Annotated in this window: 103 protein-coding genes and 1 tRNA gene (1 of these 104 only partly in view); 58 read left to right on the top strand and 46 right to left on the bottom strand. The window is 68.2% G+C overall.

All coding sequences use genetic code 11. From position 1 onward, the window contains the following. A protein-coding gene (phnY, locus tag RZE79_RS27975; RefSeq protein ID WP_319357744.1) for a phosphonoacetaldehyde dehydrogenase crosses the window boundary here: on the top strand, positions 1-1,405 show its 3' portion. Its footprint begins 53 nt before the window's first position; the window shows 1,405 of its 1,458 coding nt (coding positions 54-1,458); its start codon lies beyond the left edge, outside the window; its stop codon occupies positions 1,403-1,405. A 94-nt stretch (positions 1,406-1,499) separates the two neighbouring features. Here phnY and ispC read toward each other — a convergent pair whose 3' ends face one another. The 16 genes from ispC to RZE79_RS27895 form a co-directional block, all read right to left on the bottom strand. Continuing rightward, positions 1,500-2,747: a 1-deoxy-D-xylulose-5-phosphate reductoisomerase gene (gene ispC, locus RZE79_RS27970; protein ID WP_319357743.1), complete on the bottom strand. Its 1,248-nt coding sequence runs from the start codon at positions 2,745-2,747 to the stop codon at positions 1,500-1,502. Between the two features lie 10 nt (positions 2,748-2,757). Continuing rightward, on the bottom strand, positions 2,758-4,059 hold the full coding sequence (gene ispG / locus RZE79_RS27965; protein ID WP_319357742.1) for a flavodoxin-dependent (E)-4-hydroxy-3-methylbut-2-enyl-diphosphate synthase: 1,302 nt from the start codon (positions 4,057-4,059) through the stop codon (positions 2,758-2,760). Beyond that, on the bottom strand, positions 4,056-4,997 hold the full coding sequence (gene ispH, locus RZE79_RS27960) for a 4-hydroxy-3-methylbut-2-enyl diphosphate reductase (RefSeq protein WP_319357741.1): 942 nt from the start codon (positions 4,995-4,997) through the stop codon (positions 4,056-4,058). The genes ispG and ispH overlap by 4 nt, the downstream gene beginning before the upstream one ends. Before the next feature lie 41 nt (positions 4,998-5,038). Further along, positions 5,039-6,064: a Rieske 2Fe-2S domain-containing protein gene (locus RZE79_RS27955; RefSeq protein WP_319357740.1), complete on the bottom strand. Its 1,026-nt coding sequence runs from the start codon at positions 6,062-6,064 to the stop codon at positions 5,039-5,041. A 149-nt stretch (positions 6,065-6,213) separates the two neighbouring features. Beyond that, positions 6,214-7,335, bottom strand: coding sequence for a hypothetical protein (locus RZE79_RS27950; protein ID WP_319357739.1), 1,122 nt, complete (start codon positions 7,333-7,335; stop codon positions 6,214-6,216). Between the two features lie 36 nt (positions 7,336-7,371). Continuing rightward, positions 7,372-8,328: a farnesyl diphosphate synthase gene (locus tag RZE79_RS27945; RefSeq protein ID WP_319357738.1), complete on the bottom strand. Its 957-nt coding sequence runs from the start codon at positions 8,326-8,328 to the stop codon at positions 7,372-7,374. Positions 8,329-8,343: 15 nt separating this feature from the next. Then, positions 8,344-9,456 (bottom strand): Rieske 2Fe-2S domain-containing protein, encoded by a 1,113-nt coding sequence (locus RZE79_RS27940; protein ID WP_319357737.1) that lies wholly within the window; start codon positions 9,454-9,456, stop codon positions 8,344-8,346. Then, complete coding sequence (locus tag RZE79_RS27935; protein ID WP_319357736.1) at positions 9,453-9,767, bottom strand: hypothetical protein; 315 nt, start codon at positions 9,765-9,767, stop codon at positions 9,453-9,455. Before RZE79_RS27935 ends, RZE79_RS27940 begins: the two co-directional genes overlap by 4 nt. A gap of 8 nt (positions 9,768-9,775) precedes the next feature. Further along, complete coding sequence (locus RZE79_RS27930; protein WP_319357735.1) at positions 9,776-10,846, bottom strand: Rieske 2Fe-2S domain-containing protein; 1,071 nt, start codon at positions 10,844-10,846, stop codon at positions 9,776-9,778. After that, positions 10,843-12,036, bottom strand: coding sequence for a hypothetical protein (locus RZE79_RS27925; RefSeq protein ID WP_319357734.1), 1,194 nt, complete (start codon positions 12,034-12,036; stop codon positions 10,843-10,845). The genes RZE79_RS27930 and RZE79_RS27925 overlap by 4 nt, the downstream gene beginning before the upstream one ends. A gap of 47 nt (positions 12,037-12,083) precedes the next feature. Then, positions 12,084-13,031, bottom strand: a complete 948-nt coding sequence (locus RZE79_RS27920; RefSeq protein WP_319357733.1) for a class I SAM-dependent methyltransferase — start codon at positions 13,029-13,031, stop codon at positions 12,084-12,086. A gap of 46 nt (positions 13,032-13,077) precedes the next feature. Beyond that, positions 13,078-14,973: a 1-deoxy-D-xylulose-5-phosphate synthase gene (dxs, locus tag RZE79_RS27915; protein WP_319357732.1), complete on the bottom strand. Its 1,896-nt coding sequence runs from the start codon at positions 14,971-14,973 to the stop codon at positions 13,078-13,080. 420 nt (positions 14,974-15,393) lie between these two features. Then, entirely contained in the window at positions 15,394-16,377 is a 984-nt protein-coding gene (gene lipA, locus RZE79_RS27910) for a lipoyl synthase (protein WP_099793436.1), read from the bottom strand. 7 nt (positions 16,378-16,384) lie between these two features. Next, positions 16,385-17,002, bottom strand: a complete 618-nt coding sequence (lipB, locus tag RZE79_RS27905; RefSeq protein WP_319361315.1) for a lipoyl(octanoyl) transferase LipB — start codon at positions 17,000-17,002, stop codon at positions 16,385-16,387. A 53-nt stretch (positions 17,003-17,055) separates the two neighbouring features. Beyond that, positions 17,056-17,388, bottom strand: a complete 333-nt coding sequence (locus RZE79_RS27900; protein ID WP_319357731.1) for a DUF493 family protein — start codon at positions 17,386-17,388, stop codon at positions 17,056-17,058. Continuing rightward, on the bottom strand, positions 17,385-18,278 hold the full coding sequence (locus tag RZE79_RS27895; protein ID WP_319357730.1) for a D-amino acid aminotransferase: 894 nt from the start codon (positions 18,276-18,278) through the stop codon (positions 17,385-17,387). The genes RZE79_RS27900 and RZE79_RS27895 overlap by 4 nt, the downstream gene beginning before the upstream one ends. Positions 18,279-18,415: 137 nt before the next feature. Here RZE79_RS27895 and RZE79_RS27890 point away from each other — a divergent pair, with 137 nt between their 5' ends. The 19 genes from RZE79_RS27890 (at position 18,416) to RZE79_RS27800 (ending at position 39,150) form a co-directional block, all read left to right on the top strand. Beyond that, entirely contained in the window at positions 18,416-18,886 is a 471-nt protein-coding gene (locus tag RZE79_RS27890) for an ATP synthase subunit I (protein ID WP_056576477.1), read from the top strand. A gap of 26 nt (positions 18,887-18,912) precedes the next feature. Then, entirely contained in the window at positions 18,913-19,791 is an 879-nt protein-coding gene (atpB, locus tag RZE79_RS27885; protein WP_319357729.1) for a F0F1 ATP synthase subunit A, read from the top strand. Between the two features lie 49 nt (positions 19,792-19,840). Next, on the top strand, positions 19,841-20,110 hold the full coding sequence (gene atpE, locus RZE79_RS27880; protein WP_056576471.1) for a F0F1 ATP synthase subunit C: 270 nt from the start codon (positions 19,841-19,843) through the stop codon (positions 20,108-20,110). A gap of 33 nt (positions 20,111-20,143) precedes the next feature. Further along, positions 20,144-20,614: a F0F1 ATP synthase subunit B gene (locus RZE79_RS27875; RefSeq protein ID WP_056576467.1), complete on the top strand. Its 471-nt coding sequence runs from the start codon at positions 20,144-20,146 to the stop codon at positions 20,612-20,614. Between the two features lie 7 nt (positions 20,615-20,621). Then, positions 20,622-21,152 carry a F0F1 ATP synthase subunit delta gene (locus RZE79_RS27870; RefSeq protein WP_153281815.1) on the top strand — a complete coding sequence of 177 codons (531 nt, stop codon included), beginning with the start codon at positions 20,622-20,624 and terminating at the stop codon, positions 21,150-21,152. Positions 21,153-21,199: 47 nt separating this feature from the next. Further along, positions 21,200-22,813 (top strand): F0F1 ATP synthase subunit alpha, encoded by a 1,614-nt coding sequence (gene atpA / locus RZE79_RS27865; protein ID WP_319357728.1) that lies wholly within the window; start codon positions 21,200-21,202, stop codon positions 22,811-22,813. Between the two features lie 33 nt (positions 22,814-22,846). Next, complete coding sequence (atpG, locus tag RZE79_RS27860; protein WP_319357727.1) at positions 22,847-23,722, top strand: F0F1 ATP synthase subunit gamma; 876 nt, start codon at positions 22,847-22,849, stop codon at positions 23,720-23,722. Between the two features lie 43 nt (positions 23,723-23,765). Further along, positions 23,766-25,181, top strand: a complete 1,416-nt coding sequence (gene atpD / locus RZE79_RS27855) for a F0F1 ATP synthase subunit beta (RefSeq protein ID WP_062480184.1) — start codon at positions 23,766-23,768, stop codon at positions 25,179-25,181. A gap of 130 nt (positions 25,182-25,311) precedes the next feature. Beyond that, positions 25,312-25,731, top strand: a complete 420-nt coding sequence (locus RZE79_RS27850; protein ID WP_062480186.1) for a F0F1 ATP synthase subunit epsilon — start codon at positions 25,312-25,314, stop codon at positions 25,729-25,731. A 253-nt stretch (positions 25,732-25,984) separates the two neighbouring features. After that, positions 25,985-27,154 (top strand): ROK family protein, encoded by a 1,170-nt coding sequence (locus RZE79_RS27845; protein ID WP_319361313.1) that lies wholly within the window; start codon positions 25,985-25,987, stop codon positions 27,152-27,154. Beyond that, the gene (locus RZE79_RS27840) at positions 27,151-28,689 is read left to right on the top strand and encodes a sugar ABC transporter ATP-binding protein (protein ID WP_319357726.1); all 1,539 of its coding nucleotides are present in this window, start codon (positions 27,151-27,153) and stop codon (positions 28,687-28,689) included. Before RZE79_RS27845 ends, RZE79_RS27840 begins: the two co-directional genes overlap by 4 nt. After that, positions 28,652-29,698, top strand: a complete 1,047-nt coding sequence (locus RZE79_RS27835) for an ABC transporter permease (protein ID WP_319357725.1) — start codon at positions 28,652-28,654, stop codon at positions 29,696-29,698. Before RZE79_RS27840 ends, RZE79_RS27835 begins: the two co-directional genes overlap by 38 nt. A gap of 59 nt (positions 29,699-29,757) precedes the next feature. After that, entirely contained in the window at positions 29,758-30,723 is a 966-nt protein-coding gene (locus tag RZE79_RS27830; RefSeq protein ID WP_319357724.1) for a substrate-binding domain-containing protein, read from the top strand. A gap of 168 nt (positions 30,724-30,891) precedes the next feature. Further along, positions 30,892-32,058: a Gfo/Idh/MocA family oxidoreductase gene (locus tag RZE79_RS27825; protein WP_319357723.1), complete on the top strand. Its 1,167-nt coding sequence runs from the start codon at positions 30,892-30,894 to the stop codon at positions 32,056-32,058. 55 nt (positions 32,059-32,113) lie between these two features. Then, complete coding sequence (locus RZE79_RS27820; RefSeq protein WP_319357722.1) at positions 32,114-32,803, top strand: phosphatase PAP2 family protein; 690 nt, start codon at positions 32,114-32,116, stop codon at positions 32,801-32,803. 69 nt (positions 32,804-32,872) lie between these two features. Next, positions 32,873-33,397 (top strand): DUF3617 family protein, encoded by a 525-nt coding sequence (locus tag RZE79_RS27815; RefSeq protein WP_319357721.1) that lies wholly within the window; start codon positions 32,873-32,875, stop codon positions 33,395-33,397. 94 nt (positions 33,398-33,491) lie between these two features. Beyond that, positions 33,492-34,592 carry a ligase-associated DNA damage response exonuclease gene (locus RZE79_RS27810; protein ID WP_319357720.1) on the top strand — a complete coding sequence of 367 codons (1,101 nt, stop codon included), beginning with the start codon at positions 33,492-33,494 and terminating at the stop codon, positions 34,590-34,592. After that, complete coding sequence (locus RZE79_RS27805) at positions 34,589-36,244, top strand: ATP-dependent DNA ligase (protein ID WP_319357719.1); 1,656 nt, start codon at positions 34,589-34,591, stop codon at positions 36,242-36,244. Before RZE79_RS27810 ends, RZE79_RS27805 begins: the two co-directional genes overlap by 4 nt. 371 nt (positions 36,245-36,615) lie before the next feature. Next, on the top strand, positions 36,616-39,150 hold the full coding sequence (locus tag RZE79_RS27800) for a ligase-associated DNA damage response DEXH box helicase (protein ID WP_373696514.1): 2,535 nt from the start codon (positions 36,616-36,618) through the stop codon (positions 39,148-39,150). 5 nt (positions 39,151-39,155) lie between these two features. Here the strand turns inward: RZE79_RS27800 and trxC are convergent, their stop codons facing one another. Then, complete coding sequence (trxC, locus tag RZE79_RS27795; RefSeq protein WP_319357718.1) at positions 39,156-39,602, bottom strand: thioredoxin TrxC; 447 nt, start codon at positions 39,600-39,602, stop codon at positions 39,156-39,158. A gap of 77 nt (positions 39,603-39,679) precedes the next feature. Here trxC and pdeM point away from each other — a divergent pair, with 77 nt between their 5' ends. Next, a complete protein-coding gene (gene pdeM / locus RZE79_RS27790) occupies positions 39,680-40,357 on the top strand; it encodes a ligase-associated DNA damage response endonuclease PdeM (RefSeq protein WP_319357717.1) in 678 nt (225 codons plus the stop codon). A gap of 121 nt (positions 40,358-40,478) precedes the next feature. On the opposite strand, the gene RZE79_RS27785 is transcribed toward pdeM, so the two are convergent. From RZE79_RS27785 to RZE79_RS27775, 3 genes are read right to left on the bottom strand one after another with little or no spacing between them, the layout of a single operon-like run. Beyond that, a complete protein-coding gene (locus RZE79_RS27785; RefSeq protein ID WP_319357716.1) occupies positions 40,479-41,009 on the bottom strand; it encodes a TPM domain-containing protein in 531 nt (176 codons plus the stop codon). 5 nt (positions 41,010-41,014) lie between these two features. Further along, positions 41,015-41,962, bottom strand: coding sequence for a TPM domain-containing protein (locus RZE79_RS27780; RefSeq protein ID WP_319357715.1), 948 nt, complete (start codon positions 41,960-41,962; stop codon positions 41,015-41,017). Positions 41,963-41,974: 12 nt separating this feature from the next. Continuing rightward, positions 41,975-42,574 carry a LemA family protein gene (locus tag RZE79_RS27775; RefSeq protein ID WP_319357714.1) on the bottom strand — a complete coding sequence of 200 codons (600 nt, stop codon included), beginning with the start codon at positions 42,572-42,574 and terminating at the stop codon, positions 41,975-41,977. A 47-nt stretch (positions 42,575-42,621) separates the two neighbouring features. On the opposite strand from RZE79_RS27775, the gene RZE79_RS27770 reads away from it, so the two are divergent. The 4 genes from RZE79_RS27770 to RZE79_RS27755 all read left to right on the top strand — a co-directional run bounded on the left by RZE79_RS27770 (position 42,622) and on the right by RZE79_RS27755 (position 45,570). Beyond that, positions 42,622-43,425 (top strand): hypothetical protein, encoded by an 804-nt coding sequence (locus RZE79_RS27770; RefSeq protein ID WP_319357713.1) that lies wholly within the window; start codon positions 42,622-42,624, stop codon positions 43,423-43,425. 52 nt (positions 43,426-43,477) lie between these two features. Then, complete coding sequence (locus RZE79_RS27765) at positions 43,478-43,930, top strand: nuclear transport factor 2 family protein (protein WP_319357712.1); 453 nt, start codon at positions 43,478-43,480, stop codon at positions 43,928-43,930. An 82-nt stretch (positions 43,931-44,012) separates the two neighbouring features. Beyond that, entirely contained in the window at positions 44,013-45,029 is a 1,017-nt protein-coding gene (locus RZE79_RS27760; protein WP_319357711.1) for an alpha/beta fold hydrolase, read from the top strand. After that, entirely contained in the window at positions 45,022-45,570 is a 549-nt protein-coding gene (locus RZE79_RS27755) for a DUF2946 family protein (protein ID WP_319357710.1), read from the top strand. Before RZE79_RS27760 ends, RZE79_RS27755 begins: the two co-directional genes overlap by 8 nt. Positions 45,571-45,661: 91 nt before the next feature. Here RZE79_RS27755 and RZE79_RS27750 read toward each other — a convergent pair whose 3' ends face one another. From RZE79_RS27750 to RZE79_RS27735, 4 genes are all read right to left on the bottom strand, one after another. Continuing rightward, on the bottom strand, positions 45,662-46,267 hold the full coding sequence (locus RZE79_RS27750) for a c-type cytochrome (protein ID WP_319357709.1): 606 nt from the start codon (positions 46,265-46,267) through the stop codon (positions 45,662-45,664). Between the two features lie 115 nt (positions 46,268-46,382). Continuing rightward, positions 46,383-47,807: an efflux transporter outer membrane subunit gene (locus RZE79_RS27745; RefSeq protein ID WP_319357708.1), complete on the bottom strand. Its 1,425-nt coding sequence runs from the start codon at positions 47,805-47,807 to the stop codon at positions 46,383-46,385. Then, positions 47,800-50,964 (bottom strand): efflux RND transporter permease subunit, encoded by a 3,165-nt coding sequence (locus RZE79_RS27740; RefSeq protein WP_319357707.1) that lies wholly within the window; start codon positions 50,962-50,964, stop codon positions 47,800-47,802. The genes RZE79_RS27745 and RZE79_RS27740 overlap by 8 nt, the downstream gene beginning before the upstream one ends. A gap of 15 nt (positions 50,965-50,979) precedes the next feature. Further along, complete coding sequence (locus RZE79_RS27735) at positions 50,980-52,287, bottom strand: efflux RND transporter periplasmic adaptor subunit (protein WP_319357706.1); 1,308 nt, start codon at positions 52,285-52,287, stop codon at positions 50,980-50,982. Positions 52,288-52,466: 179 nt separating this feature from the next. On the opposite strand from RZE79_RS27735, the gene RZE79_RS27730 reads away from it, so the two are divergent. From RZE79_RS27730 to RZE79_RS27715, 4 genes are all read left to right on the top strand, one after another. After that, positions 52,467-53,141: a TetR family transcriptional regulator gene (locus tag RZE79_RS27730; protein ID WP_153281835.1), complete on the top strand. Its 675-nt coding sequence runs from the start codon at positions 52,467-52,469 to the stop codon at positions 53,139-53,141. 42 nt (positions 53,142-53,183) lie between these two features. Then, a tRNA-Arg gene (locus tag RZE79_RS27725) sits at positions 53,184-53,258 on the top strand. A 163-nt stretch (positions 53,259-53,421) separates the two neighbouring features. Beyond that, a complete protein-coding gene (locus RZE79_RS27720) occupies positions 53,422-53,646 on the top strand; it encodes a hypothetical protein (protein WP_153281836.1) in 225 nt (74 codons plus the stop codon). An 89-nt stretch (positions 53,647-53,735) separates the two neighbouring features. Beyond that, positions 53,736-54,464 carry a glutathione S-transferase gene (locus RZE79_RS27715; RefSeq protein WP_319357705.1) on the top strand — a complete coding sequence of 243 codons (729 nt, stop codon included), beginning with the start codon at positions 53,736-53,738 and terminating at the stop codon, positions 54,462-54,464. A gap of 11 nt (positions 54,465-54,475) precedes the next feature. Here the strand turns inward: RZE79_RS27715 and RZE79_RS27710 are convergent, their stop codons facing one another. Then, positions 54,476-54,973, bottom strand: a complete 498-nt coding sequence (locus tag RZE79_RS27710) for a hypothetical protein (RefSeq protein ID WP_319357704.1) — start codon at positions 54,971-54,973, stop codon at positions 54,476-54,478. Positions 54,974-55,072: 99 nt separating this feature from the next. Between RZE79_RS27710 and RZE79_RS27705 the strand changes: the two genes are divergently transcribed. Both RZE79_RS27705 and RZE79_RS27700 read left to right on the top strand, forming a co-directional pair. After that, positions 55,073-55,993: a LysR family transcriptional regulator gene (locus RZE79_RS27705; RefSeq protein WP_319357703.1), complete on the top strand. Its 921-nt coding sequence runs from the start codon at positions 55,073-55,075 to the stop codon at positions 55,991-55,993. Then, positions 55,990-56,541, top strand: a complete 552-nt coding sequence (locus RZE79_RS27700; RefSeq protein ID WP_319357702.1) for an RNA 2'-phosphotransferase — start codon at positions 55,990-55,992, stop codon at positions 56,539-56,541. Before RZE79_RS27705 ends, RZE79_RS27700 begins: the two co-directional genes overlap by 4 nt. An 11-nt stretch (positions 56,542-56,552) precedes the next feature. Here the strand turns inward: RZE79_RS27700 and rsmI are convergent, their stop codons facing one another. Continuing rightward, positions 56,553-57,506 carry a 16S rRNA (cytidine(1402)-2'-O)-methyltransferase gene (gene rsmI, locus RZE79_RS27695; RefSeq protein WP_319357701.1) on the bottom strand — a complete coding sequence of 318 codons (954 nt, stop codon included), beginning with the start codon at positions 57,504-57,506 and terminating at the stop codon, positions 56,553-56,555. A 47-nt stretch (positions 57,507-57,553) separates the two neighbouring features. On the opposite strand from rsmI, the gene RZE79_RS27690 reads away from it, so the two are divergent. The 3 genes from RZE79_RS27690 to RZE79_RS27680 all read left to right on the top strand — a co-directional run bounded on the left by RZE79_RS27690 (position 57,554) and on the right by RZE79_RS27680 (position 59,452). Beyond that, on the top strand, positions 57,554-57,925 hold the full coding sequence (locus RZE79_RS27690) for a YraN family protein (RefSeq protein ID WP_319357700.1): 372 nt from the start codon (positions 57,554-57,556) through the stop codon (positions 57,923-57,925). A gap of 85 nt (positions 57,926-58,010) precedes the next feature. Further along, complete coding sequence (locus RZE79_RS27685) at positions 58,011-58,661, top strand: SIS domain-containing protein (RefSeq protein WP_319357699.1); 651 nt, start codon at positions 58,011-58,013, stop codon at positions 58,659-58,661. Further along, positions 58,658-59,452, top strand: coding sequence for a BON domain-containing protein (locus RZE79_RS27680; RefSeq protein ID WP_319357698.1), 795 nt, complete (start codon positions 58,658-58,660; stop codon positions 59,450-59,452). The genes RZE79_RS27685 and RZE79_RS27680 overlap by 4 nt, the downstream gene beginning before the upstream one ends. 145 nt (positions 59,453-59,597) lie before the next feature. Here the strand turns inward: RZE79_RS27680 and RZE79_RS27675 are convergent, their stop codons facing one another. The 3 genes from RZE79_RS27675 to RZE79_RS27665 all read right to left on the bottom strand — a co-directional run bounded on the left by RZE79_RS27675 (position 59,598) and on the right by RZE79_RS27665 (position 62,781). After that, positions 59,598-60,506, bottom strand: coding sequence for an NAD(P)-dependent oxidoreductase (locus tag RZE79_RS27675; protein WP_319357697.1), 909 nt, complete (start codon positions 60,504-60,506; stop codon positions 59,598-59,600). 65 nt (positions 60,507-60,571) lie between these two features. Beyond that, complete coding sequence (locus RZE79_RS27670; protein WP_101493812.1) at positions 60,572-61,708, bottom strand: PilT/PilU family type 4a pilus ATPase; 1,137 nt, start codon at positions 61,706-61,708, stop codon at positions 60,572-60,574. A gap of 29 nt (positions 61,709-61,737) precedes the next feature. Next, positions 61,738-62,781, bottom strand: coding sequence for a type IV pilus twitching motility protein PilT (locus tag RZE79_RS27665; protein WP_056576373.1), 1,044 nt, complete (start codon positions 62,779-62,781; stop codon positions 61,738-61,740). 51 nt (positions 62,782-62,832) lie between these two features. Between RZE79_RS27665 and RZE79_RS27660 the strand changes: the two genes are divergently transcribed. Continuing rightward, positions 62,833-63,534, top strand: coding sequence for a YggS family pyridoxal phosphate-dependent enzyme (locus RZE79_RS27660; protein ID WP_319357696.1), 702 nt, complete (start codon positions 62,833-62,835; stop codon positions 63,532-63,534). A 16-nt stretch (positions 63,535-63,550) separates the two neighbouring features. On the opposite strand, the gene RZE79_RS27655 is transcribed toward RZE79_RS27660, so the two are convergent. Together RZE79_RS27655 and RZE79_RS27650 are read right to left on the bottom strand one after the other, a co-directional pair. Then, a complete protein-coding gene (locus RZE79_RS27655) occupies positions 63,551-64,018 on the bottom strand; it encodes an Lrp/AsnC ligand binding domain-containing protein (protein WP_062478450.1) in 468 nt (155 codons plus the stop codon). A 145-nt stretch (positions 64,019-64,163) separates the two neighbouring features. After that, a complete protein-coding gene (locus RZE79_RS27650; RefSeq protein WP_319357695.1) occupies positions 64,164-64,619 on the bottom strand; it encodes a hypothetical protein in 456 nt (151 codons plus the stop codon). A 251-nt stretch (positions 64,620-64,870) separates the two neighbouring features. Between RZE79_RS27650 and RZE79_RS27645 the strand changes: the two genes are divergently transcribed. Together RZE79_RS27645 and RZE79_RS27640 are read left to right on the top strand one after the other, a co-directional pair. Beyond that, a complete protein-coding gene (locus tag RZE79_RS27645; RefSeq protein WP_319357694.1) occupies positions 64,871-66,145 on the top strand; it encodes a Glu/Leu/Phe/Val dehydrogenase in 1,275 nt (424 codons plus the stop codon). A gap of 113 nt (positions 66,146-66,258) precedes the next feature. Beyond that, a complete protein-coding gene (locus tag RZE79_RS27640; protein WP_319357693.1) occupies positions 66,259-66,945 on the top strand; it encodes a DUF2242 domain-containing protein in 687 nt (228 codons plus the stop codon). Between the two features lie 22 nt (positions 66,946-66,967). On the opposite strand, the gene rocF is transcribed toward RZE79_RS27640, so the two are convergent. Next, entirely contained in the window at positions 66,968-67,900 is a 933-nt protein-coding gene (gene rocF / locus RZE79_RS27635; protein WP_319357692.1) for an arginase, read from the bottom strand. Further along, positions 67,897-69,948: a prolyl oligopeptidase family serine peptidase gene (locus tag RZE79_RS27630; RefSeq protein ID WP_319357691.1), complete on the bottom strand. Its 2,052-nt coding sequence runs from the start codon at positions 69,946-69,948 to the stop codon at positions 67,897-67,899. Before RZE79_RS27630 ends, rocF begins: the two co-directional genes overlap by 4 nt. A 245-nt stretch (positions 69,949-70,193) precedes the next feature. Between RZE79_RS27630 and RZE79_RS27625 the strand changes: the two genes are divergently transcribed. From RZE79_RS27625 to RZE79_RS27605, 5 genes are all read left to right on the top strand, one after another. Beyond that, positions 70,194-71,888, top strand: coding sequence for a wax ester/triacylglycerol synthase family O-acyltransferase (locus RZE79_RS27625; RefSeq protein ID WP_319357690.1), 1,695 nt, complete (start codon positions 70,194-70,196; stop codon positions 71,886-71,888). A gap of 145 nt (positions 71,889-72,033) precedes the next feature. After that, positions 72,034-72,585 (top strand): hypothetical protein, encoded by a 552-nt coding sequence (locus RZE79_RS27620; RefSeq protein ID WP_319357689.1) that lies wholly within the window; start codon positions 72,034-72,036, stop codon positions 72,583-72,585. A 56-nt stretch (positions 72,586-72,641) separates the two neighbouring features. Beyond that, positions 72,642-73,154, top strand: coding sequence for a phasin family protein (locus tag RZE79_RS27615; protein ID WP_319357688.1), 513 nt, complete (start codon positions 72,642-72,644; stop codon positions 73,152-73,154). A gap of 30 nt (positions 73,155-73,184) precedes the next feature. After that, entirely contained in the window at positions 73,185-73,820 is a 636-nt protein-coding gene (locus RZE79_RS27610) for a TetR/AcrR family transcriptional regulator (protein ID WP_101493805.1), read from the top strand. An 84-nt stretch (positions 73,821-73,904) separates the two neighbouring features. Then, on the top strand, positions 73,905-74,678 hold the full coding sequence (locus tag RZE79_RS27605; protein WP_319357687.1) for an alpha/beta hydrolase: 774 nt from the start codon (positions 73,905-73,907) through the stop codon (positions 74,676-74,678). Between the two features lie 75 nt (positions 74,679-74,753). On the opposite strand, the gene RZE79_RS27600 is transcribed toward RZE79_RS27605, so the two are convergent. The 3 genes from RZE79_RS27600 to RZE79_RS27590 form a co-directional block, all read right to left on the bottom strand. Beyond that, positions 74,754-77,972, bottom strand: a complete 3,219-nt coding sequence (locus RZE79_RS27600; RefSeq protein ID WP_319357686.1) for a cytochrome P450 — start codon at positions 77,970-77,972, stop codon at positions 74,754-74,756. A 291-nt stretch (positions 77,973-78,263) separates the two neighbouring features. Beyond that, a complete protein-coding gene (locus RZE79_RS27595) occupies positions 78,264-79,529 on the bottom strand; it encodes a branched-chain amino acid ABC transporter substrate-binding protein (RefSeq protein WP_319357685.1) in 1,266 nt (421 codons plus the stop codon). A 33-nt stretch (positions 79,530-79,562) separates the two neighbouring features. Beyond that, positions 79,563-80,243, bottom strand: a complete 681-nt coding sequence (locus RZE79_RS27590) for a TetR/AcrR family transcriptional regulator (RefSeq protein ID WP_319357684.1) — start codon at positions 80,241-80,243, stop codon at positions 79,563-79,565. 85 nt (positions 80,244-80,328) lie between these two features. On the opposite strand from RZE79_RS27590, the gene RZE79_RS27585 reads away from it, so the two are divergent. The 4 genes from RZE79_RS27585 to RZE79_RS27570 all read left to right on the top strand — a co-directional run bounded on the left by RZE79_RS27585 (position 80,329) and on the right by RZE79_RS27570 (position 87,160). Then, on the top strand, positions 80,329-81,972 hold the full coding sequence (locus tag RZE79_RS27585) for an AMP-binding protein (protein WP_319357683.1): 1,644 nt from the start codon (positions 80,329-80,331) through the stop codon (positions 81,970-81,972). A gap of 12 nt (positions 81,973-81,984) precedes the next feature. Continuing rightward, on the top strand, positions 81,985-85,281 hold the full coding sequence (locus tag RZE79_RS27580; protein WP_319357682.1) for a carboxyl transferase domain-containing protein: 3,297 nt from the start codon (positions 81,985-81,987) through the stop codon (positions 85,279-85,281). 66 nt (positions 85,282-85,347) lie between these two features. After that, positions 85,348-86,673, top strand: coding sequence for a GDSL-type esterase/lipase family protein (locus RZE79_RS27575; protein WP_319357681.1), 1,326 nt, complete (start codon positions 85,348-85,350; stop codon positions 86,671-86,673). A gap of 112 nt (positions 86,674-86,785) precedes the next feature. Continuing rightward, positions 86,786-87,160 (top strand): YXWGXW repeat-containing protein, encoded by a 375-nt coding sequence (locus RZE79_RS27570; RefSeq protein WP_319357680.1) that lies wholly within the window; start codon positions 86,786-86,788, stop codon positions 87,158-87,160. A 35-nt stretch (positions 87,161-87,195) separates the two neighbouring features. Here RZE79_RS27570 and RZE79_RS27565 read toward each other — a convergent pair whose 3' ends face one another. Further along, a complete protein-coding gene (locus RZE79_RS27565; protein WP_319357679.1) occupies positions 87,196-88,437 on the bottom strand; it encodes a serine protease in 1,242 nt (413 codons plus the stop codon). A gap of 22 nt (positions 88,438-88,459) precedes the next feature. Further along, positions 88,460-89,317, bottom strand: coding sequence for a formyltetrahydrofolate deformylase (gene purU, locus RZE79_RS27560; protein ID WP_153281859.1), 858 nt, complete (start codon positions 89,315-89,317; stop codon positions 88,460-88,462). A 70-nt stretch (positions 89,318-89,387) separates the two neighbouring features. On the opposite strand from purU, the gene RZE79_RS27555 reads away from it, so the two are divergent. Continuing rightward, a complete protein-coding gene (locus RZE79_RS27555; protein WP_319357678.1) occupies positions 89,388-90,722 on the top strand; it encodes an aminotransferase class III-fold pyridoxal phosphate-dependent enzyme in 1,335 nt (444 codons plus the stop codon). Here the strand turns inward: RZE79_RS27555 and RZE79_RS27550 are convergent. Continuing rightward, complete coding sequence (locus tag RZE79_RS27550) at positions 90,706-91,476, bottom strand: ChaN family lipoprotein (protein ID WP_228121959.1); 771 nt, start codon at positions 91,474-91,476, stop codon at positions 90,706-90,708. The two genes, RZE79_RS27555 and RZE79_RS27550, sit on opposite strands and share 17 nt — an antisense overlap. A 118-nt stretch (positions 91,477-91,594) precedes the next feature. On the opposite strand from RZE79_RS27550, the gene RZE79_RS27545 reads away from it, so the two are divergent. Beyond that, entirely contained in the window at positions 91,595-92,650 is a 1,056-nt protein-coding gene (locus RZE79_RS27545) for an AbrB family transcriptional regulator (RefSeq protein ID WP_319357677.1), read from the top strand. Between the two features lie 69 nt (positions 92,651-92,719). On the opposite strand, the gene RZE79_RS27540 is transcribed toward RZE79_RS27545, so the two are convergent. Both RZE79_RS27540 and RZE79_RS27535 read right to left on the bottom strand, forming a co-directional pair. Continuing rightward, a complete protein-coding gene (locus RZE79_RS27540) occupies positions 92,720-93,001 on the bottom strand; it encodes a DUF3567 domain-containing protein (protein WP_056577200.1) in 282 nt (93 codons plus the stop codon). 110 nt (positions 93,002-93,111) lie between these two features. After that, positions 93,112-94,284: a DUF3108 domain-containing protein gene (locus RZE79_RS27535; RefSeq protein ID WP_319357676.1), complete on the bottom strand. Its 1,173-nt coding sequence runs from the start codon at positions 94,282-94,284 to the stop codon at positions 93,112-93,114. Between the two features lie 120 nt (positions 94,285-94,404). Between RZE79_RS27535 and RZE79_RS27530 the strand changes: the two genes are divergently transcribed. The 3 genes from RZE79_RS27530 (at position 94,405) to RZE79_RS27520 (ending at position 97,310) form a co-directional block, all read left to right on the top strand. Continuing rightward, positions 94,405-95,472: a fumarylacetoacetate hydrolase family protein gene (locus RZE79_RS27530; protein WP_319357675.1), complete on the top strand. Its 1,068-nt coding sequence runs from the start codon at positions 94,405-94,407 to the stop codon at positions 95,470-95,472. 126 nt (positions 95,473-95,598) lie between these two features. Then, positions 95,599-96,252 (top strand): DUF6088 family protein, encoded by a 654-nt coding sequence (locus RZE79_RS27525; RefSeq protein WP_319357674.1) that lies wholly within the window; start codon positions 95,599-95,601, stop codon positions 96,250-96,252. After that, positions 96,249-97,310, top strand: a complete 1,062-nt coding sequence (locus tag RZE79_RS27520) for a nucleotidyl transferase AbiEii/AbiGii toxin family protein (protein WP_319357673.1) — start codon at positions 96,249-96,251, stop codon at positions 97,308-97,310. The genes RZE79_RS27525 and RZE79_RS27520 overlap by 4 nt, the downstream gene beginning before the upstream one ends. Here the strand turns inward: RZE79_RS27520 and RZE79_RS27515 are convergent. Then, entirely contained in the window at positions 97,307-98,089 is a 783-nt protein-coding gene (locus RZE79_RS27515) for a helix-turn-helix transcriptional regulator (RefSeq protein ID WP_319357672.1), read from the bottom strand. The two genes, RZE79_RS27520 and RZE79_RS27515, sit on opposite strands and share 4 nt — an antisense overlap. Positions 98,090-98,172: 83 nt before the next feature. On the opposite strand from RZE79_RS27515, the gene RZE79_RS27510 reads away from it, so the two are divergent. Genes RZE79_RS27510 through RZE79_RS27500 form a run of 3 tightly spaced genes read left to right on the top strand, consistent with a single transcriptional unit; the run spans position 98,173 to position 101,142 of the window. After that, a complete protein-coding gene (locus tag RZE79_RS27510) occupies positions 98,173-99,930 on the top strand; it encodes an FAD-dependent monooxygenase (RefSeq protein ID WP_319357671.1) in 1,758 nt (585 codons plus the stop codon). Next, the gene (locus RZE79_RS27505) at positions 99,927-100,163 is read left to right on the top strand and encodes a hypothetical protein (RefSeq protein ID WP_319357670.1); all 237 of its coding nucleotides are present in this window, start codon (positions 99,927-99,929) and stop codon (positions 100,161-100,163) included. Before RZE79_RS27510 ends, RZE79_RS27505 begins: the two co-directional genes overlap by 4 nt. A 4-nt stretch (positions 100,164-100,167) precedes the next feature. Next, the gene (locus RZE79_RS27500; RefSeq protein WP_319357669.1) at positions 100,168-101,142 is read left to right on the top strand and encodes a tripartite tricarboxylate transporter substrate binding protein; all 975 of its coding nucleotides are present in this window, start codon (positions 100,168-100,170) and stop codon (positions 101,140-101,142) included. A gap of 21 nt (positions 101,143-101,163) precedes the next feature. Here RZE79_RS27500 and RZE79_RS27495 read toward each other — a convergent pair whose 3' ends face one another. After that, complete coding sequence (locus tag RZE79_RS27495) at positions 101,164-102,300, bottom strand: hypothetical protein (RefSeq protein ID WP_319357668.1); 1,137 nt, start codon at positions 102,298-102,300, stop codon at positions 101,164-101,166. Between the two features lie 65 nt (positions 102,301-102,365). Beyond that, positions 102,366-102,779 carry a VOC family protein gene (locus tag RZE79_RS27490; protein WP_153281869.1) on the bottom strand — a complete coding sequence of 138 codons (414 nt, stop codon included), beginning with the start codon at positions 102,777-102,779 and terminating at the stop codon, positions 102,366-102,368. Between the two features lie 65 nt (positions 102,780-102,844). Between RZE79_RS27490 and RZE79_RS27485 the strand changes: the two genes are divergently transcribed. The 4 genes from RZE79_RS27485 to RZE79_RS27470 all read left to right on the top strand — a co-directional run bounded on the left by RZE79_RS27485 (position 102,845) and on the right by RZE79_RS27470 (position 107,852). Next, positions 102,845-104,095: a TraB/GumN family protein gene (locus tag RZE79_RS27485; RefSeq protein ID WP_319357667.1), complete on the top strand. Its 1,251-nt coding sequence runs from the start codon at positions 102,845-102,847 to the stop codon at positions 104,093-104,095. An 11-nt stretch (positions 104,096-104,106) separates the two neighbouring features. Next, positions 104,107-104,478, top strand: coding sequence for a DUF2946 family protein (locus RZE79_RS27480; protein ID WP_319357666.1), 372 nt, complete (start codon positions 104,107-104,109; stop codon positions 104,476-104,478). Positions 104,479-104,598: 120 nt separating this feature from the next. Beyond that, positions 104,599-106,887: a TonB-dependent receptor gene (locus RZE79_RS27475; RefSeq protein ID WP_319357665.1), complete on the top strand. Its 2,289-nt coding sequence runs from the start codon at positions 104,599-104,601 to the stop codon at positions 106,885-106,887. Between the two features lie 32 nt (positions 106,888-106,919). Then, positions 106,920-107,852, top strand: coding sequence for a copper chaperone PCu(A)C (locus RZE79_RS27470; RefSeq protein ID WP_319357664.1), 933 nt, complete (start codon positions 106,920-106,922; stop codon positions 107,850-107,852). A gap of 23 nt (positions 107,853-107,875) precedes the next feature. Here RZE79_RS27470 and RZE79_RS27465 read toward each other — a convergent pair whose 3' ends face one another. Both RZE79_RS27465 and RZE79_RS27460 read right to left on the bottom strand, forming a co-directional pair. Further along, on the bottom strand, positions 107,876-109,606 hold the full coding sequence (locus RZE79_RS27465) for a phospholipase D family protein (protein WP_319357663.1): 1,731 nt from the start codon (positions 109,604-109,606) through the stop codon (positions 107,876-107,878). A gap of 92 nt (positions 109,607-109,698) precedes the next feature. Further along, positions 109,699-111,603: an ATP-binding cassette domain-containing protein gene (locus tag RZE79_RS27460; RefSeq protein WP_153281875.1), complete on the bottom strand. Its 1,905-nt coding sequence runs from the start codon at positions 111,601-111,603 to the stop codon at positions 109,699-109,701. Between the last annotated feature and the right edge of the window lie 607 nt (positions 111,604-112,210).

Genomic DNA, 112,210 nt, shown 5'->3' with positions numbered 1-112,210 from the left:
GCTGCGCATCGCCGGCGAGAAAGTCCACCGCGACCGCACCATCGACGTCACCTACCCGTACACCGGCGAAGTGATCGCCACCGTGCCCAAGGCCACGCTGGACGACGTGCGCAACGCCCTGCGCATCGCCCGCGATTACAAGCCCACGCTCACGCGCTACGAGCGCTACAAGATCCTCATGCGCGCCGGCGAGATCATCGCCTCGCGCCTGGATGAAATGTCGCGCACCATCACGCTCGAGTCGGGCCTGTCGCGCAAGGACTCGCTGTACGAAGTGGGCCGCGCCGCCGACGTGCTGCTGTTCGCCGCCAACCAGGCGCTGGTCGACGACGGCCAGGTGTTCTCGTGCGACCTCACGCACCACGGCAAGAGCCGCAAGGTCTACACGATGCGCGAGCCGCTGTTGGGCGCCATCACCGCCATCACGCCCTTCAACCACCCGCTGAACCAGGTGATCCACAAGGTCGCGCCGGCCATTGCGACCAACAACCGGATCGTGCTGAAACCCAGCGAGAAGACGCCGCTCACGGCCTTCCTGCTGGCCGACATCCTGTACGAAGCCGGACTGCCGCCGCAGATGCTGTCGGTGCTCACCGGCGACCCCAAGGAGATCGCCGACGAGCTGCTGACCAATGCCGATGTCGACCTCGTCACCTTCACGGGCGGCGTGCCCATCGGCAAGTACATCGCGGGCAAGGCCACCTACAAGCGCCAGATCCTGGAGCTGGGCGGCAACGATCCGATCATTGTGATGGAAGACGCGGACATCGAGGAAGCGGCCACGCTCGCTGCCAATGGTTCTTACAAGAACTCGGGCCAGCGTTGCACGGCAGTCAAACGCATGCTGGTGCACGAGTCGGTGGCCGACCGCTTCGTGGAGCTGCTGGTCGAGAAGACCCGCGCGCTGAAGTACGGCGACCCGATGGACCCCGACACCGACATGGGCACCGTGATCGACGAAGCGGCGGCCAAGCAATTCGAAGCCGTGGTCAATGAAGCGATCGCAGCCGGTGCCAAGCTGCTGTACGGCAACGAACGCCGCGGCGCGCTGTACTCGCCCACCGTGCTCGACCACGTCGACCCCGAGATGACCGTCGCCAAGCAGGAGACCTTCGGCCCCGTGTCGCCGGTCATCCGCTTCAAGAACATCGACGAGGCGATCCGCATCTCGAACGGCACGGCCTATGGTCTGTCGTCGTCGATCTGCACCAACCGGTTGGACTACATCACGCGCTTCATCCGCGAGCTGAACGTGGGCAGCGTGAACGTGCGCGAGGTGCCGGGCTACCGCCTGGAGCTCACGCCCTTCGGCGGCATCAAGGACTCGGGCCTGGGCTACAAGGAAGGCGTGCTCGAGGCGATGAAGAGCTTCACCAACACCAAGACCTACTCACTGCCATGGTGACCGGCGCGGCGCACGAGGCGCATGGCGCGTCGCGCGCCGTGCGTGAGTCCCCACCGCCGATGGCGTTGGCGGTGGCGGCCAAGTGGCTGTCGCGCTACAGCCGCGCGCCGATGCCCTCGTCCAAGGTGGTCGAAAGGGAAAGCGGGACCGTGGCCGATGCAGATCGCAACGCCGCGCGCTGGATCGCCTGACCCGCGAGCACGCGCGTCTGCGTGTCGGTCGCGAGGATGTCGTCGAGGCTCTCATGCGCGGACGAGGGCGCGCGCTGCAGGCAGTCTTCCACCACATGGGCGATGTCGGTGTAGCGCAGGCGCCCGTTCAGGAACGCATCGACCGCCGCTTCGTTCGCGGCATTGAGCGTCACGCTGGCCGCACAACCCTCGCGCAGCACCTCCAGCGCCAGTCGCAGGCAGGGGAAGCGTTTCAGCTCGGGTGCTGCGAAGCTCAGGTGGGCGAGCTGCAGGAAGTCCAACGGCGCCACGCCCGAGTCGATGCGTTCAGGCCAGGCCATCGCATGCGCAATCGGCGTGCGCATGTCGGGCCGGCCCAGCTGCGCCAGCACCGACTGGTCGGCATAGGCCACCATCGAATGGATCACGCTCTGCGGGTGGATCACCACCTCGATGCGTTCGGGCGGCATCGCGAACAGCCAGCGCGCCTCGATGGTTTCGAGCCCCTTGTTCATCATCGTCGCCGAATCGACCGAGATCTTGCGGCCCATGCGCCAGGTCGGGTGGGCGCAGGCCTCGTCGGGCGTCACCCGGTCCAGCGCCTCGAGCGGCCGGTGCAGGAACGGCCCGCCGGACGCGGTGAGCACGATCCGCTCGACACCCGCACCGCCGGCCGGTGCGCCCGCCAGGCATTGAAAGATCGCGTTGTGCTCGCTGTCCAGCGGCAGGAGCGTGGCGCCGTGCGCGGCGACGGTGCGCATGAACAGCGCGCCGGACATCACGAGCGCTTCCTTGTTCGCGAGCAGGATCTTCTTGCCCGCGCGCGCCGCCGCCAGCGACGACAACAAACCCGCCGCACCGACGATGGCCGCGACCACCGTGTCGCAGCCCGCCGACTGCGCGACCTCGCACAGCGCCTGCGGTCCGTGCATGACCTCCGTGCGCACGCCGGCCACGCGCAGCCGGGCCTGCAGCTGCATGGCGTCTTGCGCCTCACCGACCACTGCGACGTCGGGGCGAAACGCGACGCAGCGCGTGAACAGCTTGTCGAGGTTGCGGTGCGCCGTCAGCGCATGCACCGTGAAGCGGTCGGGGTGGCGCGCCACGAGGTCGAGCGTGCTGTCGCCGATCGACCCGGTGGCGCCGAGCAGGGTGAGGCGTTGCGTGGGCATGGCGATGCTTTCAGACGGCCGCGATCGGCACGACGCGCTCGTGCGACGGCACCGGCTTCATCCACGCGCGCAGCCGCTGGCCCGCCTCGGCATCGGCGCCGTAGCGCGCGGCCACGTAGGTCTCGACCAGCCGCGTGAAGTCGTCGGCGATGTGCTCGCCCTTGAGCGTCAGCGCGCGTTCGCCGTCGATGTACACCGGCGCCACCGGCTGCTCGCCCGAGCCCGGCAGCGAGATGCCCAGGTGCGCGAGCCGGCTCTCGCCGGGGCCGTTGACCACGCAGCCCATCACGGCCACGTGCATGTCTTCCACGCCCGGAAAGCGCACGCGCCAGGCCGGCGCCTGCGCGTGCAGCCAGCCTTCGATCTGGCTGGCCAGCGACTGGAAGAAGGTGCTCGTGGTGCGCCCGCAGCCCGGGCAGGCCGTCACGCTCGGCGTGAAGGCACGCAGCCCCATCGACTGCAGGATCTGTTGTGCGACGAGCACCTCGCGCGTGCGGTCGCCGTTCGGCTCGGGCGTGAGCGACACGCGAATCGTGTCGCCGATGCCCTGCTGCAGCAGCACGCCCATCGCAGTGGCCGAGGCGACGATGCCCTTGGAGCCCATGCCCGCTTCGGTCAGGCCCAGGTGCAGCGGGTAGTCGCAGCGCGCGGCGAGTTCGCGGTACACGGCGATCAGGTCTTGTCCCTGGCTCACCTTGGCCGACAGCACGATGCGGTCGGGCGGCAGGCCGACGTCTTCGGCGCGCGCCGCGTTCTCCAGCGCCGAGACGATGAGCGCCTGGCGCATCACCTCGTCGGCGGGCTGCGGCTGCGCCGCCTGCGCGTTGGCATCCATCATGCGCGCCAGCAGCGCGGGGTCGAGGCTGCCCCAGTTCACGCCGATGCGCACCGGCTTGTCGTGGCGGCAGGCGATCTCGATGAGCTGGCAGAACTGTGCGTCGCGCTTGTCGCCCCGGCCGACGTTACCGGGATTGATGCGGTACTTGGCCAGGGCCTGCGCGCAGTCGGGGTACTGCGCGAGCAGGCGGTGGCCGTTGAAGTGGAAGTCGCCCACCAGCGGCACGTGCACCTGCTGGCGCGCGAGCGCATCGCGGATCGGCGCGACCTGCGCGGCGGCCTCTTCGTTGTTGACGGTGAGGCGCACCAGCTCGGCCCCTGCACGCGCGAGCGCGGCGACCTGCGCCACGGTGGCGGCCGCGTCGGCGGTGTCGGTGTTGGTCATGGCCTGCACGGCCACGGGCGCGTCGCCGCCGATGCGCACGGTGCCCACGTGCACTTGGCGCGAGAGGCGGCGTGCGATGGGTGGTTTCATGGCGTGACCGCTTCGTCAGCTGCGAGTTCGGCCGGCAGCCGGAACACCACGTGTTCCTCGCGCCCGGGCAGCGTCATCAGCTCCACATCGGCCAGGCGGCGCAGCGCGGCGACCACGTCCTGCACCATGGTCTCGGGCGCCGACGCACCGGCCGTGACGCCCACCGCGGCGGCGTCGCGCACCCAGTCGGGCTTGAGTTCGCTGCCTTGTGCGATGAGGTAGCTGCGCACGCCGGCCTGCGCCGCGATCTCGCGCAGGCGCTGCGAGTTGGAGCTGTTCTGCGCGCCGACCACCAGCACCACGTCGACCTGCTGGCTCAGCTCGCGCACAGCCGTCTGCCGGTTCTGCGTGGCGTAGCAGATGTCGCGCGTGTCGGGCCCGACGATCTGCGGAAAGCGCCGCTGCAGCGCGTCGATGATGCCGCGCGTGTCGTCCACCGACAGCGTGGTCTGCGTGATGTAGGCCAGCGGCGTGTCGGCATCGAGCGGCAGCGCCTCCACGTCGGCCTCGGTCTGCACCAGCCGGACCGGCGCCGGAATCTGCCCGAGGGTGCCCGTCACCTCGGGGTGCCCCGCGTGGCCGATGAGGATCAGCGCGTAGCCCTTGGCGGCATAGCGGCGTCCCTGCTCGTGCACCTTGGTGACGAGCGGGCAGGTGGCGTCGATCGCACGCAGGCCGCGTTCGCGTGCCTCGACCTCCACCGAGTGGCTCACGCCGTGTGCGCTGAAGATCGCGACCGCGTCGGCAGGCACTTCGGCCAGCTCTTCGACGAACACCGCGCCCTGCGCCTTCAGGTCGTCGACGACGTGTTTGTTGTGGACGATCTCGTGGCGCACGTAGACGGGCGTGCCGTGGCGCCGCAGCGCGTGCTCCACGGTGTCGATGGCCCGCACGACGCCGGCGCAGAAACCACGGGGCTGGGCAAGGATGACGCGCATGGTGGGTTCTCCTCGAGAGGGTGGAGGGGCGACGGGAGAGGTCATCGAACTTCCTCCTGCGCAGGCCGGTCCGTGGCCGACGGCTTCACGCCGGGAAAGTCGCACGAATAGAACTGCTGCACCCAGCGTTGGTACAGCGCAGCAGGCCGTTCCTCGGCCATCAGCCTGAAGCTTCCCGGATGGCCCCGGTGCTCCCAGACGCTCGTGTCCTGGGCCGCCGTGCGGTCGGCCCACACGCCCGCGACCCGTCTCATCAGCGCATAGAGCGGCGTCTGGATCGCTGCAGGCCAGCGCGCAAAGCGTTCGACTTTCATGGCCGTGACCATGCGCAGGGACCAGCGCAGGTGCGCATCGGGTGTCGCATATCCCAGCACGCAGAGCTCCAGGCCGAGCGAAGGCAGCGTGAAGTGCCCATACAGGTTGCCGGCGTCGTAGTTGGTGAGATGCAGAAAGAAGGGCCTGCCCAGCAACCTGGCGGAAAACCGGACCACCAGCAGGTTGTCGACGACGTCGGCCGACATCTGCGGTTGCCGGAAGTTGTGGATCGTGTCGAAGTGGACCAGGTCGACGCTGTTTTCTCCCGAGTTCTGGAAGTACCCGCCATGTTCCTGGTGCACCCAGGCCGGTCGGCTCCAGCCGGTCAGGTCGTGCGTCGGCGGCTCCCACGAGGGGGCGAGCCCTTCGTGATGCACCCACGTGAAGATGACGCCATTGCGCTCACGCATGTGCCGTGCGGTCAGCGCCATGCGGGGCACGGCCCCGGCGCGCCCCGTGTGCACGCAACCGCCCTCGGGACCGAACTGCATGTGATGGAAGGGGCACACCAGGTTCTCCCCCTCGACCCGACCGCCGTGTCCCAGGTGCGCACCCATGTGGGGGCAGTAGGGTTCGACCACGTGGGCGACGCCCGATTGCGTGCGGTACAGGACGATGTCGCGGTCCATCATCGGCCTGACCAGCACCGCACCGCGCTTGAGCTCGTGGCTGAAGCAGGCGGCGAACCACCCGTTCGGATAGGGCAGCACCGCACGTGCGTCGCCGGGCAGGCTCTTCATGTGCGCGGTCATCGGCGGGCGGCTGTTCAGGGCAGCGGGCGGGGACTCGTCGCCGGCAGGATGCACCCTGCGCAAGGGCGACTCCCTCATGACATGGATGGTCGATTCGGACATGGCGGCAGCTCCGGGGGCGATGACATTCGGACGGTGCACCGGCACGCTCAGGCGCCGACCGGGACCGTTTCCTGGAGGCGGTGCGCCCGGTGCCCGGCGCCGCGCCGCAAGGGGTCGTGCTCCCACCACCAGGCCAGCGCCGGCACCGGGATCGGCGTGCCGTCGTCGGGTGGCAAGGCGTTCGCCAGGTCGCCGCCTTCGTAGGCGCGTTCGCCGTCCACGCCGTTCCTGAAGCGGTAGCGGTCGTTGTTCTGGATCCAGTGGAATCCGCCGCGCACGTAGCCGTCGAGCCCGCGGATGTAGTCGCGGACGTCGGGGGCCGCGTCCGAGAGCATGTCTTCTCGCAGCCGCAGGTACAGGCTGAAGACGCTGTTGCGCAGCGCGATGGCCTCGCGGACCGTGTCTTCCTGCGCAAGGCCGCGGCGGTGATGGATCCACGCGCAGAGGCTGTGCTGGCGGCCGTCGGGTTCGCGCGCCAGCTCCTTGCCGTAGGAGTAGATGTCGCTGTCCCAGACGATGAGCATCGCCGCCATCTCCGTCATGGCCATCATGCGACGGCTCTCCATGTCCTGCTGGCGGATGGCGTTGACCGACGCGATGTGCGCCAGCGTCGGAAAGACGATGCCGCCGCCGGAGGCCAGCCGCAGCGTCGCGCAGTCGTTGAACTCGCGGGGCGCTTCGTGCGCCAGCTTGTTCATTTCCACGAAGAAATAGCCGCGCTGAACGTTGACGAACCGCGCACCGTGCAGCGGCGATGCCAGGGCGTCCATGCGCTGGCGCAGGTCGCGCAGCGCCAGGGCGAAGTTGTCGTGCGGGTCGATGGTGTATTCGGGACACTCGATGGCCCGCTGCATGCGGTGCATGGCGAGGGTGGATTCGGCGGGCCTGCGGCTCATGTCGCCTTCGTCGCAGTATTCGTCGTCGAAGGCGAAGGCCCAGATCGTGTAGTCGGCCATGACCTGCAGCAGGGCGTCGGATTTCGCCGCCGGGTACATGAGGGCGGCGAGGCGGCCGCACTCGGTGTGGGTCAGGCGCTCGCAATGCGCGTCGTCGCTGTAGAGCTTCCACTTGATCATCCATGCGGCGGTGGCGGCGTCGAACTTCGGGCTGTCGGGATAGACGGCGAAGGGGAGCGGGCACGCAATTTCTGGCAATCGGACGGGCTTCATGGCGGGTCTTTCAGGAAGTGAGGGGCGGGTGAAAGTTCAGTGCGCGCGGTGGATGACCACATCGGCCAGCTGCCCGAGGCGCCGGGCCCGCGGCCCGAACGGCGCGAGCGCGGCATGGGCGCGTTCGCGCAATTCGGCGGCCAGCGCGCGCGAGGCCTCCAGGCCGAGCATCGACACGCAAGTCGGCTTGTCGTCGTACGCGTCCTTGCCCGCGGTCTTGCCGAGCGTGGCCGTGTCGGCGATCGCATCGAGGATGTCGTCGACGACCTGGAAGGCCAAGCCGATGGCGCTGCTGTAGTCGTCGAGCGCGCGGTACACGCCGGCATTCGCCGGGGAATCGGCTGCGCCGCACAGCGCGCCCATGCGCACCGCCGCGCGGATCAGCGCACCGGTCTTCATGCGGTGCATCTGTTCGAGCGCGGGCTGGCTCAGCGAGCGGCCCGCGCTTTGCAGGTCGATGGCCTGACCGCCCACGAGTTGGCGCGAGCCGGCCGCCTCCGCCAGCTCGCGCACCAGCGCGATGCGGCGCTCGGCGGGCAGCGGCAGCTCGCTCAGCGTGAAGAAGGCCTGCGCCTGCAGTGCATCGCCCACGAGGATGGCGGTGGCCTCGTCGTAGGCCACGTGCACGGTTGGCTTGCCGCGGCGCAGGTCGTCGTCGTCCATCGCGGGCAGGTCGTCGTGCACGAGCGAGTAGGCGTGGATCATTTCGATCGCCGCGCTTGTGGCGTCGAGCGCGTCGGGCGACGCCTCTGCCAGGGCGCCCGCGGCCTGGCACAGCAGCGGGCGGATGCGCTTGCCGCCACCGAGTGCGGCATAGCGCAATGCCTCGTGCAGGCGCGCGGGCAGTGTGTCGGACGTCGGCAGCAGCGCGGCGAGCGCGTGCTCGGTGCGCCGGACGGTGTCGCGCGTCCAGGCGTCGAAGGTCTCGGCCAGTCCGTCATCCGACGCCGGGATCTCGCAGGCTTTGTCTTGCAACAGCGCTTCAGGGGTCATTGCGGCCTCCTGCATTCAGCCCGCCGAGGCGGGCGCGGAACGATCGGTGGTGTTGGGGGGCGCAAAGCGATCGGGATGCCTGCCATCCCCATGCGCTGCGACAAACCTGAGCGGCGAGACTTCATGGTCCGGGGACGCCGGCGGGTAGAACTGCGCAGCCCAGCGCCGGTGGGCCATGATGGGACCATCGCCCGGAACCAACCCCGGTTCGGGGTCGAAGCTTTTCGTGTCCCAGATGCGGCGGTCTTTCAGGTTCTCCCCATGGAACCAGTACTGAAAGACCACGCGGATCAGTCCATAGAGCGGGGCGCTCAGCAGTCTCGGCCAGCGATCCAGCCACGCCAACTGGAATACATGGCGAACCCGGAACGCCCACCTGAGGGGGGCGACGGGCGTGAACATGGCTTGCACATGGGCCCGCAATCCCAGGCTGGGAAATTGCATCATGACCGAGGTGCACCCCAGGCCCAGCCATGCGGCCTGGAAGTGGAGCGATTGATTGCCGACCTTTTGCTTGAAGTCGCATTCCATGCGTGGACCCTCCGTGCGCAGGGGGCCCTGCTCCACCTCCTGAAATCCGTGAAGCGCCCGGAAGTGCATCACATCGGCGAGGTTTTCCGCCGCATCCTGGATGTAGCCGCCCACCTCGAAACTGTCGGTGATCGGATGGGCGAAGCCGCGCAGATCGACGTCCGGAAGCCCCCAGTCGGGGGGGCGCCCCTCACTGTCGCGCCACACGAAGACCGCACCGTTCCACTCGTGCACCTGCCAGCAACTGAGCATGGGCGTACGCAGGGGCCGCTCGCCGTCGGGACGCACGCATCGGCCATCGGGCGCGTACTTCAGCCCATGAAACGGGCAGACCAGGTTCTCGTCTTCGACCTTGCCGCCTTGCCCGAGATGCGCCCCCAGGTGCGGGCAGTACGGGCTGACCACCTTCACTGTGCCGGACTGCGTCCGATAGACCACCAGTTCGCCTCCCATGAAGGAGACCGTGCGGACCGCGCCGGTCTTGACCTCGTCGCTGAAGCACAGGGCGAACCACCCGTTCGGATAGGGCAACGGGCGCCGCATTCCGACGGCTGGGCGCGGCAGGTCCGCCGACATCGCTGGATGCATCTGATTCATGGCATGTCCTTATGGGGCGCGGCGCGGCTGTGGCGAACTGATCCGAATGGAGGTCTGGTCGAAGACATACATCGGCTCAGGTCCTGCGCACAACGAAGCTGAACGGCGGGGCCTTGTCCTTGCAGTGCGTCCAAGAAGCTCATGGCGATGTCGCGCAGTTCCGTGAACGTGGCGGTCTTGCGGCTCGGGGGCAGCGCGTCCAGGTCGTCCTTGACCAGCCCTGCCAGCAGATCACCTCCGGGCTCGACGCGGCGCATGCGTGCCGACAGCGAGGCCATGGCCTGCTCCAGCACGTCGGGCGTGAAGTGCATGGCGGGTCTCATGCGCGAGGCCACGGATCGCCACCGTTTTCCTGGAGGCGGTTGTCGGAAACGGGCGCCCCTGGATAGAACTGGGCCGACCAGCGCCGGAACGCCGCCAACGCCGCGTCACCCGTCATGAGCTTCGGATGCTCGACATGGCGCCGGTTGCTCCAGATCGGGAAGTCGGCGGCGACCACATGGACGAACCATTGGTGCGCCAACTTGATGAGCAGGGCGTACAGCGGCCGGCTCAGCGCCGTCGGCAGGGCGCTCACGCGCGCCACGCGCACGGCGTCGGTCCATCGGAAGGTCCACTTCAAGGGGGCCGTGGGCGTGGGAAAGGCGCAGGTCGTGACCTTGACGCCCAGGCTGGCAACGTCGCTTTCACCCAGCACGTAGCCCAGCCCGTGAGCGATCAGCCGTATCTTGATCTCGACGCCGTGCCAGCGTCCGGTCAGGTGGCTCTCCATCCATTGGGGGCCGGTTTCGTGGTGCATCGCCACGTCGGTGAACCCGTGCAGCCAGGCGAAATGCGCGAGGTCGAAGGAGTTCTCCGCCACGTCGTGGGGATAGCCCTCGAGGTCGAAGCTGCTGCCCCTGGGCTTGGAGAATCCCTGCGTGTCGGCGTCCGGAACCTCCCACTCCGGGGCCTGTCCCGCGTGGTGATGCCAGACCACCACCATGCCGTTGCGCTCCTGCGCGAGCCGCCGTGTCAGCGTTGCGTGGGGCGGCTTCTGGCCGCCGCAGGCGCGCACGCAGGTTCCGTCGGGGGCGAACGCGAGGCCATGGAACGGGCAGACCAGTTCGTCGCCGTTGACCTTGCCGCGGTGGCCCAGGTGCGCGCCCAGGTGCGGGCAAAACGGTTCCACTGCGAAGGCTTCGCCAGCGTGGGTGCGGTAGACCACCAGTTCCTGCCCCATGAACGGGACGGTGCGCACATCGCCCCGCTTCAGTTCGTGGCCGAAGCACACGCCGAACCACCCATCCGGAAAGGGCAGCACGCGCCGGCCGCGGATGAGCGCGTCCGATGCCCTCGGACCGCTGCGCTCGGTCGGGCGCAGGTCGCGCACCACGGCGGCGTTTGTCATGCGGCCACCGCGCGCGGCTTGTGGACGTAGTTTTCCTGCGTCGCGTTGAAGAGGCGCCCGGCTTCCCGGGCCGGTTCCACCAGCTGGTTCGGGTGGAAGTCGCCGGTGGCGCTGTTGGCGCTTTGACGCGCGGGGTCGTATCGCCACCACCACTGGATCGACGCGATCGGCACCGGCTCGAAGCTCTTGTCGTGGGGCTGGTCGGCCGGCCCGCCGCCGTCGAAGCAGGGGCTCGTGTCCTCCGCGCTGAGGCAGCGGTAGCGCTCGTCGATCCGGTGCCATTCGAGGATGCCGGTCTGGTAGTGGATCAGCGCCTCGATGTAGCGCGCGATTTCCGGCGTGGCATCTTGCAGCAACTGCTCGCGCAACCGCACGAACAGGCCCATGACGCGGTCGTGCATGGCGTTGAGCCAGTTCAGTGCCTGCATGCCGTCGTACCCGAACTCGCGCCGGACGGCGTCGATCACGTTGTGGCCGCGCGTGTCCAGGCTGGCGCGCATGCTCTCCTTGGCATAGGAGAAGAACTCGTTCTCCCAGACCACGAGCGTGGCGGCCATCTCGGTCATGGCCACGATCCGGCGATCGAGGTAGGTGGCCTGGTCGATGTCGATGCCGGCCACGACGTGCCGCAGCACCGGAAAGACCATGCCGCCGCCGCCGGTGAGGCGCAGCAGGACGCATTCGCTCAGGTTGGGGAACATGCAGGCGGCCTTCACCATCTCGGCCATGAAGTACCCCTTCTGCGCCTCGACCACGCGCCCCACCTGGTCGGGCGTGGCGTGCTGTTCGAGGCGGATGCGCAGCTCCTGCATCGACAGGCTGTAGCGGTCCGTCGGGTCGACCGGATGCTCCGGGGACTCGAGCGCGCGGCTCATGCGCGCGGCGGCCATGATCATGGCTTCCGGCTTCTTCGTGACGGGCGCTTCGTCGCACCACTCATCGTCGTAGGCGAAGGCCCAGGCCATCCAGTCGGACGCGATCTGGATGAGCGCGTCGGTGCCGGTCGGATAGGCCAGCGCGGCCAGGCGGCCCCAGCCGGCGCGCACCATGCGGCGCTTCTGGGGCTCGTCCCAGTAGAGCTCCCAGTGTTCGAGCCAGTCCGCGGTGTCCTTGTCGAACTGCGTCACCTTGGGATGCATGACGTGCTGGAACGGGCAGTACATCGGGGGGAGCGTGATCAAGGTTCTCATGGGGTTCACCGGGTTCCTTCCGAAGGGACGGCGCAATGCGCACCGGTTCAGGACGCGGACCTGCGCGCAATCACGCTGTACGTCGACACCTTGTTCTTGATCAGCGCAACCGACCAGTTCTCGGCCAGCACGCGCAGCTCTTCGAGCGGCGCGGGGATGTTATTGGCGGTGAAGTGGCGCTCGATGTTGGCCTTGGAGTCCATGAGCCAGTGCGCCACGTCGATGTTGGACGGCAGCACTTGCATGTCCTGCACGGGAAAGCCGTTGTCTTCCAGCACCTGGCGGAAGTACGCGGGCGTCTTGCGGTGCTTGCAGGCCAGGCGGTCGACCTCGTCGGAGGTGTCGGACGTGTAGTTGTCTGGCGCCACGTTGTAGAGGTTGTCCGAAATGATCACCTGCCCGCCGGGGCGCACGCGCGTGGCGAGCTTCTTCATCGTGCGTTCGTACAGGTCGTCCGGAAAGTGCGAGATGACGCCGCGGATGATCACCAGGTCGAAGGGCACCTGCGGGTCGGGCAGCAGGTCGACGTCCTGCGCGTTGCACTGGTAGAGCGTGATGCGGTCGGTGAGGCCCTGCTCGGTGTGGAAGCGGGCGCAGTGCTCCAGCTGCGAGCGGCTGACGTTCACGCCCTCCAGCCGCTGGCATTCCGGGAAGCGGGTGGCCAGGTGCTTGAGGATGTAGCCCCAGCCGCAGCCGATGTCCAGGATGCGGTGGACGGGGCGGCGGTCGGGGCCGGTGAGTCCCGCCAGCTTCAGCTGCCGGTCGAAGTACTTGATGCCCGACTCGTCCAGCGAGATCGGCTGCGGCGACTCGGGGTCGTCGTACACGCCGAACTGGAACAGCAGGTAGTCGCCGATGGCCTTGCGCCAGTCTTCGGGGTTGTCCTGGTAGGTGTATTCGACCTTGGCCTGGTAGGCGCTGACCTCGCTGCCCCGGATCACGCGCAGCGAGGGCGGGGCGGGGGTATCGACGCGGCGGGCGGTGGCTGTGCTCATCGGGTTCTCCTGTGACGACTTCAAGGACGGGACGGTGGGTTTTCTTTCAGGAAACAAGGCTCATGCGAGCCGTGCGGAACGCGGGGGCGTTGGCATCGAAGAACGCCTGGATCGACTGCACCAGCCCGTCGGCATCGAGGCCGTGGGCGGTGAGCAATCGGGCGCAGTCGCCGTGCTCGACGAACTGGTCGGGCAGGCCGAGTTGCAGCGACGGAATCAGCACGCCTTGCGCGGCCAGCGATTCGAGGCAGGCGGCGCCGGCGCCGCCCATCACGCAGCCTTCTTCGACGGTGACGAGCACGTCGTGCGTCTCGGCGAGCGACAGCACCAGACCAGCATCGAGCGGCTTGATGAAGCGCATGTTGGCGACGGTGGCGTCGAGCCGTTCGGCGGCGGCCAGGCTCGGCGCGACCATGGTGCCGAAGGCGAGGATGGCGATGCGTGCGCCCATCGGCTGCGTCGATTCGCGCCGCACGTGGCCGCGGCCGATGGGCAGCGGCTGCATCTCGCGCACCGTCTGCGCACCGGGTCCGCTGCCGCGCGGGTAGCGCACGGCGGCGGGGCCGTCGTGGCGCAGCGCGGTGTGCAGCATCTGGCGGCACTCGTTCTCGTCGGACGCAGCCATCACGACGAGGTTCGGAATGCAGCGCAGGTAGGCGATGTCGAAGGCGCCCATGTGCGTCGCGCCGTCGGCACCGACGATGCCGGCGCGGTCGACCGCGAACACGACCGGCAGGTTCTGCAACGCCACGTCGTGGATCAGCTGGTCGTAGGCGCGCTGCAGGAAGGTCGAGTAGATGGCGACCACGGGTCGCATGCCTGCCGCTGCCAGCCCCGCAGCGAAGGTCACGGCGTGCTGCTCGGCGATGCCGACATCGAAATAGCGTTCGGGAAAGCGGCGCTCGAACTCCATCAGGGCCGAGCCCTCGCGCATGGCCGGCGTGATGGCGACCACGCGCGCATCGGCATTGGCCTCGTCGCAGAGCCAGTCGCTGAAGACCTGGGCGTAGGTCGGCTTCGCAGGCGTGGTGGCCGGGGCGCTCTTGATACCGGCGACGGGATCGAACTTGCCGGGGCCGTGGTACAGGACCGGGTCCTGCTCGGCCGGGCGGTAGCCGTGGCCCTTCTGCGTGACGATATGCAGCAGCTGCGGCCCGGGTTGCGCCTGCAGCCGCTGCAGCGCGGGGACGAGCGCGCCCAGGTCGTGGCCGTCGATGGGGCCGGTGTAGTGGAAGCCGAATTGCTCGAACAGGGTGGCGGGCGACAGGCCGAGGTCCGAGGGCTCGCAGGGGTCCAGCGCCGGGCGCATGGCGCGCAATCTTTGCCGGCTGGCTTCATTGGCGCAGGCGTAGGCGCGCTCTGAAATCAATCCGCCCAGATAAAGGCGCAGCATGCCGACCGGCGGTGAAATCGACATGTCGTTGTCGTTCAGGATCACCAATAAACGGCCGCAGGCCTGCGTATTGTTCATGGCCTCGAAGGCCATGCCGGCACTCAGAGCACCGTCGCCGATCACCGCAATGGCGTGGTCGGTCGAATTGGAAATTCGGGCGGCCTGTGCAAATCCCAGCGCGGCGGAAATCGAGGTGCTGGAATGCGCGGTGCCGAAATGGTCGTGCTCGGATTCGGCGCGGCGTGGAAATCCGGAAATGCCGCCGAATTGACGCAAGGTGGCCATGGCCTGGCGCCGGCCTGTCAGGATCTTGTGGGCGTAACTCTGGTGGCCGACGTCCCACACGATGCGATCGCGCGGTGTGTCGAACACGTAGTGCAGGGCAACGGTCAGCTCGACCGTGCCGAGGTTGGAGGCGAAGTGGCCGCCCGTGCGGGACACGCTGTCGACGATGAATGTCCGCAGTTCATCCGCAAGGCCCGGCAATTGCGCAATGCCGAGCTGGCGCAGCGAATGAGGCGAGTCGATGGCTTCGAGCAAGGCATGCATTCCGGTTTCTCCGTGGGGATGGAAACGCGCGGGCCGTGATGAATGAATTCTTCGTGCGATGCGGATCTGATTATTTTTGGACAAAACAATGCCTTGGAAATTGACCGTTCAATTTCCTTGTCAAAGCCTCCGTGGGAATCCGAAAAACGAGTCGACTCTGTTTTTTAATTTCGAGTCGGGCGAAATCAGGAGGTCAGCGTAGGGGATGGAATTGGCAGGCGCAAGCGAATGCCGCCGCAAATTTTTTGATACCCCGGGTTATTTCCCCCGGAGGTTCTAATCAGTTTTTTGGATGGCGCGACAGGCGCGCGCGACCGTCGCCGCGGCCGTTCGGAAACGGCGGCGGGGCGAGGTCAGGGAGTCAGGGGAGGGTGTGCGCCGACGCCCGTGCGTGGCGGTCAGTCGGGCGGGGCGTCGTCGTCAGACGCCGGCGGCGTGCGCCTGCTGGTCGGCGTGGTAGCTGGAACGAACCATCGCGCCGACAGCGGCGTGGCTGAAGCCCATCTTGTAGGCCTCTTCCTCGAACATCTTGAAGGTGTCGGGGTGCACGTAGCGGCGCACCGGCAGGTGCGAGCCCGACGGCGACAGGTACTGGCCGATGGTCAGCATGTCGATGTCGTGGGCGCGCATGTCGCGCATGACCTGCAGGATCTCTTCGTCGGTTTCGCCCAGGCCGACCATGATGCCGCTCTTGGTCGGCACCTTCGGGTGCAGCGCCTTGAACTTCTTCAGCAGGTTCAGGCTGAACTGGTAGTCGCTGCCGGGGCGCGCTTCCTTGTACAGGCGCGGCGCGGTCTCGAGGTTGTGGTTCATCACGTCCGGCGGCGCGGCCTTGAGGATCTCGAGGGCGCGGTCGTCGCGGCCGCGGAAGTCGGGCACCAGAATTTCGATCTGCGTCATCGGCGAGAGCTCGCGGATGTTCGTGATGCAGTCGACGAAGTGCTGGCTGCCGCCGTCGCGCAGGTCGTCGCGGTCGACGCTGGTGATCACCACGTACTTCAGGCGCAGCTTGGCGATGGTCTTGGCGAGGTTGAGCGGCTCGTCCTTGTCCAACGGGTCGGGGCGGCCATGGCCCACGTCGCAGAACGGGCAGCGGCGCGTGCACTTGTCGCCCATGATCATGAAGGTGGCCGTGCCGTTGCCGAAGCATTCGCCGATGTTCGGGCACGAGGCTTCTTCGCAGACCGTGTGCAGGTTGCTTTCGCGCAGGATCTGCTTGATCTCGTAGAAGCGCGTGGTGGGGCTGCCGGCCTTGACGCGGATCCACTCGGGCTTCTTGAGCACTTCGCCGGTCTGCACCACCTTGACGGGGATGCGCGACAGCTTGGCCGCGGCCTTCTGCTTGGCCAGGGGGTTGTAGTTTTCGGCGCTCTGGGCGTCGCGGACGACTTCGGTGGTGCTCATTGGATTGCTACGGTGCCAGGAAGGTGATGAGCTTCTGGCCCAGCACGCCGGCAGCTTCTTCCCATGTGGTTTGGACGCCGATTGTAGAAAGGTCGACCGTTTTCAGCCCCGCGTAGCCGCAAGGGTTGATGCGCGAGAAGGGTTCGAGGTCCATCGCGACATTGAGCGACACACCGTGGTAGGTGGCGTGGCGGCTCACCTTGATGCCCAGCGCGGCGATCTTGCCCAGGCCCCGGAACGGGTCGGCGCCGGGCATCGGGCCGGTGAGCGCGGCGTGCGAGAACGCGTCGTCCAGGCGCACGTAGATGCCCGGGGCGCCGGCCACGCGGTGGCCGGTTACGCCGAAATGGGCGAGCGTGCGCAGCACCGATTCCTCGATGCGGTACACGTATTCCTTGACGTAGTAGCCGGCGCGCCGCAGGTCGATGAGCGGGTACGCCACCACCTGGCCGGGGCCGTGGAAGGTGACCTGCCCGCCCCGGTCGGTCTGCACGACCGGGATCGGGCCGGGCGCCAGGAGGTGGTCGGTCTTGCCCGCCAGCCCCTGGGTGAACACGGGGTCGTGCTCGCAAATCCACAGCGCGTCGGGGCTCTCGGGTGTGCGCTCCTGCGTGAAGCGCTGCATCGCCGCATAGGTGGCGAGGTAGTCGGCCCGGCCGAGCGACTGCGCTTCGATGGTCAAAGAACGACCTTGACCGACGGGTGCGACGACAGCGCGCGGTACAGGTCGTCGAGCTGCTCGCGGCTGGTGGCCGTGACGGTGATGGTCACGCCCAGGTAGTTGCCGGCCTTGCTGTCGCGCAGCTCCACCGTGGTGGCGTCGAAGTTGGGGTCGAAGCGCTCGGCGATCTGCGTGATCGCGTGCACCAGGCCGTCGGTCTTGACGCCCATCACCTTGATCGGGAACTGCGAGGGGTACTCGATCAGCGATTCCTTGCGCGGATCGGGGATCGGGGCCGTGTCGTCGGCGATGTCGTTGACGTCGGTCGGGGGCGTGGTGTTGTCGGTCATGCAAGGGCTCCTGGCTTCTCAGCGTTGCGTTGCTTGGCCTGTTGGTAGGCGGCATACAAGCTCTGGTAGATGGGGCCGGGACGGCCATTGCCAATGGGGCGGCCGTCGAGCGTGGTGACCGGCAGCACCTCCTTGGTGGCGGAAGACAGCAGCAGCTCGTCGGCGCCGAACACTTCGTCACGCGACACGCGCCGCAGTGCAAAGGGAATGCCGCTGTCCTGGCACAGGCGCTCGAGCAGGCCGTAGCGGATGCCGGTCAGCACGAGGTTGTCTTTGGGCGGGCCGATGAGCGTGCCGTCCTTCACGATCCACACGTTGCTCGAAGACGCCTCGCTGAGCGAGTCGCCACGGAACATCACGGTTTCGGTCGCGCCGGCCTCGACGCTGATCTGCCGTGCGAGCACCGCGCCCAGCAGGCTGGTGCTCTTGATGTGGGCCTTTTGCCAGCTGAAGTCGTCGGCGGTGACGCAGGTCACGCCCTTGGCGCGCACCGCATCGGCCACCGGCGGCAGGGGGTTCACCATCGCGAACACCGTGGGGCGCAGGCCGCGCACCATCACGTGATCGCGTGGTGCGACGCCGCGCGAGACCTGGAAGTAGATCGCCTGCGGTGCCGTGCCCAGCGGCGCAGCGAGCTGCATCGCAATGGCGCGCCATTCGTCGCGCGAGTAGGGGTTGTTGATCTGCAACTCAGCCAGCGAACGCTCGAGGCGCGCGATGTGCTCGTCGAAGCAGAAGGGCACTCCGAAGTACACAGGGATGACTTCGTAGATGCCGTCGCCGAAGATGAAGCCGCGGTCGAGGACGCTGATCTTCGCGTCGCGCAGGGGGGTGAATTCGCCGTTGAGAAAGCACGGCGTGTCGGGCAGTGCCGAGGTGATGTCTTGCATCCGCAAATTATGGGCGGACGCCACACTCGGTGCAGAACTGTCGACGAAGTGTCACGTTATGGCGGGACCCCGCTAGGTTTTACTTATAATCAATGGCTTTGTAAAATTCTCCGGGGACAAACACGGGGTGCATTCGAATGACAACCAACGCCCCTGTCCCTGAGGTTGACGCCGAAGAATCCGATTTCAAGCCACTCACGGCCGAAGAGGCCCAGAAGTTGCGCGAGCAAAACCCCGAGCTGTCACCCTGGTGGGTGATCGCAGCCCAAGTGGCTGCAGGTGTGGTGGTGGCTTGCCTGGCGTGGATCTGGACGGCGCGATCCGAGGCTGCAATCTCGGCGTTTTACGGAGCCATGACAGTAGCGATCCCTGCGGCCTTGTTTGTCCGCGGTGTCCGGCGCAAGCCGGGCATGCCGTCGCAGGCTGTCATGTTGAGGTTTTTTGTGTGGGAGATGATCAAGATCGCGTTGACCGTAGCCTTGCTGGCCGCGGCGCCGTGGCTGATCGGGGGGCTCGTCTGGCTGGCCATGGTGGCTGGCGTGGTGGTCGCCATGAAGATGTACTGGGTGGCACTGTTGGTGCGGCCCAAATTTTTGAACCGGATTTGACTGTTTTGGAAGAGAGACGCTGAAAGATGGCCGCCGAAGGACACGCCCCGACCGCGAGTGAATACATCGTTCACCACCTCCAGCACTGGCAAGTCGACTGGAGCCTCAAGCCCGTCGTTCAATCCGCCATTGTTGACTTCAACGTCATCAACCTCGACTCGGTGCTCTATGCACTGATCATCGGCGCATTGGGCTGCTTCGTGCTGTGGCTGGCTGCCCGCAAGGCAACGCCCGGCGTGCCCGGGCGTTTCCAGGCGGCGGTCGAAATCCTGGTCGAGATGGTCGACAACCAGGCCAAGGCCAACATTCACAACGCCGCGAGCCGCAAGTTCATTGCCCCGCTGGCGCTCACCGTGTTCGTCTGGATCTTCCTGCTGAACGCGATGGACATGCTGCCGGTCGACCTGCTGCCGGCCGTCTGGACCCAGGTCTACTCGGCCATGGGCCACGATCCGCACCACGCCTACATGCGCGTCGTGCCGACCGCCGACCTCTCGACCACGCTCGGTCTTTCCACCTCCGTGCTGCTCCTGTGCCTGTTCTACAGCGTCAAGGTCAAGGGCCTGGGCGGCTGGGGCCACGAGCTGATCACCGCGCCTTTCGGTGCCCACCCGCTGTTGTGGCCCATCAACCTGCTGATGCAGGTCATCGAGTACCTGGCCAAGACGGTTTCACACGGCATGCGGTTGTTCGGCAACATGTATGCAGGCGAGCTCGTCTTCATGCTCATCGCCCTCATGGGCGGTGCCATGGCGGCCTCGTTCTCCGGTGTGATGCTGCCCATCGGGCACATCATTGCCGGCACTGTCTGGGCGATCTTCCACATCCTGGTGATCACGCTGCAGGCTTTCATCTTCATGATGCTGACCCTGATCTATCTGGGCCAGGCGCATGAGGCGCATTGAGTTTCCCTTTTTCTTTTCGTTTGCTTTAAATCTGTTCTAAGGAGTCATCATGGAAAACATTCTCGGTCTCGTCGCTCTCGCTTGTGGTCTGATCGTCGGTCTCGGCGCCATCGGTGCTTCCATCGGCATCGCGCTGATGGGTGGCAAGTTCCTGGAATCGTCGGCCCGTCAACCTGAGCTGATGAACGACCTGCAGACCAAGATGTTCATCTTGGCTGGTCTGATCGACGCGGCTTTCCTGATCGGCGTGGCCATCGCTCTGCTGTTCGCCTTCGCCAACCCGTTCGCCGCGACCCTGCTGGCCAACCTGCCCAAGTAAGCCGGTTCAACGCCACTCCAGAAAGGTGTTGCCGTGAGTATCAACGCGACCCTGTTCGTTCAGGCCATCGTCTTCTTGCTGCTGGTGCTGTTCACGATGAAATTCGTGTGGCCGCCCATCGCAAAGGCTTTGGATGAACGCGCACAAAAGATCGCTGCGGGCCTGGCGGCCGCCGAGAAGGCCAAGGCTGAACTCGCTTCCGCCAACCAGCGCGTCGAGCAGGAACTGGTTCAGTCTCGCAACGAGACCACCAGCCGCCTGGCCGATGCCGAGCGCCGCGCCCAGCAGATCATCGAAGAGGCCAAGGGCCGTGCAACGGTGGAGGCCAACAAGATCGTGGCCGACGCGCACGCCGAAGCCCAGCAGCAGTCCGTGCGTGCCCGTGAGGCCCTGCGTGAGCAGGTCGCTGCACTGGCCGTCAAGGGTGCCGAGCAGATTCTCCGCAAGGAAGTCAATGCCGGTGTCCACGCCGACCTGCTCCAGCGCCTGAAGACCGAGCTCTGAGGACGATATGGCCGAACTTGCGACCATTGCCCGCCCCTACGCGGACGCGCTCTTCGAGGCTACTTCGAGCGACCTCGAAGGCACGGCCGGCTGGATCGGCCAGCTGGCCGCCCTCGCTGCCGATCCGCAGCTCCTGCAGTTCGCTGCCGACCCGAAGGTGTCGCAGGACCAGGTCTTCGACCTGATCTCCGGCCTCCTGCCGCAAGCCTTGCCGGACGCCGGCAAGAACTTCCTGCGCACGGTGATCGACAACGGACGGCTCGCTGCATTGCCCGAAGTCGCGGCCCAGTACCGCGAGCTCAAGAACGCCAAGGGTGGCACGTCCGACGCGGTGATCTACAGCGCCTTCCCGATCGACGCGGCGAGTCTCGCCGAAGTCGGCGCAGCGCTGCAGCGCCGTTTCGGTCGTCCGCTGAACACGCGTGTGGAGTCCGATCCTTCGCTGATCGGCGGCATCCGTGTGGTGGTGGGGGACGAAGTTCTCGACACCTCCGTCAAGGCGCGTCTCGAACAAATGAAAGCAGCGCTCACCGCCTGAGGCGGCGAGCCGCGGTTGGCCCTATTTATTGAAAGAAGGAAAGAGTCATGCAACTCAATCCCGCAGAAATTTCCGAACTGATCAAGAGCCGTATCGAAGGCCTTGGCGTCAGCGCCGACATCCGCAACCAGGGCACCGTGGTCTCGGTGACCGACGGCATCGTGCGCGTGCACGGCCTGTCGGACGCGATGCAGGGCGAAATGCTCGAGTTCCCGCCCACGGCTGACGGCACACCGTCGTTCGGCCTGGCGCTGAACCTCGAGCGCGACTCGGTCGGCGCCGTGATTCTGGGCGAGTACGAGCACATCTCCGAAGGTGACACCGTGAAGTGCACGGGCCGCATCCTGGAAGTGCCCGTGGGCCCCGAGCTCATCGGCCGCGTGGTGAACGCACTGGGTCAGCCGATCGACGGCAAGGGTCCGATCAACGCCAAGATGACCGACGTGATCGAAAAGGTCGCTCCCGGCGTGATCGCACGGAAGTCCGTCGACCAGCCGATGCAGACCGGCCTGAAGTCGATCGACTCGATGGTGCCCGTCGGCCGTGGCCAGCGCGAGCTGATCATCGGCGACCGCCAGACCGGCAAGACGGCCGTGGCGATCGACGCGATCATCAACCAGAAGGGTCAGAACATGACCTGCGTCTACGTTGCGATCGGCCAGAAGGCTTCGTCGATCAAGAACGTGGTGCGCTCGCTGGAACAAGCCGGCGCGATGGACTACACCATCGTCGTGGCTGCTTCGGCCTCCGAATCGGCTGCCATGCAGTACGTGTCGGCCTACTCGGGCTGCACGATGGGCGAATACTTCCGCGACCGCGGCCAGGACGCCCTGATCGTCTATGACGACCTGTCCAAGCAAGCCGTGGCCTACCGCCAGGTGTCGCTGCTGCTGCGCCGCCCGCCAGGCCGCGAAGCCTACCCCGGCGACGTGTTCTATCTCCACAGCCGTCTGCTCGAGCGCGCAGCCCGCGTGAACGCCGACTACGTCGAAGCCTTCACCAAGGGTGAAGTCAAGGGCAAGACCGGTTCGCTGACCGCACTGCCGATCATCGAAACGCAAGCCGGCGACGTGTCCGCCTTCGTTCCGACCAACGTGATCTCGATCACCGACGGCCAGATCTTCCTGGAAACCAGCCTGTTCAACGCCGGCATCCGTCCCGCCATCAACGCCGGTATCTCGGTGTCGCGCGTGGGTTCGTCGGCGCAGACCAATCTGATCAAGAACCAGTCGGGCGGCATCCGTACCGACCTGGCCCAGTACCGTGAACTGGCCGCGTTCGCGCAGTTCGCTTCCGACCTCGACGAAGCGACCCGCAAGCAACTCGACCGCGGTGCGCGCGTGACGGAACTGCTCAAGCAGACCCAGTACAGCCCGCTGCCGATCTCGCTGATGAATGCCACGCTGTTCGCAGTGAACAAGGGCTTCATGGACGACATCGAAGTCAAGAAGGTGCTCCCGTTCGAACACGGCTTCCACCAGCTCCTGAAGACCAGCCACGCTGCGCTGCTCGAGACCATGGAAAAGCACGGTGCCAAGTGGGATGCCAAGCCCGCCAAGCCGGACGACAGCGCAGAAAAGCAGGCCTTCAAGAAGGTGTGCCAGGACGCCGAAGCCGAACTGCTGGCCGCCGCCACCTCGTTCAAGAAGTCGTTCGCCTGATCGACCCCTTGACCGACGCAAGAAGGAGTTCATATGGCAGCTGGTAAGGAAATCCGCGGCAAGATCAAATCGGTGGAAAACACCAAGAAGATCACCAAGGCCATGGAAATGGTCTCGGTTTCCAAGATGCGCAAGGCGCAAGAGCGCATGCGTGCCGCCCGCCCCTACAGCGAGAAGATCCGCAACATTGCGGCGAACCTTGGCAAGGCGAATCCCGAGTACACGCACGCCTTCATGAAGAAGAACGACGCCAAGGCGATCGGCTTCATCATCGTGACGAGCGACAAGGGCCTGTGCGGTGGCTTGAACACCAACCTGCTGCGCGCCGTGACGGGCAAGCTGCGCGAAGCGCAGGCAGCTGGCGTGGCGATCGAGTCGGTCGCCATCGGCAGCAAGGGCCTCGGCTTCCTGAACCGCATCGGCGCCCGCGTGGTCGCGCATGTCACCCACCTGGGTGACACGCCGCACCTGGACAAGCTCATCGGCCCGGTCAAGACGCTGCTCGACGCTTACGCGGAAGGCAAGCTCTCGGCCGTGTACCTGTGCTACACGAAGTTCATCAACACGATCAAGCAGGAGCCGCTCGTCGAGCAGCTGCTGCCGCTGGCCGAAGACTCGCTGAAAGTCGAGGAAGGCCAGCATTCGTGGGATTACATCTACGAGCCCGATGCGCAAAGCGTGATCGACGAGCTGCTGGTCCGCTATGTGGAGTCGCTGGTCTACCAGGCCGTGGCAGAGAACATGGCGTCCGAGCATTCGGCGCGGATGGTGGCCATGAAGGCTGCCACCGACAACGCAGGCAATGTGATCAGCGAGCTGAAGCTGGTCTACAACAAGACCCGCCAGGCCGGCATCACCAAGGAGCTCTCGGAAATCGTTTCGGGCGCTGCGGCGGCCGCCGGTGTCTGAGCCCTTCGGACCTCAACAGATTTAAATTTTTATCGGAGCAGACATGGCTCAAGCAGAAGCAGTTCAAGGCAAGATCGTTCAGTGTATTGGCGCTGTGGTCGACGTGGAATTCCCGCGCGACAAGATGCCCAAGATCTACGACGCCCTCAAGTTCGAAGGCAGCGCACTGACGCTCGAAGTCCAGCAGCAGCTCGGCGACGGCGTGGTCCGCACGATTGCGCTGGGTTCTTCCGACGGCCTGCGCCGCGGCCTGATCGTGACCAACACGCAAGCCCCCATCACCGTGCCCGTGGGCAAGGCGACGCTGGGCCGCATCATGGACGTGCTGGGCGCGCCCATCGACGAGCGTGGTCCGGTCGACCAGACGCTGACCGCCTCCATCCACCGCAAGGCTCCCGCGTACGACGAACTGTCGCCGTCGCAAGACCTGCTGGAAACCGGCATCAAGGTGATCGACCTGGTGTGCCCGTTCGCCAAGGGCGGCAAGGTGGGCCTGTTCGGTGGCGCCGGCGTGGGCAAGACCGTGAACATGATGGAACTCATCAACAACATCGCCAAGGCTCACTCGGGTCTGTCGGTGTTCGCGGGTGTGGGCGAACGTACCCGTGAAGGCAACGACTTCTATCACGAGATGGCCGACTCCGGCGTCGTGAACCTCGAGAAGCTCGAAGACTCCAAGGTCGCCATGGTCTACGGCCAGATGAACGAGCCCCCGGGCAACCGTCTGCGCGTGGCCCTGACCGGCCTGACCATCGCCGAGTCGTTCCGCGACGAAGGCCGCGACGTGCTGTTCTTCGTGGACAACATCTACCGCTACACGCTGGCCGGTACCGAAGTGTCGGCACTGCTGGGCCGCATGCCTTCCGCCGTGGGCTACCAGCCGACGCTGGCCGAAGAAATGGGCCGTCTGCAAGAGCGGATCACGTCGACCAAGGTCGGCTCGATCACCTCGATCCAGGCCGTGTACGTCCCTGCCGACGACTTGACCGACCCGTCGCCCGCCACGACCTTCGCCCACCTGGACTCGACCGTGGTGCTGTCGCGTGACATCGCTTCGCTCGGTATCTACCCCGCCGTGGACCCGCTGGACTCGACCTCGCGCCAGCTCGACCCGAACGTGGTCGGCGAAGAGCACTACAACGTGGCCCGCGCCGTGCAAGGCACGCTGCAGCGCTACAAGGAACTGCGCGACATCATCGCGATTCTGGGCATGGACGAACTGGCTCCCGACGACAAGCTCGCCGTGGCTCGCGCCCGCAAGATCCAGCGTTTCCTGTCGCAGCCGTTCCACGTGGCCGAAGTGTTCACGGGTTCGCCGGGCAAGTACGTGCCGCTGTCGGAAACCATCCGCGGCTTCAAGATGATCGTGAACGGCGAAGCCGACCACCTGCCGGAACAAGCGTTCTACATGGTCGGCACCATCGACGAAGCGTTCGAAAAGGCCAAGAAGGTCGCGTAAAGCGGCGCACTCGACCGCCTGGCTTCGTTGCCGTGCTCGCCGTACCCATGTACGGCTGTGCGCGGCGCCTCACCAGACGGCCGACTGCTTGCTTTCCGCCCCCTTCTTCAAACAGGGCAAAGGACAACAGATGGCAAACACTATTCATGTGGACGTGGTCAGCGCGGAAGAGTCGATCTTCTCGGGCGAAGCCAAGTTCGTCGCGCTGCCCGGTGAAGCCGGTGAGCTCGGCATCTATCCGCGCCACACGCCGCTGATCACGCGCATCCGTCCCGGTGCCGTGCGCATCGAGACGGCGGACGGCGGCGAAGAGTTCGTCTTCGTGGCCGGTGGCATCCTCGAAGTGCAGCCTGACGCCGTCACCGTGCTGTCCGACACTGCGATCCGCGGCAAGGACCTCGACGACGAGAAGGCCAACAAGGCCAAGGCGGCCGCCGAGGAAGCGCTGAAGAACGCGAAGAGCGACATCGACATCGCGATGGCGCAGTCGGAGCTGGCCGTGATGGCTGCGCAGATCGCTGCGCTGCGCAAGTACCGCCAAAAGAAGTAAATCAAAGCCGCTGCCTTCGGGCAGAAGCAAAGAAGGAAGCCACCCTCGGGTGGCTTTTTTTCGTCCCGCCTTTTCCGGGTTGCGCGCCTGTTTGGTTTGAAATAGGTCGAAGTTAAGCCTTGCCCGGCTGAAGATGCGCTCCTAGTATTCGCCTTCGCCCGGTGGCCGATCGCTTGATCGTTCGACCGGCGCCTTTCCAAAAAAGAGCGGAGACAAACGCGTGGCACCCTGGAGCGGCATCACGACCGACGAAATGCGGTTGCTGGAATCGACCTTCTGGTCGGCCGGCGGCTCGCGCCATGCCATGGCCGAACAGCTCGGGTTTTCCAAGAGCAAGGCCAACGGCCTGATCGCCGGCCTGGTCGACCAGGGCCTGCTCGCCGAAGCCGGCCTGCAGCGCTCCTCGGGCGGCCGCCGCGCAGAAAACCTCCAACTCAATGGCGACCTCGGTGTGCTCGTCGGCATCGACATCGGCGCCACCAGCCTCGACGTCGCGGTGCTGCGCCCCGACCTCACGGTGCTGGCCCAGCATGAAGAAGCCGCCGACGTGCGCGAAGGCCCGGCCGTGGTGCTGGCCCGTGTGCGCGTGTTGATGCGCGAGTTGCTGGCCCGCTGCGGCCAGAGCGCCAGGAACGTCATGGGCATCGGCATCGGCGTGCCCGGCCCGGTCAACTTCGAAATCGGCCAGCTCGTGAACCCGCCGCTCATGCCGGCATGGGACAGCTTCTCGATCCGCGACTACCTGCGTGAAGACTATGCCGCGCCGGTGTTCGTCGACAACGACGTCAACCTGATGGCGCTCGGAGAACTGTGGCGGCTGCGCCGCTCGCTGTCGAATTTCCTCGTCATCAAGATCGGCACCGGCATCGGCTGCGGCATCGTCTGCCACGGCGAGGTGTACCGCGGCGCGGCGGGTTCGGCCGGCGACGTGGGCCACATCTGCGTCGACCAGGAAGGTCCGCGCTGCCACTGCGGCAACCTGGGCTGCGTCGAGGCGATGGCAGCCGGCCCCGCGATCACGCGCATGGCGATGCAGGCGGCCGAAGCCGGCGAAAGTGCGACGCTGGCTGAGTGCCTGCGCACGCGCGGGCGCATCGACGCCTTCGACGTGGGCCAGGCCAGCCGCGGCGGCGACCCGGCGGCCAACGCCATCATCCAGCGCGCGGGCAGCCTCATCGGGCAGATGCTTGCGTCGGTGGTCAACTTCTTCAATCCGTCGCACGTGTTCATCGGCGGCGGCATCACGCGCATCGGGCCGCTGTTTCTCGCGGCGGTGCGCCAGAGCGTTTACCAGCGCTCGCTCGCGCTGTCGACGCGGCACCTCGAGATCCAGTACACGCCGCTGGGCACGCAGGGCGGCCTCGTCGGCGCGGGCGTGCTGGCGATGCAGGAAACACTCAAGGCCCGAGGGGTGGCGCCATGACCGCCGTGGAAACCAACAAGGGCAGCGTGGCCGTCGAGTTCGACGGCGTGATGAAGGCTTTCGGCCCGGTGCAGGTGCTGCACGGCGTGAGCTTCGCGCTCGCGCCGGCTCGCGTGTACGGCCTGCTCGGCGAGAACGGCGCGGGCAAGTCCACGCTGATGAAGATCCTGTCGGGCTACGAGTCGCTCACCGGCGGCACGTTGCGCATCAACGGGCAACCGCAGCAGTTCACGAGCTCGCGCGATGCCGAGGCGCTGGGCATCGTGCTGATCCACCAGGAGTTCAACCTCGCCGAAGACCTCAGCGTGGCGCAGAACATCTTCCTGGGCCACGAAAAGAAAAAAGGGTTCCTGCTCGACGACGCAGCGATGGAGCGCGATGCCGCCGCCGCACTCGCCGCCGTCGGCCTGGCCATCGACCCGCGCACCAAGGTGCGCCGGCTCATCGTCGCCGAGAAGCAGCTCGTCGAGATCGCGAAAGCCATCGCCCGCCGCGCGCGCCTGCTCGTCATGGACGAGCCCACCGCCACGCTCACGCCCGGCGAGACCGAGCGCCTGTTCAAGCTCATCGCGCAGCTGCGTGCCGATGGCGTGACCATCGTCTACATCTCGCACAAGCTCGACGAAGTGGAGCAGGTCACCGACGAGGTGATCGTGATGCGCGACGGCCGCTTCGTGGCGCGCGCGCCCACGCCCGAGGTCTCGCGCCAGCAGATGGCCAACCTCATGGTGGGCCGCGAACTCGCCGACCTGTACCCGCCGCGCGACCTCGTCGTGGCGGCCGACAAGCCCGCCCTGCGCGTGCGCAATTTCAGCGTGCCCGGCTGGGCGCAGGACGCGAGCTTCGAGGTGCGCCCCGGCGAGATCCTCGGCTTCGCGGGCCTCGTCGGTGCGGGCCGCACCGAGCTGTTCGAAGGCCTGCTCGGGCTGCGCCCCGCCAGCGGCACGGTCGAGATGCGCGGCGAGCCCGTGCCGCATGGCAAGGGCTGGCGCAACCCGCGCGATGCCGCGAAGCACGGCCTGACGTACCTCAGCGAAGACCGCAAGGGCAAGGGCCTGCACGTGCACTTCGGCCTGCGCCAGAACCTCACGCTGATGGCGCTGGAGCGCTATGCGCAGCCCTGGCTGAAGCCCGACGCTGAACGCATCGCGCTCGCCGAAGCGGTGAAGGACTACGGCATCCGCACCGGCTCGCTCGACGTGCGCGCCTCGTCGCTGTCGGGCGGCAACCAGCAGAAGCTCGCGCTCGCCAAGGTGCTGCAGCCGCAGCCCAAGGTGGTGGTGCTCGACGAGCCCACGCGCGGCGTCGACGTGGGCGCCAAGCGCGACATCTATTTCCTGATCCAGCGACTCGCCCGCGAAGGCCTCGCGGTGATCGTCGTCTCGTCCGAGCTGATGGAACTGATCGGCCTGTGCCACCGCGTCGCGGTGATGCGCGCGGGCCGGCTCGTTGCCACGCTGGACGCGACCCACCTGACTGAAGAGGAGCTCATCGCTCATGCCACCGGAACCGCAGACACCTCCACCGCAGCCTGAAGCAGCCGCAGCAACAGCTGCTGCTGCAGCGCATCGCAGCGAGGCCAAGCCGCGCTGGACCGAGCGCCTGCACGGCCTCGGTCCGGTCATCGGCCTCGTGCTGCTGTGCATCGCAGGCACGCTGCTCAACAGCGACTTCGCGACCGTCGACAACGCGATGAACGTGCTCACGCGCACCGCCTTCATCGGCATCATCGCGGTGGGCATGTGCTTCGTGATCATCTCGGGCGGCATCGACCTGTCGGTGGGCTCGATGGCCGCGCTCATCGCGGGCAGCGTGATCATGTTCATCAACTGGGCCGGTCCCGCGTCGGGCTCGCCGCTGATGGCGGTGATGATGGGCGCGGTGCTCGCCGTGGTGCTCGGCGCGCTGTTCGGCCTGGCACACGGCCTGCTCATCACCAAGGGGCGCATCGAGCCCTTCATCGTGACGCTGGGTACGCTAGGCATCTTCCGCGCGTACCTCACATACTTTGCCGATGGCGGCGCGCTCACGCTCGACAACGAGCTGTCCGATCTCTACGCGCCGGTGTACTACGCAAGCCTTGCGGGCATCCCGGTGCCGGTGTGGGTGTTCGTGATCGTCGCGATCATCGGCGGCGTCATCCTGAACCGCACCGCCTACGGGCGCTATGTGCAGGCCATCGGCTCCAACGAGCAGGTGGCGCGCTACGCGGCTGTCGACGTCGACCGCGTGAAGATCCTCACCTACGTGCTGCTCGGCGTGTGCGTGGGCATTGCCACGCTGCTCTACGTGCCGCGCCTGGGCTCGGCCTCGCCGACCACCGGCCTGCTGTGGGAGCTCGAAGCCATTGCCGCGGTGATCGTCGGCGGCACTGCGTTGAAGGGCGGCGCGGGCAGCATCACCGGCACGGTGGTGGGCGCGATCCTGCTCTCGGTCATCAGCAACATCCTGAACCTCACCAGCATCATCAGCGTGTACCTGAACGCGGCGGTGCAGGGCTTCGTGATCATCGTCGTCGCGTTCCTTCAACGCGGTCGGCGCTAGTTTTTCGTTTGTTCGTTCGTTCCGTTCCCGTTCCACCCACCAAAGAGGAGACATCCAGCATGACGACTTTCACCCGACGCCTCGCGCTCACGGCGGTTGCCACCGCAGCGTTCGCCGCCAGCCCGCCCGCGCTTGCCGCGGAAAAGGTCAACCTCGGCGTGTCGATTCCCGCGGCCACGCACAGCTTCATGGGCGGCATCAACTACTGGGCCAATCAGGCGAAGAAGGACCTCGAGAAGCAGCACAAGGACCTGAAGATCACGATCAAGACCGCAGCCAACGCGCCCGAGCAGGCCAACCAGCTGCAAGATTTGTCGACGGTCACCAAGATCAACGCGCTCGTCGTGTTCCCCTTTGAATCGGCGGCGCTGACCAAGCCGGTCGCGCAGGTCAAGGCCAAGGGCGCGTACGTCACCGTGGTCGACCGCGGCCTCACCGACACCAGCGCGCAGGACGCGTACGTGGCCGGCGACAACACGGCCTTCGGCAAGATTCCGGCCGAGTACATCGTCAAGCAACTCGGCGGCAAGGGCAATGTGGTCGCGCTGCGCGGCATCGCGACCACGCTCGACAACGAACGCATGGACGCCTTCAACGCGGTGCTCAAGGGCAGCCCCGACATCAAGCTGCTCGACGCCAAGTACGCCAACTGGAACCGCGACGATGCCTTCAAGGTCACGCAGGACTACCTGACGCGCTTCAAGCAGATCGACGCCATCTGGGCCGCCGACGACGACATGGCCGTGGGCGTGCTCAAGGCCATCTCGCAAGCCAAGCGCGACGACATCAAGATCGTGTTCGGCGGCGCCGGCGCCAAGGACATGGTCAAGACCATCATGGACGGCAAGGACAAGCGCATCGGCGCCGACGTGAGCTACTCGCCCAAGTTCATCTACGACGCGATCAAGCTCACGGCCGAAGCGCGCCTGAAGGGCGAGAAGCTGCCGGCGACGACGATCATTCCCTCGGTGCTGATCACCAAGGAAAACGCCAAGGACTTCTACCACCCGAACTCGCCGTTCTGATGTTCTGAAGAACAGCGGCCCTGCCTTGCTCCCTCTCCCCTCGGGGAGAGGGCGGGGGTGAGGGCAGCGGCGATGGCGAAAACGGTGCGCGTGCAAACGCCGCCACCCTCACCCTAGCCCTCTCCCCGAGGGGAGAGGGGACAGTTCCCAGGAACACCGAGACGATTGATGACCGACACCCCTCTTCGCACGCTGCGCTGCGCCATGGTCGGCGGCGGTCGCGACGCCTTCATCGGCGCCGTGCACCGCAAGGCCATGGCGCTCGACGGCCAGATCGCGCTGGTCGCCGGCGCGCTGTCGTCGAGCCCGGACAAGGCGCGCGCCTCGGGCCGCGACCTCGGCCTGGCCGACGACCGCAACCACGGCGATTGGCAGGCGCTCCTGGCCGACGAGCTCAAGCGCCCGGCCGGTGAGCGCATCGACTTCGTCTCGATCGTCACGCCCAACCACGTGCACTACCCCGTGGCGCAAGCCTTCGCGGAGGCCGGCTTTCACGTGGTGTGCGACAAGCCGCTGGTGCACACGCGCGCACAGGCCGATGCGCTGGTCGCCACCGTGGCGAAGCAAGGCACGGTGTTCGGCGTGACCTACAACTACACCGGCTACCCGATGGTGCGGCAGGCGCGCGAGATGGTGCGCTCGGGCGAGATCGGCGAGGTCCGCAAGGTCGTCGTCGAATACAACCAGGGCTGGCTCGCCAGCCACGTCGAAGCCGCGGGCGGCAACAAGCAGGCCGACTGGCGCACCGACCCCGCGCGCAGCGGCGCGGCCGGCGCCATCGGCGACATCGGCTCGCATGCCGAGAACCTCGTGGCCACCGTCACGGGCCTAGACATCGAAAGTCTCTGCGCCGACCTCGGCGCGCTGGTGCCGGGCCGCATGCTCGACGACGACGGCAGCCTGCTGCTGCGCTTCCAGGGCGGTGCGCGCGGCGTGCTGGTGGCCTCGCAGATCAACACCGGGCTGGAGAACGACCTGCGCCTGCGCGTGTCCGGCACGCTGGGCACGCTCGAATGGCGCCAGGAGCAGCCGAGCCAGCTCGTGCACCTGCCGCACGACGGGCCCCGGCGCGTGCTCACGCGCGGCGCGCCCTGGCTGTGCGAGTCGGCGCGGCGCGCGAGTCGTCTGCCGGCCGGCCATCCCGAAGGCTTCATCGAGGCGTTTGCGAATGTCTATGCGGGCGTGGCGGCGGACATCCGCGCGCGGCTCGCGGGGCAGGTGGCCGACCCGCTCGCGGCCGACTATCCGCGCGTGGAAGACGGTGCGCGCGGCGTGCGTTTCATCGAACGCACGGTGGCCTCGGCCGCCAGCGAATTAAAGTGGACGCCCTGGTAACTGCGCACAGGCCCCGTTGATCCATGCGGGGCGGGCCGTGGCACCAGAGGCCGCCATGACGCATTCCATCTCCTCCGACGCTCTTTCCCCGCAGACATGGCCGCGCGCCCTCTGGCAGCGCTGTCGCACGCTGTGGCTGCTCAAGCTGGCCGGCAACACCGTCGCCACGCTGGGCTTCTTCCCGCTGTACTTCTGGGTCATGCAGAACGCCGGACCCGCGTGGGTGCTGCCGCTCACGGCCGTCGACCGGCTGATCGCGTTTTCGCCGGCGATGCTGCCCGTGTACCTCACGCTGTGGGCCTACATCGCGCTGCCGGTGCTGCTGGCCAAGGACCGGCGCGAGCTGAACACCATCGCCATCGGTTGCGCCGTGATGACGGCGATCGCGCTGGCCGTGTTCTGGTGGATGCCCACGGCGATCCCGAACTTCGCGATCGACGCCGCGCCGGGCTCGTCGCTGCACTTCCTCAAGACCTTCGATGCGGCGGGCAATGCGTTTCCGTCGTTGCACGTGTCGTTCTCGGTGTTCGCCTGCCTCGTGCTGGCGCGGCAGCTGCGCGAAGCCGGCGCGCCCGTGTGGCTGCGGCTGCTCAATGTCGTCTGGGCGGTGGCCATCGTGTACTCGACGATGGCGGTGCGCCAGCATGTGCTGATCGATGTGCTCGGCGGCCTCGGGTTGGGCTTGGCAATGGGCTTCGCGTTGCGCGAGCGGCCATCGGCGGCCCCTGTACCGGTCGCGGTGTAGACCGATCGCGGTATTCCTCCGCGCAGGCGCCGACGGTACAAATCGGCATCGCCGTTCACCGAGCCCGCCATGACCTTTCGCCTGCTCTCTCTCGCTGCCGCCGCCTGCCTCCTGGCCGGCCCCGCGTTCGCCATCGACTACCCCGCGCGCAAGCCGGGCCTGTGGGAAATCCAGACCGGTGAGGGCGGCGCGGCCACGGCCAAGACGCCGGGCCAGACCATCCAGCAATGCATCGACGCCGCCACCGACAAGGCGATGCGCGAGATGGGCCAGGGCATGGGCAAGGACATGTGCTCCAAGCAGGACCTGCGCCTCGAAGGCGTGAAGCTCGTCATCGATTCGGTCTGCAAGATCGGCCCCACCACCGCGACCTCGCGCGCCGTGATGAGCGGCGACTTCAGCAGCGCCTACCGCATGGAAAGCAAGTCGACCTACAGCCCGCCGCTCATGGGCCGCACCGAAGGCACGAGCCTCATCGAAGCCAAGTGGGTCGGTCCCTGCAAGCCGGGCCAGAAGCCGGGCGACATGGTCATGGCCAACGGCATGAAGATGAACCTGCTCGACGCGATGGGGAAGACGCCCGCGCGCAAATGAGCCCATGAGCCCCGGCAAGTAGGCCCAGGCCCACAGCGGCTCGCGGCGAGCGGTCGGCAGCGCACCGACCCCGGCGGCCCTACGATGGCGTGCCATGCCAGACACGGTGGATCTCGTCGTCGCCCGGCCCGAGGGCCTGTACTGTCCGCCCGGCGATTTCTACATCGACCCGTGGCGGCCGGTGGCGCGCGCGGTCATCACGCACGCGCACTCCGACCACGCCCGCATCGGCCACGCGCACTACCTCGCGCACACCGACAGCGCCGGCACGCTGCGCGCGCGGCTCGGCGCCGACATCAACCTGCAGACGCTGCCTTACGGCGAAACCATCGACCACCACGGCGTGCGCCTGTCGCTGCATCCGGCCGGCCACGTGCTGGGCTCGGCGCAGGTGCGGCTCGAACACGGCGGGCGCGTGTGGGTCGCCTCGGGCGACTACAAGACCGAGGCCGACGGCACCTGCACACCCTTCGAGCCCGTGCCCTGCGACACCTTCATCACCGAGTCGACCTTCGGCCTGCCGATCTACCGCTGGCCCACGCAGGCCGTGCTGTTCGCGGAGATCGATGCGTGGTGGCGCGCCAATGCCGAAGCGGGCCGCGCGTCGGTGCTGTTCTGCTATGCCTTCGGCAAGGCACAGCGCATCCTGCATGGCGTGGACGCGTCGATCGGCCCCATCGTCGTGCATGGCGCGGTCGAGCCGCTCAACGCCGTGTACCGCGCGGCCGGCGTGGCGCTGCCGCAGACGCTGCGAGTCACCGATCCGGGCGTCGATGCGGCGCTGTTGAAGCGCGCGCTGGTGCTCGCACCGCCGTCCGCGCAGGGCACGCCGTGGATGAAGCGTTTCGGCAACTACGCCGATGCGTTCGCGAGCGGCTGGATGCAGTTGCGCGGCACGCGGCGACGGCGCGGTGTGGACCGCGGCTTCGTCATGTCGGACCACGCGGACTGGCCGGGCCTGCAGCAGGCGATTGCGGGCACGGGCGCCGAGCGCGTGTTCGTCACGCATGGCAGCGTGCAGGTGATGGTGCGCTGGCTCGGCGAGAACGGCCTCGATGCGCAGGGGTTCAAGACCGAGTACGGGGATGAGGATGACCAGGAAGCGCCCGGTGGGAGTGGGCAAGCGGCGCACGATGGGGATGCCGTCAGCCCCCATCCCGACCTTCCCCCAGAGGGGGAAGGAGCCGGCCCATGAAGGACTTCGCCGCGCTGTATCGCGAGCTCGATGCGAGCACGTCGAACCTCGCGAAGCAGGCCGCATTGCAGCGCTACCTGCGCGAGGCCAACGCGGCCGATGCCGCATGGGCCGTGTATTTCCTGGCCGGCGGCAAGCCGCGCCAGCTCGTGCCCACCAAGCTGCTGCGCCTGCTCGCGCAGGAAGCGGCGGGATTGCCCGAGTGGCTGTTCGACGAAAGCTATGACGCGGTGGGCGACCTTGCCGAGACCATCGCGCTGTTGCTGCCGCCACCGACCGAAGCACATGACCTCGGCCTCGCGGCGTGGGTCGAGCAGCACCTGCTGCCGCTGCGCGAGACCGCGAAGCGCGCGCCCGACGAACTGGCGGACCGCCTGCGTGCGCAGTGGCGGCAGCTCGCGGCGGAGGAGCGGCTGGTGTACTTCAAGCTCATCACCGGCGCGTTCCGCGTGGGCGTGTCGAAGCTGCAGGTCACGCAGGCGCTCGCTGCGGTCGGCGGCATCGATGCCAAGCGCGTCGCGCAGCGGCTCATGGGCTACACGCACCTCGGCGCACGTCCGCAGGCCGGCGACTACGCCGCGCTGATCGCGCCGGAGTCCGATGCCGAGCAGGTGCGCAAGACCAGCGGCCAGCCCTATCCCTTCTTCCTCGCGCATCCGTTCAACCTCCCGCTCGACCAGTTCGATGCGGTGCTGGGCCCGCCGGCTGACTGGCTCGTCGAATGGAAGTGGGACGGCATCCGCGCGCAGATCGTCAAACGCGCGGGCGCGGTGTGGGTGTGGTCGCGCGGCGAAGAGCTGGTGACCGATCGCTTCCCCGAACTCGCGACACTCGGCGAAGCGTTGCCGGACGGCACGGTGCTCGACGGCGAGATCGCGGTGTGGCGCGAAGACAAAGTGCAGCCTTTCGCCGAACTGCAGAAACGCCTCGGGCGCAAGACGCTCGGCGCGAAGCTGCTGCGCGACATCCCCGTGGTGCTGCTCGCCTATGACCTGCTCGAATGGGAAGGGCGCGATCTGCGCGCGCTGCCGCAGTCGCAGCGCCGCGTGCTGCTCGATGAACTGGTGATGCGCATGCAGCATCCGTCGCTGCTGCCGAGCCCGTTGCTCACGGGCACCGATTGGCCCGACCTCGCACGCCAGCGCGAAGCCGCGCGCACGCTGGGCGTCGAAGGGATGATGCTCAAGCGCCGCGACGCGCAGTACGGCGTGGGCCGCACGAAGGATGTGGGCGTTTGGTGGAAGTGGAAGATCGATCCGCTGAGCATCGACGCCGTGCTCATCTATGCGCAGCGTGGGCATGGCCGTCGCGCGAGCCTTTTCAGCGACTACACCTTCGCGGTGTGGGACGGGCCGCCCGAACAGGAAGACCGCAAGCTCGTGCCCTTCGCCAAGGCCTACTCGGGCCTCACCGATGCGGAGATGGCGCGCGTCGACGCGATCATCCGCAAGACCACGGTCGAGAGCTTCGGCCCGGTGAAGAGCGTCAAGCCCACGCTGGTGTTCGAGCTGGGCTTCGAAGGCATCGCGCGCAGCACACGGCACAAGAGCGGCATCGCGGTGCGCTTTCCGCGCATGCTGCGATGGCGCGAGGACAAGCCGGTGGCCGAAGCCGACACGCTGCAGACGCTGGCTGCGCTGCTGCCGTCATGACCGAGCCGCTGGAGCCCGCATCGCTCCCTCCCCTTTCGGGGGAGGGCAGGGGTGGGGGCCAGCGGCGCATCAAGAATCAGCTGCCTGTCGAAGGCCGCGCGCCCCCATCCCAACCTTCCCCCAGGAGGGGAAGGAGCAAGACATCGAAAACCGCTCGACTGGCCGAGCCGCCGGAGCCCGCATCGCTCCCTCCCCTTTCGGGGGAGGGCAGGGGTGGGGGCCAGCGGCGCATCAAGGATCGGCTGCCTGTCGAAGGCCGCGCGCCCCCATCCCAGCCTTCCCCCGGGAGGGGAAGGAGCAAGACGGTCAAGGCGGCGCTCGATGCGTGGTTCGTCTCGCGCGGGTGGAAGCCGTTCAATTTCCAGCGCGACGTGTGGAAGGCCATTGCCGAAGGCCAGTCCGGCCTGCTGCACGCCACCACCGGCGCGGGCAAGACCTATGCGGTGTGGCTCGGCGCGCTGCAGGTCTTCTCGCAGGCGCGCAAGGAAACCGCACGGCCCGCCGCACCGCCGCTCACGGTGCTGTGGCTCACGCCCATGCGCGCGCTCGCGGCCGACACGCTGCGCGCACTGAAGCAACCGCTCGACGCGCTCGGCGCCGAGGTGCATCCGTGGAGCGCCGGTGCGCGCAGCGGCGACACCTCCTCGGCCGAGCGCAGCGCGCAGAACACGCGCCTGCCCAGCGTGCTCGTCACCACGCCCGAAAGCCTCTCGCTGCTGCTCGCGCGCGCCGATGCCAGCGTTGTGCTGGGCCGCGTGAAGATGGTCGTGGTCGACGAGTGGCACGAGCTGCTCGGCAACAAGCGCGGCGTGCAGGTGCAGCTCGCGCTCGCGCGGCTCCGGCGCTGGAACCCGGGCCTCGCGGTCTGGGGCATGTCGGCCACGCTGGGCAATCTGCAGGAGGCGATGCGTTCGCTGCTCGGCCATGACGACGGCGTGCTCGTGCAGGGCCAGGTGCCGAAGAAGCTCGTCATCGATTCGCTCTTGCCCGGCCGCGCCGAACGCTTTCCGTGGGGCGGGCACCTGGGCCTCACGATGCTGCCGCAGGTGATCGACGAAATCGCCGCAAGCAGCACCACGCTGGTCTTCACCAACACGCGTTCGCAGTCCGAGATCTGGTACCAGGCGATGCTCGAGGCCAAGCCCGAGTGGGCCGGGCTCATCGCGCTGCACCACGGCTCGCTCGACCGCGAGGTGCGCGAGTGGGTCGAGCTGGGCCTCAAGAGCGGGCAGCTCAAGGCGGTGGTCTGCACCTCGAGCCTGGACCTGGGCGTCGACTTTCTGCCGGTCGAACGCGTGCTGCAGATCGGCTCGCCCAAGGGCGTGGCGCGGCTGCTGCAGCGCGCGGGCCGTTCGGGCCACGCGCCGGGCCGGCCATCGCGCATCACGCTCGTGCCCACGCACAGCATCGAGATGGTCGAGGGCGCGGCTGCACGCACGGCGATTGCACAAGGGCACATCGAGGCGCGTCATTCGCCCGACCAGCCGCTCGATGTGCTGGTGCAGCACCTCGTGACGGTGGCGCTCGGCGGCGGCTTCGTGCCCGACGATCTCTACGACGAGGTGCGCGCAACGGCCGCCTACGCATCGCTGTCGCGCGAGAGCTGGCAGTGGTGCCTGGATTTCGTCTCGCAGGGCGGCCCGTCGCTCGCCGTGTACCCGGACTACAAGCGCGCCGTGCCCGACGCAGAGGGTGTGTGGCGCGTGCCCGATGCGCGGCTCGCGCGGCGCCACCGCATGAACATCGGCACCATCGTGAGCGACGCGAGCATGGCGGTGCAGTACCTGGGCGGATCGAAGATCGGCAATGTCGAAGAAGGCTTCGTCGCGCGCATGAAGCCGGGCGACTGCTTCCTGTTCGGCGGCCGCCTGCTCGAACTCGTGCGCATCCACGACATGACGGCCTGGGTGCGCCGCGCGACCGGCAAGCGTGCCGCCGTGCCGCGCTGGAACGGCGGGCGCATGCCGCTGTCGAACACGCTGGCCGATGCGGTGGTGCAGCAGCTCGCGCTGGCGGGCGAGGGGAATTACAAATCACCCGAGTTGACGTGCGTGCGGCCGCTGCTCGAGATCCAGCAGCGGTGGTCCGCACTGCCGACGCCGCAGACGCTGCTCGCCGAGACGCTGACGACGCGCGAGGGCTCGCACCTCTTCCTCTATCCGTTCGCGGGCCGGCATGTGCACCTGGGGCTGGCGAGCCTGCTGGCCTGGCGCGTGGCACAGCATGCAGCGCGCACCTTCTCCATTGCGGTCAATGACTACGGATTCGAGCTCCTGAGCGCGACCGAGGTCGACTGGCCCGCGCTGCTGCCGCAGGTGCTGCGCCTGCCGGAGGGCACTGTCGACGCCGATGCGCGCACCGTGCTGCTGCACGAGGTGCTGGCCTCGCTCAATGCGGGCGAACTGGCGCAGCGGCGCTTTCGCGAGATCGCGCGCGTCTCGGGGCTGATCTTCCAGGGCTATCCGGGCGAGCGGCGCAGCAGCCGGCAGCTGCAGGCGTCGTCGTCGCTGTTCTGGGAGGTGTTCCGCAAATACGACCCGCAGAACAAGCTGCTGCAGCAGGCCGAGCAGGAACTGCTGTCGCAGGAGCTGGAGATCGGGCGCCTGCGCGCGAGCCTCGAACGCATGGCCACGCAAGAGCTCGTGCTGAAGCCGCTCGAACGGCCGACGCCGTTTTCGTTTCCGCTGATGGTCGAGCTGTTCCGCGAGAAGCTGTCGAACGAGAACGTGGCCGATCGCATCGCGCGCATGGTCGAGCAACTGGAAAAAGCCGCGGGCGGCGTGGTCACGGCCGGCGGTGTGGAGCGCGTGAAAAACACGCTGGCGTTCGGGCAGGAGGGGCCGGGCAAGCCGCCCACGCCACGGCGTGAACGCAGGCGGCCGTCAAAGCCGCTGCCGCCGCTGTGAGCGGGTCAGCCGCCGTGTGCCTTCACCCACCGCACGATGTCGGCCGCGCCCATCGCGCCGGCCTGCCGCGCCACCTCGTGCCCGCCCTTGAACAGCGCCAGCGTCGGGATGCTGCGGATGTTGAAGCGCGCGCCGAGCGCGGGCAGGGCCTCGGTGTCGACCTTGGCCAGCCGCACGTGGGGTTCGAGCTGCGTCGCGGCCTGTTCGTAGCCCGGCGCCATCTGGCGGCAGGGGCCGCACCAGGGCGCCCAGAAGTCGACCAGCACGGGGATCTCGTTGCGCGTGATGTGGCGGTCGAAGGTGGCCGCATCCGGCAGCGCCGTCGAATGGCCGGTGAACAGCGCCTGGTGGCAGCTGCCGCAGTCGGGCGCGCTGCCCAGCTGCTCCGCGCGCACGCGGTTGGTCGTGTGGCAGTGCGGACAGACGATGAGCTTTGGAGGCGATTCGGTCATGCGGAAGAACTGGGGCTGGCGCGGTTGAATTGCAAGATGGCCGCTGGGCTGCGCGTCTTTTGCGACACTCGTTGGCCGTGACTTCCCCGCACCTTACCGCGTCGGCGCTCGCTGTCCAGTGGGCCGGCGAGCTGCTGCACCTGCTGCCCGAGCGCGCGCTCTGGTGGCCCGCCGCGCGCGTGCTCCTCGTCGCCGATTTGCACCTGGGCAAGGCCGCGACCTACCGCGCGCTCGGCCAGCCCGTGCCGGGCGGCACCACGCAGCAGAACCTTGCGCGGCTCGACGCACTCATCGCTCGGCTTGCGCCGCAGCGCCTCGTGTTCCTCGGCGATTTTTTGCATGCGGCGCAGGCGCGCACGGTGCTCGCTGCCGTGAGCGACTGGCGCGCGCTGCATGCCGGCGTCGCGATGACGCTGGTGCGCGGCAACCACGACAGCCGCGCGGGCGATCCGCCCGCGGCACTCGGCATCGACGTGGTCGACGAGCCCTTCCTGCTGGGGCCGTTCGCCTGCTGCCACCATCCGCAATCGCACGCCACGCATTTCGTGCTCGCGGGGCACCTGCATCCGGTGTGCCGGCTCCACGGACCCGGGCGCGACAGCGTGCGGCTGCCGTGTTTCGTGAGCGATGCGCGCCAGGCCGTGTTGCCCGCCTTCGGCGAATTCACGGGCGGCTGGTTGATGGAGAGGGCGCCGGATCGGCGCTTCTACGCGGTGGGCGGTGAGACCGTGTGGGCACTGCCGCCATCGGACTGAAGGATCTGGCTCCTTCCCCCTCTGGGGGAAGGTTGGGATGGGGGCAGGCAGAGCGCCCAATGGACACGCCGCTTGCCCCCACCCCCACCCTCCCCCGGAAGGGGAGGGAGAAAGGCCAACGTCAGAGCACCACGGGTGCGTCGGGCAGCTCGTTGGTGTCGGGCTGGTTGTCGGCCAACGGGAAGTAGGCCATCAGCAGCGCCGACACCTCTTCCAGCGCCAGCGTGATGCCGTCCTCGAAGCGGCCTTCGCGGAAGGCCACGCCCATGCGCAGCGTCATCGCGGCCCATTCGGCGCTGCCCACGTGGGCGTCGATGCCGCGGTCGGCCACGATCTCGATGGCGTGCTCGGCCAGCAGCAGGTAGATGAGCACGCCGTTGTTGTGCGCGGTGTCCCACACGCGCAGCTTGCCGAACATCGCAACGGCGCGCTCGCGGGGCGATGCGTGGCGCCACAGGTACGACATCGGCAGGCCGGCTTCGACGCAGATGCGGACTTCGCCGCTGTGGCGCCGCTCACTCGCGGCCACGCGGCCGGCCAGGCGCTCCATTGCGTCGGCCGGCAGCACGCGGCGCACGGCGGCTTCGTCGGTCCAGAGATGCCGCCAGATGCGGCCCAGCGTCGAGAAGAACGTGGGATCTGCAGTTGCCATGTTTCTCACCAGTCTCCCGAAGCGCCGCCGCCGCCGAAATTGCCACCGCCGCCGGAGCTGAAGCCTCCGCCGCCACCTCCGCCGCCTCCGCCCCAGCCGCCACCACCACCGCCGCTGCTCCATCCGCCACCCCCGCCGCCACCTCGGCCGCCGCGGCCGGGACCGAAGCCGGCGAGGCCGGGACCGAAGCCGGCGAGGCCGGAGAACAGCGACACCATGAGCGCGAGCATCCCGGCGATCACTGCGATCACGGTGCTGGTCGTGAGGAGGAACGCGACCACGCCGATGCCGCCGCCCATGGCGACCGAGCCCATGGTCTTGCCCAGGATGGCGCGCGCGATCGGTGCGCCGACGAAGACACCGACGAACAGGAAGATCGCGAGGTTCTCCCAGTCGAAACCGTCGTTGCTGCTACTGCTGTTGTTGCTGCGCGAAGGCTCTGGCAGCGGCTCGCCGTCGACCAGACCGATGAGCCGGTCGACCGCGGCGTTGAGGCCGCCCGCGAAGTCGTTGTTGCGAAAGCGCGGCTTCATCTCCTCGTCGATGATGCGCACGGCCGCGAGGTCGGGCACCACACCTTCGAGCGTCTTGGCCGTGGCGATGCGCATCTTGCGATCGTCCTTGGCGACGATCACCAGGAGGCCGTCGCCCACGCCCTTGCGCCCGATTTTCCAGGTGTCACCCACGCGCTGCGTGTAGCTCGCGATGTCTTCAGGCGCCGTGGTCGGCACCATCAGCACCACGATCTGCGAGCCCTTGCGCTGCTCGAAGGCCGCCAGCTTGGTTTCGAGGCCCGAGCGCTGCGCGGCGTCGAGCGTGGCGGTCTGGTCGATCACGCGCGCGGTGAGCGCGGGGATCGGCAGCAGGCTTTGCGCCAGCGCGGGCAGGCCGGCCCATGCGAGGGCCGCGATGAAGATCGCAGCCAGTGCGCGGCGGATCAGGGCAGCGGCCATCGGCGCCGCTTCTTACTTCTTGGGCGTGCCGAAATCGACCGTGGGCGGCGTCGAAATCTGGGCTTCGTTCTGCACCGAGAAGTTCGCCTTGGGCTTGTAGCCGAAGACCATGGCCGTGAGGTTGGTCGGGAAGCTGCGCGAGAGCACGTTGTACTCCTGCACGCTCTCGATGTAGCGGTTGCGCGCCACGGTGATGCGGTTCTCGGTGCCCTCGAGCGTCACGCGCAGGTCGCGGAAGGCCTGGTTGGCCTTGAGCTCGGGGTAGCGCTCCGACACCACCATCAGCCGCGACAGCGCCGAGGAGAGTTCGCCCTGCGCCTGCTGGAACTTGTTGAAGGCTTCGGGGTTGTTGAGCGTCTCGGGCGTCACCTGGATCGAGGTGGCCTTGGCGCGCGCCTCGATCACCTTGGTGAGGGTGTCCTGCTCGAAGCTGGCCTCGCCCTTCACGGTGGCGACGATGTTCGGCACGAGGTCGGCACGCCGCTGGTACTGGTTGAGGACTTCGCTCCAGGCCGACTTGCTGGCCTCGTCGAGGGATTGGAAGTCGTTGTAGCCGCATCCGCTGAGGGACAGGGCGGCCGCGAGAATCAGGAACCAGCGCTTCATCATCATTTGCATTACCTCCGCAGAAGAAGGCCGAAGTTAGCATAGACGGGGTCATGGCCCTCGATCCGCTCCACGCCCTGCAAGCCGCCAACCGCGCGGTGCCCCACGCTGCCGCACCGCCCGTCGGCACGCTGCTGATTGCGGGCGCGACCGGCGCGCTCGGGCAGGAGTTGCTGCACCGGCTCGCGGGCCGCCATCGCTTCCGGCGCACGCGCGTGCTGGCGCGCGAACCGATGCACGACGGGCTGCCCGGCGTCGAGACCGTGCAGTGCCCGGCGTTGCCGATCGCACAGTGGCCGCCGGTGGCGGCCGATGTCGCGGTGGTCGCCTTCGACCCGCCGCGCCTGTACCACGGCCGCGAGCGTGCGCTCTGGCACCCCGACCCTGCTGACCTGCCCGAACTGGCGCGCTGGCTGCGCGCCAGCGGCGTGCGCACGCTGGCGATCGTGCAGCCGCACGACCGCGGCCGGCTGCCCGAGGCGCTCAAGCGCGGGCTGGCCAGCCTCGACGAGCAGGCCGTGGTCGCCTGCGGCTTCGAGCGCGTGATCCTGCTGCGCTCGGCGCGCAAGCCCGCCGCCGTGCGCCTGGCCAACATGGGCGAGCGGCTGGCGGCCTGGATGCTGTCGATCATGCGGTTCATGGTGCCGGCCAACGAGCAGCCGGTGCGCGCGTCCAAGATGGCCGAGCTGGTCGACCTCGCGCTGCGCGTGGCGCCGCCCGGTGTGCACGTGGCCGCGCCCGAGATGGTCTGGCAGGCCGCGCAGGGCGCCACCGAGGCAGCGGCGCGCGCGTGGCTCATTCCCGCGTCCGCCCCCGAGGTACCCACTGCCCCGTCACCGGCTGCCACATGGCCGTGACATGGGCAGGGCAAAATCCGGTCTACCCCCTTCGCTCTCGCCCTTCACCGCCATGCCCAAGACCCCTTTCCGCGCCGCCGCGGCCATCGGCGGCACTGCCGACGATGTCGAGACCGCTTTCTACGAAGCGCTGCAACGCGGCGATGTCGATGCGCTGATGGCCTGCTGGGCCGACGAGGACGAGGTGTTCTGCGTCCATCCGGGCGGCCCGCGGCTGGTGGGCGCGGTTGCGATCCGCGCGGCCTTCGAGCAGATGTTCGGCAATGGCGCCATCCATGCGACGCCGGCGCGCGTGCGCAAGATCGAGTCGCTGGCGAGTGCCGTGCACAACGTGCTGGAGCGCATCGAGGTGCTCACGGCCGAGGGGCCGCGCCATGCCTTCGTGCTGGCCACCAACGTGTATCACAAGACCGCGCAGGGCTGGCGCCTGGTGGCGCACCACGCGAGCCCGGGCAGCGCGCGCGAGCCGGACGACGCGAACGATCCCCCGCAGGTTCTTCACTGAGTCCTGCCCCCGAGCGATGGCCTCTCCGTTTCCTTCTTCCTCTTTCTCACCGACGTCGGCGCCGCCCGCTGCACACGACGCCATGGGCTACGTCGCGCCGCGCTGGCTGCCCGGCGGCAACCTGCAGACCATCTGGCCCGCGTTGTGGTCGCGCCGTTTCGACGGACCGGCGCCGGTCTACCGCCGTGAGCGCTGGACCGCACCGGACGGCGACTTCGTCGATGTCGACTTCGCCGATGCGCCGCAGCCCGGGCCCCGGCCGCTGCTGGTGCTGTTCCACGGGCTCGAGGGCTCGTCGCGCAGCCATTACGCCGAGGCTTTCGCGGCCTTTGCCGCGTCGCGCGGCATGGCCTTTGCGGTGCCGCACTTTCGCGGCTGCAGCGGCGAGCTGAACCTCGCGCCGCGCGCCTACCACTCGGGCGACTACGAGGAGATCGACTGGATCCTGCGGCGCATGCACGCACAGCACGTGGTGCAGGGCGGCGGCGGGCCGGTGCTGGCGGCAGGCGTTTCGCTGGGCGGCAACGCGCTGCTGCGCTGGGCCTGCGAGGCGGGCGAGACGGCGCGGGCGTCGGTCGACGCCGTGGCGTCGGTGTGCGCGCCGCTCGACCTGGCGGCGGGCGGCGAGGCGATCGGACGCGGCTTCAACCGGCTGGTCTACACGCGCATGTTCCTCGCGACCATGAAGCCCAAGGCGCTCGCCAAGCTGGCGCAGTTTCCGGGCCTGTTCGACCGCGACCGGCTGATGGCGGCGCGCGATCTCTACGACTTCGACGACGTGTTCACCGCGCCGCTGCACGGCTTTCGCGGCACCGACGACTACTGGGCGCGCGGCTCGTCCAAGCCGCTGCTGGGCGCGATCCGCGTGCCCGCGCTGGTGGTGAACGCCCGCAACGACCCCTTCATTCCGGCCCGCAGCCTGCCCGGGCCGAACGAGGTCGGGTCGCACGTCACGCTGTGGCAGCCCGCGGGCGGCGGGCATGTCGGCTTTCCGCTCGGCCTGCCGCCGGGGCATGTGGGCGGAATGCCCGAGCGCGTCGGCGGGTGGTTGGCCTACAACCTGTCGTCGGCGCGCGCGCAAAATGGCGCCCATGGATGACATCGTCAAACAAGCCTTGGCCAAATGGCCGAACGTGCCGCACTGCTACGGCTGGCTGGGCCTGGACGCGCGCGGCAACTGGTACATGCGCGACGACCGCACGCAGGCGCAGGGCCCGTTCCGCAGCGCCAAGGGTTCGATGCTGCGGCACGACAAGCTGATCGACTTCATTCACCGCAATTACGAGCACGACGCTGACGGCCAGTGGTTTTTCCAGAACGGGCCGCAGCGTGTCTACGTCGAGCTGGAGGCGGCGCCGCTGGTGTGGCGCGTGGCGCAAGAGGGCGCGAACGCGTTCACGGTCACGGCCCACACGGGCGCGCCCGCCGAGGTGACCGGTTGCCTGCTCGACGAGCACGGCCGGCTCTATCTGGTCGCGCCGGCGGGACTCGGGCTGGTGCACACGCAGGACGTAGGCATCGCAGCCGAAGCCGTCGAGCAAGGCATCTGGAGGCCGGAGCCGGTGCAGGCGGCCGACCTGCCGGGGCGCTTCGGGCATGTGCTGAGTCCGGCGGAACGCCATGACGGCGCGGCTGCGTAGCTATTGAAAAGATAGCACTCCGGATCGTCCGGGCGTAAAAAAACCGGCTTTCAGGCCGGTTTTTTCATGGGCGCAGGGCGCCGTCGATTGCTTACTTGGCAGGTGCGCTGGCCGCAGCCGAAGCACCTTCGGCCGGCGCGGCAGCCGCTGCCGGACGGTCCGGCACCGGGAACTTGGCGCCGCCGGCGTTCGCCAGGTACACCACGGCACGGCCGATTTCGATGTCTTCGAAGTCGCCGCCGCCCTGGGGGGGCATCGCGCCCTTGCCCTTGAGCGCGTGCTCGAGCAGCGTTGCGTAGCCCTGGCCGATGCGCGGGCCCCAGGCTGCGGCGTCGTTCAGGTGCGGGGCGCCGGGGATGCCGGGAGCGCCGTGGCAGGCCACGCATTGGGCCTTGAACACGGCGTCGCCAGCGGCCAGGGGCCGGTTGGCGTCACGGATCTCGATGGCGCCGACCTTCTTCAGGCGCTCGGCCACTTCCCGATCGCGCGATTCCTGGGTCACGCCGTAGAGCGCCATGTTGTCGCCCTCCGCGGTACCGGCGGGCTTGGTGCCCGAGACCACATAGGACACGAGGCCCACGATGATCAGGATCGGAATGATGAAAGAGAAAAATACCGCGAGCAGCAGTTGCTTCGGGTTCTTGATCGGGCCGGTATGGGCTTCTTCTGTGGCCTGGTAGTGCGGGTCTGCGCTCATGGCGTCCTCAATATCGGGGGGCTCGTCGGGGGCTTTTTCTAACCAACCGGCGATTATAGAGAGGCCCTTTGCCCGCGCGGGCAATTGACCTCTCCATATCGGACGCGCAGGTGTCTCAACCGTTGTTGCGTGTGGCCCAGCCGCCACCCAGCGTCTTGTACAGCGTGACCTGGTTCTGCAGCTGCAGCAGGCGCGTGGCGACGGCCGATTGCTGCGCCGTGAACAGCGAACGCTGTGCGTCGAGCAAGTCGAGCGCGCTGGCGATGCCGTTGCGATAACGCAGGTCGGAGAGCTTGTAGCGCACCGCCTCGGCGTCGGCCTGCGCGGTCTGCGCGCGTGCCTGTTCGCCCAGCGTGGCGCGGCCTGCGAGCGCGTCCGCCACTTCGCGGAAGGCGGTCTGGACCGACTTCTCGTACTGCGCCACTGCGATCTCGCGTCCGGCCTTGGCCGAGTTGAGCCCCGCGATGTTGCGGCCTGCATCGAAGATCGGCAGCGTGACCGTGGGCGCGAAGCTCCAGGCCTTGGTGCCGCGGTCGAACAGGTTCGAGAACTCGCTGCTTGCGGTGCCGATCGAGCTCGTGAGCGACACGCGCGGGAAGAAGTTCGCGCGCGCCGCGCCGATGTTGGCGTTGGCCGCAATCAGCTGCTGCTCGGCCGCGCGGATGTCGGGCCGCTCGGTCAGCAGGTCGGAGGGCAGGCCGGCTGGCACGTCGGGCATCGGGCGGATGCCCGCGAGTCCCTTGGCGCCACCGGCAGTGGCCTCGGCCGGCACCGGTGCGCCGAGCAGCAGGGCGAGTGCGTTCTCGTCCTGCATGCGGGCGCGCTGCTGCTGCGCATAGGCGGCACGCGCGGTCTCGGCCTGCGAATTCGCGGCCTGGAAGTCGATCTCGGACGACACGCCGTTGTCGAAGCGCAGCTTGGTCAGGCGCACCGACTCGTCGCGCGTGACCATGGTCTGGCGCGTGATCTCGAGCAGCTCGTCGTCGGCCAGCAGCGTGAGCCAGCCGCTGGCCACGGCCGCGATCAGGCTGATCTGCGCAGCCTTGCGCGACTCTTCGGTGGCCAGGTACTGCGACAGCGCCTGGTCCTTCAGCGCGCGGATGCGGCCGAAGAAGTCGAGCTCCCACGCAGTGAAGCCGAAGTTGACGCTGTACTGCGAGGACACGCTGCCCTGCGTCGGATCGATTGCCTGGTAGGCGTTGGGGCTCGAGCGCGAGCCCGCGCCCGTGAGGCCGAGCGCCGGGAACAGCGCCGAGCGTTCGATCTGGAACTGCGCACGCGCCTGCTCGATGTTGAGCACCGACACGCGCAGGTCGCGGTTGTTCGCCAGCGCCGTTTGAATGAGGCCCGACAGGCGCGGGTCGGTGAAGAAGTCCTGCCAGGGCAGGGCGGCCGCGGCCTGGCCGGCTGGCTGCGCCGGGTCGCCCGGGAAGGTGGTCGGCACCGGCGCCGCGGGGCGCTCGTAGGTCGGAATCAGCGAGCAGCCCGCCAGCAGCATCGCGGCCGCCAGCACGGTGGGAATCAGAGGTTTCTTAGTCATGTGTTTGGTCTCCCGTGATGCCGGCCGCGGCTGCATGCCGCTTGTCGGCTTCGCGTTGGCGCGCGCTGCCCTTGAACAGCGTGCGCACCACCACGAAGAACACCGGAACGAAGATCACGGCCAGGATCGTGCCGGTCACCATGCCGCCGAGCACGCCGGTGCCGATGGCACGCTGGCTCGCCGAGCCTGCGCCCGAAGCCAGGACCAGCGGCAGCACGCCCAGGCCGAAGGCCAGCGACGTCATGATGATGGGACGGAACCGCAGGTGCGCGGCCTCGAGCGCGGCCTCGACCACGCCGCGGCCCTGCGCCTGCAGGTCTTTCGCGAACTCGATGATCAGAATCGCGTTCTTCGCGGACAAGCCGATGATCGTGATCAGGCCCACCTGGAAGTACACGTCGTTCGAATAGGCGCGCAGCATCGTCGCCACCAGCACGCCCAGCACGCCCAGCGGCACCACCAGGATCACCGACAGCGGGATCGACCAGCTCTCGTACAGCGCGGCCAGGCAGAGGAACACCGCCAGGATCGCGAAGCCGTACAGGATCATGGCCTGCGAGCCTGCGAGCTTTTCTTCCCGCGACTGGCCGGTCCACTCGAAGCCGAAGCCTTGCGGCAGCTGGCCGGCGAGCTTTTCCATCTCGGCCATGGCGGCACCCGTGCTCTGGCCCGGCGCCGCGTCACCGCTGATGCGGATGGCGGGGTAGCCGTTGTAGCGCACGGTCTGCGTCGCACCCGAGACCCACTTGGTGGTCGCGAAAGCCGACAGCGGCACCGGTTGGCCCTTGGTGTTGACGGCGTTCAGGCGCAGCAGGTCGTCCGGCTGCATCCGTGCCGGCGCATCGGCCTGCACCACCACGCGCTGCAGGCGGCCGCGGTTCGGGAAGTCGTTGATGTAGCTCGAACCCAGCGAGGTCGACAGCGCACTGTTGATCGCATCGAAGCTCACGCCCAGGGCGTTGGCCTTGTCGCGGTCGATGTCGATCTCCAGCTGCGGCGCGTCTTCCAGGCCGTCAGGGCGCACCTGCGCGAGGATCTTGCTCTGCGAAGCCATGCCCAGCAGCTGGTTGCGCGCGTTGATCAGTGCCTCGTGGCCTGCGCCCGCACGGTCCTGCAAGCGGAAGCTGAAGCCGCTGGCGTTGCCCAGCTCGGGAATCGGCGGCGGGCTTAGCGGGTAGATGAAGGCGTCGCGGATGCCCGACAGCGCACCGAAGGCACGGCCGGCCAGCGCGCTGGCCGAGTTGGCCGGGTCCTTGCGTTCTTCCCAGTCCTTCAGCGTCACGAAGGCGAGGCCCGCGTTCTGCCCTTGGCCGGAGAAGCTGAAGCCCATCACGCTCACGATGCTCTGCACTTCAGGCTGCTTCAGGATGAAGCCTTCGACCTGCTGCATCACCGACAGCGAACGCTCTTGCGTCGCGCCCGGGGGCAGTTGCACGTTCACGATGATGTTGCCCTGGTCTTCCTCGGGCAGGAACGAGCTCGGCAGGTGCGTGTAGAAGTACGCAACGGCGCCGATGATCGCGGCGTAGATCACGAGGTAGCGGGCGGCGCGGCGCAGGATGCGCGCCACCACGCCTTCGTAGCCCTTGGCCGTGCGCGAGAAACCGCGGTTGAACCAGCCGAAGAAGCCGCGCTTCTCATGGTGGTGGCCAGCTTCCACCGGCTTGAGCAGCGTGGCGCACAGCGCCGGCGTGAGCGACAGCGCCATGAAGGCCGAGAAGCCGATCGAGGCCACCATCACCGCCGAGAACTGGCGGTAGATGTTGCCGGTCGAACCCGCGAAGAAGGCCAGCGGCACGAACACCGAGATCAGCACCACGGTCACGCCGATGATGGCGCCCGAGATCTGCTGCATGGCCTTGCGCGTGGCGTCGAGCGGCGAGAGCCCCTCTTCGCTCATGATGCGTTCGACGTTCTCCACCACCACGATGGCATCGTCCACCACGATACCGATCACCAGCACCATGCCGAACATGGTGAGCACGTTGATCGAGAAGCCCAGCGCGAGCAGCGTGGCAAAGGTGCCCAGCAGTGCAATGGGCACCACGATCGTCGGGATGATCGTGTAGCGCCAGTTCTGCAGGAACAGGAACATCACCAGGAACACCAGCGCGATGGCTTCGAACAGCGTCTTCACCACTTCGGTGATCGAGATCTGCACGAAGCGCGAGCTGTCGTACGGAATGTCCCACTTCACGCCCTTGGGGAAGTAACGCTCCAGCTCGGCCATCTTGGCGCGCACGGCCTTGGCCGACTTCAGCGCGTTGCCGGTCGGCGTGGGCTGCACGCCGATACCGACCGCCGGCACGCCGTTCAGGCGCGCCGAGGTGGCGTAGTTCTGGCCGCCGAGTTCGACGCGCGCCACGTCTTTGAGGCGCACGGTCGAGCCGTCGGTGTTGGCGCGCAGCACGATGTTCTGGAACTGCTCGACGCTGTTGAGCTGGCCGTTCACCGTCACCGTGGCGGAGATCGCCTGGCCGGGAATGTTCGGCAGGTCGCCGAGCGTGCCCGACGCCACCTGGGCGTTTTGCGCGCGGATTGCGGTGTTGACGTCGTTGGACGACAGGTTGAAGCCTTGCAGCTTCGCCGGGTCGATCCAGATGCGCATCGCGTTCTCGGAGCCGAACAGCTGGGCCTGGCCCACGCCGTCGATCCGCTGCAGTTCCGGCACGATGTTGCGCGCGGCGTAGTCACCGAGCGCCACCGGGTCGAAGTCGGGGTTGTCCGACGACAGCATCGCGAACAGCAGGAAGTTGTTGCGCGACTTGTCGACGCGCACGCCCTGCTGCGTCACGGCCGAGGGCAGCCGCGGCGTGGCGCGCGAGAGCCGGTTCTGCACGTCCACCTGCGCGAGGTCTTCGTTGGTGCCAGCCTCGAAGCTGATGGTGATGGCGCCGGTGCCGTCGGCCTGGGCCACCGATTCCATGTAGATCAGGCCGGGCGAGCCGTTCATTTCGCGCTCGATCACGGACAGCACGCTGTCCTCGAGTGTTTGCGCGGACGCACCGGGGTAGGCGACGTTGATCACGATGGCCGGAGGGGCCACCGGCGGGTACTGCGAGATCGGCAGCTGCGTGATGGAAACGCCGCCCAGCACGATGATGAACAGTGCGATCACCCACGCGAAGATCGGTCGGTCGATAAAGAATTTGGCCATGCGAGGCGCTCCTGATTACTTCTTGTCAGCCGGGGCCGAAGCCGGGCTGGCGGCGGGTGCCGCGGCAGCAGACGCTGCCGGTGCCGCGGGTGCAGCAGCCGCTGGGGCAGCCGCGCCGTTCGGCGCCGGCTTCTGCCAAGGCACCGCCTTCACGGGCGTGCCGGGCGGCATCATCTGGAGGCGCTGGAAGCCGTCGACCATCACCTGTTCGCCGGCCTTCAGGCCGTCGAGCACCACCCACTGGTTGTCCTTGGCGGCGCTGATCTTCACGGTGCGCTGGCTCAGCTTGCCGTCGGCGCTGACCACCGTCACGTGGTCACCCTGCTGGGTGCGCGTGACGGCCTGTTGCGGCACCGTGATGGCGTTGGTTACCTGGGCCTGCTCGAGCTTCACGCGCACGTACAGGCCGGGCAGCAGCTCGCCCTTGGGGTTCGGAATTTCGGCGCGCAGCGTGACCTGGCCCGTGGTCGGGTCGACCGTGAGGTCGGAGAACAGCAGCTTGCCGTCCTGCGCATAGTCGGTGCCGTCTTCCAGCACCACGCGGATGCTCGCGGCTTCTTCGCCGCTCGCACGCTTGTACTGGCCGGCGGCCACGGCGCGGCGCAGCTTGAGCACGTCGGAGGCCGACTGCGTGAAGTTCACGTACAGCGGGTTGATCTGCTGCACCACGGCCAGCTCGGTGGCGTCGCCCTGGCCGACCAGTGCGCCTTCGGTGACCAGCGCGCGGCCGATGCGGCCCGCGATGGGCGAGGTGACATCGGCATAGCCCTGGTTGATCTTGGCGGTCTGCAGCAGCGCGCGGTTGGCGGCCACGTCGGCTTCGGCCGTCTTGGCGGAGGCCACGGCCGTCGCGTATTCCTGCTTGCTCACCGCGTTGGCCTCGACCAGCGGCTTGTAGCGCTCGGCCAGTGCCTTGGCCTGCACGGCGTTGGCTTCGGCGCGGGCCAATGCGGCCTGGGCGTTCTGCGTGGCGGCCACCAGCGGTGCGGGGTCGATGCGGAACAGCAACTGGCCGGCCTTCACGTCGCTGCCTTCACGGAACTCGCGTTTGAGCAGGATGCCGGGGGTGCGGGCGCGCACCTGGGCGATGCGCGAGGCCTCGAGGCGGCCGGGCAGCTCGGTCACCAGGCCCACGTCGGTGGGCTTGACCACCACCACGCCGACTTCAGGCGCCGGACGGGCACCACCGCCACCACCGCCCGGTCCGGCCGGGGCCTCGCCCTTGCCGCAGGCGGCCAGGAACAGGAGGGAGACGAGGGCCACGGTCGCGAGACGCGGCGAGAACGACAAGGACGGTTGACGCGAGACATGCAGAAGAGGCATGTGATTCCTTTGATGCGAAGACGGGAGATGGCGCGTTTGCGGGAGAGATCCGTAAACCAGCACGGGCAGGCGGGCCATCCGAGAAGCGCGCTAGTTTACATACATTCATGGATGTATAGTGACAGCCATGCAATGGCCCCACGATACGCAAAGGCCGTTCGCTTTACAAATCAGGAGACTTGGTGGCACGTCGTACGAAGGAAGAAGCACTGGCGACGCGGAATCGATTGCTCGATGCCGCGGAGCTGTTGTTTCAGGCGCAAGGTGTTTCGCAGACCACGCTGCAGCAGATCGCGCAGCAGGCCGGCGCGACCCGGGGCGCCATCTATTGGCACTTCAAGGACAAGGCCGACCTGTTCAACGCCATGATGGAGCGTGTGATCCTGCCGCTGGAAACGCCGACCAGGAGCCGGCTCGCCGGCGGCAGCGACGATCCGCTGGCCGAGATCGAGGAGGGCATGATCCACGCGCTGACGCTCGTGGTCGTCGACCTGCAGGTGCGGCGCGTGTTCGACATCGCGACCCACAAGGTCGAATACACGCATGACATGGCCTCGGTGCAGCAGCGCCACCTCGACGCCCGCAACGCCTGCGTGGTCGATTTCGAAAAAGCCCTGCGACTGGCCGCGCGGCGTGCCCGCATCCGGCTGCCGGTGCCCGGAGCGATGGCCGCGCAGGGTATGCATGCGCTCATCGGCGGGCTGATCCAGAACTGGCTGCTCGACCCCACGGCCTTCGACCTCGTGCCGACCGGCCGGCGCACCTTCCGCGTCTACCTGGCCGGGCTCGGCTTCCCGCGCGCGCCGGCCGGCGCCGTCCCGACGGCACAGGACACGGAAACCGCCCCCGCCTGATAGGCCATAATGTGTGGCTCCGGTGCATTCCGGAGCACCCCTCTCGCTGTATTTCAACGGATAGAATTCGGCCCTCCGAAGGCTGAGATCCAGGTTCGATTCCTGGCGGCGGGACCACCTTCAAGACCGGAAATTCCGCAAGGGCTTCCGGTTTTTTCACTTCTTCCCCGACCCGGCCCCGGCCTTGTGTGACAAGGCCGATCCGGAGATCCGCGCGACCGGGCCGTGACACGCCGTTGCACCCCGTCACCCGGTCGCACGCATGTAAAAATTCCCGCCTATGGAGCTCACCGAACTGGACGAAACCAGCCTCGCAGCACACGCCGCCGAATGGCGTCGGCGCGCGCTGCGCGGCGAGAAACAGGCCCGCGGCATCGCACATGCCCTGGAGGCCGAAATGCGGCGCCGCTTTGGCGATTCGATTCCCCCAAGCCAGAGCGCCGACCTGGACACCCGCCCCCTGGCCCTGCGCCAGCCGCCGCGTCCGTGGTGGAAGTTCTGGTGAGCCGGCCGCGCGCCCGCGCGGCCTGATCCGACACGTCGCGTAGCCGGTCGTCGGTTGCGGGCCCCCGCCGGCCCTGCCACCATGGCCGCATGGCATACCAACTTCATTACTGGCCCACGATCCAGGGCCGCGGCGAATTCGTGCGGCTCGCGCTCGAGGCCGCCGGCGCCGACTACGTCGATGTCGCGCGGCTGCCCGCGTCGCAAGGCGGTGGCGAGTCCGCGCTGGGCCAGCGGCTCGGCGACCCTGACAACCCGCGCGCCGCGTTCGCACCGCCGTTTCTCATCGACGGCGACATCGTGGTCGGCCAGACCGCTGCGATCCTGCTGTACCTTGGCCCCAAGCTCGGCCTGGCCGGCATTGGCGAATCCGACGGCCTGTGGACGCACCAGCTGCAGCTCACCATTGCCGACGCCGTGGCCGAGGCGCACGACACCCACCACCCGATCTCGACCGGCGACTATTACGAAGACCAGCGCGACGCGGCCGTGCAGCGTGCACGGGCCTTCCGTGAAGCGCGCATCCCGAAATTCCTGAACTGGTTCGAGCAGGTGCTGCAGCGCAATCCTTCGGGCGACCTGCACCTGGTCGGCGACGTGCTCACTTATGCCGACCTGTCGCTGTTCCAACTGGTGGACGGCCTGCAGTACGCCTTTCCGAAAGCCGCCGCGCGGGCGCTGGCCGACACGCCGTCGGTCGTGAAGCTGCACGCCAACATCCGGCGGCGCCAGCGCGTGCACGACTACTTGCAGAGCCCGCGTCGCATCGCGTTCAACGAGGAGGGGATCTTTCGGCGCTATGCCGAGTTGGATGGCTGAAAACCACCGTCTCAGGTGACCAGCGCGGCGGCGTCCTGCCATGCAGGCAGCCGCACCAGGCCCGCGACCGTCACTGGCTTGCGCTGCGGGCCGAACAGATATCGGTGCGGCACGATGCCTTCCAGGTGATGCAACACGTCGCTGCGGTCGTCGATGAAGTGCGTGATGTGCAGTTCGCGGCAGTGATCGGCCTTCTGTGGTCGCTGAAGGCAGAAGCGCAGGTTGGCGGGTGCGATGCCCGTGCGCTCGAAGAAGCGGTGGTGCCGCAGCCAGGCACGGCTCTTGGCCTGCACGCTCGGGCCGCATTTCGAGACCAGCCAGACGCGCCCTTCGAACTTTTCTACCAGCGGCCCGACCGCCTCGAACATGCCTTCATAGGGCAGCGTGCGCAGTGCATCGTCGAGCGAACCGCCGATGAAGGATGTGTCCGCGCCATCAGCGCCCTCGGGAGCGATCAGCACGCGGCCGATGTCGATGCCGAGCCGGGGAAGTGGGTGTGTGTTTTTCATTTCTTGTTCCTTGTGTCTTGAAGAAGCAAGCGGATCGTAGAAATGAAGGTGATCACCAGGAACTACTGATATTGGATGAGCTATCCATAAAATGGATAGATGGACATTCCCCGTACCAACCTCGACGCGCTGCAGTCCTTCGCCGTGTTTGCCGACACGTTGAACTTCAGCGAATCGGCGCGATTGCTGCACATCAGCCAACCGGCCTTGCACGCGAAGGTGCGCAAGCTGTCCGAGCAGCTCGATGCAACGCTGTACGTGCGGGTGGGCAGCGCACTGCAACTCACGCAGGCCGGCGAGCAGGTGGCGCGGCATGCGCGAGAGCTGCTGACGCTCAACCGGCGCTTCGTCAAGGGACTGGCCATGGGGCAGGACACGCCGGTCGTCACGCTGGCGGCCGGCGAAGGCGCGTACCTCTACCTGCTGGGGAGGGCGTTGTCGCAGTTCTCCGGGCCGGGCGCATCGCCGCACCTGCAACTGCTCACACGCAACCGCGATGAAGCGATCCAGGCGGTGCGGGCCGGGCAGGCGCAGCTGGGCATCGCGCCGCTCGGCACGGTGCCCGCGGACCTGCAGGCGCGGCGCCTGACGTCCGTGGGGCAGGTGCTGGTCGTGCCCCGCACGCACGCACTGGCCGCGCGCAAGTCGGTGCGCCTGCGGGACCTGAAGGGCGCGCAATTGATCGTGCCGCCGGCGGGCAGGCCGCACCGCGAACTGCTCGGTCGGCTGCTGCAGGTCGAGTCGGTGCCCTGGCAGCCCTCGCTCGAAGCCAACGGCTGGGAATTGATGCTGCGTTTCGCTCAGCTGGGCTTCGGTCTCACGGTGGTGAACGCCTGCTGTCGCATTCCCAGGGAACTGGTCGGCATTCCGTTGCAGGGCTATCCGCCGCTCGAGTACCACGTGTTCCACGCGGCCGACCGGCCGCCCACTGAGCACGAGCAACGCCTCCTGGATGCGTTGCTGGCCCATGCCGACCATTGGCGGGCTGCCCTTCAATCCTCCGGCCGGAAGGCGCCATGACACCCGAAGACGCGAGCAAATTCATCGCCTACGTGCTGCGGCATGCGCCGGAATCCGTCGGCCTGCGCCTCGACGCGGAGGGTTGGGCCGGCATCGACGACCTCGTCGCAGGGGCCGTGGCGGCGGGCCGCGACCTGACGCGGTCGGAGGTCGTGCGCGCCGTCGATTCGGGCGCGAAGAAGCGCTACGAGCTGTCGGGCGACGGGCTGCGCATCCGCGCGCTGCAAGGGCACTCCACGTCGCAGGTCAGCCGCAGCTTCGAGGCCGTGACGCCGCCGGCGTTGCTGTTCCACGGCACGGCGACACGCTTTCTGGCGGCCATTCGCGCGCAAGGCCTGCTGCCGGGTACGCGGCAGCACGTGCACCTGTCCGCCGACGAGGCGACGGCGGTGCAGGTGGGGCAGCGCCACGGCAAGGCCGTTGTGCTACGGGTGGACGCCGGCCGCATGCATGCGCTGGGCCATGCGTTTCACCGCGCCGAGAACGGGGTCTGGCTGACCGCGCGCGTGGCGCCAGAATTCCTGTCGGAGCCTGGGCGCGGCGCGTAGCTGCAGCCTGTTTACTCGTCTTCCGCTTCGTTGCGGATGCGCAGCGCCAACTCATACAGCGTGTTGCGCGGCGCGCCGGTGATCTCCGCGGCCAGCTTCACGGCCGTCTTCACCGGAAGTTCTGCCAGCAGCAGGCGCAGCACGCGTTCGCCTTCCGCGCCGCTGTCGCCGCTCACCGCCACGGGGTGCAGCACCAGCGCGAACTCGCCGCGCGTGCGGTCGCGGTCGGCGCTGAACCAGTCGGGCAGCGCGCTGGCGGCCACGGTGGCGATTTCCTCGAACTGCTTGGTGAGCTCGCGGCCCACGGTGATGCGGCGTTCGCCCAGCACGGCCAGTGCGCGGGCCAGGATTTCGATGCGGTGCGGCGCTTCGAGCAGCACCACGGCGCGTGGCTCCTGCGCGAGCGCCTGCACGGCGGTGTCGCGCTCGCCGGCCTTGGTCGGCAGGAAGCCCGCGAACACGAAGGCGCTGCTGTTGTGCGCGTTGCTCTCGCCGCCGTCGGCCACCAGCCCCGCCGCGCTCACGAGCGTGACGACGCTGCTGGCGCCCGGCAATGGCAGCACGCGGTGGCCGGCCGCGCGCACGGCGGCGGCCAGGCGCGCGCCGGGGTCGCTCACGCCGGGCGTGCCGGCGTCGCTCACGTAGGCGATGCGCTCGCCCTGCGCGAGCCGCGCGACCACGGCCTGCGCAGCCTCGGCCTCGTTGTGCTGGTGCACCGCGAGCAACCGTGCGCCGGGGCGGTCGATGCCGTAGGCGCGCAGCAGCGTCTGTGTGTGGCGCGTGTCCTCGCAGGCGATCACGTCCACCAGCTGCAGCACATGCAGTGCGCGCAGCGTGATGTCGGCCAGGTTGCCGATCGGCGTGGCGACGACATACAGCGTGCCCTGCGGATAATGCTGCGCGCCCGCGGCGTCGTGCGCGGCCGGCAGGGCGGCGCCGAAGGAAGCAGGGGCGAGTGAAGCCAAGAGGTTTCTCCGTAGGGCAGCGAAAACAAAAAACAGGGCAGGGAGCCATGACGACAAGCACCACGACGACGAAGCATCGCGGCGATGCGGCGGAAGACGCTGCGCTCGATCACCTGCGCCGGGCCGGCCTCGTGCCGGTCGCGCGCAATTATCGAACGCCGGGGCGCGGCGGCGGCGAGGTCGACCTGATCATGCGCGATCCGCGCGACGGCACGCTGGTGTTCGTCGAAGTGCGCCAGCGCAGCGCGGCCTCGCACGGCGGCGCGGGCGGCAGCATCACGGCGGGGAAGCAGCGGCGCATCGTGCTGGCCGCGCGGCATTACCTGGGCCGGTTGCGGGCGCTGCCGCCGTGCCGGTTCGACGTGGTGCTGATCGAGGAGAAAATCACTTGGTTGAAAGCCGCCTTCGATGCCGGCTGACGCGCCCGCCAGGGAACTGAAGCCTTCCTGAAGGCTCCACCACTCAAACTTCTTGTTTCACGACCCCCAGTTATCATCGCGCCCCATGCTCGAGCAACGGATTCAGCAGCACTTCATTGACAGTGCCGACCTCAAATACCAGACCGGCCCGGTCCTCAGCAAACCCATCTCTCAAGCGATGCAGGCGCTGCTGGCCTGCGTGACCAGCGGCGGCAAGGTGCTGGCCTGCGGGGCCGGCGTGTCGGGCTTGCTGGCCGCGCAGTTCGCTTCCAATTTCGTGGGCCGCTTCGAACGCGAGCGGCCCGAGCTGGGCGCCATCGCGCTGCCCGGCGACACCACCGACCCGGCCGCCGACAGCCCGCAGGCCGCCGATGCCGACCGCTTCGCGCGCCAGGTGCGCGCGCTGGGCCAGGCCGGCGACGTGCTGCTGGTGCTCAGCGCCAGCGGGCATTCGTCCGCGGTACTGGCCGCCGTGCTGTCCGCGCATGAGCGCGACATGACGGTGGTGGCGCTGCTCGGCAACGCCGCGACCGGCTTGGCAGCGGCCGCGCCAGGTGCCGCAGCCACGGGCGGCACAGGCGGCACGATCGGCCGCGCGCTGCGCGAAACCGACGTCCAGATCAGCGTGCCGCACGAGCGTGCGGCGCGCATTCACGAAATCCACCTGCTCGCGCTGCATTGCCTGTGCGACGGCGTGGATGCCCAGTTACTCGGAGAACAGGAAGTTTCCTCATGACCATGACGACCCTGACCAAGGCCTCGACCCAACGTTTCGCTCTGGCGCTCACCCTCGGCGCCGCTCTGGTGGCCGGCCTGTCCGCCTGCGTGCCGCTCGTCGTGGGCGGCGCGGCGATGGTGGGCGTGGGCATGGTGGCGACCGACCGTCGCAGCTCGGGCGCCCAGCTCGACGACCAGGGCATCGAGCTGCGTGCCGCGGCCCGCGTGCGCGACATCGCCAACGACAACATGTACGTGAGCGTCACCAGCTTCAACCGCCAGGTGCTGCTGACCGGCGCCGTCGGCAACGACGCCGACCGCCGCCGCGTCGAGGACGAGGTGAGCCGCGTCGTCAACGTGCGCTCGGTGGTCAACGAACTCACCATCGGCGCCCCGAGCACCTTCCAGGACCGCTCGAACGACCTGTACATCACCGGCAAGGTGAAGGCTTCGCTGCTCGACGCCAAGGACATCTTCGCCAACTCCTTCAAGGTCGTGACCGAACGCGGCACGGTCTACCTGATGGGCATCGCCACCCGACGCGAGACCGACCGCGCCACCGAGATCACGCGCGGCGTGACCGGCGTGGCGAAGGTGGTGCGGGTGGTCGAGGTGGTGAGCGAGGCCGACCTCGCAGCGAGCCAGGCGGCCAACCAGTCCGGCGCGCAGCGCGGCGGCACGGGCCCGGCGCCGGTCAGCAACGCAACGCCGTCGGCACCGGCTGCGTCCTCGGGCTCACGCGTGCCGCTGCCGCCGATGGAGCCGCTGCCCGCGCCGGCCGGCGGTGCAACGACCTCACCCGTGCGCTGAAGAGCCTTGCCCCATAGAAAAGCCCGCGGCAGCGGGCTTTTCTTTTTCGTGGAACACCGAGGAACCGGCTTTGCCGGGCCTCAGGTGTTGCCCCCGGTAGGGGGTTGGCGAAGCGACACGAAGTGCGCGCAGCCTGGGGGCGAGCCTACTTCAACCGGATGATGAGGCTCGACGTGTCCCAGCGCCTGCCGCCGGCCTGCTGCACGTCGGCATAGAACTGGTCGACCAGCGCCGTCACCGGCACGCGCGCGCCGTTGCGCTTGGCTTCGTCGAGCACCAGGCCCAGGTCCTTGCGCATCCAGTCGACGGCAAAGCCGTAGTCGAACTTGCCGGCGATCATGGTCTTGCCGCGGTTGTCCATCTGCCAGCTCTGGGCCGCGCCCTTGCCGATGACGCCGAGCACGGCTTCCATGTCGAGGCCGGCGCGCTGGCCGAAGGCGATGGCTTCCGACAAACCTTGCACCAGTCCCGCAATGGCGATCTGGTTGACCATCTTCGCGAGCTGGCCCGCACCGCTCTCGCCCAGCAAGGTGACCGCGCGCGAGAAGGCCATCGCCACCGGCTTGATGCGCTCGAACACCGCTGCGTCGCCGCCGCACATCACGGTGAGTGCGCCGTTCTGCGCGCCCGCCTGGCCGCCCGACACGGGCGCGTCGATGAAGTGCAGGCCGCGCGCCAGCGCCGCCTTCGACAGCTCGCGCGCCACGTCGGCCGAGGCCGTCGTGTGGTCGACCAGCACGGCGCCGGGTTTCATGCCGGCCAGCGCGCCGTCGTCGCCGAGCACCACCGAGCGCAGGTCGTCGTCGTTACCGACGCAGCAGAACACGATGTCCGCGCCGGCTGCCGCTTCGCGCGGCGTGGGGGCGTGGCGGCCGGGCGCGCCGAACTCGGCGACCCAGGCCTGCGACTTGGCGGGTGTGCGGTTGTAGACCGTGACCGTGTGGCCGGCCTTGGCCAGGTGCCCGGCCATGGGCCCGCCCATGACGCCGAGGCCGAGAAAGGCCACCGTCTGGGCGGGAACGGATTCGTAGGTGCGGGGGTTGATGCTGCTCATGGCCGACAGCTTAAAGCCAAAGAAAGAAAGCCGGCGCGCCCCGGGGACGCACCGGTGGGGCGGCTTCAGACGATCGCGAAGTGCTCGGTGCCGGCCGCCAGGTCGGTGCTGCGCGCGCGCTGGCTGTTCAGCTTGATCTGCAGGCGCAGGTCGTTGGCCGAATCGGCGTTGCGGATCGCTTCTTCGAAGTTGATGGCGTTGCCCTCGAACAGGTCGAACAGCGCCTGGTCGAAGGTCTGCATGCCCAGGTTGCGGCTCTTCTTCATGATTTCCTTGATCTCGCCCACCTCGCCCTTGAAGATCAGGTCGGAGATCAGCGGCGTGTTCAGCAGGATCTCGACCGCCGCCACGCGGCCCTGGCCGTCTTCGGTGGGCACCAGCCGTTGCGACACCAGCGAGCGCAGGTTCAGCGACAGGTCCATCAGCAGCTGCGCGCGGCGCTCTTCGGGGAAGAAGTTGATGATGCGGTCGAGCGCCTGGTTGGCGCTGTTGGCGTGCAGCGTGGCCATGCACAGGTGACCGGTTTCGGCGAAGGCCACGGCGTGCTCCATGGTCTCGCGGTCGCGAATTTCGCCCATCAGGATCACGTCGGGCGCCTGGCGCAGCGTGTTCTTCAGCGCGGCTTCCCAGCTGTCGGTGTCGATGCCCACTTCGCGCTGCGTCACCACGCAGTTCTTGTGCGGGTGCACGAACTCGACCGGGTCTTCCACCGTGACGATGTGGCCGTAGGAGTTTTCGTTGCGCCAGTCGACCATCGCGGCCAGCGTGGTCGACTTGCCCGAGCCCGTGGCGCCCACCAGGATGGTGAGGCCGCGCTTGGTCATCGCCACGTCCTTGAGCACCTGCGGCATGCCCAGCCCGTCGATGGTCGGCAGCTTGGCGGGAATGGTCCGCAGCACCATGCCGACCTTGCCCTGCTGCACGAACGCGTTCACGCGGAAGCGGCCGATGCCGGTCGGCGAGATCGCGAAGTTGCACTCCTTGGTGCGCTCGAACTCGGCCGTCTGGCGGTCGTTCATGATCGAGCGCGTGAGCGCCAGCGTGTGCTGCGCGCCCAGCGCCTGCTGCGACACCTTGGTGACCTTGCCGTCGACCTTGATGGCCGGCGGGAAGTCGGCGGTGATGAACAGGTCGCTGCCGTTGCGGCTCACCATGAGCTTGAGCAGGTCGTTGATGAACTGGCTGGCTTGATCGCGTTCCATGATGTCTGTGCTCCGGGTGGCTGTTCGAATCAGCCGGGGAAATTCTCGGGAATCTTGGCTTTACCGCGCGCTTCGGCGGCAGAGATCGTATTGCGGCGCACCAGCTCTGTCAGGTTCTGGTCGAGCGTCTGCATGCCCGAGCCCTGGCCGGTCTGGATGGTGGAGTACATCTGCGCGACCTTGGCCTCGCGGATCAGGTTGCGGATGGCCGGCGTGCCCAGCATGATCTCGTGCGCCGCCACGCGGCCCTGGCCGTCCTTGGTCTTGCACAGCGTCTGCGAGATCACGGCTTGCAGCGATTCCGACAGCATCGCGCGGATCATTTCTTTTTCTTCGCCCGGGAACACGTCGATGATCCGGTCGATGGTCTTGGCGGCCGACGAGGTGTGCAGCGTGCCGAACACCAGGTGGCCCGTTTCGGCCGCGGTCATCGCGAGACGAATGGTTTCGAGGTCGCGCAACTCGCCCACCAGAATGGCGTCCGGGTCTTCGCGCAACGCGGAGCGCAGCGCGTTCGAGAACGACAGCGTCATCGGCCCCACTTCGCGCTGGTTGATCAGGCACTTCTTCGACTCGTGCACGAACTCGATCGGGTCTTCCACCGTGAGGATGTGGCCGTACTCGTTCTCGTTGAGGTAGTTCACCATCGCCGCCAGCGTGGTCGACTTGCCCGAGCCCGTGGGGCCCGTCACCAGCACCAGCCCGCGCGGCTTGAGTGCGAGTTCGCCGAAAATCTTCGGGGCGTTGAGCTGCTCGAGCGTGAGGATCTTCGAGGGAATGGTCCGGAACACGGCGGCCGCGCCGCGCGCCTGGTTGAAGGCGTTCACGCGGAAGCGCGCGAGGCCGTCGATCTCGAACGAGAAGTCGACCTCCAGGAACTCTTCGTAGTGCTTGCGGTGCGTGTCGCTCATGATGTCGTACACCATGGCGTGCACCGCCTTGTGGTCCAGCGCATCGACGTTGATGCGGCGCACGTCGCCGTTCACGCGGATCATCGGCGGCAGGCCGGCCGACAGGTGCAGGTCGGAGGCTTTGTTCTTGACGCTGAACGCCAGCAGTTGGGTGATGTCCACGGGGCTCCTCAGGCAGGCTTTGGTGACGTTTTGATACGAATTCGGAAGATTATGACGATGATTGGCGACGACCTCCAGCAAGTAAGGGCCCGGATCGACCAGGCCTGTGCAGACGCCGGGCGCGACCCGTCGGCGGTGCGCCTGCTGGCGGTGTCCAAGACCTTCGGGCCGGAGGCGGTGCGCGAGGCGCACGCGGCCGGCCAGGCGGCGTTCGGCGAGAACTACGTGCAGGAGGGTCTGGACAAGATCGCCGCGCTGGCCGATCTGCGCGCGGGGCTCGAATGGCACTGCATCGGCCCTCTGCAGAGCAACAAGACGCGGCCCGTGGCCGAGCAGTTCGACTGGGTCCACAGCATCGACCGCCTGAAGATCGCCGAGCGCCTGTCAGCCCAGCGGCCGGCCCATCTGCCGCCGCTGCAGGTGTGCCTGCAGATCAACGTGGACGGCGGCGCGAACAAGTCCGGCGTGCCGCCGGAAGAGGCTTTGGCGCTCGCGCGGGCTGTGGCGGCATTGCCACAGCTGCGGCTGCGCGGGCTCATGGCGATCCCCGAACCGGCGGCGGATTTCGCGGCGCAGCGCGAACTCTGCCTGCGCGCGCATGCGGTGTTCGAGTCGATCCGCGCGGCGGGCATCGCGCTGGACACGCTGTCGCTGGGCATGAGCGGGGACCTCGAGGCGGCGGTCAGTGCCGGCAGCACGATGGTCAGAGTGGGGACCGCGATCTTCGGCGGCAGGGCGCGCAAGCCCGCCTGAGCCTGCTCAGAACGTCTCAGACCCCGAGCGGCAAGCGCGCGCTGCTCTTCACCTCTTCCATCACCGCATACGTGCGCGTCTCGCGCACCCCGGGCAGTTGCCACAGCACGGTGCCGGCGAACTCGCGGTAGGCGGCCATGTCGGCCATGCGGGTCTTGAGGAGGTAGTCGAAGCCGCCGGCGACCATGTGGCATTCCATGATCTCGTCGCGCACCTGCACGGCGGCCTTGAACTGGTCGAACACGTTGGCGGTGGTGCGGTCGAGCAGCACCTCGACGAACACGGTGAAACCGCGCCCCAGCTTGTAGGGGTCGAGGCGGGCCTCGTAGCCCAGGATGAAGCCGTCGCGCGTGAGGCGCTGCACGCGCGCCAGCACGGCGGTGGGGGAGAGCGCAACGGCCTCCGCCAGCTTGAGGTTGGTGATGCGGCCATCTTCCTGAAGGATCTTCAGCAGGCGCAGATCGATGCGGTCCAGATCAAGCATTCGAGAATTATCCGGCGCACACATCGATCCGCTGCGAGAAATTCGGCCTATTTGTTCAGGCCATAGGAGATAGAACCAAGGAAGTGCCGTTCGACTACCCTTTTGTGGCGATTCAAACTACGGGAAGCCGTGGCTGCGCTGAAGTTCAGCGCAGCGTGGTCGTGCCGGGCGCGGCAGCCTGGCGACCCGAGAGCTGGTCGACCAGCGCGCCGTAGGCCGGGCCTTCGCGCAGCTTGGTGTAGGCGGCCTGGGCTTCGCGGTAGCCGGGGCGCGACGTGTCGGCGCCGGCTTCGCCCGATTGCTGGGCGGCCAGGCCCGAGCGGATCCACAGCTGCGTGTCGGCGGCCACGGCGGCGCGGCTGTTGGCCGAGACGACGACGGGCTCCTGGCCCATGGTCTCGTTGTAGCCCTGCGTGGGCGCGGTCTTCAGCCACTGCTGGGCGTCGGCCGTGACGGCGGCGCGCGTCGTCGACGACGCAAAGGGCGCGGGACGCGGATCGCCTTCGGCGTAGTTGCCGGCAAAGCTCGGTGCCGCGGCGAGGCCGAGCAGGGCGGCGATGGCGGCGGTGTTCAGCAGGCGGGTGGTGGAAGACAGCGTCATGTTCGTTCACTCCTTGAGGGGGTTGCTTGGTTGGTGAGAACGACTGTACGAAGCGCATCCACGCGAGCGATAACGTCCGGATGACGGTTTTGTCATGTGCGTATCGATCTGCATCGGGCCGCGTCTTGCGGCAGCGCAAGGGGCCTTCCAACTTCTCTTGCATAACCGCCATCGCGGCATGCATAAGCCATGGCGCGCGGCCCGCAGTCGGCATATCGTTGCGCCCATCCATTCCAACCAAGGGATCTTTCATGAACGAGAAACTCTCCTTCGTCAATCCGACGGCCAACAGCCCCTGGGGCACCTACCTGTCGCAGGTCGATCGTGTCGTGCCGTACCTCGGCCCGCTGGCGCGCTGGGTCGAAACCCTCAAGCGCCCCAAGCGCGCACTGATCGTCGACGTGCCGATCGAGATGGACAACGGCACCATCGCCCACTTCGAGGGCTACCGCGTGCAGCACAACATGAGCCGCGGGCCGGGCAAGGGCGGCGTGCGCTTCCACCCCGACGTCACGCTCGAAGAAGTGATGGCGCTGTCGGCCTGGATGACCATCAAGACCGCGGCCGTCAACCTGCCGTACGGCGGTGCCAAGGGCGGCATCCGCGTCGACCCGAAGAAGCTGTCGCTGCAAGAGCTCGAGAAGGTCACGCGCCGCTACACCAGCGAGATCGGCATCATCATCGGCCCGCACACCGACATCCCCGCGCCCGACGTGAACACCAACGCGCAGATCATGGCGTGGATGATGGACACCTACTCGATGAACGTCGGCGGCACCGCCACCGGCGTGGTCACGGGCAAGCCGCTGCACCTGGGCGGTTCGCTGGGCCGCGTGAAGGCCACCGGCCGCGGCGTGTTCGTCACCGGCCGTGAAGCGGCCCGCCGCCTGGGCATGGACCTGCGCGGTGCGCGCATCGCGGTGCAGGGCTTCGGCAACGTGGGCTCGGTCGCGGCCGAACTGTTCGTGGAAGCCGGCGCCAAGATCGTCGCCGTGCAGGACCACACCGGCACCATCGTGAACACCAACGGCCTGGACCTGACGAAGCTCGTGCCCATCTCGCGCACCGACGGCGTGGTCGGCTTCAAGGCCGGCGGCGACATCGTGCCGAACGAAGACTTCTGGGACGTCGCCTGCGACATCCTGATCCCGGCCGCCCTCGAAGGCCAGATCACCGCCGAACGCGCCAAGAAGACCACCGCCAAGCTGGTGCTCGAAGGCGCCAACGGCCCGACGGTGCCCGAGGCCGACGACATCCTGGCCGAGCGCGGCGTGCTGGTCGTGCCCGACGTGATCTGCAACGCCGGCGGCGTGACGGTCTCGTACTTCGAATGGGTGCAGGACTTCTCGTCCTTCTTCTGGGACGAGGACGAGATCAACGTGCGCCTCGACCGCATCATGATGAACGCGCTCAACCAGATCTGGGACACGGCCGACAAGCACAAGATCTCGCTGCGCACGGCCACGTATGCGGTGGCCTGCGAGCGCATCCTGATGGCGCGCCAGGAACGCGGTCTCTACCCCTGACGCCCTGACGCGATCTCTGGGGCTTGCAGGGCCTTTTCGGGAACCCCCGGCGCGCCGGGGGCTCGAAGCGAAGCCGCCGGGTGGTTAGCATCCGGTGTCCTTCCCGACCTGCCATGCCCCCCACCTCTTCTGCTGCTTTCTTCTCTTCGCCGGCCCGTGTGCCGGCGTTTCTGTTCCCGAGCCTGCTGTCGGTGCTCGTGCTGGCCGGCTGCGGCACCTTGGGCACGCGCCAGGCCTACGAGCCTGAAGACTTCGACTCGACCACCACCCACACGCGCAACTACGCCGCCAGCGAGGCGCAGACCTGCGAGGCGGCGCGTCGCGCGTTGCTGAGCCAGGGCTACATGGTCACGGCCGCCAACGCCGACCTGGTGACCGCGCGCAAGAGCTTCCAGCCCGCGGCCGAGACGCACGTCGAGGTCGAGTTTCGCGTGGTCTGCGCACGCGAATTGGGTGCGGGCAGCGCCTCGGCCGGGCGCAGCACCGTGGCCTTCGCGACCGCGCTGCAAGACCGCTACGGTTTGAAGAAGGGCAGCAACTCGGCCAGCCTGGGTGTGGGCGCCATCGGCTCGCTCTCTCTGCCCTTCGGCGGCAGCAACGAGGCGATGGTCAAGGTGGCGAGCGAGACGCTGTCCGACGAACGTTTCTACGACCGCTTCTTCACGCTGGTCGAGCGCTTCCTGCAGGGCGGCGGCCCCGACATGCCGGCCGATGCGGCGCCAGCGGACGAGGCACCGAAGCCGACTGCGCGCCCCGCTGCAACGACCTTCCCGGTATCGCCGTCGCCGAACCGCGGCTGAACCGCAGAGCAAAGAGGCGCGCTCAGCGCACCAGCGTCGACTTGCCGAACAGGCTCTCGATCAACTCCACCGCCACCTCGGCCGTCTGGTTGCGCACGTCGAGCGCGGGGTTGAGTTCCACCACGTCGACCGAGCCGAGCCGCCCGGTGTCGGCGATCATTTCCATGCACAGCTGCATCTCGCGGTAAGTCGGTCCGCCGCGCACGCCCGTGCCCACGCCGGGCGCGTCGGCCGGGTCGAGGCAATCGAGGTCGAAGCTCACGTGCAGGTGGGTGTCTTCGTCCACGTCCTGCAGCGCCTCGGTCATGGTGGTGCGCATGCCGTGCTCGTCGATGTGGCGCATGTCGAACACATGCAGCCCCAGCGTGCGGATCGCCTTCTTTTCGTCATCGTCCACGCTGCGGATGCCGATGAAGCGGATCGCGTCGGGTGCCAGCGCCGCGGGCTCGCCGCTCCAGCCCGTGAGGTCCGCGGGGCCGTGGCCCAGCAGGCACGACACGGGCATGCCGTGCAGGTTGCCGCTGGGGCTCGTGGTCTCGGTGTTGACGTCGGAGTGCGCATCGAGCCACAACACCCGCAGCTTCTTGCCGCGCTGGCGTGCGTGCCAGGCCACGGCGCTGATCGAGCCGATCGCCAGGCAGTGGTCGCCGCCCAGCATCACGGGCACGTGGCCGGCGCCCAACGCGGTGTCGACGGCGGCGTAGACCGAGCGATTCCACGCGATCACTTCGGTGAGGTGGCGCAGCCCGTTGGCGGGTGGCGCCCACGGCGTGGCCGGGCCCGCGAGGTTGCCGCGATCAAGCACCGTGAAGCCCTGGCCCGCCAGCGCCTCGGCCAGGCCGGCCACGCGCAATGCATCGGGCCCCATGCCCGCGCCGCGCACGCTGGCGCCGATGTCGGTGGGCGCGCCGATCAGTTCGAGGGTGACGGTGGCGGCGGTGCTGCTGCTGTTCATGTCGGTCTCCCGATGTGGTGCCAGAGGTAGGCGTAGCCGAGCGCATCCATGAAGGCGGACGCCTTGTTGTCCGCGGCGGCGCTGTGGCCGCCTTCCATGTTTTCGTAGAAGCTGCTGTCGTGCCCTTGTGCGAGCAGCTTCGCGTGCATCTTGCGCGCATGCACGGGTCCCACGCGGTCGTCGCGCGTGGAGGTGGTGAACAGCGCGGGCGGGTAGGGCGTGCCGGCCCTGGCGTTCTCGTAGGGCGAGAAGGTCTGGATGAATTCCCATTCGTCGGGCTGTTCCGGGTCGCCGTACTCCGCGATCCACGAGGCACCGGCCGACAGCTGCGTGTAGCGCTTCATGTCGAGCAGCGCCACCTCGCTCACGATGGCGCCGTACAGTTGCGGGTACAGCGTGAGCATGTTGCCCATGAGAAGGCCGCCGTTGCTGCCGCCCATGGCGCCCAGGTGCGCGGGCGAGGTGATGCCGCGCGCGAACAGGTCTTGCGACACGGCCGCGAAGTCTTCGCAGGTGCGCAGGCGGTTCTCCTGCAGCGCGGCCTGGTGCCAGCGCGGGCCGTACTCGCCGCCGCCGCGGATGTTGGCCACCACGTACACGCCGCCGCGTTCCAGCCAGGAACGGCCGATGCCGCCGCTGTAGCTCGGCTCCAGCGAAATCTCGAAGCCGCCGTAGGCGTACTGCAGCGTGGGGTTCGTGCCGTCGGCCACGAGGTCTTTGGCGGCGATCTCGAAGTAGGGCACGCGCGTGCCGTCCGCCGAGGTCGCGAAATGCTGGCTCACGCGAAAGCGCGACGCATCGAAGAAGCCGGGGCTGTGCTTCAGCGGCTGCGGCTCGCCCTGGCCGAGGGTGCCGATGTACAGCGTGGTCGGCTGCAGGAAGCCGCTCACGGTCAGGAAGTAGTCGTCGTTCTCGGTCTCGTCGATGCCGCCGGCCGCCACGCAAGAGAGCGCGGGCGCGCCGCCCAGGCTGTCGCGCGCCCAGTCGCCGAGGCCGTCCGCCGGCGGCGTGAGCACCTCGAGCCGGTTCACCACGTCGTGCATCACGTTGAGGATGAGGTGGTGGCGCGTCCATGAGTAGTCGTCGAGCGCGGTCGTGTCGTCGGGCTCGAACAGCAGCGTGAGTTCGCGCGCGCCGGCCATGTAGTCGTCGAAGCGCGCGGCCAGCAGCGATCCGGCGGTGTAGGTCTGGCCGGCCACGGTCCAGTCTTCGCGCGGCTCGATCAGCAGCCACTCGCGCGTGACGCCGGTGTTGGCGTCGTCGGGCACGTCGATCTTGGCGAGCGCGCCGTCGGGCGCGCGCAGCCAGGTTTCGCTGTCGTAGAAGTCGATCTGGCGCGAGACGAAGTCGCGCTCGAAGCCGGGCGTGTGGTCGCTCCAGGCGCTCACGGACATGTCTTCGTGCGCGCCCTCGTACACGGTGACGGCCTCGGCCAGCGGCGTGCCGCGTTGCCATTGCTTCACCAGGCGCGGGTAGCTCGAGCTGGTCATGGAGCCGGGGCCGAAATCGGTGCCCACGTAGAGGTGGTCGATGTCTTTCCAGGTGACGTGGTTCTTCGCTTCGGGCAGCGCGAAACCGCCTTCGACGAACGTCATGATTACCAGGTCGAACTCGCGCACCACGTCGGCATCGGCGCCGCCGCGCGACAGCGAGATCAGGCAGCGCTCGTAGTCGGGCTCCAGGCAGTCGGCGCCGTGCCAGACCCAGTTTTCGCCGTCTTCGGCTGCGAGCGCGTCGAGGTCGAGCACGGTCTCCCAGTCGGGTTCGGGCGTGCGGTATTCGGCGAGCGTGGTGCGACGCCACAGGCCCTTGGGGTGCGCCTTGTCGCGCCAGAAGTTGTAGTACAGCGGGCCGATCTTGCTGACCATCGGAATGCGTGCGTCCGAGTCGAGCACCTCGAGCAGGCCCTGCTCGATCGCCCGGAAGTCGGGCGACTGCGCGTAGGTGTGAACGGTGCGTGCATTCTGCTGGCGAGCCCAGTCCAGAGCGGCTTCGCCGTCGATGTCTTCGAGCCAGAGGTTGTCGTCGTTGTCGTGCGCAGAGGTCATGCGGCACAGTGTACGAAGCCCCCGTGACCGCGCCGGCTGCGAGCAGTTGTTGCGGCCTGGTCGCGGCCTGCAAGGCGCGTCGATTTTTTCATTACAAGTGGCCGCGCATCCCCGCAAAGCTTGGGACAAACCCCTGTCTCGCGCGTGCCTTCCCCCGGTGGAAACACTGAAGAAGCGAAGGCCCACGGACGCCATGCCCACGGTATCCTGCCGAACGGCGCTTGCCCCAACGAGGAGAACCACACATGAAACACCTGAGCGGTCTTGATGCCACCTTCCTTCACCTGGAAACCCCCGAGATGCCGATGCACGTGGGCTCGCTCAACGTGCTGGATCTGCCCAAGGGCTACAAGGGCGACTTCTACGAAGACGCCAAGGCTTTCATGGCCAGCCGCATCCACCTGGCCGACGTGTTCACGCGCAAGCTCGCGCTGATGCCCTTCGACATGTCCAACCCCGTGTGGGTGGACGACGACGACATCGACATCGACTACCACGTGCGCCACATCACGCTGCCCAGGCCCGGCACCAACCGCCAGCTGCAGCAGTACGTGGCACGGCTGCATTCCACGCTCATCGACCGCAGCCGCCCGATGTGGGAGTTCTTCATCATCGACGGCCTGCAGAGCGGCCAGGTGGCGCTGTACACCAAGGTGCACCATGCGGGCATCGACGGGCAGGCCGGCGTCGAAGTGGGCAAGGCCATCTTCGACCTGGAGGCCACGGGCCGTGTGGTCAAGCCACCGCGTTCGCGTCCGCGCAGCAGCGGCTACCAGCTGGGCATGGCCGAGCTCGCCACCGCCGCGCTGCGCAATACGGCGCAGCAGTACGTCAAGCTCTTCAAGATGGCGCCGGCCATCGCACGCGCCATTGGCGGCCTGGCCAAGCCCGACGAGAAGGCGGCCGACAAGGCGGTGGCCGCCGCGCCGAAGAAGTTCAACCTCTTCGCGCCGCGCACCTCGCTCAACGTGTCGATCACCAACCAGCGCACCTTTGCGGGCCGCACCATCTCGCTGGCCGAGACCAAGTACATCGCCAAGCACTTCGGCGTGTCGCTCAACGACGTGGTGCTGGGCACCGTGGCCGGCGCGCTGCGCCACTACCTGGCCGACAACAACGAGCTGCCGGCCAAGCCGCTGGTGGCCGGCGTGCCCGTGAGCCTGCGCGAGGCCGGCGACCAGACGGCCAACAACCAGGCCAGCATGATCCTCGTGAGCCTGGCCACCGACATCACCGACCCGGTGCAGCGGCTGAAGGCGATCAACACCTCGTCGAACAGCTCCAAGTCGACGATGAACCGCTTCAAGGCCGTGATCCTGGACGACTTCCCGACCTTTGCCGCGCCCTGGCTGATGTCGGGCATTGCGTCGATGGTGGGACGTTCGGGCATCGTCAACCTGCTGCCGCCGGCGGCCAACGTGGCCGTCTCGAACGTGGCGGGCGCGCCGTTCCCGATGTACTTCGCGGGCGCGCTGGTCACCTGCTACTACCCCGTGTCGATCGCCAGCCACGGCACCGCGCTCAACGTCACGGTGCAGAGCTACAACGGCCGCATGGACTACGGCCTGATCGCCTGCCGCCGCGCCGTGCCCGACATCACCGAGATCGGCGACTACCTGCTGGCCGAGCACAAGCTGCTGATGTCGCTCACCGAGAAGTACCCGGCCGCTGCGGGCGTGCCCACTGCGCCCAAGCCCGTGGCCGCGCCTGCGCCGGAAGAGAAAGAAGAAGCCAAGGCCGCCGCACCGGCCCGCAAGCCGGCCGCGCGCAAGAAGGCCCCGGTGAAGGCGGTCGCAGCCAAGAAGAAGGCGCCCGCCAAGGCCGCGCCGGTGAAGGCAGCAGCGAAGAAAGCCCCTGCCAAGAAGGCCGCAGCGAAGAAGGCGGCGCCCCGGCCCGCGGCCCGCAAGGCCGCCGCGTCGCCCCGCGCCGCTGCGGCATGATCGACAGGCGGGCCCGGCCTGGGCAAAAAATTGGGGCAGTTGGACTAGTTTTCCAACCGTTCTAGTTTTCCAGGCCTAGGCCCTGCGGAAGATGATTGGCCCATCGCGATTCCCCGCGAGCCATTCAACTTCAAGGAAATCTCACATGTCCACGCAAACCAACATCGCTTCCGCCGCCATCCACGTCGTCGGCCAGTACAACGACGCCGGCAAGACCCTGGTCGGTGCCTACCGCACCGGCGTGCAGCGCCTGCTGGGCGGTGCCGCTTCGCGTTACAGCGAGTTCCTGGGCAATCGCCAGATTCCGCTGGTGAGCGAGCAGATCAAGGCCAACCTGATCGGCGCGCAAGAGAAGGTGCATGGTTTCCTGTCGAACCGCCTGGACATCGACACCAGCCGCATCGTGAACGCGATGGACCGCGTCGCCGCCGGCACCACCAGCGGCATCGAAACCGTCGCCAACCGCGTCGCCCAGATCGAATCGCCCGCTGCCACCACCGTGTTCAACGCCCTGTCGACCGTGAACCAGCCCTTCGCCACCGTGTCGGTGCAAATCGCCGACCGCATCGTCGCCGGCACCAAGCAGATCGAAGCCCGTGTGAGCGGCACCGAAGAAGCCGCCCCCGTGCGCACCGTGAAGGCCAAGGTCGCTGCGGCCAAGAAGCCGGTTCGCCGCGCTGCCCGCAAGGCGGCCTGATCCCGGGGCGCTGACCGCGCCCTTTTTCATTTCTACCGCCCCTGGAGCACCACCGCATGGCGACCCGTCCCGATGACACTGCAAAGTTGAAGAAGAGGGCGGCGCCTGCCAAGAAGGCTCCGGCGGCGAAGAAAAAAGCCGCGCCCCGCAAGGCGGCGCCGGCTGCGAAAGCACCGCCTGCAGACAGTGCTGCGGCCGGCACCAACAAGGCCGAAGCGCTGCTGCGCGCCGGCCTCAAGGCGCTGGACAACGTGCGCAGCGACGTCGCCAAGCGCCAGGCCAACGTGATCGAAGGCCTGCTCGGCATCGGGCAAGGCAAGGCCGACGCGGCCGGTGCCAAGGCGGCGCTGACGCGCGGCTTCCCCAGCCTCGACACCTTCGGCATCCGCAAGTTCGAGGACGTGTTCGACCAGCGTGTCGCCACCGCCCTGCAACGCCTGGGCATGCCCAGCGCCGACGAGGTGCAGGCGCTGCGCGACGAGGTGGCGCAGTTGCGCGAACGCCTCGCGAAACTCGAGAAACCGACCGGCCCCCGCGCCAGTTCAGGCGGCTCCGGCGGCAAGCGCTGAGCGGCACGCAACGCACGCAACACGCCGCTTGTGGCCAGCTCCAACACCACGCGCGATCGCATCCTGCAGACCAGCCTCGCGCTGTTCAACGCACAAGGCCTTCCGGCCGTGTCCACGCACAAGATCGCGGCCGAGCTCGGCATGAGCCCGGGCAACCTGCACTACCACTTCAAGGCCAAGCAGCTGATCGTCGAATGGCTGTTCCGGCGCTTCGAGCAGCGGCTCGAAGTGCTCAACGGCTCGTCGGCGTCTATTGCCGCCATCGACGACCTGTGGCTCGCATTGCACCTGCGCTTCGAGGCCATCGACGAATACCGCTTCATCTACCGCGACATGGCCTTCCTGGCCAGCGAGTACCCGGCCCTGGGGCAGCGCGCCCAGGCCATGACCGCGCAGAACCTGCTCGCAGCCCAGACGCTGTGCGAAGGGCTGGTGGCGTCGGGCGTGATCGAGACCAGCGCCGAGCAGGCGCGCATCCTCGCGCTGCAGATGGTCTTCACCACCACCTGCTGGCTCTCGTTCGAGCGGCTGGTGCCGGGACGCGACGCCCTGGCGCAGGCCGACCCCGGTTTGGCGGCTTTCTACACACTCACGCTGGTTTCTCCGTATGTTTCCAGCGAATCGAGGGCTTATCTTGATTACCTGAGGGGCAAATACCTCGGATAAATGAAGTCGTCGTCCGACGGGGAATGCAACTTCGCACCCCCATCTTCGTCCTACAGAAGAAAGAACAGAAAGGAAGCCGCCACCATGTCCACCGCCACCCACGAACCCATCGCACCGCCGTCGCGCCTGCTCTTGCTGGCCGAAGCGCGCGCCCTCTGGGAAACCGGCGCCGGCCTCGCCATGTGGCCCTTGCTGCAGCTCGCGCCACGCGGCGACGGGCACCCCGTGATCGTGCTGCCGGGCCTGGTGGCCAGCGACATGTCCACGCTGCTGCTGCGCCGCTACCTGTGCAGCCGCGGCTATGACGCGCACGGCTGGGGCCAGGGCCGCAACCTGGGCCCGCGCGCCGGCGTCGAAGACGGCATGGTCGAGCTGCTCAAGACCCTGGCCGACAAGAGCGGCCAGAAGGTCAGCGTGATCGGCTGGAGCCTGGGCGGCGTGTATGCGCGGCTGCTGGCCTCGGCGCAGAAGGACCTCATCCGCAACGTGATCACGCTCGGCAGCCCGTTCTCGGGCAGCCCGCGCGCCACCAACGCCTGGCGCGTGTACGAAGGCGTGAGCGGCCAGAGCTCGCACGACCCGCGCCGCATGAAGTTCGTCGAACCCACGCCGCCCGTGCCCACGACCTCGATCTTCAGCCGCACCGACGGCGTCGTGGCATGGCGCTGCAGCCTCGAGAAGACCGGTCCGCAGTCCGAGAACATCGAAGTGATGGCCAGCCACCTGGGGCTCGGCGCGCACCCGGCCGTGCTCTATGCGGTGGCCGACCGGCTGGCGCAGCCCGAGGGCGCGTGGAAGCCGTTCAACCGCGGCATGCTCGGGCCGCTGGTGTATCCGGACCCGGACCGCGACGCCTGACCTGAGGCGCGCACTCCCCCATAAAAAAGACCGGCAACTGCCGGTCTTCTTCTTTGGGGCTCCAGAGTTGGTTCTTCAGGCCCCGGCCCACACGTCGAGCACATAGCGCTGCTCGGCAATCATCCGGTCCATCCACGCCGCGCTGTCCTGCCCGTGCTCGCGCGCAAGGTCGCTGAGCGTGCGGCGCACGTCGGGCTCCATGCGCGAGCCGTCGCCGCACACATACACCACGGCGCCGGCTTCGAGCAGCTTCCACACGGCCGCACCCTGCTCGCGGATCAGGTCCTGCACGTAGACCTTGCGGTCACCCGCGCGCGAGAAGGCCGTGTGCAGCTTCATGAGGCCGCGGTGCGACCAGGCCTGCAGCTCTTCGGCGTAGATGAAGTCCTGCTCGGGGTGGCGGCAGCCGAAGAACAGCATCGCCTCGCCCAGCGCCTCGCCGCGTTCGACCTGCGCTGCGCGCTCCTGCAGGAAGCCGCGGAACGGCGCCAGGCCGGTGCCAGGCCCGACCATGATCAGCGGGCGCATCGCATCGTCCGGCAGCCGGAAGCCTTCGGCCGTGGTCTCGCGGATCACGCCATGCACCGTGTCGCCGGCCTCGGCGCGCGCCAGGAAGTTGGAGCACACGCCCTCGAAGGTGCCGCTGCCCGACATCGCGGGCGCGCTCACCACGCCCACCGTCACGCTGCAGCGCCCCGGCGTCATCGCCGGCGACGAGGAGATCGAGTAGTAGCGCGGCGACAGCGGCGACAGCATTTCGAGGAACACCGCGAACGGCACCTGGCAGGCGCGGTGCTCTTCGAGCAGCTCCAGCAGCGACTTGCGCTTGTGCAGCACCTCGGCCTTGTAGGCAGCCTGCGAGGCCTCGTCGCTGCCTGACAGCGCGACAAGCTTCGGCTTGGTGAACGGGCACTCGGTGTACGCCGCCAGCGTGGCGATCTGCTTGCGCGTGGCCACGTCCTGCAGCTCGACGTAGTCGCCCAGCAGGCGATCGACGGCGATGACCTGATCGACGGGCAGCGCCGCCTTGCGCCCCGGCACGGCCTGCAGCCGCACGTGCGCCGAGCGGTCGAAACCGAAGCGCGCCATCGCACGCTCGACCTGCGCCGGGCTGTTGCGCGGCACCACGCTCAGGTGGTCGCCGGGCACGTAGTTCACGCCTTCGGGCAGCGTCAGCTCGACATGGCGCGTGGAGCGCCCGGCCTCGCCGTTGGCGCCGGCGCTTTGCAGCTCGCGGTTCTCGATCACGCGCAGCGCCACGGCGCCGAGCGCATCGACCAGCGCGTTCTTCTGCGGCGGCGGCAGTTCTTCCAGCGTGTACAGCGGCTCGGCCTCGGCCGGCGTGTCGGCGCCGTTCTTGATGTCGAAGGCCTTCACCAGTGCGGGCCACAGCGCGTCGCTCCAGTCCTGGAAGGCGCCGTCCATGTCCTCGCGAGCATCGCCTTCGCCGCGTGCGTGCACGCGGTCGGCGCCCAAGGCTTCGAGCCGTTCGTCGATGCGGCGCGGCACGGCCTGGTAGGTGGCGGCCCAGTCGGTGTTGCCGCAGCCGAACACGCTGAAGCGCACGCCGTTGAGCGCGTCGTCGGCCTTGTCGAGCCAGCGATGAAACTCCGCCGCGTTGTCGGGCGCCACGCCGTTGTACGAGGCGCAGACGATCGCCACCGCGCCGCTGGCCGGCAGCCGTTCGGCGTAGTCGTCGAGCGAGGCGAGCTGGGTCGAGAAGCCGCGCAACTCGCCGGCCTCGGCCAGCTGGCGCGCCAGGTCTTCGGCCGTGCCGAGGTTGGAGCCCTGCAGCACCAGCAGCGAGGTGCCGTGGCGTGCTGCCTGCGGTTTGCGCGCAGCCGGCTTGACCGGTGCATCGGGCGCGGCGGTTGTCTCGCCATTGCCGCGCGGGCGCGAGGCCGGGTCGCGCAGCAGCGCCTTGATCTTGAAGTTCTCGGGCTTGATCGTCAGCGCTTCCTTGATCTTGAGCTTGTAGCCCGTGTGATCGACCAGGTTGAAGCGCTGCAGGATCATGCCCAGCGTGAGCACCGCCTCTTGCAGGGCGAACTGGCGTCCGATGCAGGCGCGCTGTCCGTTGCCGAAGGGCTTGAATGCGTTCACGGGCCGCTCGCGCTCGGCCTCGCGGCTGAAGTGGTCGGGGTTGAACTGGTCGGCGTTCTCGCCCCAGATGCCCTTGTCACGGTGCAGCGCCAGCGCATGCATGATGACCATGTTGTTCTTCTTGATCGTGTACTGGCCGCCGATCGTCGTGTCTTCCTTGGCACGCATCGAGATCGCCGGCGCGGTCGGGTACAGGCGCAGCGACTCTTTCAGCACCTGCATCACGTACTGCAGCCGGTTGACTTGCGCGTACGTGGGCTTTTGCGTGGTGTCGCCGCCGAACACGCTGTCGACCTCGGCCTGCGCCTTGGCCATCGCCTCGGGGTTGTTCAGCAGGAAGTAGATGGCGAACGACAGCAGGCCGCTGGTGGTCTCGTGCCCCGCGATGAGGAATTCGATGCACTCGTCGCGGATCATCTTGTCGGTGAGCTTCTCGCCACTCTTCTTGTCCACGCCCGCGATCATGTAGCTCAGCAGGTCGGGCTTGGTGGCGATGTCGGCACCGCTCGCGCGCCGCTCCTCGATGATGTCTTCCACCATCTTGTGCATGTAGCGGATGTCCTTGCGCTGCTGCGCCAGCTCCTTCTTGAGCATCAGCTCCTCGAGCGGCAGGCCGCGCCGGTTCTGCACCGTTTCGAGCGTGCGCACCATCGCATCGACAAAGGGGTGAAAGCCCTCGCGGTAGAACGAGTTGAAGCGATAGCCGAAGCCGCACAGGCCGATGGTGTCGAGCGTGAGCGCGGTCATGTCGCGCACCACGTCCACCTCTTCATCGAAGTTGAGGCGCTCCCACTTGGTGACCAGCTGCCCCGCGATGTCCAGCATCATCGGGTGGTAGGCCTGCATCGCGCGCTGGCTGAAGTTGGCCAGGAGGATGTTGTGCGGCTTCGACCACGTCTCTTCGTGCGTGTCGGAGGTGAACAGGCCGTGCGACGCAGCCCGCAACCGGCGCAGTGCACCGCGCGTGCTCTTGTCGAAGCGCGGCTCTTCGCAGAGCTCGTCGACCAGCGCGGGCGACGACACCACGATCACCGGCATGCCCGGCATGTCGAGCCAGTAGATGCCGCCGAGGTCTTGCGCGATCTTCCACATGTCGAGCACCGGCGAGTCGGAGCCGATGGACAGCAGATTGCCGACGAAGGGTTTCTTCGCCGGGTGGGGAATCGGATGGAGCGAGTTCTTTCCTGCCATGTGTGCCTTCTTGTGCCTGCGTAGGGACCCGCTTCGGATGTCCGGGATGCGAATCCGGAGTATCCCGACGGCACAGGGGGCGGGCAGGACGGGGTTTCCCTTAGGAGGCCTGCAGGGCGTTCACACAGGCAGCGTGATCGCCATTCACAGTGAGGTCATGAGCCCGCAGCGTGCCCGTGCCCAGGGCACTGGGTGCTTCCCGCAGCGAAATCAAGGCGGAGGGCGAAGCCCGGGGGACATTCGCGGAGGGAAGTACCCGGTGGCCTGGGCACGTCCCCCGAAAGCACTCAATCAGGGCCGGACCATCTTGCAGTCGGTCCCTTGCGCCAGCTCGTTCCCGGTATAGACCGCATCGGTGCGGAAGCCGTAGTTGGTGCCTTCCCAGCCCGTCTTCACCGCCTTGCCGTCCACCGGCGCGATGGTGTTCACCACCTGCGGCAGCAGCAGCTGGTGGTCTTCGCCGCGCATGCGCACGGGGCCCACCACCGAGTCGAAGCTCAGGTCTTCGAGGGCGCGCGCCACCTTCACCGTGTCGGCGCTGCCGGCCTTTGCGATGGCGGCGGCCAGCAGGCGCGGCGTGAGGTCGATGCGCGGCGCGAGGAAGTCCTTGCCGGTCTTGGCCTTGTAGGCCTTGGCGAGCGCGTCGACCTTCGGCGTGTCGGCCTGGCCCGGGTGCCATTCGGCCACCCACGTGAGCTGTCCCGTCTTCGCTTGCGACACGGCGGTGACCGTGCCCGGCACCGAGCCCGCGCTGTGGTTGAAATAGCGCAGGTTGTAGCCCGCGTCACCCGCGGCCTTCTGCAGCAGCGTCATGTCCTGGCCCCAGTTGCCGGTGATGACCGAGTCGGCACCGCTTTGCTTGATGTTGGCGACGTAGGGCGCGAAGTCTTTCACGCGGCCGATGGGGTGCAGTGTCTCGCCGACGAACTGGATGTCGGGGCGCGCCAGGCCCACCAGTTGGCGGCCGTAGCTGGCCCACTGCTTGCCGTGGGCGTAGTCCTGGTTGAGCAGGTAGACCTTCTTCACGTCCGGCGTCTTCTTGATGTAGTTGGCCAGCGCCTTCATCTTCATCGCCGTGTTGGCCTCGGTCTGGAAGTGCCAGAAGCTGCAGCCCTTGCCGGTCATCTCGGGGTCGATCGACGAGTGGTTCAGCACGATGAGTTCCTTGCCCGGGTTGCGCTGGTTCCAGCGCGCCACGGCCAGCACCAGCGCCGTCACCACCGACGAGCCCGAGCCGCCCGTGACGATGGCTTTGGCGCCCTGGTCGATGGCCGCCTGCAGCGCGCTCTGGCTTTCCTGCGCCGAGAGCTTGCTGTCGAACTGCAGCAGCTGCAGCTTCATGCCGCCGAGCACGCCGCCCTTGGCGTTGATGTCCTCGATGGCGTACTGCGTGTGCATCAGCATCAGCTCGCCCACGTTGGCAAACGGCCCCGACAGCGGATCGATGTAGGCGATCTTGTAGGTCGGCTGCGGGGCCTGCGCCTGCGCCGCGGTGCCGGCGATGGCAAACAAAGAGGCAAGGGCGATCCGCGCCAGGGGCGCATGCGTGAGCTTCATGAAGTGTCTCCGGAGGGTGTGTGAAAGACGGAATCAGTGCGTCGCGCGCAGCCCGATCACGCGGCTGGCCAGCTTTGTGAGCTGCGCCACCACCTCGTCGGGCGAGAGGCGCCCGCCGGGGCGGTACCAGCTGTAGAGAAAGCCCGGCAGGCTGCAGGCCGCGAGCGCGGTGATCTTGGTCTCGTCGAAGTCGAGGTCGCCGTCGCGCCGGGCTTCTTCGAGCAGCGGGCACAGCAGGTCATAGAAGTGGTGCGCGAGCTTCTTCTGTGCTTCGAGGTATTCGGGGCGGTACACCTGCGGCTCGCGGTACGCGAAGAAGGCCACCGGGTGGTGCGCGATGGTGGCGCGGATCAGCCCCTCGATGCCCTCCATCACCTTCTCGCTCGCGCGGCGCGGATCGGTGGCGGCGAAGTCGAGCGCGGTGAAACAGTCGACCGCGGGGCGCCATGACAGCGTCTCGAAAATCTCCTGCTTGTCGCGAAAGTAGTAGTACACGAAGGGCTTGGTCACGCCCAGCTCGCGCACGATCTGCGCCATGGTCGTGTTGGCGTAGCCCTGCGTGGCAAAGAGCTGCGCGGCCGCCTGCAGGATGCGCTCGCGCTGCAGGTCGGTGCCCTGCGTGGCCGCGCGCTGGCGGCCCGTGCCCTGCGGCAGGTGCGGCTGCGCCGTGTGCGTGGCAGAGGGTTTGTTCGGTGTCGCGGAAGTTATACCCATGGGTAGGATTGTTCGTGCACGATGCCGCATTGGCAAGCGCCGGCCCTGTGCAGGCGGCTATCGATAACCCTGAGAAAGTGACGCCATGGAGACAACGCCCGCCATCCCGCAACGCTTGAAAGAGCTGCCGCCTCGCGTGCAGCAGCCCCTGCACGCCTACCTGCGCGACCACGCGCGCACACGCGGCGACGCCACCGCCTGCCTCTGGTACGGCCAGGCCCTGAGCTGGGCCGAGCTCGACCGCGCGAGCGACGCCTTCGCCGCGCGCCTGCAGGCCCTGGGCGTGGCCAAGGGCGAGCCCGTGGTGCTGTTCCTCAACAACTGCCCGCAGTACCTCGTGGCGCACTTTGGCATCCAGAAGATCGGCGCCATCGTCTGCCCGAGCGGGCCGCTCAACAAGGAGCACGAGCTGGCCTACCAGGTCAACGACCTGAAGGCGCGCGTGATCGTCGCGGCCGCGCCGCTCGTGCCGGTGGTGCGCAAGGTGCAGGCCCAGAGCGCGCTCGCGCATGTGTTCGTCGTGCACTACGCCGACCTGCTGCCCGCCGAGCCCACGCTCGACCTGCCGGCCGAACTCGCCGCCGAGCGCACAGCTGAACGCAGCGTGCCCGAAGGCTGCGAAGACTTTCTCGCCGTGATGAAGTCCGATGCCAAGCCGCAGCCCGTCGCCATCGACATGGACGACATCGCGCTCATGACCTACACCTCGGGCACCACCGGCCTGCCCAAGGGCGCGATGCTCAGCTACGGCAACGCGCTCTACAAGACGCGCGCCGCGGCCGACTGCAACGGCGTGGGGCCGGACGACGTGCTGCTGTCCATCGCGCCGCTGTATCACATCGCCGGCATGCTCATGGGCGTCAACGTGCCCGTGCTCAGCGGCGCCGCGTCGGTGCTGCTGCACCGCTTCGACCCGCGCACCGTGCTGCAGGCCATTGCCACCTACAAGGTGAGCTGGTGGTACAGCATCGCGCCGATGAACGTGGCCTGCATGCAGGTGCCCGACATCGCCAGCTTCGACCTGGCTAGCCTGAAGATGAACCCGGTGACCAGCTTCGGCATCGCGTTCACCGAGCCGCTGGCCGCACAGTGGCGCTCGCACGCAAAGAACTGCAGCTCGTTCGAGGCCGCTTACGGCCTGAGCGAAACCCACACCTGCGACACCTACACGCCGCACGAGGCGCCGCGCTGGGGCACGCAGGGTGTGCCGGTGCCGGGCGTGACCATCCGCATCATCGACACCGAAACGCAGGTCGACATGCCCGTGGGCGAAGTCGGCGAAATCGTGCTCACCAGCGCCGGCTCGTTCAAGGGCTACTGGAACAAGCCCGAAGCCACGGCCGCCACCTTGCGCAACGGCTGGGTGCACACGGGCGACATGGGCAAGCTCGACGCCGACGGCTACCTCACCTTCATCGGCCGCTTCAAGGAAATGATCAAGGTCTCGGGCTACAGCGTGTTCCCCGAAGAGGTCGAGACCATCCTCATCAAGCACCCGGCGGTGGCACAGGCGGCCGTCATTGCGCAGCCCGACCCCGAGAAGGGCGAGGTCGTGAAGGCCTTCATCGTGCGCAAGCCCGGCGCCACGCTCGAGGCCGATGCGCTCGTGGCCTGGGCGCGCGAGAACATGGCGAGCTACAAGGCGCCGCGCGCCGTGAGCTTCATCGACGCATTGCCGACCACCGGCGCCGGCAAGGTGCTGCGCCGCCTGCTCAAAGACAAGACCTGAAAGGCCGACTGCGTGTTTTCCAAAGTTCTGATTGCCAACCGCGGCGAGATCGCCGTGCGCCTGGTGCGCGCGCTGCGCGACCTGGGCATCGCCAGCGTGGCGGTGCATGCGCGCGACGACGCGACCGCGCTCCACGTGCAACTGGCCGACGTGGCGGTCGCGCTCGACGCAACCGGCCCCTCGGCCTACCTCGACGTGGCCGCGTTGATCGCCGTGGCGAAGGCACAAGGCTGCGATGCGGTGCATCCCGGCTACGGCTTCCTCAGCGAGCGCGCCGACTTCGCACAGGCCTGCGCCGATGCGGGCCTGGTCTTCATCGGCCCCACGCCCGAACAGCTCGGCCTGTTCGGCGACAAGGCCCGTGCGCGCGAACTCGCCGCGCAATGCGACGTGCCCGTGATGCCCGGCAGCGCCGGCGCGGTGACGCTCGCGCAGGCGCAGGCCTTCTTCGCCGAGCAGCACGCGCAGGGCGCGGGCGTGATGGTCAAGGCCATCGGCGGCGGCGGCGGGCGCGGCATGCGCGCCGTGCTCACGGCCGACGAACTGCCCGAGGCGCACGCGCGCTGCATGTCCGAAGCCAAGGCGGCGTTCGGCATCGAGGGCGTGTACGTCGAGCGCCTGATGCGCAACGCGCGGCACATCGAGGTGCAGGTGCTCGGCGACGGCAGCGCCGTGGCCAGCCTCGGCGAGCGCGAGTGCACGCTGCAGCGTCGCTTCCAGAAGCTGGTGGAAATTGCGCCGAGCCCGTCGCTGCCCGAGACGCTGCGCGCGCAGGTCACGCAGGCGGCGTTGCGCATGGCCAAGGCCGTGGGGTATCGCGGGCTCGGCACGTTTGAATTCCTGGTCGATGCCGCATCGACCACTCTGCCTTTCGTCTTCATCGAAGCGAACCCGCGCCTGCAGGTCGAGCACACGGTGACCGAAGCGGTGACGGGGCTGGACCTCGTACAGCTGCAGATCGCCGTGGCCTCGGGCGAGACCTTGAGCGCGCTCGGCGTGGAAGCCGATCGCACGGCGCCGCAGCGCGGCTTCGCGGTGCAGTGGCGCATCAACGCCGAGACGCTCGATGCGCAAGGCAACGCGCGTCCCGCGGGCGGCACGCTCGCGCGTTTCGACCTGCCGGCCGGCCCCGGCGTGCGCGTCGACACGCACGGCTACACGGGCCTGGCGCCTTCGCCGCACTACGACACGCTGCTGGCCAAGCTCATCGTGCATTCGCCGTCGCCGCGTTTCGCGGACGCGCTGCGCCGCTCGCTGCGCGCGCTCGACGAATGCCACATCGACGGCATCGCCACCAACCTGCCGCTGCTGTGCGCCATTGCCGCGCGGCCCGAGTTCGCCACGCAGGCGGTGCACACGCGTTTCGTGGAAGCGCACTTGGGCGATCTGCTCGCGGACGCGAAGGCGTTTGAAAAGCACACGAAGAAGGTGACGGCTCCAGCCGTCGCGAGCGCTCTGGTGCAGGAAGAGGGCGAAGACGACGGCCTCACCGTCAAGGCGCCGATGCCCGCGAAGCTGGTGCAGTTCGAGGTCGCGGTGGGCGACGTGCTGCCCGCCGGCACGCAGCTCGGCGTGCTCGAAGTCATGAAGATGGAGCACCTGCTGCATGCGCCCGTGGCCGGCCGCGTGCTCGCGCTGCTGGCCGCACCCGGCGACTACCTCGTCGAAGGCCAGTCGCTGGTGCGCCTGGAGGCCGTCGATGCGCAGGGCGTCGAGGCGCAGGCGCGCATCGCGCACGACCTCGACGCGGTCCGCCCCGATCTGCAGAAGGTCATCGACCGCCATGCGCCCACGCTCGATGCGAACCGCAAGGCGGCGGTCGACAAGCGCCATGCGCAGGGCGGTCGGACCGCGCGCGAGAACATCGCCGACCTGTGCGACACGGCCGAAGACCCCGGCAGCTTCATCGAGTACGGCGCGCTCGCCATCGCCGCGCAGACGCGCCGCCGCTCGCTCGAAGACCTCATCGCCAACACGCCGGCCGACGGCATGGTGACGGGGCTGGGCAGCATCAACGCGAAGCAGTTCGGCCCCGAGAAATCACGCTGCGCGGTGCTCGCGTACGACTACACCGTGCTGGCCGGCACGCAGGGCATGCGCAACCACCACAAGACCGACCGGATGCTCGCGGTGGCGCACCAGCTCAAGCTGCCGGTGGTGCTGTTCGCCGAAGGCGGGGGCGGGCGGCCGGGCGACACCGACATGCCGATCGTCGCAGGCCTGAACAACCACACCTTCAGCCAGTTCGCGGCGCTCTCGGGCAAGGTGCCCGTGGTCGGCATCGTGCACGGCCGCTGCTTCGCGGGCAACGCGGCGCTGCTGGGCTGCGCCGACGTGATCATCGCGACCAAGGGCAGCAACATCGGCATGAGCGGCCCCGCCATGATCGAAGGGGGCGGCCTGGGCACCTTCGCGCCCGAGCAGATCGGGCCGAGCAGCGTGCAGTCGCGCAACGGCGTGATCGACATCCTGGTGGAAGACGAGGCGGCCGCCGTCGCTGCGGCCAAGCAATACCTCTCGTACTTCCAGGGCCCGGTGAGCGACTGGCAGTGCGCCGACCCGCGCACCTTGCGCCACGTGGTGCCCGAGAACCGGCTGCGCGTGTACGACGTGCGCGCCGCGATGCGCGGCGTGGCCGACACAGGCTCGCTGCTCGAGCTGCGCGCGGGCTTCGGCGCGGGCATCGTCACCGCGCTGGCGCGCATCGAGGGCAAGCCGGTCGGCCTCATGGCGAACAACCCGCACCACCTGGGCGGCGCGATCGACGTGGAGGCGGCCGACAAATCCGCGCGCTTCATGCAACTGTGCAACGCCCACGGGTTACCGATCGTGTCGTTGTGCGACACGCCCGGCTTCATGGTCGGGCCCGAAATCGAGGCGCAGGCGCAGGTGCGCCACGTGTGCCGCATGTTCATGGTGGCCTCGCATTTGCGCGTGCCCTTCTTCGCGGTGGTGCTGCGCAAGGGCTACGGCCTGGGCGCGCAGGCCATGACCGCCGGCGGCTTCGACGCGCCCGTGTTCACCGTGGCCTGGCCCACCGGCGAGTTCGGCGCGATGGGCCTCGAAGGCGCGGTGCGACTGGGTTTTCGCAAGGAGCTCGCAGCCGTGCCCGAGGGCGCGGAACGCGACGCGCTGTTCAAGCAACTGGTGGCGCAGCAGTACGCCAACGGCGAGGCGATCCACATGGCGCAGACGCTGGAGATCGATGCCGTGATCGATCCGGCCGACACGCGCAGCTGGCTGGTGCGCGGGCTGGCCTCGGCGACGCGGCCGGCCGAGGCGGCCTCGGCGTACGTCGACACTTGGTAACTTCAGGCTAGACCTCGTCACCTGCGCGGGCAAGGCGGCTCCGTACACTGGGCCGCTTTTGCACGCATGAATCTTCTCGCCCGTTGGCGCGCCCGTCTGCGCGACGCCTCCAATTCCCCCGCACACTGGATGGTCGTTCTCGGCCTTGTGGTGCTGCTCGCGGGTGTGCAGGCGGTCGGGGCCGACCAGCCCGTGCGCCAGCCGGCCGACGCGCGCTGGGTCGCGAGCTGGGCCGTGGCGCCGCTGGACTTCCGCGAACTGGCCGCGAACCCGCGCACCGCGTCCATGGGTGGGCCGGGCGCCCATGTGTTCCAGGGCCAGACCTTGCGCCAGTTGCTGCAACCCACGCTCGATGGCGAGCGTGTGCGCGTGCGCGTGTCCAACCGCTTCGGCAAGGAGCCGCTGCGCATCGCTGCCGCCACCGTGGCGCTGGGCACCGGCGCGACCGCGGTCTCGCCCGCCTCGTTGCGCACCTTGCGTTTCGGCGGGCGTGCCACCGTCACAGTGGCACCGGGGGCCGAGGTCTGGAGCGACGGCGTGGCGCTGGCGGTCGAGGCCGGGCAGTCGGTGGCGGTCAGTCTCTTCTTCGACCGTGCGACGCCGTTCGCCACGGCCTATCTGCTGTCTGCGGACACGGGGTGGGTAGCGGCCGGCAACGCCGTGGCGGCACCCAAGCTGCCGAAGGCCACGCCGCTGCCGATGAACCACATCGTGACCGGCCTCGACGTGCTCACGACGAAGCCGATGCGCACCGTGGTCGCGTTCGGCGATTCGATCACGGCGGGGGGCGGCGAGTCGGGCGCCGGCGCCTACCCGGACATGCTCGCGACGCGGCTGCGCGACAGTCCGCAGGCCGCGCAGGCGGTGTCGGTGATCAACATGGGCATCGGCGGCAACCGGCTGCTGGTGGACGGCATCGGCCCCAACGGCTTGTCGCGCTTCGCACGCGATGCACTGGGCCAGAGCAGCGTGACGCACGTCATCGTGCTGCTTGGCACGAACGACATCGGCCGCAGCGTGTTCGCGATGCTGCCTGCCGCCGGCGTGGCACCGCACGAAGTGCCCACCGCCGAGCGCATCACCGAGGGCCTCGGGCAGCTCGTGAAGCAGGCGCGCGCCAAGGGCGTGAAGGTGCTGCTGGGCACCGTGCCGCCCTTCGGCAACACGCCCTACGCCACCGAGGCCAACGAGGCCATGCGCGAGGCCGTGAACCGCTGGGTGCGCAGCCGCCAGGACGTGGACGGCGTGATCGACTTCGATGCCGTGCTGCGCGACCCCGCCGCGCCGCGTCAGCTGAATCCCACATTCGACAGCGGCGATCACCTGCATCCCAACCGCGCCGGCCACGCGGCCATGGCCGCGGCCATCGACCTGCGCGAACTGCAGGAATAAAGCACGCGCGCGGGCGCGAAACAGCTCTACACAAGATTTCGCGCACCGCTTACAGGCGCTTCACACGGCCCCGGCAGCATGAAGGCTCCTCCAACAACCATGGGGCTTTCTCATGAAAACACTCGCAGTCGCTCTTTCCATCGGTGCCGCCTCGCTGCTGTCCGTGGGCGCCCTGACCGTTCCCACGGCCGCGCAGGCGCAGGCGGTGATCACCATCCAGGGACCGCCGCCCCCGCCGCGCTACGAGCGTGTGCCGCCGCCGCGCCGCGGCTACGTGTGGGCACCGGGTCACTATGAGTGGCGCGGCGGTCGCCATGTGTGGGTGCGCGGCATGTACGTGCGGGCCCGCCCGGGCTATGCCTACCGTCCGCCGGAATGGCGCGAGAACAATGGCCGCTGGGAATACAACCGCGGCCGCTGGGACCGCGACGGCGACGGCGTGCCGAACCGCCATGACCGGCGTCCGAACAATCCGTACCGCAATTGATTGATTGAACTGATCGCGCGCGGCGCGCTGCCCGGCTAGCGGATGCTCACCAGCTCGAGCACTTCGCTGACCTGGAACGCGCCGCCGCTCGCGCCGCCGCGCGTCTGCACCTCGAAGCGGACGACGCGGCCCAGCTCCGGCGAGAACCACACGCTGGCGCGGTAGGCGCCGTACTGGTTGCCGCTCCAGGCGCCCGCGTTCGCGAAGCGCTGGGTGTAGCCGCGGTAGTTGATCTGCACCACCTTCATCTCACGGCCGTTGACCGGCAGCGTGGCGGCGTCGTTCACCACGGTGGCGCGCAGGTCCATCTTGATGCGCGTGCCGCCCATGGTGGCGTCGTATTCCGTGGCCCAGGCGGCGTCCTGTTCCAGGCTCGGCCGGGCCCAGCCGCCCGGCGGCATGACGCCATCGAACTCGCCGGCCACGGCCGTCGTGACGCTGACGACCTCGCCGCCGGGCTTCTCGACGTAGCCGCCGTTGTTGAAGCTGAGGCGGTCGTCGGTGGTGGTGGCCGGGTCCGCGCGGTAGATCACCTTGCGGTGCGTGTTGGTGAGGCGGTCGTGCAGTTGGTACTCCACGAGGTTCGGACGCTGCAGCGACGCTGGAGCCGGCTGCGCGGCGAGGCGCTCGATGGCGCGTTGGCCGCGCGTCGGCAGGTCCGCGATCCACGCGGCCGGCATGGCGAGGGTTGCCGGCGCCGAACTCGCGACGAGTCCCACCAGGCGACCTTGCGCGTCGAACAGGCCGGCGCCTGCGAGGCCCGCCTCGGTCGGCGTGGCCAGTTGCAGCGATTCGAGCGCGCCCGCGGCATTGCGACGCACGCCACCGAGCATGGACATGCCGAGTGTCAATTCACGACCGCGTGGCGCGCCGATGACGTACAGCGGCATCCCGACCTGCAGCGCGCCCGCGGGCACGACGCCCAGGGTCGGCGATGCGAGGTTCGCGACGCGCAACTGGCACAGGTCGCGTTCGACGTCCGGGTGCTCCAGCACGGCGCCGTAGCTCACGTTGTCACGGCGCAGCACCACGGCGCTGGCCCTGGCCAGCAGCTTGCAGCTGGTGATGGCTGTGCCCGGGCCGGTGGCCACCGCGCTGCCCGTGGCCATGAGCTTGCCCTGGGCGTCGCTGGGCTGCACGACCCAGACGCTGGGCGAGACGCGCGCAAACAGCACGTCGGGCGCCAGCGGGGCGCCGCTGCCGCGTGCGTCCTGGGCGAAGGTGGCGGGCGCTGCCAGAGCGGCAGCGAGGGCGAAAAGCGGAAGCTGCAGGCGCATCTGGGAGCGGCGGTTGGGTGGGTTAGCGGAAGACGACCGTGCGGTGGCCGTTCAGCAGCACGCGGTGCTCGCTGTGCCACTTCACGGCGCGGGCCAGCACCTGGCTCTCGGTGTCGCGGCCGCGGGCCGTGAGGTCTTCGACCGTGTCGGTGTGGTCGGCGCGGGCCACGTCCTGCTCGATGATCGGGCCTTCGTCGAGGTCGGCCGTCACGTAGTGGGCAGTGGCGCCGATCAGCTTCACGCCGCGGTCGTGTGCCTGGTAGTAGGGCTTGGCGCCCTTGAAGCTGGGCAGGAACGAGTGGTGGATGTTGATCGCGCGGCCGGCCAGGCTCTTGCACAGGTCGTTGCTCAGGATCTGCATGTAGCGCGCGAGCACCACGAGTTCGGCGCCCTCGGCCTCGATGATTTCCAGCTGCTTGGCCTCGGCCTGCGCCTTGGTCGCGCCCGTCACCGGAATGTGGTGGAAGGGCACGTTGTAGCTGGCGGCCAGCTGGTAGAAGTCGCGGTGGTTCGAGATGATGGCGCGCACGTCGATCGACAGCAGGCCGCTCTTCCAGCGAAACAGCAGGTCGTTCAGGCAGTGGCCTTCCTTGCTGACCAGGATCACGGTCTTCATCGGCTCGGCGGCAGCGTGCAGCTGCAGGCTCATGCCGAAGCCGGTGGCGAAGGTCTTCAACTCCTCGCGCAGCACGGCTTCGCTGTGCGCGCCGCAGGCGAAGCGCACGCGCATGAAGAACAGGCCGGTGCCGTGGTCGTTGTATTGGGCGGCCTCTTCGATGTTGGCGCCGCGCTCGAGCAGGAAGCCCGAAACGGCGTGCACGATGCCCGTCCGGTCGGGACAGGAGAGGTTCAGGATGTAGGCGGGCGTAGTGGTCGTCATCAGGGGCAGGATTGTGGCAGGGGTGCCAGAATCGCGATTTTCCTCGACCACATAACCGCAGGAGCGAGACATGGCCTTCCAGGACTTCAACATGGACAACCAGTGGTTGCCCTTCACGCCCAACCGCCATTTCAGGAAAGACCCGCGGGTCTTCGTGGCGGCCGACGGCATGACGTTCACCACGCACGACGGCAAGAAGGTCGTCGACGGCATCTCGTCGCTGTGGTGCGTGGGCGCGGGCCACAACCGCAAGCCGATCAACGAGGCGATCAAGAAGCAGCTGGACACGCTGGACTACGCCACCGCCTTCCAGGTCAGCAACGACAAGGCCTTCAAGGCGGCCGAGATGATCGCCGCGCTGGCCCCCGGCGACCTGAACAAGGTGCTGTTCTGCAACTCGGGCTCCGAGGCCGCCGACACCTCGATGAAGGTGGCGCTGGCCTACCACCGCGCGCGCGGCGAAGGCCACCGTAACGTGTTCATCGGCCGCGAGAAGGGCTACCACGGCGTGGGCTTCGGCGGCATGTCGGTGGGCGGCATTCCGGGCAACCGCAAGGTGTTCGGCTCGGCCTTTTTGCCGCGCGTGGACCACATGCGCTTCATTCACGACCCGGTGAACCATGCCTACATCCACAACCAGGAGCCGGTGTGGGCCGAAGACCCGCTGGTCGAACTCGAGAACCGCATCCTGCCGCTGCACGATGCGAGCAACATCGCCGCGATCATCGTCGAGCCGGTGGCCGGTTCGGCCGGCTGGTACCTGGGGCCGCAGGGCTACCTGAAGCGGCTGCGCGAGATCTGCGACAAGCACGGCATCCTGCTGATCTTCGACGAAGTCATCACCGGCTTCGGGCGCATGGGCACCAACTTCGCGTCCGACTTCTTCGGCGTGGTGCCCGACATGCTGAACTTCGCCAAGTGCGTGACCAACGGCGTGATTCCGCTGGGCGGCGTGATCTGCCGCGACAAGCTCTACGACGCGATGATGAAGACCGACGCGCCCGAGCATGTGGTCGAGTTCTTCCACGGCTACACCTACTCGGGCCACCCGGTGGCCTGCGCGGCGGCGGTGGCCACGCTCGATCTCTACAAGGAAGAAAACCTGTTCGCGCGCGCCGGCGAAATGGGCAAGGTGCTGGGCGATGCCTTCCACAGCACCTTCAAGGGTCTGCCGAACGTGATCGGCATCCGCAGCCTGGGCCTGGCGGCGGCGGTGGAGCTGGCGCCCATCGCCGGCTCACCGGGCAAGCGCGCGTACGACGTGTTCCTCGACTGCTTCCACAAGGGCGCGCTGGTGCGCGCCGCGGGCGACGTGCTGGTGATCGCGCCGCCCTACATCGTCGAGAAGCAGCACATCGACACGCTGGTCAACACGCTGGCCGACTCGATCAAGAAGTTCGCTTGAGCACGCCCGCGCAGTAGTCCACCGGCGGCAGCGCCGGTGTGCGCCAGGTGGCGTCGTAGGCTGTGTCGTCTTCGGCCGCACCGCCGGCCTGCAGGTGGACGGTTTTTACCGACACGTCCGTCGGCAGGTGCTGCGGCACGCCCAGCACCTTGGTGACGTGGCCGGCGCCCGCAATCAACACCACCGTCTTGCCCGGCTGGCGGGCCTTCACCACCGCCTGCGCCATGGCGCGGTCGCGCCCGACCTGGATGCGGGTCATGGGGCCGATCTGCGATTCGGGCAGCAGCTTGCAGTGGCCTTCGCGCACGGCTTCCTGCTGCATGGCGTAGGCCTCGCCGTTGAGCTGCACGTCGAGCGAGACGTCGGCCATCGCGTCCTTCATGCGCGCACGCGGCAGGTTGGCGCCGACCACGGGCACGCCGGCGCGCACGGCCGTCATCACGCTGGGGCCGTAGCGCTTCCAGGGCCAGGCCTTGTCGTTCCAGCCGAGGGCCGTCTGCACCTGGGCTTCGGTCGCGGTGGCGGGCAGGCGGGCGCTGCTGCGGCCTTCTTCGGCCATCTCGAGCGCCAGCGCGGCGAGCTGGCCGCGCTCGGCCAGGGCCTGCACGGTCTCGCGTTCGAGCATGTGGTGTTCGAGGGCGTCGTGCTGTTCGCCGAGCAGCAGGGCATCGGCCGGCAGCAGCGCTGCGACGCGGCGCGCGACGGGCGCCTCGGCGGACAGCGCGGCGCAGCCGGCGAGCAGGGCGGTGGCCATCAGCGGCGCGAGGAGCCGGGAAGCGCAGTAAACGCGGGAGGGGCGAAGGAGCATCCCGCCATACTATGCCCCGCACCCCGCCCCGGGATGTCGTCCTTTTCCGCCGCTTTTTCTTCCCGTGTCGTTCCGCTTTCCCTTTCGCGTGCTGGCCACGCTGCTGCTGGCGCTGGCCGCCGCCCTCGTGTGTGTCGCGCTGCACACCCCGCTGCCCTGGATGATCGGCCCGCTGTTCGCGGTGTCGCTGGCCTCGATCGCGGGCCTGCCGACCGCGAGCCACACGCCGCTGCGCAACATGGGGCAATGGGCCATCGGCACGGCGCTGGGCCTGTATTTCACGCCGCAGGTGGTGACGCTGGTGGCCGGCGTGTGGTGGGCGATCTTGCTGGCCATCGGCTGGGCGCTGCTGCTGGGTTGGGCCTTCGGCCGTTGGCTGCACCGCGTGCATGCGGCGCGCATGCCGCATGTGCCGGCGAAATCCATGAGAGCCACGACTTACTTCGCAGGCGCCATCGGCGGGGCGTCGGAGATGACGCTGCTGGCCGAATCGGCTGGCGCGCGCACCGACCTGGTGGCGGCCGCGCACAGCCTGCGGCTGATGGTGGTGACGGTGACGATTCCGTTCGCGATGCAGTGGAGCGGGCTGCACGGCCTGGAGATCAATCCGCCCGGCGTGCGCGAGGTGAACCCGGCCGGGCTGGCCCTGCTGGTGCTGGCCACCGGCGTGGGCGGGCTCGCGATGCGGGCGCTGGGCCGCACCAACCCCTGGTTCATGGGGCCGCTGCTGGTGGCGATGGGCTTCACGGTCGCGGGGCAGTCGCTGTCGGCGGTGCCGACCTGGCTGTCGAACACCGCGCAGCTCGTGATCGCCGTGAGCCTGGGCGTGCGCTTCAGCCGCGAGTTTCTGCACACGGCGCCGCGCTGGCTCGGCTCGGTGGCGCTGGGCACCGTCGGCATGCTGGTGCTGTGCGCCGGCGCGGCGTGGTTATTGGCGTGGGCGACGGGGCTGCATCCGGCCACGATGATCCTGGGCACCTCGCCCGGTGGCATCGCCGAGATGTCGATCACCGCCAAGGTGCTGCAACTGGGCGTGCCGGTGGTCACGGCGTTCCAGGTGTGCCGGTTGGTGGCGGTGCTGTTGATCGTGGGGCCGATGTACCGGTGGACCGAGCGCTGACGGCCCGGGAGACAGGCAAAGAAAAAGCGCCCCGCGGGGCGCTCGTTTCATTTCGGCGGCGCAGGCCGCTCAGTGCACCAGCACCGGCGTGTGTGCCAGCTCGGCGTAGCCCTCGAGCGTGTCCTCGACCTCTTCCTGCGTGGGCGTGTTGAGCTGCCACGCGGCGATCTGCTGCTGGAACAGCTCGGCCCAGGAGCCGTCGAGGTAGACCTCCTTGCCGGAGCGCTTGTCCACGATCTCGAAGCCGTGACGCTCCAGCACGGGGCCGTTGGGCTTCGTGCTCGGCTCGTCGCCGTCGTTCGGCTGGACGTGCACGACGACGAAGGACTCGGAGTCGTAAAGCATGTTCATGGCGGGCCCTGTGAGGATGTCGATGGCGTTCATGGGGGTTAGATAGCAATCAACGCGCCAGTTTCAAGAACAGTTGTCGCCGCGCCGTTGATATATGAGCTCTTTTTGCCTCAATTGGCGGGCGCTTCGGGTAGGGGTTTGCGCAATTGGGCGTCAGCAAAATCGCCGTTTGCCTCGGTTTGCCGGATGCGAACGGGCAAATAACCGTACTTCGGCGCCAGCCAGAGTTCCAGTTTTCGGTCGAATTCCTTGCGGGGCGTGCGGGTGAGTTTGCGCGCGGTGAATTCGCCGGCCGGCAGGCTGAGCTGCTCCTCGTCGCCGACTTCGAAGACCCACACATCGCCGTCGCGCACGCCTACGGTCTGCACCGAGATCCGGGTGCCGGCCGGGTACCGCGCCGGGCTGGCCGCCAGCAGGCCGCCCAGCTGCATCATGACGCTCATGCGGTCCTGCGCGCCCGGCTGCAGGGGCACGGGCGGGGCGTTGTTGCTGAAGACGATCTGCCCCTGGTCGCGCACGAAATGCGAGGCCACCTCGGCCTTGCGGCTTTCCGAATAGCGCTCGGGTTCGAGGCCCGAAGGGCCGATCTTGCCGGTGCTGTGCCAGTTCAGCAGCGTGAAAAACACCGCCTTGAGCGCGAGGCGCCCATCGTAGCGGCTGCCGTCCTGCAGCCAGACCAGTTCGCCGAACACGCCGCGCTGCGGGGAGGCGCCTTTCTGGCCGGTGGCTTCGAAATCGAGCGTGACCGAGCCCGGAATCCGCAGCGCCTGGGTGCCGGCGATGGTGCCGGAGGCGCCGCTGCCGGCCGTGGTCGTGCCGCCCTGCGTTCCACCGGGCGTGTTGCCTGTGGCCGCAACCGGGGCACTGGCGGGGGTCTCGGGCGATGTTGCTCCTGAATCTGTAGCAGCCTGCGCTGTCTGGTCAGGCATTTCGGGGGGCGGCGTCTGTGTCGACGCTTCCGGCACGGGGGCCGGGGCGGGCTTGGGCCGGGGCACCGACGCCTCGCGCGGGCGCTTGGGCTTGGCCGGCGGCGGCGGCTTGGCCGCGACCGGCGCGGCGGCCGGTGCCGCAGGGGCTTGCGCCGCGGGCGGTGCGATCACGATCGTGCGCGTGATGAACTTGCTCGCAAGGGGTGACGGCTCCGGCCCGATCGCCATCGGCGCCAGCCCGAGCAGCAGCAGGTGCACCAGCGCCACCGCCAGCGTCAGCCCCGCGAGCGCGCGCCAGGACGGGCGTCCGGGCAGGCCGAGGGACAGTGATGGAGGCGCGACGTGCGTCGACATGGGTGTGTGGAGTGGGCCGCGGCGCCGAGGTTCACGAAGACCACTCGGTACACTGCCGCCCGTTCAACCAGTTTAGTGGGCGCCGCGCTGCGCCCCTGCACCCTAGCTCACGCCCGCACCATGAAACTCGCCACCCTGAAGGACGGCTCGCGCGACGGCCAGTTGGTCGTCGTCTCGCGCGACCTCACGCTCGCCCACTACGCCACCGGCATCGCCCACCGGCTGCAGCAGGTGCTGGACGACTGGGGCTTCATGAGCCCGCAGCTGCAGGACCTGTACGACGCGCTCAATCAGGGCCGCGCACGCCACGCCTTTCCGTTCGACCCCGCCCAGTGCATGGCGCCGCTGCCGCGCGCCTACCAGTGGGCCGACGGCTCGGCCTACCTGAACCACGTCGAGCTGGTGCGCCAGGCGCGCAACGCCGAAGTGCCCGAGAGCTTCTACACCGACCCGCTCATGTACCAGGGCGGCAGCGACGACTTCCTGGGCCCGGTCGACGACGTGATCGTGCCCAGCGAAGCCATGGGCATCGACTTCGAGGCCGAGATCGCCGTCGTCACCGGCGACGTGAAGATGGGTTCCACGCCCGACCAGGCCCTGGACGGCATCCGCCTCGTGATGCTGGCCAACGACGTGAGCCTGCGCAACCTCATTCCGGCCGAGCTGGCCAAGGGCTTCGGCTTCTTCCAGAGCAAGCCCGCCACCGCCTTCAGCCCCGTGGCCGTCACGCTCGACGAGATCGGCGCCGCCTGGCAGGACGGGCGCGTGCACCTGGCGCTGCAAAGCAGCTGGAACGGCCGCAAGGTCGGCCTGTGCGACGCCGGCCCCGAGATGACCTTCCACTTCGGCCAGCTCATCGCCCACATCGCCAAGACCCGCAACGTGCGCGCCGGCAGCATCGTCGGCAGCGGCACCGTGAGCAACAAGGGCGTCGAGAAAAACGGCCGCATGGAATGGCCCAAGGGCTACTCGTGCATCGCCGAGAAGCGCTGCATCGAAACCATCCAGGACGGCGCACCCGCCACCGACTTCATGAAGTTCGGCGACACGATTCGCATCGAGATGAAGGGGCTGGACGGCCGCTCGCTGTTCGGGGCGATTGATCAGGAGATTGTGTCGACGGCGGGGCGGGCGGTGGAGGCGCCTGTGTCGTTGGTGAATGCACCATCGGAAGGCGTGAGCAACTGACAGGCCGCGTCACGTGAATTCAGATCAATCATCGATCTGATTCAATAAGGATGCGGGTTCAGCGGAAAATGAAATCTTCTATTTGGCCGAAAAGCGTGCTACTTTTCGGTCAAATAGAAGTCGCAAATGCCTCGCGCTCCATCCGTTCACAGCACCGACACCCAGCTCGCACGCCGGGTGCAGCGAGCCCCGCGCGGCACGGTGTTCACGCCAGCCAGTTTCGCAAGCCTTGGCAGCCGCGCTGCGATCGACAAGGCGCTGCAGCGGCTGGTGGCGTCCGGCCATCTGCGCCGGTTGTCCCGCGGCCTGTACGACAAGCCCCGGCAGGACGAAATGCTCGGCACGCTCTGGCCCACGGTCGAGGCCGTTGTGCGTGCCCTCGCGGGCAAAGACCATATCCGAACGCAACCGACCGGGGCGTATGCCGCCAATCTGCTCGGTCTGTCGGAACAGGTGCCGGCCAAGGTCGTGTTGTTGACGGATGGGACCTCCCGCTCCGTGCAGGCGGGGCCGATTCAGATCACGCTCAAACGCACCACGCCGCGCGACATGGCGGCAGCAGGCCGCCTGAGCGGTCTGGTGATTCAAGCGTTCAAAAGCCTGGGCGCCAAGAACATCACTGCCGAGCGAATTCAGCGGCTGCGCCAGACCATTCCGGCGTCTGAGCGCACCAAGCTGCTTCAAGACATCGCGCTCGCGCCGGCGTGGATGCAGCCTCTGTTGCGTGACGTGGCTCGCGACGACGACGCCAAACCTTCCAAAGCAGCGCCACCTCCATGAACACAACATCACCGCCGGCCAGTCGATTCCTGTCCTTGTCGGCAGAACGGCGCACCCTGGCCTTCGAGCAGGCGGCCGCCGGGCGCGCAGGCCAGCAGGTCATGCTGGAAAAGGATTTCTGGGTCAGCTGGCTCCTGGGCTTGCTGTTCACCCTGCCCGATGTGGCCCCGCATCTGGTTTTCAAAGGCGGGACATCGCTGTCGAAGGTCTACGGTGTCATCGACCGGTTCTCGGAGGACATCGACCTGTGTCTTGTGCCTGCTTTCGTGGGAGCCGACGCCGAGGGCTTCGACGCACTGGGCAGCCGGACACGGCGTGACGCTGCGGTGCTGGAGATGCAGCGCCTGTGCGGCCTCAAGGTCAGAGAGGTCCTGCAGCCGCAGTTGGAGGCAGCAATTCGCGATGCACTGGGTGTTTCGCAGACCGCAGATGCGTGGTTGCGCTACGAAGAGGACGAGGTAGCGCGGTCGCCCATCTTGTACTTTCGATACCCGACGCAGCAGCGCACGGGCTTCTCCTACATCCAACGTGAGGTCAAGCTGGAGCTCGGCACGCTGACCGACCAGCAACCGACGGAACGTCACGCGATCCGTCCACTGGTGAGCGACGCTTTCCCCGCGATCTTTGACGACTGGCACTGTGAAGTCACCGCGCTGGCATTGGAGAGAACCTTCTGGGAGAAGGCGACGATCCTGCATGCGGAGTTCTACCGGCCAGACGAGCAGGGCTTGCCTGATCGCTATGCACGGCACTATTCGGACATGGCACGGTTGCTGGCACACGGGGACGCCGAACGTTTTCTGACCGATGAAACTCTGTGCGCACGTGTGGTGGATTGGAAAAGCCGCGTATTTGCGCGCGGCTGGGCGCGCTACGACCTCGCACGCGCCGGCACTTTCCGTTTGGTACCTCCGCTCGCGCGACGCACAGCGCTAGCTCAGGATTACGCAGTCATGCAGCAAATGTTCGCCAGTGCACCGCCCGCCTTCGAGGAGGTGCTGGCGAGTCTGGCAAAGGCCGAAGAGCAACTCAACGCCAGCAAGGGCGCGCGAATTTAAGCTGCCACCGCGCCCCGCAGCAACTCCTTCTGCGTCCGTATCCCCAACCGCCGGAACGCCCGGTACTGATGCGTGCGCACCGTGCTCAGCTCGACCCCCAGCATGCGCGCTGTTTCCTTCGCGGTGCGCCCGGCCATCAGGTGGCCGATCACCTCGCGTTCGCGCAGGCTCAGCGTCAGCAGCCGCGAGGCGAGGGTGGGCGCGGCCGCCTCGTGCACGGCCGCTGCGCTGCGGCTGTGGGCGCTGGCGGCGTCGGCCAGCAGCGTGGCGTGGGCGGCGATGACGGCGAAGTCGGTCTCGCCGAACTCGGGCTGCGCCAGGCTGCGGTAGAAGCTGACGGCCACGCGCTGGCCGCTCGGGCGCAGCAGCAGCACCGAGCTGCGCTCGCGGATGCCCACGTCGCCGTAGCAGGCGGCACGGTAGGCGGGGTCGGCCACCTCGTCGCCGTGCTGGTGGCCCATCCACAGCTGCGCGCGCTTCGGCAGCTTGCGCGCGGCGAGCCACGCCATGTGGGGGTCGAGCAGGTCGAAGCGCTGCGCCACGTAGCGCTCGGCGGTGCGCTCGGCCGTGTGGCCGTAGCTGCTGGCAGCCGAGACGGTCTCGATGCGGCCGGTGGCATCGACGCCGAACACGGTGCAGAAGGTGACGGGCATCACGCGGTGCATGGCCGCGAGGCAGCTGGCCGCCAGGTGCGGCGTGCCGATGCCCGCAAGCACGTCGCCGACGACGGCGGCCGACAACTGCGCGTCGGCGGCGGGATGGAGGCGCCAGCGTTTCATGGGGTTTTTAAGGGAGCTAGGGTAAATACCTCCTACGAAGTTATGACATTGGCGCGGACGCTGCATCGGGACAATCCCGTTCCATGACCACCACCCGTACCGCCGACGCCGCCACCGGCCCCGTGCCGCCGCCGTCCTCCGCGACCGCGCTGCCGCCCTCGGTCGGCGCCTTCCACTACACGCGCTTCGCGCCGCGCCTCCCGTCGCTCGGTGCCGACGGCATGGAGCCCGGCCGCCATCCCGTCGTGATCGCGGGCGGCGGCCCGGTGGGCATGGCGCTCGCGCTGGGGCTCGCCAACCACGGCATGCGCAGCGTGGTGCTCGAGGCCGACGACACGGTCTGCGTGGGCAGCCGCGCGGCCTGCATCTCGCGCCGCAGCCTGGAGATCGTCGAGCGCCTGGGTGCGCTGCCGGCCTTCCTGGGCAAAGGTCTGCCGTGGAGCGTGGGGCGCAGCTTCTACAAGACGGCCGAGGTGTTCCGCTTCGAGATGCCGCAGGACGCGCAGCAGAAGCTGCCGCCGATGATCAACCTGGAGCAGTACTACATCGAGCAGTACCTGCTGGACGCAATCGAACGCCGCAATGCCGCGACGCCGGGGCTCGTGGACATCCGCTGGGGCACCGAGCTCACCGCGCTCGCGCAGGACGACGATGGCGATGGCGTGACGCTCGACGTGCGCAACACCGAAGGCGCCTACCGCCTGCGCGGCCAGTGGCTCGCGGCCTGCGACGGCGGCCAGAGCTTCGTGCGCAAGTCGCTCGGGCTGGCGCTCGAGGGCACGGGCTACGAAGGCCGCTACGTGATCATCGACATCGAACTGCACAGCGGCCACCCGACCGAGCGCCGCGCGTGGTTCGACCCGCCGTGGAACCCGGGCTCGACCGTGCTGATGCACCGCCAACCCGACGACATCTGGCGTATCGACTACCAACTGCGCGCGGGGCAAAGCACCGAAGACGCGCTGCAGCCCGCGGCCGTGGCCGAGTTCGTGCAGCGCCACCTCGACGCCATCGGCGAAGGTCACCTGCCGTGGAAGACGGTGTGGACCTCGGTCTACCGCGCCGGCGCGATGACGCTCGACAGCTACCGCCACGGCCGCGTCGTGTTCGCGGGCAACGCGGCGCATGCGATGCCGATCTTCGGCGTGCGCGGCCTCAACTCGGGCTTCGACGACGCCGACAACCTGGCCTGGAAGCTGGCCTGTGTGGCGAAGGGCCTGTCGGGCGCGGCGCTGCTCGACGCGTACTCGCAGGAGCGCATCGCGGCCTTCCACATCAACGCCGAGGCCGCGATGCGCAGCACCGAGTTCATGTCGCCGCCCTCGCGCGGCTTCGACCTGCTGCGCGAGGCGGCGCTGTCGCTGTCCGAAGCGCACCGCGGCATCGCGCAGCTCATCAACCCGCGCCAGACGCAGGCCGTGCGCTACGACGATTCGGCGCTGTCGAGTGTGGGCGATGCGCTGCCCGCCGGGCCGCTGCCGGGCGAGGCGATGTCCGAGCAGCCGCTCGCGCAAGGTCACCTCACCGACTGGATCGGCCCCGTGTTCACGCTGCTGGTGCTGCAGCCCGACGTGATGCCCCTGCCCGCCGTTGACATCGCGCAGGCGCAGCAGGGCGCCTTGCCTTTTGCCGTGCGCACCATCGGCAGCCTCGAGAACAAGGATGCCGATGCGCAGGCGTCCACCGCTGTCTTCGCAGCACTCGGCGCGAGCGATGGCGCGGTCTACCTGCTGCGCCCCGACGGTCACGTGGCCGCGCGCTGGCACCGGCTGCCGGCCGGCGCACTGCCCGCCGCACTGGCCCGCGCCGCTGTCGCTACTTCACAGGACATTCCCGCATGACCACCACCGCCCCTTCGCTCCAACCCGAGGCGCGCGACCGCCTCTACGCCGAGTGCGCGCGCGCCATCACCGAGGCCGGCGCCGAACGCGAATCGCTGTTCCTCGCGCGGCTCGCGCTGCTGCTGTTCGAGCAGGTCGGCGACGAGTCGCGCTGCCGCGCCGCGCTGGCCGACGCGTTGCGCGCGCTGCCCGTACCATCGCTGTCCGCTTCCGAACAACAACATGGAGATTGATCTCATGGATCGCCGCACCCTTCTCGCCACGCTCGCTTCCGGCGCCGCCGTGGCCGCCGCCCCCTTCGCCCACGCCCAGGACTACCCCGCGCAGCTCATCAAGTGGGTCGTGCCGTATCCCGCGGGCGGCGGCACCGACGTGATCGCACGCGTGCTGGCCGAGGCCATGCGCCAGACGCTGGGCCAGCAGATCGTGGTCGACAACCGCCCAGGCGCATCGACCAACATCGGCGCCGACCTGGTCGCCAAGAGCAAGCCCGACGGCTACACGGTGCTCTCGGCCGACAACGCCGTGCTGGCCTTCAACGAGCACCTGTTCAGCAAGCTGCCGTTCAACCCCGAGAAAGACTTCACCTACATCGGCGCCATCGGCAAGTTCCCGCTCGCGCTGGTCGTGCACCCGGACTTCCCGGCCAAGACCTTCAAGGAGTTCCTGGCCTACGTGAAGGCCAACCCCGGCAAGGTCAACTACGCGTCGCCCGGCAACGGCTCGCCGCACCACCTGGCGATGGAAATGTTCAAGGCGCGCACCGGCACCTTCATCACCCACATCCCGTACCGCGGCGCGGCGCCGGCCATGGCCGACGTGATGGGCGGCCAGGTGCCGTGCATGTTCCTGGACCTGGCCTCGGGCCTGCCGATCATGCAGGGCAACAAGGTGCGCGTGCTGGCCATCGGCTCGGGCGCGCGCAGCAAGCGCCTGCCCGACGTGCCGACGCTGGCCGAAGTGGGCGTGCCCAACACCGAGGTGTTCGCGTTCCAGGGCATCCTCGGCCCGGCCGGCCTGCCCGCCGCCGCGGTGAACAAGCTCAACAGCGACCTGAACAAAGCCTTCAGCACGCCGGCCGTGCAGAAGCGTTTTGACGACTTCGGCATGGAAGCGATGCCCGGCACACCGGCGCAGTTCGCGGCGCTGTCGCGCGCGGAATCGAAGCGCTGGGGGCCGATCATCAAGCAGGCCGGCATCAAGCTGGACTGATGCCGCCGAGGGGCGTTCACCTCAACGGGTGAATGCCTTTCTGGAGCCGTCTTCGAAGACTTCGTCGTCGCGCTGCAGCTCGCCGTTCTCGTCCCAGCTGCGTTCGCGCGTCACGCGGCCCTTGTCGTCGAAGCTCGACTCGGCCAGCAGCTCGCCTGTTTCATTGAAGCGCTGGTGCGTGCCCACGGGCACCTGCCGGCTGCGTCCCGGCGCGAGGTAGCGGCCCTGCGCGGCGCGCTGGCCGCTGTCGTAGAACTCGGTCACGTCGACCGTGCGCCCGCTGCCGGCGCCGCTGTAGACGGCCTTGCTGCGCGGCTGGCCGTTGAGGTGGTAGCTGTCGTCGCTCACGGGCTCGCCCGAGGCGTTCCAGCGCTGGTCGCGCACCAGCGACCCGCGGTCGGAAAACTCCTGCTCGCGCTGGCGGATCGACGAACGACCGACCAGCAGCCACACGGTTTCGCGCCGCTTCACGCCCTCGGATGAAAAACTGCGCTCCACGCGCCGGTTGCCGCTGGTCTCGTCGACCACCGACGGCTTGCCGTTGTCGTAGAACTCCTGCGTGCGCACGCGCTTGCCCGCCTGGTACGAGAGCTTCGAGCGCAGGGTGCCGCGCGCGTCGAACAGGTCGACGGTCGACGGCCCGCCCGTGAAGCCGCACAGCTTCGCATCGTCGGCCACCGGCGCCAGCACGGGCGCCTCGGCGCAGCGCAGCATCGACATCTGGCCGCGCTCGGTGAACTCGACCATGGCGCGCTCGCTGCCGCGGTCGGGGTAGAAGGTGGCGCGCCGCAGCTGGCCGCCGGGGTAGAAGCTGCGCACGAGGCCGCGCTCCTGGCCGTCGTCGTACGTGGCCTCGCGCAGCACCTGGCCGCCGGGCGCGAACTCGCGCGCGCGGCCCTGCATGTTGCCCTTGGCGTTGACGGTGTGCTCGCGCGCGAGCTTGCCTTTTTCGTAGAAGCGCACCAGGCCCATGAAGACGCCGTTCTGCACCTGCTGCTCGCGCTGGAGCTCGCCGCTGCCGCGGTCCTTGCAGCGCATCAGGCCGGTCTTGCCGGCGGTGCTGTTGCCGTCGGCCGGGCTCACGCGCTGGCCGTTGAGCTCGCACTCCTGCTGCGCGTGGACGGCCGGGGTACCCAGCAACGCGGCCCATGCGATCACGGCCGGGCCGAGGAGGGACGCGGCCGCCCGGGGCGCCCGAAGCACGGGAGCGGGCGGGCGCGGGGTCACTTGTCGTACAGGGTGTCGAGCGAACGGAAGCCCTTGACCTCGATCGGGTTGCCGAAGGGGTCGCAGAAGAACATCGTCCACTGCTCGCCCGGCTGGCCTTCGAAGCGCACCTGCGGCTTCAGCACGAAGTCGGTGCCGGCGGCCTCGAGGCGTCCGGCCAGTGCCTGCCAGTCGGGCAGCGCGAGCACGATGCCGAAGTGCGGCATGGGCACCATCGCATCGCCGACGCGGCCGGTGCGGGTGGTCGCGAAGGGTTCACCGAGGTGCAGCGAGAGCTGGTGGCCGAAGAAGTCGAAGTCGACCCAGGTGTCGGTGCTGCGGCCTTCGGCGCAGCCGAGCACGTCGCCGTAGAAGCGGCGCGCGCCGTCGAGGTCACGCACGTGAATGGCAAGGTGAAAGATGCTTTGCATGGTTTTGGATTATGGGCAGCGGTGCTGTGAGAATGCCGGACTTTCTTTCAATCATGGAGCTCGCCTTGCGGATACTCCGAGCCCTCGTCGCACCGCTGCGCCTGCTGTCGCGCGGCACCGACCGGCCGGCGCCCCAGCGCCTTCTTGCACGTCTGACTGGCCAGGCCTTCGCGGCTGTCGGTGGTTGTTTTCTTGCGGTTGCGGCGCATGCCGCCGCCTGCCCGCCCTCGGCCATCGCGAGCCTCGAGAAGCCCGGCATCGGCCTGCGCAACGGCGTCGATCGCGGCCTGCTGTGGCGCATCGAACGCGACGGCCGCACCTCGTGGCTCTACGGCACGATGCATCTGGGGCGCGGCGAATGGGTGCGACCCGGCCCCACGGTGCAGAAGGCGATGGCGCAGAGCGACACGCTCGCGCTCGAGCTCGACTCGCGCGACGAGGCCACGGTGCGCGCCCTGAGCCAACCCGCCGACCCGGCCGCGGTGGCGCGCGTGCTCAGCGGCGAACGCGCCCGCCGGCTCGAGCGCCAGAACGCCGAGGCCTGCGTGCCGCCGGGCTCGACCGCCAGACTGCCGCCGATCCTGCAGGTCACGACGCTGACCGCGCTGGCGGCGCGCGCCGACGGCCTGTACGCGGAGTTCGGCGTCGACGAGACGCTGGCCGTCTCGGCACGCAACAGCAACAAGCCGATCGTCGCGCTCGAGAGCGCGGCCGACCAGCTGCGCTGGCTCACCGGCGGCTCCGAAGCGGAAGAGGCCGAGCAGATCGACGCCATGCTCGACGAGCTGGAATCGGGCCGGCTGCGCGGCCAGCTCAAGGCGCTGGCCGACATCTGGGCGCGCAGCGACGCGGCCCGCCTGGCGCGCTACCCCGAGTGGTGCGGGTGCCTGAACACGCCGGCCGAGCAGCGCCTCATGAAGCGCTTGCTCGACGACCGCAACCCCGGCCTGGCCGACGGCATCGAGCGCCTGCATGCGGGCGGGCGCAGCGCGTTCGCCGCGGTCGGCGCGCTGCACATGGTCGGCGCACAAGGCCTGCCCACGCTGATGGCGGCGCGCGGCTTCACCGTGACGCCGGTGCTCACCGAGGCGCAGGCGCAGATGGCACTGCCGATGCCGGCGCTCGCGGCGCCCGAGCCGCCGTCGCGCAAGGCCGTGCGCGGCGGCAAGAACGTCAAGGGGCAGAAGGCGGCCAAGGGCCAGGGCCAGAGCCAGAAGGCTGCCGCGAAGGGCGGGGCCAAGCCGGCCACGAAGGCCGCCGCGCCCAAGAGCGGCAAGCCCGCCCCCAAGGCCACCAACGGCAAAGTGCGCCGATAATCGCGACCGCCATGCACACGCTGCGCCCCCACCCCCGCCTGATCGGCCGTCTCGGCCGGTGGGTGCTGTTGTGGTTCGTGCTGTCGCTGGGCGTGGCGGTGGCCGCGCCGGTGGTGCATCCGCAGGCGATGGAACTGGTGTGTTCCGGCGCCGGCACCATCAAGGTGGTGGTCCACACCGAAGACGGCGTGCAGGACATGGGCGCCACGCACATGGACTGCCCGCTGTGCGTGCTGACTGGCGCACCGCCCCCGCCACCCGTGGCGGCCGCGTTCGATGCGCCCCTGCCGCTGGGGCGCGTGCTTCAACCGATTCCCGCCGCGCGCCATGCCGCGGCCACGGCCGCACCGCTGCCGGCCCGTGGGCCCCCGCCTTCCGCCTGAGCGATCAGCAACAGCGCTGCCTGTCTGTGCACCCCGCGTGCGCGCAGGCGGCCCCCTTTGGCTTGAAGTTCGTGGAGCCGGCTCCCCTTGAAACCCCATTCCCGCGCCCTGGCGATCGCCATGGCATTTCCTCTCGGCGCGCCCGTGTGGGCGCAGCAGCAGCCTCCGCCGCCTGAGGCCGCCGCCGCCCCGGGCCGCGCGCTCGGCACCGTCACCATCAGCGGTGGCCGCCCGACCTCGCTGCCGACGCAGATCCCGACCACCATCGAAGGCGTGACCGCCGAGCAGATCGCCGAGACGGTCAACGCGACCGACGCGGAAGACGCGCTCAAGTACCTGCCGAGCCTGCTGGTGCGCAAGCGCTACATCGGCGACTTCAACCACGCGGTGCTCGCCACACGCGCTTCGGGCACGGGCAACAGCGCGCGCGCAATGGTCTACGCCGACGGCATCATGCTGTCGAACCCGCTGGGCAATGGCGCCACCTTCGCGCCGCGCTGGGGCATGGTGTCGCCCGACGAGATCGAGCGTGTCGACGTGCTCTACGGTCCGTTCTCGGCCGCCTACCCGGGCAACTCGGTGGGCGCCGTGGTCGACTACGTGACGCGCATGCCCACGCAGCTCGAGGCGCACGTCAAGCTCAGCGGCTTCGCCTCGAACTTCGACCTGGACAAGAGCCACTCGTCGCCGGGCGGCCAGCAGCTCGACCTGTCGCTGGGCAGCCGCAGCGGCGACTGGTCGTGGTGGCTCGGCGCCTCGCGCACCCACAGCAAGGGGCAGGCGCTGTCGTTCGCCAACCGGCTCGTCAGCGCGGGCACCGTCGGCACGGCGGGCACGCCCGTCACCGGTGCGGTGCTCGGGCTGAACCCGTCGAACCAGCCGTGGTGGCTGCTCGGCGGCACGACCGCTTACGACACGACCCAGGAGCAGGCCAAGCTCAAGCTGGCCTACGACTTCTCGCCCACGGTGCGCGCCACCTACACGCTGGGCGCCTGGCACAACACCACGCACGGCAGCACCGACACCTATTTGCGCGATGCGCTCGGGCAGCCGGTGTACGGCGGGCGCGTGAACCTCGGCGGGCGCACCTACACCCTCGACACGCCGGCCGCCGCCTTCGCGCCGACCGAGACGGCGCTCACGCACTACATGCACGGCCTCTCGGTGAAGAGCCACACGGGCGGCGTGTTCGACTGGGAAGTGGCGGCGAGCCTGTTCGACTACGCCAAGGACACCTCGCGCACGCCGACCGTGGCGTTGCCCGGTGCGTTCTACGGCGGCCCCGGTCGCACCACCGACATGGGCGGCACCGGCTGGCACACCTTCAAGGCCGCGGGCACCTGGCGGCCCACCGGCTCGGCCGAGGGCGTGGGCGCGCACGTGGTCGACTTCGGTGTCCAGCAAGACACCGCGCGGCTGCGCAGCGCCATCGGCAACACGCGCGACTGGATCGGCGGGCCGGCCGTGTCGCCGTTTTCCGCCTTCAACGGCAACACGCGGCTGCGCTCGCTCTACGTGCAGGACACCTGGCGCTTCGCCAAAGACTGGAAGACCACGCTGGGCCTGCGCCACGAGCGCTGGGAGGCGTACGGTGGCCAGCTCGGCAACGCGGCGCGGCTGCTCGACTTCGCGCCGCGCAAGAACAGCTTCGTCTCGCCCAAGGCCGCGCTCGCCTGGCAGGCCACGCCCGACTGGCTCTTCAAGGCCTCGACCGGCCGCGCCGTGCGCATGCCCACCGTGAGCGAGCTCTACCAGGGCTCGATCGAGGGCAACCGCATCGTCAACACCAACCCGAACCTGCGCCCCGAGCGTTCGTGGACCGCCGAACTGAGCGCCGAGCGCGACCTCAAGCGCTGGGGGTTCGACGGCGTGCTGCGCACGACGCTGTTCTTCGAGCACACGAAAGACGCGCTCTACACCCAGGCGCTCACCAACCTCGTGAGCACGATCCAGAACGTCGACGCCATCCGCACGCGCGGGCTGGAAGTGGCGCTGAACACGGTCGACGCGGGCATCCAGGGACTCGACCTGAGCGGCAGCCTCACGCTGACCGATTCGAAGATCACCGCCAACAGCGGCTTCCCCGCCAGCGTGGGGCGCGACCAGCCGCGCGTGCCCAAGGTGCGCGCCTCGCTGCTCGCCACCTACCGGCCCGATGCCAAGTGGAGCTACACAGTGGGCGCGCGCTACAGCGGCCGGCAGTACGGCACGCTCGACAACAGCGATCCGAACGGCATGGCCTTCATGGGCTTCTCGAAGTTCTTCGTGGTCGACGCGCGCATCCGCTACCGCATCGACCGCCAGTGGAGCGCCGCCGTCGGCATCGACAACCTCAACAACCGGACCTACTGGGCCTTCCACCCGTACCCGCAACGCACCTTCGTGGCCGAACTCAAGTTCGACCTTTGACCCTCACTTTTTCCTATCCAAGGACACACGCCATGACGAAGCCTTTCACTCCCACCTTCCACATCCTCGCCGCCTGCGCTCTGCTGGCCGGTGCCGGCGCCGCTGGCGCCCACGTGAGCCTGCCCCCGGGCGGCGCCACCGTCGGCAGCGAGTACAACGCCGCCTTCCGCGTCGGCCACGCCTGCGAAGGCGCCAAGGCCACCACCGGCCTCGCGGTGCGCCTGCCCAAGGGCTTCGTGCTCACCGACGCGCAGGCGCGCAAGGGCTGGAAGCTCGATGCGCCCAAAGCAGGCAGCGTCGAAGGCGAAGTGCGCTGGACCGCAGAGACGCCGCAGAACGCGCTGCCCGCCGCCGAGCGCGGCGAGTTCGTGCTGCGCGGCAAGGTGCCTGCCGCGCCGGGCCCGCTGTGGTTCAAGGTGCACCAGGACTGCGACGTCGGCAGCGTCGACTGGGCCCAGGTGCCCGCCGCGGGCAGCGCCACGGCCGGCCTGAAGACGCCCGCGCCCAAGCTCGAGGTGGTGGCGCAGGGCGTGGCCACGGTCGACGTGCGCGACGCCTGGGTGCGCCAGTCGGTGCCGGGCCAGAGCGGCACGGGCGCCTTCATGAAGCTCACCGCGCCCACGGGCACGAAGCTGGTCGGCATCTCGACGCCCGCCGCCGGCGTGGCCGAGGTGCACGAGATGAAGATGGAAGGCGACACCATGCGCATGCGCGAACTGGCGGGCGGCCTCGACCTGCCGGCCGGCAAGACCGTCGAGCTCAAGCCCGGCGGCTACCACGTGATGCTGATGGACCTGAAGGGCGCGATGGCCAAGGGCGCGACCGTGCCCATGACCCTGAAGTTCGAGGACGCCAAGGGCGCGAAGACCACGCTGGAACTGAAGCTGCCGGTCGGTGCGCCCGAAGGTGCAGCGCCGGCGCCCGCGGCAGGCGGCGCGCATCAGCACCACCAGCACAAGCACTGACCCCCTCGGGTCTCGCCGGACCGTCAGAGCAACTGGTCCGGCGCCAGCGGCCCGAACAGCCGCAGCAGGAAGCGCAGCGTGGCGCTCGCGTCGGGCTCGGTGTCCGTGTCCTGCAGGCCGCTGCCTTCGGGCGCGCGCCACACCAGCGCGCCCTTCACCAGCTCGACATGCCACGAGCGCTCGCGCATGCCGCGCTCGATCTGCTCGGCCGCCACGCGCGAGAGTTCGCTGCTGCGGATCAGCAGCGCGATCTCGGTGTTCTGCAGCTGCGAGCGCAGGTCGAGGTTCATGGAGCCGACCACCAGCAGCCGGCCGTCCATCACCAGCACCTTGGAGTGCAGCATCGCGCGCGATTCACCACTGGCGCTGCCCGCGCTGCTGCCGCCCGAAGAGCCGAACACATTGCCGAAGTCGGCCTGTTCACTGCGCAGCTCGTACAGCTCGACGCCCGCGGCCAGCAACGCCTTGCGATGGCGCGCGTAGCCCACGTGGGCGATGGGTGCGTCGTTCGAGGCCAGTGAATTCGTCAGCACGCGGATGCGCACGCCGCGCGCGTGCGCCGCGGCAAAGGCCTGCTGCATGTCGGGGCCGGGCACGAAGTAGGGCGAGATGATCAGCAGGTCGGTGCGCGCCTGGCCGATCAGGTGCAGCAGGCCTTCGACCACCGTGTCGCCGCTGGACGCCAGGTCGGCCAGTGCCGCGGCGTTGCGCGACGGCAGCGCGGACCGGCTCACCACGAGGTCGGGGTTGCGCATCGCGCCGGGGCCGCGGTCGGCCGGGATCTTGCCGGGCGCGTCGGCAAGCATCAGCGCCGGCGCCCAGACGAAGGTGGCGGTGCGCAGGTCGAGCGGCTTCTCGTCCCAGGCGCGGGCGCGCTGTTCGGCCGTGGGCGCCGCGCCGGGGCGGGGCTCGCCGTCGGGCGGCTTCGGGAGGTTGCGGGCCTCGGCGGCTCCGTCGCCGAGTTCCTTGTCGGCGCGCTGGGCGCGTTCGCGGATGCGCTGGAACTCCTCGCGCGAGACCAGCGACTGCACGGGGTAGGCACGCTCGTTGTTCCAGTAGCTGTCGAAGCTGCGCGAGAGGTCTTGCACGATCGGGCCGGCCGCCAGCACGTCGACATCGACGAAGTTGCCGGTGGTGGCATTGCCGAAGTAGGCGTCGCCCAGGTTGCGCCCGCCGGTCACGCCCATCACGTTGTCGGCCAGGAACAGCTTGTTGTGCATGCGCTGCTGGATGCGCGAGACGTCGCCGATGGCGTTGAGCATGCGGTTGAAGCCGGTGCCGCGCGAGCCCGCCAGCGGATTGAACAGCCGCATCTCGATGTTCGGGATGAAGGCCAGCCCGAGCACCAGCGCGTCGCGGCCGATGGTGTGGAAGTCGTCCAGCAGGATGCGCACCCGCACGCCGCGCTCGGCCGCCGTCTGCAACCCACGCACCAGCCGGCCCGTGCTGGCGTCGGCGTGAATGGCGTAGTACTGCAGGTCCAACGTTTTCTGCGCACCCTCGATCAGCGCCAGCCGGCTGCCATAGGCGGCCTGCGGACCGCCCAGCAAGAGGAAGCCCGAGTCGAAGCGGGCCTTGTCTGCCTGCCGCCGCTCTTTCAGCAGCGTGGCCAGCGCCGTGCCGTCAGGCGAGGCGAGCGCGCTTGAGACGGGGCGGTCCACCTCCTTCGGCAGCTGCGCGCAGGCGCCGAGCACCAGGATGGCCAGCAGCGCGACGCTGCGGCGGGCAATTGCGCGGAAGGAAGAAGAAGGCATGCGGCGAGATTTTTCCGGGGCCAGGGAAGGCGGTGCCGCATGTATAGCCGAGTTGGCGCCCGCCGGGGGTGGGACGGGCGGCCAACCGGTGCTCAGCGTCCGGCGCCGAGTTCTTCCTGGCGCTCCAGCGCAGCGAGCAGTTCGTCGTCGATCTTGGCGTGGCGCTCGCTCAGTTCGACCGCGCGCGAGGCGTCGCTCGCATAGATCGCACCGCCGTCGAGCTCGAGCATTTCGCTGATGCGCTTCTGTTCGGCTTCGAGGGCTTCGATCTGCGCGGGCAGGGCTTCGAGTTCGCGCTGCTCCTTGTAAGAGAGCTTCTTGCGGGGGCCGCCCGTGGGGGCAGCGGCGGGTGCAGCCGCGGGAGCCGGGGCCGGTGCGGCGGCAGGCGCCGGCGGTGCCGACGCGAGGCGCTGCTCGGCGATTTCGCGTGCGCGCTTCGACTGGATCAGCCAGTCTTCCACGCTGCCTTCGTACTCGCGCCAGCGGCCGTCGCCCTCGAAGGCGATCGTGCTGGTCACCACGTTGTCGAGGAAGGTGCGGTCGTGGCTCACGAGGAACACGGTGCCGTCGTAGTCCTGCAGCAGGCCTTCGAGCAGTTCGAGCGTGTCGATGTCCAGGTCGTTGGTCGGCTCGTCGAGCACCAGCACGTTGGCCGGGCGCGCGAACAGGCGCGCCAGCAGCAGGCGGTTGCGTTCACCGCCGCTGAGCGAGCGAACGGGGGAGTTGGCGCGCGCGGGGGAGAACAGGAAGTCGGAGAGGTAGCTCTTGACGTGCTTCTTCTGGCTGCCGATTTCGATCCACTCGCTGCCGGGGCTGATGAAGTCTTCGAGCGTGGCATCGAGGTCGAGCTTGTCGCGCATCTGGTCGAAGTAGGCGACCTGCTGGTTGGTGCCGCGGCGGATCTTGCCGCTGTCGGGCTCGAGTTCGCCCAGGATCAGCTTGAGCAACGTCGTCTTGCCGGCGCCGTTCGGGCCCAGCAGGCCGATCTTGTCGCCGCGCAGGATCGTGCCGCTGAAGCCGCGGATCACGGTTTTCTCGCCGAAGGACTTGGTGGCGTCGGTGAGCTCGGCCACGATCTTGCCGCTGGACTGGCCCGAGGCCACGTCCATGTTGACGCTGCCCTGCACCTCGCGGCGCGCGGAACGGCTGGCGCGCAACTCCTGCAGTCGCGTGATGCGGCTCTGGCTGCGCGTGCGGCGGGCTTCGACGCCCTTGCGGATCCAGATCTCTTCCTGCGCCAGCAGCTTGTCGGCCTTGGCGCTGATGATCGCTTCCTGGGCGAGCTGTTCTTCCTTCTGAAGAAGGTACTGCTCGAAATTGCCGGGGTAGGACCCCAGCTTGCCCCGGTCGAGTTCCACGATGCGGGTGGCGACGCGGTTCAAAAAGCTGCGGTCGTGGGTGATGGTGACGACGCTGCCCTTGAAGTCGATCAGCAGCTGTTCCAGCCACTCGATGGAGTCGAGGTCCAGGTGGTTGGTGGGTTCGTCTAGTAGGAGCACGTCCGGCGCGGCCACCAGGGCCTGGGCCAGGGCGACCCGCTTGCGCGTGCCGCCGGAGAGGGAGCCGACGCGCGCATTGCGGTCGAGGTGGAGGCGGTGCAGCGTCTCTTCGACACGCTGCTCCCAGTTCCAGGCGTCGTAGGCTTCGATCTTGGACTGCAGGGCGTCCAGGTCGAGCCCATCCGCGCCAGAGAGATACAGGTCGCGAATGGCGATGACTTCGCCCAGGCCTTGGCTGGCGGCGGTGAAGACGTCCGCATCCATGTCGAGTGCGGGCTCCTGCGCCACGTAGGCCACGCGAAGGTTCTGCTGCAGCTGCAGCGTGCCGTCGTCGGGCTTTTCCAGCCCGCCCAGTATCTTGAGCATCGACGACTTGCCGGCGCCATTGCGGCCGATCAGGCCGATGCGCTCCGATTCGAGAAGAGAGAAGTCCGCATGATCCAGCAGCGGGACGTGACCGAACGCGAGCTGCGCGTCGAGGAGTGTGATGAGTGCCATGTGGCACGGATTATCGGAGGGGCGGGTGACGGCGCCTGGCGGCCGGGGGAGAAGGCTTTCTTGCGGCTCTCTATATAGAGAGGTCTGGAGTCATCTGGGAGAGACGCTGGCAACCGGGGAGGAGGCTTGAGGCTCGGCGGCGAGCGAGGCGACAAGGCCCTCTTCAAGTTTCTTTCGGCTTGGCTTGCACGAGCCAAAATCTGTCATATACTCGTGGGCTTCGCTACTGAATACCTCTGGTGTTCGAGGCGACTGGAACTCTCAGGAGTGCTGGTTGTGGGTGGTGAAGAAAGTCTTCGAAAGTTGACGCGGTTTGAAAAAACAGTGCATAATCGAAGGCTTCGCTGGAAACAACTTCAGCGACTTGAACTGAAAGGTTCGGGTTGCAGGAAAGAAGGAGTGGAAAGCGAAAAAAGTCTCCGAAAGTTGACGCGGTTTGAAAAAACAGTGCATAATCGAAGGCTCCGCTGAAAACAACTTCAGCAGCTTGAATCGAAAGATTCGGGATGCGAAAAAAGAAGTTGAAGAAAGCGAAAAAGTTTGACGATACTTAAAAAATCGTGTTAGACTACAAGGCTTCGCTGATCGCAGCAAAGCAAACGAAGTA

The sequence above is a fragment of the Variovorax sp. EBFNA2 genome (assembly GCF_033802765.1).
GTDB classification, from domain to species: Bacteria; Pseudomonadota; Gammaproteobacteria; order Burkholderiales; family Burkholderiaceae_C; genus Variovorax; species Variovorax paradoxus_H.
This window is presented reverse-complemented; position numbering and strand designations above follow the sequence as displayed.

Excerpts from the sequence above, each read along its gene's own strand:
- ispC (WP_319357743.1), bottom strand. The coding sequence starts at position 2,747 with ATGCCCACGCAACGCCTCACCCTGCTCGGCGCCACCGGGTCGATCGGC.
- ispG (WP_319357742.1), bottom strand. The coding sequence starts at position 4,059 with ATGAAACCACCCATCGCACGCCGCCTCTCGCGCCAAGTGCACGTGGGC.
- ispH (WP_319357741.1), bottom strand. The coding sequence starts at position 4,997 with ATGCGCGTCATCCTTGCCCAGCCCCGTGGTTTCTGCGCCGGCGTCGTG.
- RZE79_RS27955 (WP_319357740.1), bottom strand. The coding sequence starts at position 6,064 with ATGACCGCGCACATGAAGAGCCTGCCCGGCGACGCACGTGCGGTGCTG.
- RZE79_RS27950 (WP_319357739.1), bottom strand. The coding sequence starts at position 7,335 with ATGAAGCCCGTCCGATTGCCAGAAATTGCGTGCCCGCTCCCCTTCGCC.
- RZE79_RS27945 (WP_319357738.1), bottom strand. The coding sequence starts at position 8,328 with ATGACCCCTGAAGCGCTGTTGCAAGACAAAGCCTGCGAGATCCCGGCG.
- RZE79_RS27940 (WP_319357737.1), bottom strand. The coding sequence starts at position 9,456 with ATGAATCAGATGCATCCAGCGATGTCGGCGGACCTGCCGCGCCCAGCC.
- RZE79_RS27935 (WP_319357736.1), bottom strand. The coding sequence starts at position 9,767 with ATGCACTTCACGCCCGACGTGCTGGAGCAGGCCATGGCCTCGCTGTCG.
- RZE79_RS27930 (WP_319357735.1), bottom strand. The coding sequence starts at position 10,846 with ATGACAAACGCCGCCGTGGTGCGCGACCTGCGCCCGACCGAGCGCAGC.
- RZE79_RS27925 (WP_319357734.1), bottom strand. The coding sequence starts at position 12,036 with ATGAGAACCTTGATCACGCTCCCCCCGATGTACTGCCCGTTCCAGCAC.
- RZE79_RS27920 (WP_319357733.1), bottom strand. The coding sequence starts at position 13,031 with ATGAGCACAGCCACCGCCCGCCGCGTCGATACCCCCGCCCCGCCCTCG.
- dxs (WP_319357732.1), bottom strand. The coding sequence starts at position 14,973 with ATGCATGCCTTGCTCGAAGCCATCGACTCGCCTCATTCGCTGCGCCAG.
- lipA (WP_099793436.1), bottom strand. The coding sequence starts at position 16,377 with ATGAGCACCACCGAAGTCGTCCGCGACGCCCAGAGCGCCGAAAACTAC.
- lipB (WP_319361315.1), bottom strand. The coding sequence starts at position 17,002 with ATGCAGCGCTTCACGCAGGAGCGCACACCCGAGAGCCCCGACGCGCTG.
- RZE79_RS27900 (WP_319357731.1), bottom strand. The coding sequence starts at position 17,388 with ATGACCGACAACACCACGCCCCCGACCGACGTCAACGACATCGCCGAC.
- RZE79_RS27895 (WP_319357730.1), bottom strand. The coding sequence starts at position 18,278 with ATGCAAGACATCACCTCGGCACTGCCCGACACGCCGTGCTTTCTCAAC.
- RZE79_RS27890 (WP_056576477.1), top strand. The coding sequence starts at position 18,416 with ATGACAACCAACGCCCCTGTCCCTGAGGTTGACGCCGAAGAATCCGAT.
- atpB (WP_319357729.1), top strand. The coding sequence starts at position 18,913 with ATGGCCGCCGAAGGACACGCCCCGACCGCGAGTGAATACATCGTTCAC.
- atpE (WP_056576471.1), top strand. The coding sequence starts at position 19,841 with ATGGAAAACATTCTCGGTCTCGTCGCTCTCGCTTGTGGTCTGATCGTC.
- RZE79_RS27870 (WP_153281815.1), top strand. The coding sequence starts at position 20,622 with ATGGCCGAACTTGCGACCATTGCCCGCCCCTACGCGGACGCGCTCTTC.
- atpA (WP_319357728.1), top strand. The coding sequence starts at position 21,200 with ATGCAACTCAATCCCGCAGAAATTTCCGAACTGATCAAGAGCCGTATC.
- atpG (WP_319357727.1), top strand. The coding sequence starts at position 22,847 with ATGGCAGCTGGTAAGGAAATCCGCGGCAAGATCAAATCGGTGGAAAAC.
- atpD (WP_062480184.1), top strand. The coding sequence starts at position 23,766 with ATGGCTCAAGCAGAAGCAGTTCAAGGCAAGATCGTTCAGTGTATTGGC.
- RZE79_RS27850 (WP_062480186.1), top strand. The coding sequence starts at position 25,312 with ATGGCAAACACTATTCATGTGGACGTGGTCAGCGCGGAAGAGTCGATC.
- RZE79_RS27845 (WP_319361313.1), top strand. The coding sequence starts at position 25,985 with ATGCGGTTGCTGGAATCGACCTTCTGGTCGGCCGGCGGCTCGCGCCAT.
- RZE79_RS27840 (WP_319357726.1), top strand. The coding sequence starts at position 27,151 with ATGACCGCCGTGGAAACCAACAAGGGCAGCGTGGCCGTCGAGTTCGAC.
- RZE79_RS27835 (WP_319357725.1), top strand. The coding sequence starts at position 28,652 with ATGCCACCGGAACCGCAGACACCTCCACCGCAGCCTGAAGCAGCCGCA.
- RZE79_RS27830 (WP_319357724.1), top strand. The coding sequence starts at position 29,758 with ATGACGACTTTCACCCGACGCCTCGCGCTCACGGCGGTTGCCACCGCA.
- RZE79_RS27825 (WP_319357723.1), top strand. The coding sequence starts at position 30,892 with ATGACCGACACCCCTCTTCGCACGCTGCGCTGCGCCATGGTCGGCGGC.
- RZE79_RS27820 (WP_319357722.1), top strand. The coding sequence starts at position 32,114 with ATGACGCATTCCATCTCCTCCGACGCTCTTTCCCCGCAGACATGGCCG.
- RZE79_RS27815 (WP_319357721.1), top strand. The coding sequence starts at position 32,873 with ATGACCTTTCGCCTGCTCTCTCTCGCTGCCGCCGCCTGCCTCCTGGCC.
- RZE79_RS27810 (WP_319357720.1), top strand. The coding sequence starts at position 33,492 with ATGCCAGACACGGTGGATCTCGTCGTCGCCCGGCCCGAGGGCCTGTAC.
- RZE79_RS27805 (WP_319357719.1), top strand. The coding sequence starts at position 34,589 with ATGAAGGACTTCGCCGCGCTGTATCGCGAGCTCGATGCGAGCACGTCG.
- trxC (WP_319357718.1), bottom strand. The coding sequence starts at position 39,602 with ATGACCGAATCGCCTCCAAAGCTCATCGTCTGTCCGCACTGCCACACG.
- RZE79_RS27785 (WP_319357716.1), bottom strand. The coding sequence starts at position 41,009 with ATGGCAACTGCAGATCCCACGTTCTTCTCGACGCTGGGCCGCATCTGG.
- RZE79_RS27780 (WP_319357715.1), bottom strand. The coding sequence starts at position 41,962 with ATGGCCGCTGCCCTGATCCGCCGCGCACTGGCTGCGATCTTCATCGCG.
- RZE79_RS27775 (WP_319357714.1), bottom strand. The coding sequence starts at position 42,574 with ATGATGATGAAGCGCTGGTTCCTGATTCTCGCGGCCGCCCTGTCCCTC.
- RZE79_RS27770 (WP_319357713.1), top strand. The coding sequence starts at position 42,622 with ATGGCCCTCGATCCGCTCCACGCCCTGCAAGCCGCCAACCGCGCGGTG.
- RZE79_RS27765 (WP_319357712.1), top strand. The coding sequence starts at position 43,478 with ATGCCCAAGACCCCTTTCCGCGCCGCCGCGGCCATCGGCGGCACTGCC.
- RZE79_RS27760 (WP_319357711.1), top strand. The coding sequence starts at position 44,013 with ATGGGCTACGTCGCGCCGCGCTGGCTGCCCGGCGGCAACCTGCAGACC.
- RZE79_RS27755 (WP_319357710.1), top strand. The coding sequence starts at position 45,022 with ATGGATGACATCGTCAAACAAGCCTTGGCCAAATGGCCGAACGTGCCG.
- RZE79_RS27750 (WP_319357709.1), bottom strand. The coding sequence starts at position 46,267 with ATGAGCGCAGACCCGCACTACCAGGCCACAGAAGAAGCCCATACCGGC.
- RZE79_RS27745 (WP_319357708.1), bottom strand. The coding sequence starts at position 47,807 with ATGACTAAGAAACCTCTGATTCCCACCGTGCTGGCGGCCGCGATGCTG.
- RZE79_RS27740 (WP_319357707.1), bottom strand. The coding sequence starts at position 50,964 with ATGGCCAAATTCTTTATCGACCGACCGATCTTCGCGTGGGTGATCGCA.
- RZE79_RS27735 (WP_319357706.1), bottom strand. The coding sequence starts at position 52,287 with ATGCCTCTTCTGCATGTCTCGCGTCAACCGTCCTTGTCGTTCTCGCCG.
- RZE79_RS27720 (WP_153281836.1), top strand. The coding sequence starts at position 53,422 with ATGGAGCTCACCGAACTGGACGAAACCAGCCTCGCAGCACACGCCGCC.
- RZE79_RS27715 (WP_319357705.1), top strand. The coding sequence starts at position 53,736 with ATGGCATACCAACTTCATTACTGGCCCACGATCCAGGGCCGCGGCGAA.
- RZE79_RS27710 (WP_319357704.1), bottom strand. The coding sequence starts at position 54,973 with ATGAAAAACACACACCCACTTCCCCGGCTCGGCATCGACATCGGCCGC.
- RZE79_RS27705 (WP_319357703.1), top strand. The coding sequence starts at position 55,073 with ATGGACATTCCCCGTACCAACCTCGACGCGCTGCAGTCCTTCGCCGTG.
- RZE79_RS27700 (WP_319357702.1), top strand. The coding sequence starts at position 55,990 with ATGACACCCGAAGACGCGAGCAAATTCATCGCCTACGTGCTGCGGCAT.
- RZE79_RS27690 (WP_319357700.1), top strand. The coding sequence starts at position 57,554 with ATGACGACAAGCACCACGACGACGAAGCATCGCGGCGATGCGGCGGAA.
- RZE79_RS27685 (WP_319357699.1), top strand. The coding sequence starts at position 58,011 with ATGCTCGAGCAACGGATTCAGCAGCACTTCATTGACAGTGCCGACCTC.
- RZE79_RS27680 (WP_319357698.1), top strand. The coding sequence starts at position 58,658 with ATGACCATGACGACCCTGACCAAGGCCTCGACCCAACGTTTCGCTCTG.
- RZE79_RS27675 (WP_319357697.1), bottom strand. The coding sequence starts at position 60,506 with ATGAGCAGCATCAACCCCCGCACCTACGAATCCGTTCCCGCCCAGACG.
- RZE79_RS27670 (WP_101493812.1), bottom strand. The coding sequence starts at position 61,708 with ATGGAACGCGATCAAGCCAGCCAGTTCATCAACGACCTGCTCAAGCTC.
- RZE79_RS27660 (WP_319357696.1), top strand. The coding sequence starts at position 62,833 with ATGACGATGATTGGCGACGACCTCCAGCAAGTAAGGGCCCGGATCGAC.
- RZE79_RS27655 (WP_062478450.1), bottom strand. The coding sequence starts at position 64,018 with ATGCTTGATCTGGACCGCATCGATCTGCGCCTGCTGAAGATCCTTCAG.
- RZE79_RS27650 (WP_319357695.1), bottom strand. The coding sequence starts at position 64,619 with ATGACGCTGTCTTCCACCACCCGCCTGCTGAACACCGCCGCCATCGCC.
- RZE79_RS27645 (WP_319357694.1), top strand. The coding sequence starts at position 64,871 with ATGAACGAGAAACTCTCCTTCGTCAATCCGACGGCCAACAGCCCCTGG.
- RZE79_RS27640 (WP_319357693.1), top strand. The coding sequence starts at position 66,259 with ATGCCCCCCACCTCTTCTGCTGCTTTCTTCTCTTCGCCGGCCCGTGTG.
- rocF (WP_319357692.1), bottom strand. The coding sequence starts at position 67,900 with ATGAACAGCAGCAGCACCGCCGCCACCGTCACCCTCGAACTGATCGGC.
- RZE79_RS27630 (WP_319357691.1), bottom strand. The coding sequence starts at position 69,948 with ATGACCTCTGCGCACGACAACGACGACAACCTCTGGCTCGAAGACATC.
- RZE79_RS27625 (WP_319357690.1), top strand. The coding sequence starts at position 70,194 with ATGAAACACCTGAGCGGTCTTGATGCCACCTTCCTTCACCTGGAAACC.
- RZE79_RS27620 (WP_319357689.1), top strand. The coding sequence starts at position 72,034 with ATGTCCACGCAAACCAACATCGCTTCCGCCGCCATCCACGTCGTCGGC.
- RZE79_RS27615 (WP_319357688.1), top strand. The coding sequence starts at position 72,642 with ATGGCGACCCGTCCCGATGACACTGCAAAGTTGAAGAAGAGGGCGGCG.
- RZE79_RS27605 (WP_319357687.1), top strand. The coding sequence starts at position 73,905 with ATGTCCACCGCCACCCACGAACCCATCGCACCGCCGTCGCGCCTGCTC.
- RZE79_RS27600 (WP_319357686.1), bottom strand. The coding sequence starts at position 77,972 with ATGGCAGGAAAGAACTCGCTCCATCCGATTCCCCACCCGGCGAAGAAA.
- RZE79_RS27595 (WP_319357685.1), bottom strand. The coding sequence starts at position 79,529 with ATGAAGCTCACGCATGCGCCCCTGGCGCGGATCGCCCTTGCCTCTTTG.
- RZE79_RS27590 (WP_319357684.1), bottom strand. The coding sequence starts at position 80,243 with ATGGGTATAACTTCCGCGACACCGAACAAACCCTCTGCCACGCACACG.
- RZE79_RS27585 (WP_319357683.1), top strand. The coding sequence starts at position 80,329 with ATGGAGACAACGCCCGCCATCCCGCAACGCTTGAAAGAGCTGCCGCCT.
- RZE79_RS27575 (WP_319357681.1), top strand. The coding sequence starts at position 85,348 with ATGAATCTTCTCGCCCGTTGGCGCGCCCGTCTGCGCGACGCCTCCAAT.
- RZE79_RS27570 (WP_319357680.1), top strand. The coding sequence starts at position 86,786 with ATGAAAACACTCGCAGTCGCTCTTTCCATCGGTGCCGCCTCGCTGCTG.
- RZE79_RS27565 (WP_319357679.1), bottom strand. The coding sequence starts at position 88,437 with ATGCGCCTGCAGCTTCCGCTTTTCGCCCTCGCTGCCGCTCTGGCAGCG.
- purU (WP_153281859.1), bottom strand. The coding sequence starts at position 89,317 with ATGACGACCACTACGCCCGCCTACATCCTGAACCTCTCCTGTCCCGAC.
- RZE79_RS27555 (WP_319357678.1), top strand. The coding sequence starts at position 89,388 with ATGGCCTTCCAGGACTTCAACATGGACAACCAGTGGTTGCCCTTCACG.
- RZE79_RS27550 (WP_228121959.1), bottom strand. The coding sequence starts at position 91,476 with ATGGCCACCGCCCTGCTCGCCGGCTGCGCCGCGCTGTCCGCCGAGGCG.
- RZE79_RS27540 (WP_056577200.1), bottom strand. The coding sequence starts at position 93,001 with ATGAACATGCTTTACGACTCCGAGTCCTTCGTCGTCGTGCACGTCCAG.
- RZE79_RS27535 (WP_319357676.1), bottom strand. The coding sequence starts at position 94,284 with ATGTCGACGCACGTCGCGCCTCCATCACTGTCCCTCGGCCTGCCCGGA.
- RZE79_RS27530 (WP_319357675.1), top strand. The coding sequence starts at position 94,405 with ATGAAACTCGCCACCCTGAAGGACGGCTCGCGCGACGGCCAGTTGGTC.
- RZE79_RS27525 (WP_319357674.1), top strand. The coding sequence starts at position 95,599 with ATGCCTCGCGCTCCATCCGTTCACAGCACCGACACCCAGCTCGCACGC.
- RZE79_RS27520 (WP_319357673.1), top strand. The coding sequence starts at position 96,249 with ATGAACACAACATCACCGCCGGCCAGTCGATTCCTGTCCTTGTCGGCA.
- RZE79_RS27515 (WP_319357672.1), bottom strand. The coding sequence starts at position 98,089 with ATGAAACGCTGGCGCCTCCATCCCGCCGCCGACGCGCAGTTGTCGGCC.
- RZE79_RS27510 (WP_319357671.1), top strand. The coding sequence starts at position 98,173 with ATGACCACCACCCGTACCGCCGACGCCGCCACCGGCCCCGTGCCGCCG.
- RZE79_RS27505 (WP_319357670.1), top strand. The coding sequence starts at position 99,927 with ATGACCACCACCGCCCCTTCGCTCCAACCCGAGGCGCGCGACCGCCTC.
- RZE79_RS27500 (WP_319357669.1), top strand. The coding sequence starts at position 100,168 with ATGGATCGCCGCACCCTTCTCGCCACGCTCGCTTCCGGCGCCGCCGTG.
- RZE79_RS27490 (WP_153281869.1), bottom strand. The coding sequence starts at position 102,779 with ATGCAAAGCATCTTTCACCTTGCCATTCACGTGCGTGACCTCGACGGC.
- RZE79_RS27480 (WP_319357666.1), top strand. The coding sequence starts at position 104,107 with ATGCACACGCTGCGCCCCCACCCCCGCCTGATCGGCCGTCTCGGCCGG.
- RZE79_RS27475 (WP_319357665.1), top strand. The coding sequence starts at position 104,599 with ATGGCATTTCCTCTCGGCGCGCCCGTGTGGGCGCAGCAGCAGCCTCCG.
- RZE79_RS27470 (WP_319357664.1), top strand. The coding sequence starts at position 106,920 with ATGACGAAGCCTTTCACTCCCACCTTCCACATCCTCGCCGCCTGCGCT.
- RZE79_RS27465 (WP_319357663.1), bottom strand. The coding sequence starts at position 109,606 with ATGCCTTCTTCTTCCTTCCGCGCAATTGCCCGCCGCAGCGTCGCGCTG.
- RZE79_RS27460 (WP_153281875.1), bottom strand. The coding sequence starts at position 111,603 with ATGGCACTCATCACACTCCTCGACGCGCAGCTCGCGTTCGGTCACGTC.